At 60.9% G+C, this 114,902-nt stretch carries 101 protein-coding genes and 1 riboswitch (2 of these 102 running past the window's edge); of the genes, 47 read left to right on the top strand and 54 right to left on the bottom strand.

From position 1 onward, the window contains the following. From metX to AB4N48_RS26280, 4 genes are all read right to left on the bottom strand, one after another. On the bottom strand, window positions 1-1,094 hold the 5' portion of the coding sequence (gene metX / locus AB4N48_RS26265; protein WP_071172223.1) for a homoserine O-succinyltransferase MetX. It extends 46 nt beyond the left edge of the window; 1,094 of the gene's 1,140 nt are visible here — the first part of the coding sequence; its start codon is at window positions 1,092-1,094; the stop codon falls past the left edge of the window. A gap of 254 nt (window positions 1,095-1,348) precedes the next feature. After that, complete coding sequence (locus tag AB4N48_RS26270) at window positions 1,349-1,939, bottom strand: YggT family protein (protein WP_039757546.1); 591 nt, start codon at window positions 1,937-1,939, stop codon at window positions 1,349-1,351. A gap of 11 nt (window positions 1,940-1,950) precedes the next feature. After that, entirely contained in the window at window positions 1,951-2,769 is an 819-nt protein-coding gene (gene proC / locus AB4N48_RS26275) for a pyrroline-5-carboxylate reductase (RefSeq protein WP_256807947.1), read from the bottom strand. Between the two features lie 23 nt (window positions 2,770-2,792). Continuing rightward, window positions 2,793-3,479, bottom strand: a complete 687-nt coding sequence (locus AB4N48_RS26280) for a YggS family pyridoxal phosphate-dependent enzyme (protein WP_256807948.1) — start codon at window positions 3,477-3,479, stop codon at window positions 2,793-2,795. Between the two features lie 56 nt (window positions 3,480-3,535). On the opposite strand from AB4N48_RS26280, the gene AB4N48_RS26285 reads away from it, so the two are divergent. Next, the gene (locus tag AB4N48_RS26285) at window positions 3,536-4,570 is read left to right on the top strand and encodes a type IV pilus twitching motility protein PilT (protein ID WP_016772732.1); all 1,035 of its coding nucleotides are present in this window, start codon (window positions 3,536-3,538) and stop codon (window positions 4,568-4,570) included. A 150-nt stretch (window positions 4,571-4,720) separates the two neighbouring features. Here AB4N48_RS26285 and AB4N48_RS26290 read toward each other — a convergent pair whose 3' ends face one another. Further along, window positions 4,721-5,338, bottom strand: coding sequence for a C40 family peptidase (locus AB4N48_RS26290; RefSeq protein WP_024014657.1), 618 nt, complete (start codon window positions 5,336-5,338; stop codon window positions 4,721-4,723). A gap of 248 nt (window positions 5,339-5,586) precedes the next feature. On the opposite strand from AB4N48_RS26290, the gene AB4N48_RS26295 reads away from it, so the two are divergent. After that, a complete protein-coding gene (locus tag AB4N48_RS26295) occupies window positions 5,587-6,021 on the top strand; it encodes an NINE protein (RefSeq protein ID WP_056786390.1) in 435 nt (144 codons plus the stop codon). An 83-nt stretch (window positions 6,022-6,104) separates the two neighbouring features. On the opposite strand, the gene AB4N48_RS26300 is transcribed toward AB4N48_RS26295, so the two are convergent. The 7 genes from AB4N48_RS26300 to gshB form a co-directional block, all read right to left on the bottom strand. Continuing rightward, window positions 6,105-7,376: a dihydroorotase gene (locus tag AB4N48_RS26300; protein WP_236167711.1), complete on the bottom strand. Its 1,272-nt coding sequence runs from the start codon at window positions 7,374-7,376 to the stop codon at window positions 6,105-6,107. Then, entirely contained in the window at window positions 7,373-8,377 is a 1,005-nt protein-coding gene (locus AB4N48_RS26305) for an aspartate carbamoyltransferase catalytic subunit (protein ID WP_016772736.1), read from the bottom strand. The genes AB4N48_RS26300 and AB4N48_RS26305 overlap by 4 nt, the downstream gene beginning before the upstream one ends. A 27-nt stretch (window positions 8,378-8,404) precedes the next feature. Continuing rightward, window positions 8,405-8,911, bottom strand: a complete 507-nt coding sequence (pyrR, locus tag AB4N48_RS26310; RefSeq protein WP_016772737.1) for a bifunctional pyr operon transcriptional regulator/uracil phosphoribosyltransferase PyrR — start codon at window positions 8,909-8,911, stop codon at window positions 8,405-8,407. 81 nt (window positions 8,912-8,992) lie between these two features. Then, window positions 8,993-9,430, bottom strand: coding sequence for a Holliday junction resolvase RuvX (ruvX, locus tag AB4N48_RS26315; protein WP_041476809.1), 438 nt, complete (start codon window positions 9,428-9,430; stop codon window positions 8,993-8,995). After that, the gene (locus AB4N48_RS26320) at window positions 9,430-10,002 is read right to left on the bottom strand and encodes a YqgE/AlgH family protein (protein ID WP_016772739.1); all 573 of its coding nucleotides are present in this window, start codon (window positions 10,000-10,002) and stop codon (window positions 9,430-9,432) included. The genes ruvX and AB4N48_RS26320 overlap by 1 nt, the downstream gene beginning before the upstream one ends. 135 nt (window positions 10,003-10,137) lie before the next feature. After that, window positions 10,138-11,037, bottom strand: coding sequence for an energy transducer TonB (locus AB4N48_RS26325; protein WP_024014654.1), 900 nt, complete (start codon window positions 11,035-11,037; stop codon window positions 10,138-10,140). A 107-nt stretch (window positions 11,038-11,144) separates the two neighbouring features. Beyond that, window positions 11,145-12,116, bottom strand: coding sequence for a glutathione synthase (gene gshB / locus AB4N48_RS26330; RefSeq protein WP_056786399.1), 972 nt, complete (start codon window positions 12,114-12,116; stop codon window positions 11,145-11,147). A gap of 225 nt (window positions 12,117-12,341) precedes the next feature. Here gshB and pilG point away from each other — a divergent pair, with 225 nt between their 5' ends. From pilG to madM, 15 genes are all read left to right on the top strand, one after another. Then, complete coding sequence (gene pilG, locus AB4N48_RS26335) at window positions 12,342-12,746, top strand: twitching motility response regulator PilG (RefSeq protein WP_016772743.1); 405 nt, start codon at window positions 12,342-12,344, stop codon at window positions 12,744-12,746. A gap of 60 nt (window positions 12,747-12,806) precedes the next feature. Continuing rightward, window positions 12,807-13,172: a twitching motility response regulator PilH gene (gene pilH / locus AB4N48_RS26340; protein ID WP_016772744.1), complete on the top strand. Its 366-nt coding sequence runs from the start codon at window positions 12,807-12,809 to the stop codon at window positions 13,170-13,172. 10 nt (window positions 13,173-13,182) lie between these two features. Then, window positions 13,183-13,722 carry a chemotaxis protein CheW gene (locus AB4N48_RS26345; protein ID WP_016772745.1) on the top strand — a complete coding sequence of 180 codons (540 nt, stop codon included), beginning with the start codon at window positions 13,183-13,185 and terminating at the stop codon, window positions 13,720-13,722. A gap of 209 nt (window positions 13,723-13,931) precedes the next feature. Continuing rightward, on the top strand, window positions 13,932-15,980 hold the full coding sequence (locus AB4N48_RS26350; RefSeq protein ID WP_460094539.1) for a methyl-accepting chemotaxis protein: 2,049 nt from the start codon (window positions 13,932-13,934) through the stop codon (window positions 15,978-15,980). An 11-nt stretch (window positions 15,981-15,991) separates the two neighbouring features. Next, the gene (locus AB4N48_RS26355; protein WP_460094540.1) at window positions 15,992-21,901 is read left to right on the top strand and encodes a hybrid sensor histidine kinase/response regulator; all 5,910 of its coding nucleotides are present in this window, start codon (window positions 15,992-15,994) and stop codon (window positions 21,899-21,901) included. Continuing rightward, window positions 21,894-22,364: a chemotaxis protein CheW gene (locus tag AB4N48_RS26360; RefSeq protein WP_071172230.1), complete on the top strand. Its 471-nt coding sequence runs from the start codon at window positions 21,894-21,896 to the stop codon at window positions 22,362-22,364. Before AB4N48_RS26355 ends, AB4N48_RS26360 begins: the two co-directional genes overlap by 8 nt. 336 nt (window positions 22,365-22,700) lie before the next feature. After that, a complete protein-coding gene (gene mdcA, locus AB4N48_RS26365) occupies window positions 22,701-24,371 on the top strand; it encodes a malonate decarboxylase subunit alpha (RefSeq protein ID WP_460094542.1) in 1,671 nt (556 codons plus the stop codon). Beyond that, window positions 24,371-25,228, top strand: coding sequence for a triphosphoribosyl-dephospho-CoA synthase (locus tag AB4N48_RS26370; RefSeq protein ID WP_460094543.1), 858 nt, complete (start codon window positions 24,371-24,373; stop codon window positions 25,226-25,228). The genes mdcA and AB4N48_RS26370 overlap by 1 nt, the downstream gene beginning before the upstream one ends. Continuing rightward, a complete protein-coding gene (locus tag AB4N48_RS26375) occupies window positions 25,228-25,527 on the top strand; it encodes a malonate decarboxylase subunit delta (protein WP_056786420.1) in 300 nt (99 codons plus the stop codon). The genes AB4N48_RS26370 and AB4N48_RS26375 overlap by 1 nt, the downstream gene beginning before the upstream one ends. Beyond that, entirely contained in the window at window positions 25,520-26,371 is an 852-nt protein-coding gene (locus AB4N48_RS26380; RefSeq protein ID WP_460094544.1) for a biotin-independent malonate decarboxylase subunit beta, read from the top strand. The genes AB4N48_RS26375 and AB4N48_RS26380 overlap by 8 nt, the downstream gene beginning before the upstream one ends. After that, a complete protein-coding gene (mdcE, locus tag AB4N48_RS26385; protein WP_431078239.1) occupies window positions 26,368-27,153 on the top strand; it encodes a biotin-independent malonate decarboxylase subunit gamma in 786 nt (261 codons plus the stop codon). The genes AB4N48_RS26380 and mdcE overlap by 4 nt, the downstream gene beginning before the upstream one ends. Next, entirely contained in the window at window positions 27,147-27,767 is a 621-nt protein-coding gene (locus AB4N48_RS26390) for a malonate decarboxylase holo-ACP synthase (RefSeq protein WP_431078238.1), read from the top strand. Before mdcE ends, AB4N48_RS26390 begins: the two co-directional genes overlap by 7 nt. Then, window positions 27,764-28,684 (top strand): malonate decarboxylase subunit epsilon, encoded by a 921-nt coding sequence (gene mdcH, locus AB4N48_RS26395; protein ID WP_252884956.1) that lies wholly within the window; start codon window positions 27,764-27,766, stop codon window positions 28,682-28,684. Before AB4N48_RS26390 ends, mdcH begins: the two co-directional genes overlap by 4 nt. Window positions 28,685-28,751: 67 nt before the next feature. Next, window positions 28,752-29,144 (top strand): malonate transporter subunit MadL, encoded by a 393-nt coding sequence (madL, locus tag AB4N48_RS26400; protein ID WP_016772756.1) that lies wholly within the window; start codon window positions 28,752-28,754, stop codon window positions 29,142-29,144. A 5-nt stretch (window positions 29,145-29,149) separates the two neighbouring features. Then, the gene (madM, locus tag AB4N48_RS26405; protein WP_041476796.1) at window positions 29,150-29,914 is read left to right on the top strand and encodes a malonate transporter subunit MadM; all 765 of its coding nucleotides are present in this window, start codon (window positions 29,150-29,152) and stop codon (window positions 29,912-29,914) included. Between the two features lie 198 nt (window positions 29,915-30,112). Here the strand turns inward: madM and AB4N48_RS26410 are convergent, their stop codons facing one another. Further along, window positions 30,113-31,033 carry a LysR family transcriptional regulator gene (locus AB4N48_RS26410; RefSeq protein ID WP_056786436.1) on the bottom strand — a complete coding sequence of 307 codons (921 nt, stop codon included), beginning with the start codon at window positions 31,031-31,033 and terminating at the stop codon, window positions 30,113-30,115. A 140-nt stretch (window positions 31,034-31,173) separates the two neighbouring features. On the opposite strand from AB4N48_RS26410, the gene trhA reads away from it, so the two are divergent. Further along, entirely contained in the window at window positions 31,174-31,791 is a 618-nt protein-coding gene (gene trhA, locus AB4N48_RS26415) for a PAQR family membrane homeostasis protein TrhA (protein ID WP_039757573.1), read from the top strand. Window positions 31,792-31,966: 175 nt separating this feature from the next. On the opposite strand, the gene AB4N48_RS26420 is transcribed toward trhA, so the two are convergent. Together AB4N48_RS26420 and AB4N48_RS26425 are read right to left on the bottom strand one after the other, a co-directional pair. Next, window positions 31,967-32,686: a 16S rRNA (uracil(1498)-N(3))-methyltransferase gene (locus AB4N48_RS26420; RefSeq protein WP_150636902.1), complete on the bottom strand. Its 720-nt coding sequence runs from the start codon at window positions 32,684-32,686 to the stop codon at window positions 31,967-31,969. Between the two features lie 133 nt (window positions 32,687-32,819). After that, window positions 32,820-34,226, bottom strand: coding sequence for an adenosylmethionine--8-amino-7-oxononanoate transaminase (locus AB4N48_RS26425; protein WP_460094545.1), 1,407 nt, complete (start codon window positions 34,224-34,226; stop codon window positions 32,820-32,822). A 222-nt stretch (window positions 34,227-34,448) separates the two neighbouring features. On the opposite strand from AB4N48_RS26425, the gene AB4N48_RS26430 reads away from it, so the two are divergent. The 3 genes from AB4N48_RS26430 to AB4N48_RS26440 all read left to right on the top strand — a co-directional run bounded on the left by AB4N48_RS26430 (window position 34,449) and on the right by AB4N48_RS26440 (window position 37,718). Then, entirely contained in the window at window positions 34,449-36,218 is a 1,770-nt protein-coding gene (locus tag AB4N48_RS26430) for a flavin monoamine oxidase family protein (RefSeq protein WP_460094546.1), read from the top strand. A gap of 338 nt (window positions 36,219-36,556) precedes the next feature. Next, entirely contained in the window at window positions 36,557-37,108 is a 552-nt protein-coding gene (locus tag AB4N48_RS26435) for a cytochrome b (RefSeq protein ID WP_041476792.1), read from the top strand. 31 nt (window positions 37,109-37,139) lie between these two features. Then, complete coding sequence (locus AB4N48_RS26440; protein ID WP_039757580.1) at window positions 37,140-37,718, top strand: YceI family protein; 579 nt, start codon at window positions 37,140-37,142, stop codon at window positions 37,716-37,718. Between the two features lie 250 nt (window positions 37,719-37,968). On the opposite strand, the gene AB4N48_RS26445 is transcribed toward AB4N48_RS26440, so the two are convergent. The 5 genes from AB4N48_RS26445 to ahcY all read right to left on the bottom strand — a co-directional run bounded on the left by AB4N48_RS26445 (window position 37,969) and on the right by ahcY (window position 44,523). Continuing rightward, complete coding sequence (locus tag AB4N48_RS26445) at window positions 37,969-39,831, bottom strand: DEAD/DEAH box helicase (RefSeq protein ID WP_423663475.1); 1,863 nt, start codon at window positions 39,829-39,831, stop codon at window positions 37,969-37,971. Window positions 39,832-40,052: 221 nt separating this feature from the next. Then, window positions 40,053-40,865: a substrate-binding periplasmic protein gene (locus AB4N48_RS26450; protein WP_460094547.1), complete on the bottom strand. Its 813-nt coding sequence runs from the start codon at window positions 40,863-40,865 to the stop codon at window positions 40,053-40,055. A gap of 87 nt (window positions 40,866-40,952) precedes the next feature. After that, window positions 40,953-42,035: a hypothetical protein gene (locus AB4N48_RS26455; protein ID WP_460094548.1), complete on the bottom strand. Its 1,083-nt coding sequence runs from the start codon at window positions 42,033-42,035 to the stop codon at window positions 40,953-40,955. A 73-nt stretch (window positions 42,036-42,108) separates the two neighbouring features. Next, window positions 42,109-42,954 (bottom strand): methylenetetrahydrofolate reductase [NAD(P)H], encoded by an 846-nt coding sequence (gene metF / locus AB4N48_RS26460; protein ID WP_056786871.1) that lies wholly within the window; start codon window positions 42,952-42,954, stop codon window positions 42,109-42,111. 159 nt (window positions 42,955-43,113) lie between these two features. Beyond that, window positions 43,114-44,523 (bottom strand): adenosylhomocysteinase, encoded by a 1,410-nt coding sequence (gene ahcY, locus AB4N48_RS26465; RefSeq protein ID WP_016772771.1) that lies wholly within the window; start codon window positions 44,521-44,523, stop codon window positions 43,114-43,116. 23 nt (window positions 44,524-44,546) lie between these two features. Further along, a riboswitch (S-adenosyl-L-homocysteine riboswitch) is annotated at window positions 44,547-44,645 on the bottom strand. Window positions 44,646-44,843: 198 nt separating this feature from the next. Between ahcY and AB4N48_RS26470 the strand changes: the two genes are divergently transcribed. Next, on the top strand, window positions 44,844-45,251 hold the full coding sequence (locus AB4N48_RS26470) for an acyl-CoA thioesterase (RefSeq protein ID WP_095181349.1): 408 nt from the start codon (window positions 44,844-44,846) through the stop codon (window positions 45,249-45,251). 29 nt (window positions 45,252-45,280) lie between these two features. Here AB4N48_RS26470 and AB4N48_RS26475 read toward each other — a convergent pair whose 3' ends face one another. Next, a complete protein-coding gene (locus AB4N48_RS26475; protein WP_056786210.1) occupies window positions 45,281-46,252 on the bottom strand; it encodes an IS110 family RNA-guided transposase in 972 nt (323 codons plus the stop codon). Between the two features lie 419 nt (window positions 46,253-46,671). Here AB4N48_RS26475 and AB4N48_RS26480 point away from each other — a divergent pair, with 419 nt between their 5' ends. Next, window positions 46,672-47,559, top strand: coding sequence for a formate/nitrite transporter family protein (locus AB4N48_RS26480; protein ID WP_056786455.1), 888 nt, complete (start codon window positions 46,672-46,674; stop codon window positions 47,557-47,559). Here the strand turns inward: AB4N48_RS26480 and AB4N48_RS26485 are convergent, their stop codons facing one another. Further along, window positions 47,560-48,825 carry a cation:proton antiporter gene (locus AB4N48_RS26485; protein WP_024014630.1) on the bottom strand — a complete coding sequence of 422 codons (1,266 nt, stop codon included), beginning with the start codon at window positions 48,823-48,825 and terminating at the stop codon, window positions 47,560-47,562. A 312-nt stretch (window positions 48,826-49,137) separates the two neighbouring features. Further along, entirely contained in the window at window positions 49,138-50,307 is a 1,170-nt protein-coding gene (locus AB4N48_RS26490; RefSeq protein WP_150743445.1) for an MFS transporter, read from the bottom strand. A 332-nt stretch (window positions 50,308-50,639) separates the two neighbouring features. Between AB4N48_RS26490 and AB4N48_RS26495 the strand changes: the two genes are divergently transcribed. Further along, a complete protein-coding gene (locus tag AB4N48_RS26495) occupies window positions 50,640-51,023 on the top strand; it encodes an MAPEG family protein (protein WP_024014628.1) in 384 nt (127 codons plus the stop codon). A gap of 90 nt (window positions 51,024-51,113) precedes the next feature. On the opposite strand, the gene mltA is transcribed toward AB4N48_RS26495, so the two are convergent. After that, window positions 51,114-52,286: a murein transglycosylase A gene (mltA, locus tag AB4N48_RS26500; protein ID WP_460094550.1), complete on the bottom strand. Its 1,173-nt coding sequence runs from the start codon at window positions 52,284-52,286 to the stop codon at window positions 51,114-51,116. A gap of 128 nt (window positions 52,287-52,414) precedes the next feature. On the opposite strand from mltA, the gene AB4N48_RS26505 reads away from it, so the two are divergent. Continuing rightward, window positions 52,415-52,864 carry a c-type cytochrome gene (locus AB4N48_RS26505; RefSeq protein ID WP_095181353.1) on the top strand — a complete coding sequence of 150 codons (450 nt, stop codon included), beginning with the start codon at window positions 52,415-52,417 and terminating at the stop codon, window positions 52,862-52,864. Between the two features lie 165 nt (window positions 52,865-53,029). On the opposite strand, the gene AB4N48_RS26510 is transcribed toward AB4N48_RS26505, so the two are convergent. The 4 genes from AB4N48_RS26510 to AB4N48_RS26525 all read right to left on the bottom strand — a co-directional run bounded on the left by AB4N48_RS26510 (window position 53,030) and on the right by AB4N48_RS26525 (window position 57,625). Beyond that, window positions 53,030-53,425 (bottom strand): DUF1090 domain-containing protein, encoded by a 396-nt coding sequence (locus AB4N48_RS26510; protein WP_016772779.1) that lies wholly within the window; start codon window positions 53,423-53,425, stop codon window positions 53,030-53,032. Between the two features lie 97 nt (window positions 53,426-53,522). Further along, entirely contained in the window at window positions 53,523-55,199 is a 1,677-nt protein-coding gene (gene ligB, locus AB4N48_RS26515; protein WP_460094552.1) for an NAD-dependent DNA ligase LigB, read from the bottom strand. 221 nt (window positions 55,200-55,420) lie between these two features. Continuing rightward, window positions 55,421-56,611, bottom strand: coding sequence for a methionine adenosyltransferase (gene metK / locus AB4N48_RS26520; RefSeq protein WP_024014624.1), 1,191 nt, complete (start codon window positions 56,609-56,611; stop codon window positions 55,421-55,423). An 18-nt stretch (window positions 56,612-56,629) separates the two neighbouring features. After that, window positions 56,630-57,625 carry an ArsR/SmtB family transcription factor gene (locus AB4N48_RS26525; RefSeq protein WP_024014623.1) on the bottom strand — a complete coding sequence of 332 codons (996 nt, stop codon included), beginning with the start codon at window positions 57,623-57,625 and terminating at the stop codon, window positions 56,630-56,632. 259 nt (window positions 57,626-57,884) lie between these two features. Between AB4N48_RS26525 and tkt the strand changes: the two genes are divergently transcribed. From tkt to fba, 6 genes are all read left to right on the top strand, one after another. After that, window positions 57,885-59,882: a transketolase gene (tkt, locus tag AB4N48_RS26530; RefSeq protein WP_150743450.1), complete on the top strand. Its 1,998-nt coding sequence runs from the start codon at window positions 57,885-57,887 to the stop codon at window positions 59,880-59,882. Between the two features lie 166 nt (window positions 59,883-60,048). Beyond that, window positions 60,049-61,101 (top strand): erythrose-4-phosphate dehydrogenase, encoded by a 1,053-nt coding sequence (gene epd / locus AB4N48_RS26535; protein ID WP_460094554.1) that lies wholly within the window; start codon window positions 60,049-60,051, stop codon window positions 61,099-61,101. A 12-nt stretch (window positions 61,102-61,113) separates the two neighbouring features. Then, window positions 61,114-62,277 carry a phosphoglycerate kinase gene (locus tag AB4N48_RS26540; protein ID WP_375122805.1) on the top strand — a complete coding sequence of 388 codons (1,164 nt, stop codon included), beginning with the start codon at window positions 61,114-61,116 and terminating at the stop codon, window positions 62,275-62,277. Window positions 62,278-62,311: 34 nt separating this feature from the next. Beyond that, window positions 62,312-62,533, top strand: coding sequence for a hypothetical protein (locus tag AB4N48_RS26545; protein ID WP_016772786.1), 222 nt, complete (start codon window positions 62,312-62,314; stop codon window positions 62,531-62,533). Between the two features lie 57 nt (window positions 62,534-62,590). Next, a complete protein-coding gene (locus tag AB4N48_RS26550) occupies window positions 62,591-62,923 on the top strand; it encodes an MliC family protein (protein WP_064365344.1) in 333 nt (110 codons plus the stop codon). A 251-nt stretch (window positions 62,924-63,174) separates the two neighbouring features. Then, window positions 63,175-64,239: a class II fructose-bisphosphate aldolase gene (gene fba, locus AB4N48_RS26555; RefSeq protein WP_008081027.1), complete on the top strand. Its 1,065-nt coding sequence runs from the start codon at window positions 63,175-63,177 to the stop codon at window positions 64,237-64,239. A gap of 214 nt (window positions 64,240-64,453) precedes the next feature. Here fba and AB4N48_RS26560 read toward each other — a convergent pair whose 3' ends face one another. Then, window positions 64,454-64,801, bottom strand: coding sequence for a hypothetical protein (locus AB4N48_RS26560; protein WP_137214280.1), 348 nt, complete (start codon window positions 64,799-64,801; stop codon window positions 64,454-64,456). Window positions 64,802-65,086: 285 nt separating this feature from the next. On the opposite strand from AB4N48_RS26560, the gene AB4N48_RS26565 reads away from it, so the two are divergent. Further along, window positions 65,087-65,245 (top strand): ubiquitin-like protein, encoded by a 159-nt coding sequence (locus tag AB4N48_RS26565; RefSeq protein ID WP_350571504.1) that lies wholly within the window; start codon window positions 65,087-65,089, stop codon window positions 65,243-65,245. A 217-nt stretch (window positions 65,246-65,462) separates the two neighbouring features. Here AB4N48_RS26565 and AB4N48_RS26570 read toward each other — a convergent pair whose 3' ends face one another. Further along, a complete protein-coding gene (locus tag AB4N48_RS26570; protein ID WP_016772792.1) occupies window positions 65,463-66,131 on the bottom strand; it encodes a polysaccharide lyase family 7 protein in 669 nt (222 codons plus the stop codon). A gap of 312 nt (window positions 66,132-66,443) precedes the next feature. Between AB4N48_RS26570 and AB4N48_RS26575 the strand changes: the two genes are divergently transcribed. Genes AB4N48_RS26575 through AB4N48_RS26585 form a run of 3 tightly spaced genes read left to right on the top strand, consistent with a single transcriptional unit; the run spans window position 66,444 to window position 69,421 of the window. Beyond that, a complete protein-coding gene (locus AB4N48_RS26575; RefSeq protein ID WP_460094557.1) occupies window positions 66,444-68,567 on the top strand; it encodes a putative bifunctional diguanylate cyclase/phosphodiesterase in 2,124 nt (707 codons plus the stop codon). A 44-nt stretch (window positions 68,568-68,611) separates the two neighbouring features. Further along, entirely contained in the window at window positions 68,612-69,106 is a 495-nt protein-coding gene (locus AB4N48_RS26580) for a YgjP-like metallopeptidase domain-containing protein (protein WP_038861199.1), read from the top strand. A gap of 18 nt (window positions 69,107-69,124) precedes the next feature. Continuing rightward, complete coding sequence (locus tag AB4N48_RS26585) at window positions 69,125-69,421, top strand: winged helix-turn-helix domain-containing protein (RefSeq protein ID WP_016772794.1); 297 nt, start codon at window positions 69,125-69,127, stop codon at window positions 69,419-69,421. Window positions 69,422-69,544: 123 nt separating this feature from the next. On the opposite strand, the gene AB4N48_RS26590 is transcribed toward AB4N48_RS26585, so the two are convergent. Then, entirely contained in the window at window positions 69,545-69,997 is a 453-nt protein-coding gene (locus tag AB4N48_RS26590; RefSeq protein WP_252886917.1) for a GNAT family N-acetyltransferase, read from the bottom strand. A 255-nt stretch (window positions 69,998-70,252) separates the two neighbouring features. Between AB4N48_RS26590 and AB4N48_RS26595 the strand changes: the two genes are divergently transcribed. Further along, window positions 70,253-70,990 (top strand): substrate-binding periplasmic protein, encoded by a 738-nt coding sequence (locus AB4N48_RS26595; RefSeq protein ID WP_041476775.1) that lies wholly within the window; start codon window positions 70,253-70,255, stop codon window positions 70,988-70,990. Between the two features lie 111 nt (window positions 70,991-71,101). Here the strand turns inward: AB4N48_RS26595 and yccS are convergent, their stop codons facing one another. From yccS to betI, 9 genes are all read right to left on the bottom strand, one after another. Beyond that, the gene (yccS, locus tag AB4N48_RS26600; protein WP_095181360.1) at window positions 71,102-73,294 is read right to left on the bottom strand and encodes a YccS family putative transporter; all 2,193 of its coding nucleotides are present in this window, start codon (window positions 73,292-73,294) and stop codon (window positions 71,102-71,104) included. Window positions 73,295-73,524: 230 nt separating this feature from the next. Then, window positions 73,525-74,703: a BaiN/RdsA family NAD(P)/FAD-dependent oxidoreductase gene (locus tag AB4N48_RS26605; RefSeq protein WP_353189026.1), complete on the bottom strand. Its 1,179-nt coding sequence runs from the start codon at window positions 74,701-74,703 to the stop codon at window positions 73,525-73,527. A 153-nt stretch (window positions 74,704-74,856) separates the two neighbouring features. Continuing rightward, entirely contained in the window at window positions 74,857-76,242 is a 1,386-nt protein-coding gene (gene dbpA / locus AB4N48_RS26610) for an ATP-dependent RNA helicase DbpA (protein ID WP_024014613.1), read from the bottom strand. A gap of 281 nt (window positions 76,243-76,523) precedes the next feature. After that, window positions 76,524-77,951: a multidrug transporter subunit MdtD gene (mdtD, locus tag AB4N48_RS26615; protein WP_041476772.1), complete on the bottom strand. Its 1,428-nt coding sequence runs from the start codon at window positions 77,949-77,951 to the stop codon at window positions 76,524-76,526. 139 nt (window positions 77,952-78,090) lie between these two features. Continuing rightward, the gene (locus AB4N48_RS26620; RefSeq protein ID WP_056786510.1) at window positions 78,091-79,428 is read right to left on the bottom strand and encodes a TldD/PmbA family protein; all 1,338 of its coding nucleotides are present in this window, start codon (window positions 79,426-79,428) and stop codon (window positions 78,091-78,093) included. Then, window positions 79,428-80,870 (bottom strand): TldD/PmbA family protein, encoded by a 1,443-nt coding sequence (locus AB4N48_RS26625; RefSeq protein WP_460094558.1) that lies wholly within the window; start codon window positions 80,868-80,870, stop codon window positions 79,428-79,430. The genes AB4N48_RS26620 and AB4N48_RS26625 overlap by 1 nt, the downstream gene beginning before the upstream one ends. A 261-nt stretch (window positions 80,871-81,131) precedes the next feature. Continuing rightward, window positions 81,132-82,835, bottom strand: coding sequence for a choline dehydrogenase (betA, locus tag AB4N48_RS26630; RefSeq protein WP_252868399.1), 1,704 nt, complete (start codon window positions 82,833-82,835; stop codon window positions 81,132-81,134). A 180-nt stretch (window positions 82,836-83,015) separates the two neighbouring features. Further along, window positions 83,016-84,488, bottom strand: a complete 1,473-nt coding sequence (gene betB, locus AB4N48_RS26635) for a betaine-aldehyde dehydrogenase (protein WP_039757620.1) — start codon at window positions 84,486-84,488, stop codon at window positions 83,016-83,018. An 88-nt stretch (window positions 84,489-84,576) separates the two neighbouring features. Further along, the gene (betI, locus tag AB4N48_RS26640; RefSeq protein WP_041476768.1) at window positions 84,577-85,170 is read right to left on the bottom strand and encodes a transcriptional regulator BetI; all 594 of its coding nucleotides are present in this window, start codon (window positions 85,168-85,170) and stop codon (window positions 84,577-84,579) included. A gap of 486 nt (window positions 85,171-85,656) precedes the next feature. On the opposite strand from betI, the gene AB4N48_RS26645 reads away from it, so the two are divergent. Further along, window positions 85,657-87,597, top strand: a complete 1,941-nt coding sequence (locus AB4N48_RS26645; protein WP_223630511.1) for a BCCT family transporter — start codon at window positions 85,657-85,659, stop codon at window positions 87,595-87,597. Window positions 87,598-87,851: 254 nt separating this feature from the next. Here the strand turns inward: AB4N48_RS26645 and choV are convergent, their stop codons facing one another. From choV to AB4N48_RS26660, 3 genes are all read right to left on the bottom strand, one after another. Next, window positions 87,852-89,030, bottom strand: coding sequence for a choline ABC transporter ATP-binding protein (choV, locus tag AB4N48_RS26650; protein WP_016772804.1), 1,179 nt, complete (start codon window positions 89,028-89,030; stop codon window positions 87,852-87,854). Next, window positions 89,027-89,872 carry a choline ABC transporter permease subunit gene (choW, locus tag AB4N48_RS26655; protein ID WP_016772805.1) on the bottom strand — a complete coding sequence of 282 codons (846 nt, stop codon included), beginning with the start codon at window positions 89,870-89,872 and terminating at the stop codon, window positions 89,027-89,029. Before choW ends, choV begins: the two co-directional genes overlap by 4 nt. A 77-nt stretch (window positions 89,873-89,949) precedes the next feature. Further along, the gene (locus AB4N48_RS26660; RefSeq protein WP_016772806.1) at window positions 89,950-90,897 is read right to left on the bottom strand and encodes a choline ABC transporter substrate-binding protein; all 948 of its coding nucleotides are present in this window, start codon (window positions 90,895-90,897) and stop codon (window positions 89,950-89,952) included. Window positions 90,898-91,332: 435 nt separating this feature from the next. On the opposite strand from AB4N48_RS26660, the gene AB4N48_RS26665 reads away from it, so the two are divergent. Together AB4N48_RS26665 and gbdR are read left to right on the top strand one after the other, a co-directional pair. Next, entirely contained in the window at window positions 91,333-92,709 is a 1,377-nt protein-coding gene (locus AB4N48_RS26665; RefSeq protein WP_460094559.1) for an L-serine ammonia-lyase, read from the top strand. 547 nt (window positions 92,710-93,256) lie between these two features. Next, a complete protein-coding gene (gene gbdR / locus AB4N48_RS26670; RefSeq protein ID WP_007949927.1) occupies window positions 93,257-94,360 on the top strand; it encodes a choline metabolism transcriptional regulator GbdR in 1,104 nt (367 codons plus the stop codon). A gap of 73 nt (window positions 94,361-94,433) precedes the next feature. On the opposite strand, the gene AB4N48_RS26675 is transcribed toward gbdR, so the two are convergent. The 6 genes from AB4N48_RS26675 to AB4N48_RS26700 all read right to left on the bottom strand — a co-directional run bounded on the left by AB4N48_RS26675 (window position 94,434) and on the right by AB4N48_RS26700 (window position 99,940). After that, window positions 94,434-94,697: a hypothetical protein gene (locus AB4N48_RS26675; RefSeq protein WP_008083190.1), complete on the bottom strand. Its 264-nt coding sequence runs from the start codon at window positions 94,695-94,697 to the stop codon at window positions 94,434-94,436. Window positions 94,698-95,086: 389 nt separating this feature from the next. Then, window positions 95,087-96,250 carry a gamma-butyrobetaine dioxygenase gene (locus AB4N48_RS26680; protein ID WP_460094561.1) on the bottom strand — a complete coding sequence of 388 codons (1,164 nt, stop codon included), beginning with the start codon at window positions 96,248-96,250 and terminating at the stop codon, window positions 95,087-95,089. Between the two features lie 26 nt (window positions 96,251-96,276). Next, window positions 96,277-96,753, bottom strand: coding sequence for a thioesterase family protein (locus AB4N48_RS26685; protein ID WP_056786520.1), 477 nt, complete (start codon window positions 96,751-96,753; stop codon window positions 96,277-96,279). Between the two features lie 135 nt (window positions 96,754-96,888). Continuing rightward, window positions 96,889-97,854, bottom strand: a complete 966-nt coding sequence (locus AB4N48_RS26690; protein ID WP_056786523.1) for an L-carnitine dehydrogenase — start codon at window positions 97,852-97,854, stop codon at window positions 96,889-96,891. Window positions 97,855-97,987: 133 nt separating this feature from the next. Beyond that, a complete protein-coding gene (locus AB4N48_RS26695) occupies window positions 97,988-98,875 on the bottom strand; it encodes a beta-keto acid cleavage family enzyme (RefSeq protein ID WP_460094563.1) in 888 nt (295 codons plus the stop codon). 120 nt (window positions 98,876-98,995) lie between these two features. Then, a complete protein-coding gene (locus AB4N48_RS26700; protein ID WP_236167685.1) occupies window positions 98,996-99,940 on the bottom strand; it encodes a choline ABC transporter substrate-binding protein in 945 nt (314 codons plus the stop codon). 191 nt (window positions 99,941-100,131) lie between these two features. Here AB4N48_RS26700 and AB4N48_RS26705 point away from each other — a divergent pair, with 191 nt between their 5' ends. Continuing rightward, the gene (locus AB4N48_RS26705; protein WP_041476759.1) at window positions 100,132-101,076 is read left to right on the top strand and encodes a GlxA family transcriptional regulator; all 945 of its coding nucleotides are present in this window, start codon (window positions 100,132-100,134) and stop codon (window positions 101,074-101,076) included. Between the two features lie 134 nt (window positions 101,077-101,210). Here the strand turns inward: AB4N48_RS26705 and AB4N48_RS26710 are convergent, their stop codons facing one another. Both AB4N48_RS26710 and AB4N48_RS26715 read right to left on the bottom strand, forming a co-directional pair. After that, window positions 101,211-101,627, bottom strand: a complete 417-nt coding sequence (locus AB4N48_RS26710) for a DUF3010 family protein (protein WP_016772815.1) — start codon at window positions 101,625-101,627, stop codon at window positions 101,211-101,213. A 48-nt stretch (window positions 101,628-101,675) separates the two neighbouring features. Continuing rightward, window positions 101,676-102,077, bottom strand: a complete 402-nt coding sequence (locus AB4N48_RS26715) for a lysozyme inhibitor LprI family protein (RefSeq protein ID WP_236167684.1) — start codon at window positions 102,075-102,077, stop codon at window positions 101,676-101,678. Between the two features lie 231 nt (window positions 102,078-102,308). Between AB4N48_RS26715 and AB4N48_RS26720 the strand changes: the two genes are divergently transcribed. The 6 genes from AB4N48_RS26720 (at window position 102,309) to etfB (ending at window position 110,100) form a co-directional block, all read left to right on the top strand. Continuing rightward, window positions 102,309-103,286, top strand: a complete 978-nt coding sequence (locus AB4N48_RS26720; protein ID WP_024014597.1) for a dipeptidase — start codon at window positions 102,309-102,311, stop codon at window positions 103,284-103,286. Window positions 103,287-103,391: 105 nt separating this feature from the next. Continuing rightward, entirely contained in the window at window positions 103,392-103,922 is a 531-nt protein-coding gene (locus tag AB4N48_RS26725) for a 4-vinyl reductase (RefSeq protein ID WP_039757633.1), read from the top strand. A gap of 15 nt (window positions 103,923-103,937) precedes the next feature. After that, window positions 103,938-105,998 (top strand): dimethylglycine demethylation protein DgcA, encoded by a 2,061-nt coding sequence (gene dgcA / locus AB4N48_RS26730; protein WP_076564392.1) that lies wholly within the window; start codon window positions 103,938-103,940, stop codon window positions 105,996-105,998. A gap of 152 nt (window positions 105,999-106,150) precedes the next feature. Next, complete coding sequence (dgcB, locus tag AB4N48_RS26735) at window positions 106,151-108,100, top strand: dimethylglycine demethylation protein DgcB (protein WP_460094565.1); 1,950 nt, start codon at window positions 106,151-106,153, stop codon at window positions 108,098-108,100. After that, window positions 108,100-109,320, top strand: coding sequence for an electron transfer flavoprotein subunit alpha (gene etfA, locus AB4N48_RS26740; protein WP_460094566.1), 1,221 nt, complete (start codon window positions 108,100-108,102; stop codon window positions 109,318-109,320). The genes dgcB and etfA overlap by 1 nt, the downstream gene beginning before the upstream one ends. A gap of 9 nt (window positions 109,321-109,329) precedes the next feature. Beyond that, window positions 109,330-110,100, top strand: a complete 771-nt coding sequence (gene etfB, locus AB4N48_RS26745; protein WP_024014592.1) for an electron transfer flavoprotein subunit beta — start codon at window positions 109,330-109,332, stop codon at window positions 110,098-110,100. A gap of 872 nt (window positions 110,101-110,972) precedes the next feature. Here etfB and gbcA read toward each other — a convergent pair. Then, on the bottom strand, window positions 110,973-112,268 hold the full coding sequence (gene gbcA / locus AB4N48_RS26750) for a glycine-betaine demethylase subunit GbcA (RefSeq protein WP_460094567.1): 1,296 nt from the start codon (window positions 112,266-112,268) through the stop codon (window positions 110,973-110,975). 296 nt (window positions 112,269-112,564) lie between these two features. On the opposite strand from gbcA, the gene gbcB reads away from it, so the two are divergent. Further along, window positions 112,565-113,665, top strand: a complete 1,101-nt coding sequence (gene gbcB / locus AB4N48_RS26755; protein WP_016772824.1) for a glycine-betaine demethylase subunit GbcB — start codon at window positions 112,565-112,567, stop codon at window positions 113,663-113,665. Between the two features lie 58 nt (window positions 113,666-113,723). On the opposite strand, the gene AB4N48_RS26760 is transcribed toward gbcB, so the two are convergent. Continuing rightward, entirely contained in the window at window positions 113,724-114,488 is a 765-nt protein-coding gene (locus tag AB4N48_RS26760) for a hypothetical protein (RefSeq protein WP_460094569.1), read from the bottom strand. Then, on the bottom strand, window positions 114,485-114,902 hold the end of the coding sequence (locus AB4N48_RS26765; RefSeq protein WP_460094571.1) for a hypothetical protein. It continues 1,046 nt past the right edge of the window; only the last 418 of its 1,464 coding nucleotides appear in the window; its start codon lies off the right edge, out of view; the stop codon is at window positions 114,485-114,487. The genes AB4N48_RS26760 and AB4N48_RS26765 overlap by 4 nt, the downstream gene beginning before the upstream one ends.

Raw genomic sequence — 114,902 nt, forward strand, 5'->3', positions numbered from 1 at the left:
CGCGGGATCGGAATCAGGAAGGCGTCGTGGCCTTGCGGTGCGTCAATTTCCAGATAGCTGACGTCCTTGCGCGCGGCCATCAGCGCATCCACCAGTTCCCGCGAGCGCGCCGGGGAGAAGCGCCAGTCGGTGGTGAACGACATCACGCAGAACTTGGCTGTGGCGTTTTCGAAGGTTTTCGCCAGATCATCGTCGAAGTTCGCCGCCGGATCGAAGTAGTCCAGCGCTTTGGTCATCAACAGATAAGTGTTGGCATCGAAGCGCCCGGAGAACTCTTCGCCCTGATAACGCAGGTAGCTTTCGACCTGGAACTCGACACTGTGGAAGTCGTAGTTGAGCTTTTCGCTCTTCAGGCCGCGGCCGAATTTCTCACCCATGGAATCATCGGACAGATAGGTAATGTGCCCGACCATGCGCGCCAGCATCAGCCCGCGCTTGGGGATCACGCCGGCTTCCTGGAACGAACCGCCGTGGAATTCCGGATCGGTGAGGATCGCCTGGCGCGCGACTTCGTTGAAGGCGATGTTCTGCGCCGACAGTTTTGGTGCCGAGGCGATGGCCAGGCAGTGCCGCACGCGATCGGGGTAGGTGATGGTCCATTGCAACGCCTGCATGCCGCCGAGGCTGCCGCCGATCACCGCCGCCCACTGGCCGATGCCGAGCAGGTCAGCCAGGCGCGCCTGGCTGTGCACCCAGTCTTCCACGGTGAGCACCGGGAAGTCGGCGCCGAACGGCTTGCCGGTCTCCGGGTTGACGCTGCTCGGGCCGGTGGAGCCGTTGCAGCCGCCGAGGTTGTTCAGGCTGACCACGAAGAATTTGTTGGTGTCGATCGGCTTGCCGGGGCCGATGCAGCTGTCCCACCAACCGGGCTTGCGGTCGTCGACGCTGTGATAACCAGCGGCGTGATGATGACCGGACAGCGCGTGGCAGATCAGCACGGCGTTGCTCGCCTGGGCGTTCAGCGTGCCGTAGGTTTCATAAATCAGGTCATAAGCGGCCAGCGAACGGCCACAGGCCAGCGTCAGCGGTTCGCTGAAATGCGCGGTTTGCGGCGTTACCAGACCAACAGAATCGGCGGGAAAGGCAGTTGGCATCGACCCTGCTCTCGTTGAAATGAGGCGTAAGTCTAAAGACCGGGGGGGTTAGCGGCAAGCAGCCCTCACCCTAACCCTCTCCCAGAGGGAGAGGGGACTGACCAAGGTGTTCTGTCGAACTGCGCCGACCTGATAATTGCGAGTCGAACTCCAATCTTGAGCTCAACACAAATCGGCTCCCTCTCCCTTGGGAGAGGGCTGGGGTGAGGGGCGCGGACGACGCCATATCAAGCCGAGCGCCAATCCCTCTCACCTCACATCAGCAAGCGCAGGATTTCCGGCATCATCGTCATCGCCGCCAGATTGTTGATCACCAGCATGTCGATCAATTTCAGCGCAAGGAAGGCGAAGATCGGCGACAGATCCAGGCCGCCGAGGTTCGGCAGGAAGCGGCGGAACGGTGCCAGCGCCGGTTCGCAGATCTGGTTGACCAGTTCAGCACCCGGATTGTGGCTGCCCGGTGCAACCCACGACAGAATCACGCTGATGATCAGAGCGAAGAAGAAGATCTTCAGGAACAGTGCAGTGACGCCGATCAGCGACCAGATCAACAGTTGCAGCGGGTTGCCGGTGGTGCCGTAGGTCAGCAGCAGGGTCAGCGCCATCAGCAGCAGTTGCACCAGAATCGCCAGCACCAGCGACGACATGTCGAGGCCGAACAGGCTTGGGATGATCCGGCGCAAAGGCTTGAGCAGCGGCTGAGTGGCCTTGACCACGAACTGGCACAGCGGGTTGTAGAAGTTCGCCCGCACCAGTTGCAGGACGAAGCGCAGCAGCACGATCAGCAGGTACAGGCTGCCGAGGGTTTGCAGCACGTAAACCGCTGCGGTGTTCAATCCGATCATGTAAGGCTCCTTTATTTGCCCAGTTGTTCGGCCATTTCGGCCGAGCGGTGCGCGGCGGCGCCGAGTGCGGTTTCAACCAGCGCTTCGAAGCCGCCAGCCTGGAATGATTTGATCGCAGCTTCCGTGGTGCCGTTTGGCGAGGTCACGCGGCGACGCAATTCGGCGGCGTCGACATCGCTGGACACCGCCATGTGCGCGGCGCCCAGAGCAGTCTGCACGGTCAGTTGCTCAGCGATCTCTTTTGGCAGGCCAAGTTTGACGCCGGCGGCGGTCATGGCTTCGATCAGCAGGAAGAAGTACGCCGGGCCGGAGCCGGACACTGCGGTGACTGCGTCCAGTTGCTGTTCTTCTTCCAGCCACAGGGCGATGCCGACGGCGGACAGCAGCTCTTCGGCTTGCTGACGCTGCTCGGCGGTTACTTCGCTGGTCGCGTACAAACCGCTGACACCCTGAAGCAGCAGCGCCGGGGTGTTCGGCATGCAGCGCACGATCGGCTGTTCGCCGAGCCACGCGGTCATGCTCGCGCAGGTAATGCCGGCGGCGATCGACACCACCAGTTGATTCGGTTTCAGGCTTGGGCGAATCGCCTCGCACACGGCTTTCATCGCCTGTGGCTTGACCGCCAGCACGATGACATCGACGCCGTCGATGGCCTGGGCGTTGTCAGCGAAGGTTTCGATGCCGTGCTCGGCGCTGACTTTGGCGCGGGTGTCTTCGCCCGGATCGCTGGCGCGGATCTGCGCCGCTTCCAGACCTTTGGCGCGCAAGCCGCCAATCAGACTGGCCGCCATGTTGCCCGCACCGATAAACGCAATACGTGTGTTGCTCATGTGTGGTCCTTATCTGGAAACGTTCAAGACTGGGAATAATCTCTGGCGCCAAACAGCGCGGTACCGATCCGCACCCAGGTGGCGCCTTGGGCAATGGCCGACTCGAGGTCGTGGCTCATGCCCATGGACAGTGTGTCGAGCGGCAGAGCGAGGCTCGCTTGCAATGTCTGTACGGCGGAGAAGGCAGCGTCCTGTTCGGCGCGCTCTTCGGTCGGCTCGGGAATCGCCATCAGTCCGCGCAATTTCAGCCGGGGCAGGGCGCTGATGGCCTCGGCCAGCGCTGGCAGATCGGCCGGGGTGCAACCGGATTTGCTCGCCTCGCCGCTGACATTGACCTGAATGCAGATGTTCAGGGGCGGCAGTTCGGCAGGGCGCTGCTCGGACAGGCGTTGGGCAATTTTCAGACGATCCACGGAGTGCACCCAGTCGAAATGCTCGGCAATCGCGCGAGTCTTGTTCGATTGAATGGGGCCGATGAAGTGCCAGATCAAGGGCAGGTCGGCCAGCTCCAGCTGTTTGCCCAAGGCTTCCTGCAAGTAGTTCTCGCCGAAGTCGCGCAGGCCGGCGGCATAGGCTTCACGCAGGGCCTGGGCGGGTTTGGTCTTGCTCACGGCGAGCAAATGGATACTGTTTTCGTCGCGGTGCGCAGCTTTCGCCGCTGCCTGGATGCGCGAACTAACCTGAAGGATGTTGTCTGCTATCGTGGACATCAAGAGGCGCCGGCGGTCTGTAGGTTCGCGGCATTCTACTGGAATTGAGGGACGCTATGGATATCACTGAACTGCTGGCCTTCAGCGCCAAACAGGGCGCTTCCGACCTGCACCTGTCGGCCGGCCTGCCGCCGATGATCCGTGTCGATGGCGACGTGCGACGGATCAATCTGCCGGCGCTGGATCACAAGCAAGTGCACGATCTGATCTACGACATCATGAACGACACCCAGCGCATCGAATTCGAGAAAAATCTGGAAACGGATTTTTCCTTCGATGTACCCGGCGTGGCGCGCTTTCGGGTCAACGCATTCAACCAGAACCGTGGCGCCGGCGCCGTGTTCCGCACTATTCCGTCGAAAGTGCTGAGCATGGAAGACCTCGCCATGGGCGATGTTTTCCGCAAGATCACTGATGCGCCGCGCGGGCTGGTGCTGGTCACCGGGCCGACCGGCTCCGGCAAGTCGACCACGCTGGCGGCAATGATCGATTACCTCAACACCCATCGCCATCACCATATTCTCACCATCGAAGATCCTATCGAATTCGTCCATGAATCGCGCAAATGCCTGATCAATCAGCGCGAAGTCCACCGCGATACCCGCAGCTTCGCCACCGCACTGCGCTCGGCCTTGCGTGAAGACCCGGACGTGATTCTGGTCGGCGAGATGCGTGATCTGGAAACCATTCGCCTGGCGCTGACCGCCGCCGAGACCGGGCATCTGGTGTTCGGCACCCTGCACACGACCTCAGCGGCGAAGACCATCGACCGCGTGGTCGACGTGTTTCCCGGCGACGAGAAATCGATGGTGCGTTCGATGCTGTCAGAGTCGTTGCTGGCGGTGGTGTCGCAGACGTTGATCAAGAAGATCGGCGGCGGGCGGGTGGCGGCGCATGAAATCATGCTCGGGACATCGGCGATCCGTAACCTGATCCGCGAGGACAAGGTGGCGCAGATGTATTCGGCGATTCAGACCGGTGGGTCGTTGGGGATGCAGACACTCGATATGTGCCTGAAGGATCTGGTGACCAAGGGCCTGATCAGCCGCGAGCATGCGCGGGAGAAGGCGCGTACGCCTGATAATTTCTGAGGGTCGCTGGTGCGGCTGCCGGCCCCTTCGCGAGCAGGCTCGCTCCCACATCAAACCGCATTCCTTCAGCTGGAATGCATTCTTCTGTGGGAGCGAGCCTGCTCGCGAAAAGGCCGGTACTGCTGAAGCTGATTCAGGAGATCAAACAGCTCAGCGCTGGACTACGCGCAGCTGCTGTTGTTCTTTCGGCAACACGCGTTTGGCGACGACGTAATGCTTTTCCCAGTACGGCTTGTTCAGCGTGTCGATGCTCACCGCTTTGCCACGGCGCGGGGCGTGGATAAAGCGATCATTGCCCAGGTAGATGGCAACGTGGTTGACCCGACGGCTCTTGATGTTGAAGAAAATCAGATCGCCCGGCTTCAGATCCTTGCGCTCGACTTTCTCGCCGTGACCGCTGGCCATGGCGTTGGAGGTGCGTGGCAGGTCGAAAGTAGCGTCGTTGAACGCGTATTTCACCAGACCGCTGCAATCGAAGCCTTTACTTGGGCTGCTGCCGCCCCAACGATAAGGTGTACCGAGGACGTTTACCGCACGGCTCAGCACATTGCTGCTTTCCTTGCTCGCCATCGGTGGCACCAGCTTGCTGCGGCTCTTGCTGCTCAGCGTGGTGGTCTTGCTCTTGCTGCTTTTGCTCGAAGGAGCCGAAGCATGGGATTTAGGGGTGAAGCCGTTGACGTTGGGAAGACGTTGCTCACGATTGGTGGCGTGGGCGGCCAGTGGCATTAATAGGCAAATAGTCAGCCATGTCTTGAAAAATGGTCGCATTAGGCGTGGCTCATAAGTGATAGCGCGCAACTTTATAACAGCTTTTTTTGCCGTTCCGAGGCCGTTCATCGATTCATTCCGCCGGCTACGGAACCAAAAACGCTCAAAAAGTACGCAATTGTCCGACAGAAGTCAGGTTCTACAAGGGTTTCGCGCTAGCAACGGTAACATTTGCCATACGTCGGCCACCTGTAAAAAAGTCACAAAGAAATGAAGAATATTTATCTATCGAGTGCAATGAGGTCTTAATGAACAGCTATCAGCTACCCCGCGTGAAAGAAAAAGACACTCACAGCAAAGTCATCGGCTACCTGCTGTGGATTTTCGGATTCACTGGCGCGCACCGCTTTTACTACGGCAAACCGGTGACCGGGACGATCTGGTTCTTCACCTTCGGTTTGCTGGGGATTGGCTGGCTGATCGACCTGTTTCTGATCCCGGCGATGGATCGCGAAGCGGATTTGCGCTTTGCTGCCGGGCCGATCGAGTACAACGTCGCGTGGATTCTGCTGACCTTTCTCGGTGTGTTCGGCGTACACCGCATGTACCAGGGCAAATGGATCAGCGGCTTGCTGTATCTGCTGACCGGCGGGTTGTTCTTTATTGGCGTGCTGTATGACTTCTGGACGCTGAACGATCAGGTGTCGGTGCGCAACGCGCAGAATCGCGGCGCCATCCAGTAAGCTTTCGCGAGCGGGCTCGCTCCCACAGGAATCACCGCAATACCTGTGGGAGCGAGCCTGCTCGCGAAGGGGTCAACTGGCTATCAAGCCTGGTGCGTAATCCGCCCATCCACCAGCGTATAGCGCACCACGCCCGGCAGACTATGCCCGATGAACGGGCAGTTCTCGCCCTTCGACAGCCATTGTTCACCGGCCACCGTCGATGACTTCGGATCGAACAGCACGATATCCGCCGCACCGCCCACCGCTAGTTTGCCCGCAGGCAGGCGCAGCGCTTCGGCCGGTCCTGCGCTGAGACGTGCCAGCAGCGTCGGCAAGTCGAGCAAACCATCCTCAACCAGCGTCATCGCCAGCGGCAGCAGCAACTCAACACTGCTGATGCCCGGCTCGGTGGCGCCGAACGGGGCCAGTTTGGCGTCGCGCTCGTGGGGCTGGTGATGGCTGGAGATCGCCGAAACCACCCCGGACTTCACTGCCTCAAGCAGGCCATCGCGGTCGGCGCGGGTGCGCAGCGGCGGTTGCACGTGGTAGAGGCTGTTGAAGTCGATCAGGGCTTCGTCAGTCAGGATCAGCTGATACAACGCAACATCCGCCGTTACCTTCAAGCCACGGGCCTGGGCCTGGGCAATCAGCGCCACACCGCGCGCACTGGTCAGCTGGCTGAAATGCGCACGCACGCCGGTCTGCTCGACCAGCAGCAGATCGCGAGCCAGCGCCACGGTTTCGGCGGTTTCCGGGATGCCCGGCAGGCCAAGGAAACTGGCGACCGCGCCTTCGTGGGCCAGACCGCCCTCGGCCAGATCGTGATCCTGCGAGTTGAAGATCACCGTCAGGTCGAAAGTCGCCGCATATTCCAGCGCCCGGCACAGGGTGCGAGTGTTGCGGAAGCTTTCCAGACCGTTGCCGAACGCCACGCACCCGGCGTCGCGCAGGGCCACCAGTTCGGCCAATTGCTCACCGTCCAGTCCTTTGCTCAGCGCGCCGATCGGGAACACCTTGGTGTTGCCGGCTTCGCGGGCGCGGTCGAGGATCAGTTCGGCGACGGCTGAGGTGTCGAGCACCGGTCTGGTCTTCGGTGGGCAGCACAGGCTGGTCACGCCACCGGCAGCGGCGGCGCGGGTTTCGCTGACGATCGAGCCTTTGCGGCTGTAACCCGGCTCGCGCAGGGCGACATTGAGATCGACCAGGCCAGGTGCGGCGACCAGACCTTGGGCATCGATGGTTTCTACTGCGCTGAAACCGGCCGGTGCGGCGCCGAGGGCGACGATCTTGCAGGCTTCAACGTGGATGTCGGTGATTTGATCCAGGCCGCTGCTGGGATCGATAACGCGTGCGCCGAGAATGCTGAGCTTCACTGGGCGTTCTCCTGCTCGAATTGACGTTGCGCAGTCTGCCCGCTCATGGCCATGGACAGCACAGCCATACGAATCGCGATGCCGTAGGTCACTTGATTGAGGATCACCGAGTGCGGGCCGTCGGCCACCGCCGACTCGATCTCCACGCCACGATTGATCGGCCCCGGGTGCATGACGATGCAATCGGGTTTGGCCCCGGCCAGACGCGCGGTGGTCAGGCCGAACAGGCGATAGAATTCGCCTTCGCTGGGCAGCAGGCCGCCGGTCATGCGCTCGCGCTGCAGGCGCAGCATGATCACCACGTCGACGTCTTTCAGGCCTTCAGCCATGTCGGTGTAGACCTTGACGCCGTATTGCTCGATGCCGATCGGCAGCAGGGTTTTCGGCGCGATCACGCGGATATCCGGGCAGCCAAGGGTTTTCAGCGCGAGCATGTTCGAGCGCGCCACCCGCGAATGCAGGATGTCGCCGACGATCGCCACCGAGAGGTTTTCGAAACCGCCCTTGTGCCGACGGATGGTGAGCATGTCGAGCATGCCTTGGGTCGGGTGCGCATGCCGGCCGTCGCCGCCGTTGATGATCGCCACCTGCGGGCAGACATGCTCGGCGATGAAGTGCGCCGCACCGGAGTCGCCGTGGCGCACGACAAACATGTCGGCGGCCATGGCCTCAAGGTTGCGCAGGGTATCGAGTAACGTTTCGCCCTTGCTCGCCGACGATGTCGACACGTTCAGGGTGATCACGTCTGCCGACAACCGTTGGGCCGCCAGTTCAAACGTGGTGCGGGTGCGCGTGGAGTTTTCGAAGAACACGTTGCACACGGTCTTGCCGCGCAGCAACGGGACTTTCTTCACCGCCCGGGCACCGACTTCAAGGAACGAGTCGGCAGTGTCGAGGATTTCCGTCAGCAACTCGCGGCGCAGGCCGTCGAGCGAGAGGAAGTGGCGCAGCTGGCCCTGATCATTGAGCTGCAGCGGGCGCTTGGTATCTAGAGGCGTCATCGCGAGGGGGACTCTCAATAGGGCGGATTAAAGGGTGACGTCTTGCAGTTCGAGCGTCAGCGGCTCGGGGCCGGACAACTTGACCCGCTGGTTGCCGGCCAGGGTCAGGGTGGCGCCGACCACGTTGGGGCGGATCGGCAGCTCGCCGGCGTCCAGGTCCAGCAGGCAGACCAGGGTGACGCTGGCCGGGCGGCCGTAATCGAACAATTCATTCATGGCGGCGCGGATAGTCCGACCGCTCATCAGCACGTCGTCGATCAGCACCAGATGCTGGCCTTCGATCTCGAAGGGCAGGGCGGACGGGCGCACTTGCGGGTGCAGGCCATTCTGGCTGAAGTCATCGCGATAGAAGGACACATCCAGCGTGCCCAGTGGCGCATCGCTGTTCAGTTCCTTGAGCAGCGCCTGCGCGACCCAGATGCCGCCGGTGCGGATACCGATGTAACGCGGTTCGCTGATGTCACGCTGGGCAAGGTGCGCCTTGAGGCGGGTCGCCATCTGGCTGATCAGATCGGCGGGATTGGGCAGGCTCATGGTTGCTCCTTCGTGATTCCGCGCTGCGTCCTGCTGGACGAAGCTCGGTTTATAACCAAAAGAAAAGCGCCGAAGCGCTTGTCAGGATTCAAACAATGCAGTGTTTTCATCGAGCCAGCCCTGCAGCAGCAGGGCAGCGGCGATGGCGTCCACCGGGTTGTCGCGGTAACTGCCTTTCTGCCCGCCACGCACCAGTCGCTCGCCCTTGGCTTCGAAAGTGGTCAGGCGTTCGTCGTGGGTATAGAAGGGCAGGTTGTAGCGGCCGTTGAGGCGGCGGGCGAATTTCTCGGCGCGTACGCACATGTCGCTGGGCGTGCCGTCCATGTTCAGCGGCAGGCCGACCACCACGGCGTCGGGTTTCCATTCTTTTATTAGCGCTTCGACCTGATCCCAGTTCGGCACGCCGTTCTGCGCTTTCAAAGTGCACAGCTCGCGGGCCTGGCCGGTGATGACCTGGCCGACCGCGACGCCGATCTGTTTGGTGCCGTAGTCGAAGCCGAGAATCAGGCGCAGGGCCATCAGGCGTGACCTGCCTGGCTGGTGAGCAGATTGAGATCGATGCCCAAGTGCCGCGCTGCCGCTTCCAGGCGCAATTCGCTGCGGGTGTTGAACAGTATGTCGGCGTTGAAAGGGCAGGTCAGCCAGGCGTTGTCGGCCAGTTCGGCTTCCAGTTGCCCGGCTTCCCAGCCGGCGTAACCGAGGGTGATCAGGCTCTGCGCGGGGCCGACGCCGTCAGCGATGGCGAACAGCACGTCCTGCGAAGTCGACAGGGCCAGGTCGCCGTCCAGCTGCGCCGTGGCCTGGAAGGTCTGGCCCGCCGGGTGCAGGACGAAACCGCGATCGGTCTGCACCGGCCCGCCGATGAAGATCGGCACATCCTGGCAGCGTGCCGGCGGCTCGATGTCCGGGCGCAACTGTTCGAGGATGTCGGCCAGGTTCAAGTCTTGCGGCCTGTTGACCACCAGCCCCATCGCGCCATTGGCCGTGTGCTCGACGATGTAGGTCAAGGTGTGGGCAAAGTTCGGGTCGGCCATGTGTGGCATGGCGATCAGGAAGTGATGCTTGAGGTAGCTGGGGCTGACGTTTTTCATGAGCGCTAGTGTGGCGTCGCAAGGGCGAACTGACAAGCTGAGGCTTTAAAAGATCGCAGCCTTCGGCAGCTCCTACAGGGTGTACGCAGGCCCACTGTAGGAGCTGCCGAAGGCTGCGATCTTTTGATTTTGCTCTTAATTGCTTGAGAGCTTGTCGCCCCGGGCAAATTTCCAGGTGCGAATGATTTCCAGGCGGTCGATGTCCGACAGATCGCCGGTAAACGGTGCAAACGGCGCGGCCAGGCGGACGATGCGCTGCGCCGCCTGATCGAGCAGCGGCTGACCGGAGGATTCCAGCACCAGCACCTCATACAGCGAGCCGTCGCGATTGATCGAGACCATCAGGCGCAAATTGCCGTAGATCTGCTTGCGTCGGGCTTCTTCGGGGTAGTTGAGGTTGCCGATGCGCTCGACCTTCTTGCGCCAGTCATCCTTGTACCAGGCGCCCTTGTCGCGCATGGTCGAAGCCGCGCTCAAGCGGTGGATGCGCGGGCGCTTGGCGTACAGCTGTTGTTCCTTGGCCAGCTCTGCTTCGAGGCTGGCGATGTCGCTGGACAGCTGCGAGCTGTCGAACGCCGGCGCGTCGACGGTCGGTTTGACTTCGGTTTTGCTTTCTTCTTTCTTGGTCGGCGCCTTTTTCGGTTTCGGCGCAACGGTGGTCACCGCTGCCTTCGGGGCGGCTTCCTGCACCACTGGCTTGGCGGCGGGCGGCGGGGTGACCTTTTTGACCTGATTGTCCTGGAATGGCGCGACTTCGGTGGTCTTGGGCAGGGCTTTCTTGTCCAGCGTGCCGCTGCCTTCCTGGTTTTCCTGAGCGAGAAAATCTGCCTTTTCCGGCTTCTTCTCGGCCTTGAAGGTGGCCAGGGTGATTTCCAGGGTTTTGCTGATCTGCTGCGGCTCGACCATGGTGAAGCCGACGCCTAGCAGCAGCGCCAGGTGAATCAGCGCTGCCAGAAACAGGGTAAAACCGAGGCGATCGGCCGGGCGCACGCCACGATGGGCGAGTTCAGCGGGCAGATCGGACGGGAGGGTCATGACAAGAAAACCAACATCGCGTTTTTCAGAGGCTGCGCATGATAACGCAATGTTGGTTTCGCGCCTTGGGCTTCACGCTTCAAGCGACAGGCTGCATGTGACGTACATCAAGCTTGTGGCTTTTTGCCGGCCGCTTGCAGCTTTTTATCGATCGCATCCATCAGCATCCCGCCGATATCAGTGCCGAACGCATTGTCGATTTCACGGATGCAGGTCGGGCTGGTGACGTTGATTTCGGTCAGGTGCTCGCCGATCACGTCGAGGCCGACAAACAGCAAGCCTTTCTCGCGCAAGGTCGGGCCGACCTGGGCGGCGATCCAGCGATCCTTCTCGGTCAGCGGACGCGCTTCGCCACGGCCACCGGCGGCGAGGTTGCCACGGGTTTCGCCCAGCGCCGGAATCCGCGCCAGGCAGTAATCCACCGGCTCGCCATCGATCATCAGGATGCGCTTGTCGCCATCGACGATCGCCGGCAGGTAACCCTGAATCATGATCTGCTGCTTGCCGTGCAGGGTCAGGGTTTCGAGGATCACCGAGAGGTTCGGGTGGCCGGCGGTGTGGCGGAAGATCGACGAACCGCCCATGCCGTCCAGCGGCTTGAGGATCACGTCACCGTGATGGTCGGCGAACTCACGCAATACGTCCGGGCGGCGGCTGACGATGGTCGGCGGCGTGCACTGCGGAAACAGCGTGGCGAACAGCTTTTCATTGCAGTCGCGCAGGCTCTGCGGCTTGTTCACCACCAGCACGCCGGCGGCTTCGGCCTGTTCCAGCAAGTAAGTGGAGTAGACGAACTCCATGTCGAACGGCGGATCCTTGCGCATCAGGATCACGTCCAGGTCGCTCAGCAGCTTGTCCTGTTCGGCGTCCAGCTCGAACCATTTGTCCGGGTTGGCGAAGACTTTCAGCGGGCTCATCCGCGCCCGCGCCTGGCCTTCGGCCTGATACAGGTCTTTCTGTTCCATGTAGAACAGTTCCCAGCCACGCTTCTGCGCGGCCAGCAGCATGGCCAGCGAGCTATCCTTTTTATAGGAGATGCTGGCGATAGGGTCCATGACAATCCCGACGCGAACGCTCATTGGGTTTTCCTCGAAATTTGGCTACCGGATCGGTATTGAAAAAGTGCCGCCAGAGTGGCGCCGGGCGGGTTTCGGGTCAAGGAAAAACCCGTCGATAGATTGCATCTGGAGACTGTGCTAAAAAGGCTGGCAGATCGCGCCGCCCCATGGGTTTCAAGGGTTTCAGGCCATTATTCACAGCAAAACGGACAATTTGATTCGCAAAGGCGACGGTAGAACCCTCTTATGGAACAGCAGTCCAGCGCCTTGAAGGTCATGGTGATCGACGACTCGAAAACGATTCGCCGCACCGCCGAAACATTGTTGAAGAATGTCGGTTGCGAAGTGATCACCGCCATCGACGGTTTCGATGCGCTGGCGAAGATTGCCGACCACCATCCCGGGATCATCTTTGTCGACATCATGATGCCGCGTCTGGACGGTTATCAGACCTGCGCCCTGATCAAGAACAACAGCGCCTTCAAGGCGACGCCGGTGATCATGCTGTCGTCCAGGGATGGTCTGTTCGACAAGGCCAAGGGGCGGATTGTCGGCTCTGATCAATTTCTGACCAAGCCGTTCAGCAAAGAAGAACTGCTCAACGCGATCCAGGCCCATGTTCCGGGCTTCGCCGCCGTTTTGCCGCAGTAAGACACGCACAGTGACGCTCGGCCAGCGGGCCGGCAGTCGACCAGAAAAATGGGGAAGACCATGGCACGTATCCTGATCGTCGATGATTCGCCGACTGAAATGTACAAACTCACCGGCATGCTCGAAAAGCACGGCCATGAAGTGCTCAAGGCCGAGAACGGCGCCGACGGCGTGGCCTTGGCCCGTCAGGAAAAACCCGACGCGGTGCTGATGGACATCGTCATGCCTGGCCTCAACGGTTTTCAGGCGACCCGGCAGTTGACCAAGGATGCCGACACGGCGCACATCCCGGTGATCATCATCACCACCAAGGATCAGGAGACCGACAAGGTCTGGGGCACCCGCCAGGGCGCCAAGGATTACCTGACCAAACCGGTCGACGAAGACACCCTGATCAAGACCCTGAACAACGTACTCAACGGCTGATCGCGCGATCATGAACGAATCGCTGACCGCGTTCGAACTGCTCTGGCAGATCGACCAGCGCTGCCGCCTGCTGGCAGCGGACCTGCCGTCGCAAGCGGCGCGCCCGGATCGCTGGAGCGGCATCGGCTTTCGCCTCGGCGAACATTGGTATGTGGCGCCGATGGGCGAAGTCAGCGAAGTCCTGCATGAACCGCGCTTCACCCAGTTGCCCGGGGTCAAGCCGTGGGTCAAGGGTGTCGCCAATCTGCGCGGGCGGCTGCTGCCGATCATGGACCTGTGCGGCTTCTTCGGCCATGAGCTGTCGCCGCTGCGCAAACAACGGCGGGTATTGGTGGTGGAACATGAAGACGTGTTCGCCGGGGTAATGGTCGACGAAGTCATCGGCTTGCAGCATTTCGAACAGGGCAGTTTCGAGCCTCTGTCGATCAGCAAGCGCCAGGGCTCCAAGGCCGAATTCGTCAAAGGCTATTTCCGCCGTGAACAGAACTGGCGGGTGTTCAGCCTGTTCGCACTGGCCAGGTCTCCGGTGTTCATGGGTGTGGCTCTATAGCACGAACAACAGAACCCATGTGGACGCGGGCCATGTGGCGAGGGGATTTATCCCCGTTGGGTCGCGCAGCGGCCCCAAAAACTGCAATGCCTGACACCGTCAGCGCATGCGATATTTTTGCGACTGCTTCGCAGCCGAACGGGGATAAATCCCCTCGCCACAAGGCTCGCTCCCACAAGGGCCATGGCAGGTTTCATAGGCGAGGACCGATGACAAAAGCAAAAACAGGCAAGTCGGCAGAAGCATCGCGCAGTCGCGCACAGATCATGGTGCTGTTTATCGCACTGATCGTGTTCATCATGCTGCTGTTCGCCAACTTCGCGTACCTCAACACCCAGGCGAACTACGACAAGCAGTACATCGGCCATGCCGGCGAACTGCGCGTGCTCTCGCAACGCATTGCCAAGAACGCCACCGAAGCGGCGGCGGGCAAGGCTGCGGCGTTCAAGCTGCTCAGTGATGCGCGCAACGATTTTGCCCAGCGCTGGGGCTACCTGAAGAAGGGTGACCCGAACACCGGCCTGCCGCCGGCACCCGTCGCCGTGCGCCCGGAAATGCGCGCGGTGCAGATGGACTGGGAGCGCCTGTTGAAAAACACCGATGCGATCCTCAGCAGCGAACAGACCGTGCTGTCGCTGCATCAAGTCGCCGCGACGCTGGCCGAAACCGTGCCGCAGTTGCAGATCGAATACGAAAAAGTCGTGGAAATCCTGCTCCAGCGCGGCGCTCCGGCGGCGCAGGTGGCAATGGCGCAACGGCAATCGTTGCTTGCCGAACGCATCCTCGGTGCCGTCAACACCGTGCTTGCCGGTGACGAAAACTCGCAGCAGGCCGCCGACGCCTTTGGCCGCGATGCCGCGCGTTTCGGCCTGGTGCTTAACGGCATGTTGCAAGGCAACCCGGCGCTGAAAATTAGCCAGGTCGAAGACCGCGACGCCCGTGCGCGTTTGAGCGAAATTTCCGAGCTGTTCCAGTTCGTTTCCGGCTCCGTGGACGAAATCCTCGAAACCTCGCCTGAGCTGTTCAAGGTCCGCGAGTCGGCCAGCAACATCTTCACCCTGTCGCAAACCCTGCTCGACGAAGCCTCGCACTTGGCCACCGGATTCGAGCATCTGGCCGGCGGGCGCAACACCGACACCATTGGCGGCTATGTGCTGGGCTTGCTGGCGCTGGCCTCGATCATCCTCATCGGTCTGGTCATGGTCCGCGAAACCAATCGCCAATTGCGTGAAACCGCCGAGAAGAACGAGCGCAACCAGAACGCGATCATGCGCCTGCTCGACGAAATCGAAGACCTCGCCGATGGCGACCTCACCGTGACCGCTTCGGTGACCGAAGACTTCACCGGCACCATCGCCGACTCGATCAACTATTCCGTCGACCAATTGCGTGATCTGGTCGCCACCATCAACCTCACCGCCGGCCAGGTTGCCGCCGCTGTGCAGGAAACCCAGGCCACCGCCATGCATCTGGCCCAAGCGTCTGAGCAACAGGCCCAGCAGATTTCCGAAGCCTCGACAGCCATCAGCGACATGGCCGAGTCCATCGATCAGGTCTCGGCCAACGCTGCCGAATCGTCGGCGGTGGCCGAGCGTTCCGTGGAAATCGCCAACAAGGGCAACGAGGTGGTGCACAACACCATCCACGGCATGGACAACATCCGCGAACAGATTCAGGACACCGCCAAGCGCATCAAACGCCTCGGCGAGTCCTCTCAGGAAATCGGCGACATCGTCAGCCTGATCGACGACATCGCCGACCAGACCAACATCCTCGCCCTCAACGCGGCGATCCAGGCATCGATGGCCGGGGATGCCGGGCGCGGGTTTGCCGTGGTTGCCGACGAAGTGCAGCGGCTGGCCGAGCGTTCGTCCGCCGCGACCCGGCAGATCGAAACCCTGGTGCGGGCGATTCAGGCCGACACCAACGAAGCGGTGATTTCCATGGAGCAGACCACCACCGAAGTGGTGCGCGGCGCGCGACTGGCGCAGGATGCCGGTGTGGCCCTGGAAGAAATCGAAGGCGTGTCCAAGACCCTCGCCGCGCTGATCCAGAGCATTTCCAACGCGGCGCAGCAGCAGACCTCTTCGGCCGGGCAGATCTCGCTGACGATGAATGTGATCCAGCAGATCACCTCGCAAACCTCGTCGGGGTCCACGGCCACCGCCGAGAGCATCGGCAACCTGGCGAAAATGGCCAGTCAGTTGCGCCGTTCGGTGTCCGGTTTCACCTTGCCGGCGGCGACAGATAAAGCGTGAGTGGAGTGGTTATGGGTGATCGGCACGACTACGTGGCCCTGGAATGGGTCAAGGGCGAAATTGCCGAAACGCTGAGGCTGGCGCATCAGGCGATCGAAGCCGTGCTCGACGATCCGCAGGCCTTTCCCGGTCTGGACGAGTGCCTGGCGTACATTCATCAGGTCCACGGCAGTCTGCAGATGGTCGAATTCTACGGCGCAGCGTTGCTCGCCGAAGAAATGGAGCATCTGGTCGAAGCCCTGCAACATGATCGTGTATCGCACCGCGACGAAGCCTTGCACCTGATGCTGCAAGCCCTGGGGCAACTGCCGCTTTACCTCGACCGCGTGCAGAGCGCCCGCCGCGACCTGCCGCTGGTGGTGTTGCCGCTGATCAACGATCTGCGTAGCGCCCGTGGTGAAAGCCTGCTGGCGGAAACCAGCCTGTTCAGCCCGCCACTGCCCGAGCTGGCGCCGCTCGGCGACGAGGCGCTCGCGGCATTGGAACCACCCGATCTGCCGAACGTGCTGCGCAAACTGCGGCAGATGCTGCAAATGGCTCTGGTCGGTCTGCTGCGCGAACAGGACGACCAGACGCACCTTGGCTATCTGGCCAAAGTCTTCAGCCGTCTCGAAGCACTGAGCGGCGATGCGCCGTTGAGCCCTTTGTGGCAAATCGCCTCGGCATTGGTCGAGGGCATGCGCGAGGGCGTCATCGCCAACAGTCCGGCGCTGCGCAGCCTGTTCAAGGACGCCGACCAAGAGCTCAAGCGCCTGCTCGAGCAAGGCGTCGTCGGGCTCAATCAACCGGCGCCGGCCGAGCTGCTGAAAAGCCTGTTGTTCTATATTGCCAAAGCCGAACATCCCACCGGGCAGATGCTGACCATGAAAGATCACTACTCCCTGGACGACGCGTTGCCCGACAGCGCGATGGTCGATGAAGAACGCGCGCGCCTCGCCGGCCCCGACCGCGATGCCATGCGCTCGGTGCTGGCGGCGCTGTGCGAAGAGCTGGTGCGGGTCAAGGAGCGCCTCGATCTGTTCGTGCGCAGTGACCGCCAGCACGCTTCGGATCTGGACAGCCTGCTCGCACCGCTGCGGCAGATCGCCGACACCCTCGCGGTGCTGGGTTTCGGCCAGCCGCGCAAAGTCATCATCGACCAACTGGCAGTGGTGCTCAGCCTCGCCCAAGGCCAGCGCGAACCGAACGACGCGATCCTCATGGACGTCGCCGGGGCCTTGCTCTACGTCGAAGCGACGCTGGCCGGCATGGTTGGCACGGTGGAGACGCAAAGCGCCGAAGACGCGCGCCTGCCGACCACCGACCTGACGCAGATCCATCAGATCGTGATCAAGGAAGCGCGCATCTGCCTGCAACAGGCCAAGGACATGATCGTCGACTACATCGACGCCGATTGGGACCGCCAGCATCTGCAATCGCTGCCCGAACTGCTGACGCAGGTGCGCGGCGCGCTGGCGATGATTCCGCTGGCCCGAGCAGCGAGTCTGGTCGAGGCCTGCAACGGTTTCATTCGCGAGCATTTGATGCTCGATGCCCACGAACCGGGCTGGGAACAACTCGATCATCTGGCCGATGTGATCAGCAGCCTGGAGTATTACCTCGAACGCCTGAGCGATGACCCGCAGGCGCCCGCCGAGCATCTGCTCGATGTCGCGCAAAACAGCCTTGCCAGCCTCGGCTTCTTTGCCAACGAGCAGCCCGGCGAAGCGCAAGTGCCGGTGCTTGATGAGGTACTCAGCCCCAGCGAAGCGCAGCTCATGCAGGATCTGCAAACCCTTGACGACCCTGACGTCGTGCAGTCGCTCGCCGAGGTGCTGGCCAGCCCGGTGTCGGCGCTCAACCCGCCGGCGCGCAACACCCCTGACAGCCTGATGCCGCCGCCGACCGATGAGGAACCGGTCGACGATGAACTGCGCGAAGTATTCCTCGAAGAGACCGACGAAGTCCTCGCGGTCCTCCACGAATACCTGCCGCGCTGGACCGCCAATCCCCAGGACCGCGCCGCGCTGACCGAACTGCGTCGGGCTTTCCATACCTTGAAGGGCAGCGGGCGCATGGTCCGTGCCTTGGTCCTTGGCGAACTGGCCTGGGCGGTGGAAAACCTGCTCAACCGAGTGCTCGAACAAAGCGTCGAGCCCGGCGCAGTGCTGCGCCAATTGCTCGGCGACACGGTGTTGCTGCTGCCCGAGCTGATCAACGAATTCGCCACCCAGCGCCAGCGCCAACGCAACGATGTCGACCAACTCGCCGCCCGCGCCCACGCGTTGGCCAAAGGCGATGAACCGCTGGCTGCCGAAGACACCGACGACGTCGCCGCGCTTGATCCGCTGCTGCTGGAAATCTTCCGCAAAGAAGCCGAAACCCACCTCGCCAGCCTCAACCGTTTCCTCGATCAGGCCGCCGAACAGGTGCCGTTGCCGGCCAGCGACGAGCTGCAACGGGCGCTGCACACGCTCAAGGGTAGTGCCTCGATGGCCGGCGTATTGCCGATGGCCGAACTGGCGGCTTCACTGGATCAACTGGCCCGCGAGTTCAAGGCGCATCAGTTGCCGCTGGATCTGGACGAGGTCGAATTGCTGCTCGAAGCCGAGGGCTTGTTCCGCGTCGGCCTGCGTCAACTCAAATACGATCCGCTGGCGCCGATTGTCGGTGCGCAGTCGCTGATCAAACGCACCGAGGCGCTGCTCGCCGAGCGCCTGCAAGCCAGCTCCGATGGCGCTGACAGCGGCCTGCGCCTCAAGCGCGATCCGCAACTGATCAACAACTTCCTCGCCCAGGGCATGGACATCCTCCTCGACGCCGAAAACCTCTTGCAGTGCTGGCAGCAACACCCCGGCGAGCGCCAGGAACTCAGCGCCTTGCTCGATGAGCTGACCACTCTGGGCGAGGGCGCGCACCTTGCCGATCTGCTTCCGGTCGATGGCCTCTGCGAAGCTTTGCTCGACCTGTATGGCGCGGTGGAAGAAAGCAGCCTGGCGGTCAGTGAGCGGTTTTTCCACGAGGCGCAACTGGCCCACGAAGCGCTGATCAACATGCTCGACGAGCTCGCTGCCGGCCAGGAAATCACCGCGCAACCGGAGCGGATTCGCGCCTTGCAGGATCTGCTCGACGAAGGCCTCGACCCGGCGGCGATGGGCCTGATCCGCAGCGACGGCAGCCGCACCCTGGACATTCGCGAACTGGGCAGCGCCACCGCGCAATTGCAGCAATCGGTTGCCGCCCTTGAGCCTGACGACGAGATCGTCGAAATCTTCCTTGAAGAGGCGGTGGACATTCTCGACAGCGCCGGGCAAGCCTTGCAGCGCTGGCGCAAGGATCCGGACAACGCCGCGCCGCTGTCGTCATTGCAGCGCGACTTGCACACGCTGAAGGGCGGTGCGCGCATGGCCGAGGTCGAGGTTATCGGCGACCTTGCCCAGGAGCTGGAAAACCTCTACGAAGGGCTGGTCGATCGGCGTTACAGCCACAGCGTCGTGCTCGAAGGTTTGCTCCAGCAAAGTCACGAGCGTTTGGCGCTGATGCTGGAGCAACTGCAAGCGCATCAAGCGCTGACCCCGGCGCAGGATCTGATCGACGCGATCCGTCAATTGCGTCAGGGCCAGGCCGCCAGCGAATCTGCCCCCGCAGCGGTCGAACACGACAACGCCGGGCATGATCCGGAACTGTTGGAAATCTTCCTCGAAGAAGGTTTCGACATCATCGAAAGCTCCGGCGCCGCGCTGTTGCGCTGGCAGGCCGAGCCGGGCAACCGTCAGGAAATTGAAACCCTGTTGCGCGATCTGCACACCCTCAAGGGCGGCGCGCGGATGGTCGAAATCGGCCCGATCGGCGACCTCGCCCATGAGCTGGAATTTCTCTACGAAAGTCTCTCTAGCGGTGCGCTGCAACCGTCTGCCGAACTGTTCGCGCTGGTGCAACGCGGCCATGACCGACTGGCGCAAATGCTCGATGGTGTGCGCGCCGGGCAGCCGTGCCCACCGGCCGATCGGCTGATCAATGCGATCCAGAATTTCAGTCACCCGGTGCAGGTTGAAGCGCCGCCGGCGCCGGCTCCGGTGATCAAGCCTGAGGCAGCGCCACCCGCCGCCGATGCTGGCGCAGACATGGTCAAGGTCTCGTCCGAGCTGCTTGATGAACTGGTCAACCTGGCCGGGGAAACCTCGATCTTTCGTGGGCGAATCGAGCAGCAAGTCAACGATGCGCAGATTGCTCTCAACGAGATGGAAACCACCATCGAGCGCATGCGCGATCAGTTGCGCCGCCTCGACACCGAAACCCAGGGGCGCATTCTCAGCCGCCAGCAAGTCGATGGCGAACGCCTCGGTTATGAAGACTTCGATCCGCTGGAAATGGACCGCCATTCGCAGCTTCAGCAACTGTCGCGGGCGCTGTTCGAATCCGCCTCGGACCTGCTCGACCTCAAGGAAACCCTCGACCGCCGCAATCACGATGCGGAGAACCTGTTGCAGCAACAGGGGCGGATCAACACCGAATTGCAGGAAGGCCTGATGCGCACGCGCATGGTGCCGTTCGAACGCATGGTGCCGCGTCTGAAACGCATCGTTCGTCAGGTCGCCGAAGAGCTGGGCAAGGATGTCGCGTTCGTCGTCGGCAACGCTGATGGCGAGATGGATCGCAACGTGCTGGAGCGCATGGCCGCGCCGCTGGAACACATGCTGCGCAATGCCGTCGACCATGGCCTCGAATCTGCCGAGGTGCGATTGGCGGCGGGCAAACCGGCGCAAGGGCAGATCACCCTCGATCTGTCGCGCGAGGGCGGCGACATGGTTTTCGACATCCGCGACGACGGCGCCGGTGTGCCGCTGGAAGCCGTGCGGCGCAAGGCGATCAAACGCGGCTTGCTGGCGCCCGACGCCGAGATCAGCGACCGCGACGTGTTGCAGTTCATCCTTCAGCCGGGTTTCTCCACGGCGGAAAAGATCACCCAGATTTCCGGGCGTGGCGTCGGCATGGACGTGGTCCACGAAGAAGTGCGCCAGCTCGGCGGCAGCATGAGTATCGATTCGGTGCCGGGGCAGGGCGTGCATTTCCGCATTCGCCTGCCGTTCACCGTGTCGGTCAACCGCGCGCTGATGGTGCAGTGCGGCGAGGATCAGTACGCGATTCCGCTGAACACCATCGAAGGCATCGTGCGCGTGTTGCCGAATGATCTGGAAGGGCACTTTCGGCAGGATCCACCGAGTTATCAATACGGCGGCCAGCGGTATGAGCTGTGCTATCTCGGCGAGCTGTTGAAGACTGCGCCACGGCCAAAACTGCTCGGGCAGAACCTGCCGTTGCCGGTGCTGCTGGTGCATTGCAACGACCGCCACATTGCCGTGCTGGTCGACGCCATGGCCGGCACTCGCGAGATCGTGGTCAAGAGCCTCGGCCCGCAGTTCGCGGCGGTGCAGGGCGTGTCGGGGGCGACGATTCTCGGCGACGGCCGGGTGGTGCTGATTCTGGATCTGCTCGCACCGATCCGCGCGATGCAGGCGCGCCTGGCGCAAGAGCCGGCGCCCACGGAGATCGACAGCGAACCGCACAAGCCGCTGCTGATCATGGTCGTCGATGACTCGGTGACGGTGCGCAAGGTCACCAGCCGTTTGCTCGAACGTCACGGCATGAACGTGCTGACCGCCAAGGACGGCGTCGATGCGATGCTGCTGCTCGAAGAGCACCTGCCCGACCTGATGCTGCTCGACATCGAAATGCCGCGCATGGACGGCTTCGAAGTCGCCACCCAGGTGCGCGCCGACGAACGCCTGCGCCACTTGCCAATCATCATGATCACCTCGCGCACCGGGCAGAAACACCGCGACCGCGCCATGGCCATCGGCGTCAACGACTACCTCGGCAAGCCGTATCAGGAATCGGTGTTGCTGGAGAGCATCGCCCAGTGGAGCAAGAAACATGCATGAGCACCGGCATAACCCGCGCACCAGCCAGCTCACCGGGCTGCTGCTGCCGCTGGCCGATCGCAACCTGATCCTGCCCAATGTCGCCATCGCCGAGCTGATCGACTACCAGGCCAGCGCCTTCGACCTCGACACTCCGCCGTGGTACCTGGGCCGGGTAACGTGGCGCGAGCGGCAGATTCCGTTGATCAGTTTCGAATCGGCCTGCGGGCAGAAAATCGTCATCGGCGAACGGGCGCGGATCGTCATTCTGAATGCCTTGGGCGGCTTGCCCGAGCTGAGATTCATCGCCCTGTTGGTGCAGGGGATTCCTCGGTCGTACAAGCTGGACAGTCAGTTGAGTTATGTCGATGTGCCGTTGTGTGCGCTGGAGCAGGCGGCGGTGCAGGTCGGCGAGCAGGTGGCGAAGGTGCCGGATTTGTTGGGGCTGGAGCAGTTACTGGTGGATGCGGGATTGGCCCGCTGATCCAAGGCTTGACTGATCATTCCCACGCGGAGCGTGGGAACGATCAAAAGCCCCTCACCCCAGCCCTCTCCCAAAGGGAGAGGGAGCCGACCGAGGTGTCTCGCGTCCTACGTCGACCTGAATGACCGAGTCGATTATGGATTCACTACAACGGGTTCAGGTCAGCGTCATTCCCAAGCATCCCTCAATCAGTCCCCTCTCCCTCCGGGAGAGGGCTAGGGTGAGGGTAGCTTTTGAACGTTACGCTCAGCGTAATGATTCACCACCCAGCTTGATTGATGCCCTCACCACACACGCCTAACTTGGCTCCACGACAGCGAACCCCGTGGAGTGAGCATGACAACAACAATTTCCCCCGACTCGCGCTGGACGCGGCGGCGTGACGAGAAGCAGCGCCGGCTCGACAAGGTGCGCGGGCTCGCCGATGGCGCGGTGTTGCCCAGCGACAAGATCGTCGCCGCGCTCGAAGCGCTGATCCATCCCGGCGACCGTGTGGTGCTGGAGGGCAACAACCAGAAGCAGGCGGATTTCCTCTCGCGTTCGCTGGCCAAGGCCGACCCGGCCAAACTCCACGATCTGCACATGATCATGCCCAGCGTCGGCCGCTCCGAGCACCTTGATCTGTTCGAACGTGGCATTGCCCGCAAGCTCGATTTCTCCTTCGCCGGCACCCAGAGCCTGCGCATCAGCCAATTGCTCGAAGATGGCTTGCTCGAAGTCGGCGCCATTCACACCTACATCGAACTCTACGCCCGCCTCGTCGTGGACCTGATCCCCAACGTTGTGCTCTCGGCCGGCTTCATGGCCGACCGCGCCGGCAACATCTACACCGGCCCGAGCACCGAAGATACCCCGGCACTGATCGAACCGGCGGCGTTCAGCGATGGCATCGTTATCGTTCAGGTCAACCAATTGGTCGATGACGTCAGCGAGCTGCCTCGCGTAGACATTCCCGCTTCATGGGTCGATTTCGTCGTGGTCGCCGACAAGCCGTTCTACATCGAACCGCTGTTCACCCGCGACCCACGGCACATCAAGCCTGTGCACGTGCTGATGGCGATGATGGCGATTCGCGGGATCTACGAAAAACACAACGTGCAGTCGCTCAACCACGGCATTGGTTTCAACACCGCCGCCATCGAACTGATCCTGCCGACCTACGGCGAATCCCTCGGTTTGAAAGGCAAGATCTGCCGCAACTGGACGCTCAACCCGCACCCGACGCTGATCCCGGCGATTGAAAGCGGCTGGGTCGAGAGCGTGCATTGCTTCGGCACCGAACTGGGCATGGAAAACTACATTGCCGCTCGGCCGGATGTGTTCTTCACTGGCCGCGACGGCTCGCTGCGTTCCAACCGCATGGTCTGCCAACTGGCCGGGCAATACGCGGTGGATCTGTTTATCGGCGCGACGTTGCAAGTCGACGGCGACGGCCATTCCTCGACCGTGACCCGTGGCCGTCTCGCCGGTTTCGGTGGCGCGCCGAACATGGGCCACGACCCGCGCGGCCGCCGTCACGGCACCCCGGCGTGGCTGGACATGCGCCACGCCGATGGGCCGCAACCGATGCTCGAACGCGGCAAGAAACTCGTGGTGCAAATGGTCGAGACCTTCCAGGAGGGCGGCAAACCGACCTTTGTCGAAACGCTCGACGCGGTGGAAGTGGCGAAGAAAAGCGGCATGCCGCTGGCACCGATCATGATCTACGGCGACGACGTTACCCACCTGCTCACCGAAGAAGGCATCGCCTACCTGTACAAGGCGCGCTCGCTGGAAGAACACCAGGCGATGATCGCAGCGGTCGCCGGGGTTACCGCCATCGGCCTGCGGCACAATCCGAAAGACACCGAACGCATGCGCCGCGAAGGCCTGATCGCCTTGCCCGAAGACCTTGGCATCCGCCGCACCGACGCCACCCGCGAATTGCTCGCGGCGAAAAGCGTCGCCGATCTGGTCGAGTGGTCCGGTGGCCTGTACAACCCGCCCGCCAAATTCAGGAGCTGGTAATGCACGCATTTAACCTGCAAGCGAAACCGCTGTCACTGGCTGAACACCTGGCCGATCTGGCGGTGGACGCGCTGATCGACGAAGCGGATCTGTCGCCGAAACCGGCGCTGGTCGACCGTCGTGGCAATGGCGCACACACCGATCTGCACCTGGGCCTGATGCACGCGTCGGCGCTGGCATTGTGGCCGGCATTCAAGGAAATGGCCGAGGCCGCGCTGGAGACCGGTGAAGTCGGTGTGCCGTTGCGCGAAGCGATCGGCCGCATCGGCCGCGAGGGCGAACAAGCGATGCTCGTGACCACCAACGGCGTCAACACCCATCGCGGTGCGATCTGGGCATTGGGACTGTTGGTGACGGCCGCCGCGCTGCAACCGAAATCCATCGCCCTGTGCGCCGCACGCCTGGCACTGCTCGACGATCGCTACGCACCGACACCGCTCAGCCACGGCGCACAAGTCGCTCAGCGTTACGGCGCACGCGGTGCTCGCGAAGAAGCGCAACTGGGCTTCCCATCCGTGCTGCAACGCGGCCTGCCGCAACTGCAGAAAAGTCGCGCCAACGGCCACGGCGAACAGAACGCCCGGCTTGATGCGTTGCTGGCGATCATGACCGAGCTGGCCGACACCTGCGTGCTTTACCGCGCCGGCGAACTGGGCCTGCAGGCCATGCAGGCCGGCGCGCAAGCGGTGCTCGATGCCGGCGGCAGCGCCAGCCTCAGCGGCCGTCGTCGCCTGCACGAACTGGATCAACAACTCATCGCATTGAATGCCTCGCCCGGTGGCGCCGCTGACTTGCTCGCGGCCACGCTGCTGCTCGATCGCATCGAGCGCGACGGCATTGTTCAGGGAGCGTTTTGATGGAAAGCCTATCGTTTGAATTCCCCGCCGGGCAGCCGCCACGCGGGCGTGCGCTGGTCGGTTGTGTCGGCTCGGGGGATCTGGAAGTGCTGATCGAACCGGGTCTGGCCGGCAAGCTGACGATCAACGTGCAGACCTCGGTCAACGGCGCGCAGCAGCGCTGGCAGCACCTGTTTGCGCGGATGTTCGACGGCACCACGCCGCCGGCGATGGCCATCGATATCCACGATTTCGGCGCGACGCCGGGGGTGGTGCGCTTGCGTCTGGAACAGGGTTTCGAGGAGATCGGCCATGACTGACAGCGCAGCGTTGCTCAACAAACACAGTTTCGTCGAGCTCGGCGCGCGGCAGCGGGCGCAAGCCTTGCTCGACGCCGGGACCTTTCGCGAACTGCTCGATCCGTTTCAACGGGTCATGTCACCGTGGCTTGAGCGCCAGGGTGTGGTGCCGCAAGCCGACGACGGCGTGATCATCGCCAAGGGCCGCCTCGACGGTTTGCCAATGGTGATCGCGGCGATTGAGGGCGCGTTTCAGGGCGGCAGCCTCGGTGAAGTCGGCGGGGCGAAGATTGCCGGTGCGCTGGAACTGGCCGCCGAAGACAACCGCAACGGCATCCCCACCCGCGCCGTGTTGCTGCTGGAAACCGGCGGCGTGCGCTTGCAGGAAGCCAATCTAGGGCTGGCGGCGATTGCCGATATTCACGCGGCGATTGTCGATTTGCAGCAATACCAACCGGTGGTCGGTGTAGTCGCTGGCAGCGTCGGTTGCTTCGGCGGCATGTCGATTGCTGCTGCGCTGTGCAGTTATTTGCTGGTGACCCAGGAAGCACGTCTCGGCCTGAACGGCCCGCAGGTGATCGAACAGGAAGCCGGGATCGAGGAATACGACTCCCGCGACCGGCCCTTCATCTGGAGCCTGACCGGCGGCGAACAGCGTTTCAACACGGGACTAGTGGACCGTTATGTCGGCGATGATGTGGCGCAGATTCGTCAGCAGGTCGGTGAATTGCTCCAGCAAGGCTTGCCGGCACAGCCGCGCAGTCAACGCGCCGAGTGGTTCCTGCAACGCCTCGGCAAGCTGAACACTGGCCAGCAAATCGAACCGTCGGTGGTTCGCGATCTGTATCAAGGAGAGCGCTCATGAGCAGTTATTCATTGCGCGGTTTGCACTGGTTCAATGCGCTCAGCGCTGGCGCCAGTGTCGTCGAAGGTTTGCCGCCGTCGTTGAAAGTGGCCGACGCTGAGCTCGGGCGTTTTATCGCCGTGGTCGCCGACCCGGACAATCGTTTCCCCCGCGCCCGAAACGGCGAAGTCGGTTTGCTCGAAGGCTGGGGGCTGGCCAAGGCTGTGGATGACGCGATCAGCGCCGACCGCGACAGCGCGAAGAAGCGCCCGATCATCGCCATCGTCGATGTGCCGAGCCAGGCGTATGGGCGGCGCGAAGAAGCCCTCGGCATTCATCAGGCGCTGGCCGGCGCGGCGGACAGTTATGCCCGTGCGCGTCTGGCCGGGCATCCGGTGATTGCGCTGCTGGTGGGCAAGGCCATGTCGGGTGCGTTTCTCGCCCACGGTTATCAGGCCAATCGCCTGATTGCTTTGCGTGATCCCGGTGTGATGGTGCACGCGATGGGCAAGGCCTCGGCGGCGCGGGTGACATTGCGCAGTGTTGAAGAACTGGAAGCGCTGGCCGCCAGCGTGCCGCCCATGGCCTACGACATCGACAGCTACGCCAGCCTCGGCCTGCTCTGGGAAACCCTCTCGGTGCAGCAGATCGAACAACCGACGGCGGAAGATCTGGCGCGGGTGAGCGAGTGCCTGAAGCAAGCGATCAGCGATGTGACCAGCACTGATTTGAAAGGGCGCCTTGGTGCGGGCAATCGTGCCGCCTCCAGCCGCGTCCGCGAACTGCTGAGGGCGCAGTGGTGAACCTGCCCCTGGCCCACGATCTGCTCTGGGGCATGACCCCGGCGCAGTTGCCGGCGGATGCGCCGCAGTGGGCGGTCGCGGCGCTGGCGGCCGGGCAACCGGTGGTGGTGCGCCGGGCGGTGAGTGCTGACGGTTTTGTCGCGGTCGGCGTGCGCGGTGTGTTGCGTCAACAACGGCTGGCGGCATTTATGGCGCTGGATTCGATTGCCTGTCGGGTCAGTCCCGAAGCCCTTTGTCATGTTGAGTGCGAGCGAGATCTGCCGGTGATGCAGGCGCTCAAACAACTGCGGCCGATGCTCGATGACTGCCGTTGGATCTGGGGTGTCAGCGGCAGTGTCGGGTTTGAATTGGCCAGTGGTTTTGCAGCGATGCATGCGGCCAGTGATCTCGATCTGATTCTGCGTGCGCCGCAGATGATCGGCCGTGATCAGGCGCGCGAACTGGTCGCGCTATTTGATCAAACTGTGTGCCGGGTCGACATGCAATTGCAGACGCCGTTCGGCGCTGTGGCGTTGCGGGAATGGGCCAGCGGTTCGTTCCGAGTGCTGCTGAAAAATGCTTATCGGGCCTGTCTGGTGACGGATCCGTGGAACCCGCAGGAGCAGGCAGCGTGAGCAGCCTGTTGGTGTTTCCCGGCCAAGGCGCGCAGCAAGCGGGCATGCTCCAGCGTTTGCCAAGGGAAACGCTGGTCGAGGCCAGTGATGTGCTCGGCGAGGATGTCTTGCTGCTGGATTGTGCCGAGGCATTGCGCACGACACGAGCGGTTCAGTTGTGCCTGCTGATCGCCGGTGTCGCTGCTTCGCGGCAGTTATTGCAGGATGAACTGAGCGCGGATTACGTCGCCGGCCTGTCCATCGGCGCCTACCCGGCGGCGGTGGTGGCAGGGGCCTTGAGTTTCAGCGATGCGCTGCATCTGGTCAGCCTGCGTGGTGAGCTGATGCAACAGGCTTATCCACAGGGCTACGGCATGACCGCGATCATCGGCTTGCAGTTATCCACCGTCGAAACCCTGCTGGCCCAGGTGCACAGCGAAGATGCGCCGGTGTATCTGGCCAACATCAACGCCGATAACCAAGTGGTGATTGCCGGCAGCGACAAGGCCATGCACGCGGTGGCCGAACTGGCACGCAGTCGCGGCGCCGGAGTGGCGAAACGGCTGGCGGTGAGCGTGCCGTCGCATTGCCCATTGCTGGAAAAACCGGCGCAGGCGCTTGCCGAAGCCTTCGCCAGGGTCGAACTTAAAACGCCACGGATCGGCTATCTCAGCGGCAGCCGCGCCCGCCCTGTGAGCAAAGTCGAAGCGCTGCGTGACGACCTCGCTTTCAACATGTGCCGCGTGGTGGACTGGCGCGGCACCGTGCAAAGCGCCTACGAGCGCGGCGTACGTCTACAGATCGAACTGCCGCCCGGTGCGGTGCTGACCGGGCTGGCGCGCCGGGTGTTCGAGCAGGGCACCGTCACTGCCTTCGACAGTGCCCGCCTCGATACCCTGCAAGCGCTGTTGCGCGAGGAGGGTGGCCGCCAACTCTAAAACCGCCGCGACTCAAGCTTCGAACAACAAAAACAACATTCGACGATGCACTTTGAGGACTACAACAATGATTATTTACGGTGTGGCATTTCTCGCCTTTTGCACGCTGGTCGGTATCTGGGTCGGTGAATTGCTCGGCAAGCTGATCGGCGTGCCGGCCAATGTCGGCGGTGTCGGTATTGCGATGCTGCTGTTGATCGGCCTGGGCAGCTATCTCTACAAGAGCGGCTGGCTCAAGGGCAAGACCGAGCAGGGCGTGGAGTTCTGGAGCGCGATCTACATCCCCATCGTGGTCGCCATGGCCGCACAGCAGAATGTCTACGGTGCGCTGAAGGGCGGGCCGATGGCGATTCTCGCCGGCACTCTCGCCGTAGTGATCGCCTTTGCTCTGGTGCCGGTGCTGACACGCATGGGCAACAAGCAAGAGACGCCGATTGCTCCTGCCAAGACTGCGGGGTAATCGCCATGTACGAATCAATGATGAAAGTGATCACCGGCTACGGTCTGATCAGCGGCTTTTTGATTGTCGGCCTGACCATGTGGGTGTCCTACTGGATGTCCAACACTTTCACCAAGGGCCGTCTGCACGGTTCGGCGATCGCCATTCTGCTCGGGCTGGTGCTGTCGTATATCGGCGGCGCACTGACCGGTGGGCAAAAAGGCGTGGTGGATATTCCCCTGCTGTCCGGCATCGGCCTGCTCGGCGGTGCGATGCTGCGGGATTTCGCGATTGTGGCGACGGCGTTTGGCGTGAGTGTCGATGAGCTCAAACGCGCCGGATTCGTCGGTGTGCTGGCGCTGTTTGTCGGCGTTGGCACCTCGTTCGTCGCCGGGGTCGGCGTGGCGATGGCGTTCGGCTACACCGATGCGGTGAGCCTGACCACCATTGGCGCGGGTGCCGTGACTTACATTGTCGGCCCGGTGACCGGCGCGGCGATTGGTGCCAGTTCCGAGGTGATGGCGCTGTCGATTGCGGCGGGGCTGATCAAGGCGATTCTGGTGATGGTAATGACACCGTTCGTGGCACCGATGATCGGCCTGAACAATCCGCGCAGCGCGGTGATTTTCGGTGGCTTGATGGGCACCTCCAGCGGCGTTGCCGGAGGCCTGGCGGCCACCGATCCGAAGCTGGTGCCGTACGGTTGCCTGACGGCGGCGTTCTACACCGCGCTCGGGTGTCTGCTTGGGCCTTCGCTGTTGTTTCTGGCGATGCGCGGGTTGATGGGTTAGTCAATTTAAGCTGCCCTCACCCTAAACCTCTCCCGGAGGGAGAGGGGACTGACCGAGTTGTTCTGGCGTTATACATCGACCTGAAATTTCTAAGTCGAACTCAGGTTCTGAAAAAGCCCCCGATCTGCTCCCTTTCCCCCTCTACCCCTTGGGGGAGAGGGCTGGGGTGAGGGGGTAGCTCTTGATTTTGATCTTGATCTAAACCCCAGCCTGCCGATTGGCATACATCCGACACTCCGCCAACAACGCCAGCAAATTCGGGTCACGCTCCTTGGCCTTCAGAAACACCACGCCAATGTGCTGCTGCAACCGGTACTTCTCCTGCAACGGAATCAGCTTCACCCGATTCTCGTACACCGCCGCAATCCGCCCCGGCAACAAGGCGTACCCCACCCCTGAGCTGACCATGCTCAGCAGGGTGAAGATGTCATTGACCTGCATCGCCACCTTCGGCTCGAACCCCGCTTGCTTGAATACCCGCACACCGTCCTGATGCGTGGCGAAGCCCTGGGTCAGGGTGATGAAGGTTTCATCACGCACTTCCGCCAGATCGACTTCACTGCGCTGAGCGAATTTTGAATCGGCCGGGGTGGCGAGGAAGATGTCGTCGGAGAACAGCGCAATCTGCTCGCAATCCGGATCGTTGATGCTGTCGTCCAGCGACACCAGAATCGCGTCGACTTCCATGTTTTTCAGCTTGTAGAGCAGGTCGATGTTCGAGCCGAGGATCAGGTCGATGTTGAGTTCGCTGCGGCGGATTTTCAGGCCCATGATCAGCTGCGGCACGGTCTTCACCGTCAGCGAATACAGCGAGCCGAGCTTGAAGCGCTCGGCGGAGAACCCGGCGGCTTCGCGGGTCAGGCGCACGCTGTCGACGACGTCGTTGATCAGCTTCTGCGCACGTTCTTCCAGCACATAGGCGCTTTCCAGTGGCGTCAGGTTGCGCCCTTCGTGTTTGAACAGCGGGCAGCGCAGGGCGTTTTCCAAAGAGTGAATGGCGCGGTGCACGCTGACGTTGCTGGTCTGCAGTTCGGCGGCAGCGCGGGCGAGGTTGCCGGTGCGCATGAAGGCGAGGAACACCTCGAGTTTTTTCAGGGTCAATTCTTCGTCGATCAGCATGGCGCGGACTCTTTTTTTAATGCGCCGATTGTGCCCAATTCCCGCGGGCCGCGCAGGCGAGGTTGAACAGAAACATTGCGCTTTTACGCTCAAGGCCCGAGCCTTGCGCGCTGCGGTAACGAATGTGAGGTGAGCAATACATGTATCACGGGGAAAAACTCAACGCCTGGACCCATCTGGTCGGGGCCATCGCCGCGTTTATCGGCGGCGTGTGGATGCTGGTGATTGCCAGCCTCGACGGCAGTCCGTGGAAGATTGTCAGCGTGGCGATCTACGCCTTCACTTTGCTGGTGCTCTACAGCGCCTCGACCGTGTATCACAGCGTGCGCGGGCGCAAGAAAGCGATCATGAAGAAGGTCGATCATTTCTCGATCTACCTGCTGATCGCCGGCAGCTACACGCCGTTCTGTCTGGTGACGTTACGCGGGCCGTGGGGCTGGACGCTGTTCGGGATTGTCTGGGGGCTGGCGCTGATCGGCATCCTGCAAGAGATCAAACCGCGTTCCGAAGCGCGGATTCTGTCGATCGTGATTTACGCGGTGATGGGCTGGATCGTGCTGGTCGCAGTCAAACCGCTGATTGCCGCACTGGGCACGGCCGGGTTTGCCTGGCTGGCGTCGGGCGGGGTTTTGTATACGGTGGGGATTATCTTCTTTGCCCTGGATCACCGCCTGCGGCATGCCCATGGCATCTGGCATTTGTTCGTGATTGCCGGAAGTCTGCTGCACTTTGTCGCGATTCTGTTTTACGTCCTGTAAATGCAATCCCTGTGGGAGCGAGCCTGCTCGCGAAGGCGTCAGGTCAGCCAACACCTTCGTTGAATGAAACACCGCTTTCGCGAGCAGGCTCGCTCCCACAATAAATCTTCAGTGAACTCTGGTTTTGTGAACACCCTAGATCCAATGTGGGAGCGAGCCTGCTCGCGAAGGGGCCTTAGAAGTCCCCCCACAGTTGCTGGGCCACCGCCAGCGCCACCACCGGCGCGGTCTCGGTTCGCAACACGCGCGGGCCGAGGCGGGCAGCGTGGAAACCGTTGCCTTTGGCCTGCTCGACTTCGCCATCCGTCAACCCACCTTCCGGTCCGATCAGAAACGCCAGCGTCGCCGGTTTGGCATGGCTGACCAGCGGTTCTGCGACCGGATGCAGCACCAGTTTCAATTCGGCTTCGGTCTGCTTGAGCCAGTCCGCCAGCAACACTGGTGGATGAATCACTGGCACCCGTGAACGCCCGCACTGTTCGCAGGCACTGATTGCCACTTGGCGCCAATGCAGCAAGCGCTTGTCGGCGCGTTCGTCCTTGAGCCGCACTTCGCAGCGTTCGCTGAAGATCGGGGTGATTTGCATCACGCCGAGTTCAGTGGCTTTCTGAATCGCCCAGTCCATGCGCTCGCCCCGGGACAGGCCCTGGCCGAGGTGGATCTGCAGCGGCGATTCGATTTGTCCGGCGAACTGCTCGTCGATCTGCACGACCACGCGCTTCTTGCCGACTTCGACGAGCGATCCGCGAAACTCATGGCCGGAACCGTCGAACAACTGCACCGCATCGCCTTCGGCCATGCGCAGCACGCGGCTGATGTAATGCGCCTGGGCCTCCGGCAGTTCGTGTTCGCCAGTGCTCAGCGGGGCGTCGATAAAGAAGCGGGACAGTCTCATTTCGGGTCTCTCAGATTAGATCGTTCCCACGCTCTGCGTGGGAATGCCTCATCGGACGCTCTGCGTCCGCTTTTGGGACGCGGAGCGTCCCGGGCTGCATTCCCACGCGGAGCGTGGGAACGAGAAATTACGGTTAGCCCGGGTCGCGGAATCCCGGATGGAAGTCTTTCGGCACCGCAACACTGACGCTGTCCCGCGTAGCAATATCAACACCTTCACTGGCCACTTCGGCGAGGAAGTCGATCTGCTCCGGGGTGATCACATACGGCGGCAGGAAATACACCACGCTGCCCAGCGGCCGCAACAACGCACCACGTTCCAGTGCATGCTGGAAAACCTTCAAGCCACGACGCTCCTGCCAAGGGTAGGCCTCTTTCGTGGCTTTATCCTTGACCATCTCGATGGCCAGGACCATGCCGGTCTGGCGCACTTCGGAGACGTTCGGGTGATCCACCAGATGCGCAGTCGCCGAGGCCAGGCGCTGAGCCAGCGCCTGGTTGTTCGCGATGACGTTGTCCTGCTCGAAGATGTCCAGGGTCGCCAGTGCCGCAGCGCAGGCCAGCGGGTTGCCGGTGTAGCTGTGCGAATGGAGGAAGGCGCGCAGGGTCGGGTAGTCGTCGTAGAAGGCGCTGTAGACCTCGTCGGTGGTCAGGCACGCGGCCAGCGGCAGGTAGCCGCCGGTGAGGGCTTTCGACAGGCAGAGGAAGTCCGGGCGGATGCCGGCCTGTTCGCAGGCGAACATCGTTCCGGTGCGGCCGAAGCCGACGGCGATTTCGTCGTGGATCAGGTGCACGCCGTAACGGTCGCAGGCCTCGCGCAACAGCTTGAGGTAGACCGGGTGATACATGCGCATGCCGCCCGCGCCCTGAATCAACGGCTCGACGATCACTGCCGCGACGCTGTCATGATTCTCTGCCAGCGTCTGTTCCATGGCCGCGAACATATTGCGTGAGTGTTCTTCCCAGCTCATGCCGTCGGGCCGGCCGTAGCAATCCGGGCTCGGCACTTTGATGGTGTCCATCAGCAGCGCTTTGTAGGTCTCGGTGAACAGCGGCACATCGCCGACCGCCATCGCCGCCATGGTCTCGCCGTGATAGCTGTTGGTCAGGGTGACGAAGCGCTTCTTGTTCGGTTGGCCGCGATTGAGCCAGTAGTGAAAGCTCATCTTCAGCGCGACTTCGATGCAGGACGAGCCGTTATCGGCGTAGAACACCCGGTTCAGGCCTTGCGGGGTCATCTTCACCAGGCGCTCGGACAGCTCGATCACCGGCTGATGGCTGAAACCGGCAAGGATCACGTGTTCGAGTTGATCGACCTGATCCTTGATGCGCTGGTTGATGCGCGGGTTGGCGTGGCCGAACACGTTGACCCACCAGGAACTGACTGCGTCGAGGTAGCGCTTGCCTTCGAAGTCTTCGAGCCAGACGCCTTCGCCACGCTTGATCGGGATCAGCGGCAGCTGTTCGTGGTCTTTCATCTGGGTGCAGGGATGCCACAACACCGCGAGATCGCGTTGCATCCACTGGTTATTCAGGCCCATTTACAGTCTCCTCGAGGCGGCTCGCGTCAGGCGCGGGCGAACAATCGCGCAAGCCTATGCAATGCATCGCGCGGGAACAACCCATTGTGTCGATTGAGCTACTTTGTCTGAGCCGATAGACGTCGCTGGCGGCGTTTTGATGGCTAACGTATTCTTCGCGGTTCTTTGAGTCGTCTGACTCGCAAAACTGCTTTTCCCACATGTTTTTCCGGAGTTCGCTGAATGTCTGTCGGTTGGCTGCGCGCCTGTGCGCTGGTGATGTTGGGGCTGTTCAGCGTTACGGCGCTGGCCAAGGATAAAACCGCAATCGTGATCGGCGGCGGCCTGTCGGGTCTGACCGCTGCTTACGAACTGCAGAACAAAGGCTGGCAGGTCACCCTGCTGGAAGCCAAACCGAGCCTGGGCGGCCGCTCGGGCATGGCCACCAGCGAGTGGATCGGCAACGACAAGACTCAGCCGGTGCTGAACAAATACGTGTCGACCTTCAAGCTCGGCACCACGCCGGCGCCGGAATTCGTCCGTACCCCAGGCTATCTGATCGACGGCGATTATTTCTCTGCCGCTGATCTGGCCACCAAGCAGCCAGCCACCGCCGATGCGCTCAAGCGCTACCAGAAAACCCTCGACGATCTGGCGCGCTCGATCGACGACCCGCAGAACCCGGCGGCGACCACCACCCTGCATGCACTGGACCAGATCACCGTATCGAGCTGGCTCGACAAGCAGAACCTGCCGGCCACCGCGCGTCAGTTGATCAACCAGGACATTCGCACCCACTACGACGAACCTTCGCGTCTGTCGCTGCTGTATTTCGCTCAGCAGAACCGCGTCTATCGCGGCGTTTCCGACCGCGACCTGCGCGCCTCGCGTCTGGTCGGCGGCAGCCAGGTCCTGGCCCAGGCCTTTGTCAAACAGATCAAGACCATCAAGACCAGCTCGCCGGTCTCGGCCATCATCCAGGACAAGGACGGTGTGACCGTCAAAGTCGGCAGCGTCGGCTATCAGGCCGACTACGTTGTGCTGGCGGTACCGCTGCGCGCGCTGAACAAAATCGCCCTGACCCCTGCGCTGGATGCTCAGCACCTGGCGGCGATCAAAGGCACCAACTACGGCTGGCGCGACCAGATCATGCTGAAGTTCAAGACGCCAGTGTGGGAAAGCAAATCGCGCATGTCCGGCGAGATCTACAGCAATACCGGTCTGGGCATGCTCTGGATCGAACCGGCACTGAAGGGCGGCGCCAACGTGGTGATCAACCTGTCCGGCGATAACGCCCGTGTGATGCAGGCGTTCGGCGACAAGCAGATGGTCGATCAGGTGCTGATCCGTCTGCACGCGTTTTACCCACAGGCCCGTGGCTCGTTCACCGGTTATGAAATCCGTCGCTACAGCACCGATCCGTCGATGGGCGGCGCCTACCTGGCTTACGGCCCGGGGCAGATCAGCAAGTTCTGGCGCCTGTGGGAACGTCCGCTGCAACGCGTAGCGTTTGCCGGCGAACACACCGACACCTTGTACCCGGGCACTCTGGAAGGCGCACTGCGCACCGGCCAGCGCGCGGCCAGCCAGGTTGAAGATCTGGCGGCAGGCAAGTCCTTTGAACCGGTCAAAGTGGTTCCGGCTGCAGCAGCTGCAGGCGCGGCGGGTGCCGTGGCGGCGAAGAAGGGCAACTTCTTCAGCAACCTGTTTGGCGGTTCGGATGACGAGAAGAAGCCAGAGCCTGTGAAGGCGCCAGAGCCTGCGCCAGCACCTGTTGCTCCAGCGCCTGCACCGACCCCGGCACCTGCACCTGCGCCGGTGGAAGCACCGAAGCCAGCGGCCCCGGTAAAAGCCGAGCCAGCGAAGAAAGCAGCGGCCAAGCCAGCAGCGAAGAAGCCTGCGGCCAAAACCGAAACGAAAAAGCCGGCGGCCAAACCGGCAGCGAAAAAGGCTGAACCGGCGAAGAAGCCAGCGGCCAAGCCTGCTGCAACGACCGAGACCAAGGCGCAGTAAGGCTTTGCGGTGAATGAAGAAGCGCGGCGTATATGCCGCGCTTTTTTTTGCCTGCAAGATCGCTATCGCGAGCAGGCTCACTCCCACATTTGACCGAGTACTGTCAGTAGGAATGCGATTACCTGGGGGGCGAGCCTGCTCGCGAAGGGGCCAACTCAGACACCCAAATTCCATTGCCTGGGGACAACAATCCGCCACACTTTTGCCTTTAATCTTTTCTTAACTCGTCACTTCCAGACTCTTGATCGTATTTATCGATATTTCAAAGCAAAATTTTCCGCTTTAATTCGATAGATAACTCGCTAGTCTTGGTTCGCAGTTCTCACAGGATTTGGGCAATGCAGCTACGTAACTCTTCTTCGCGCTATGGTTGGGTCAGCATCTTCATGCACTGGGGCGTGGCGCTGGCGGTCTTCGGGCTGTTTGCGCTGGGTCTGTGGATGGTTGGGCTGGATTACTACAGCACTTGGCGCAAAGACGCGCCGGATCTGCACAAGAGCATCGGTCTGGTGCTGCTTGGTGTGATGGTGTTGCGGGTGCTGTGGCGCTTCATCAGCCCACCGCCGCCAACGCTGCAAAGCTACAGCCGCATGACCCGTATCGGCGCTAAATTCGGCCACGGGTTTCTGTATCTGGCGCTGTTCGCTGTGATGATTGCCGGTTACCTGATTTCCACCGCAGACGGTGTCGGGATCCCGGTGTTTGGCCTGTTTGAAGTCCCTGCTCTGCTCTCCGGACTACCGGATCAGGCAGATACCGCTGGGGTGATTCATCTCTGGCTGGCGTGGGCACTGGTAATTTTTTCCGGTCTCCATGCGTTGGCAGCATTGAAGCACCACTTTATCGATCGTGATGCGACCCTCACTCGAATGCTCGGTCGCAAAGCCTGAAATTCAACCTCGACTCAAAGGAAAAGAAAGCATGTTGAAAAAGACTCTGGCCGCTCTGGCAATCGGTTCGGCCGTGCTGTCCGCCAACGTAATGGCTGCTGACTATGTAGTAGACAAGGAAGGCCAGCACGCCTTCGTCGACTTCAAGATCAGCCACCTGGGCTACAGCTACATCACCGGTACCTTCAAGGACATCGACGGCAAGTTCAGCTTCGACGCTGCCAAGCCTGAAGACAGCAAGATCGAGTTCAACGTCAACACTGCCAGCGTGTTCACCAACCACGCCGAGCGCGACAAGCACATCGCCAGCGCTGACTTCCTCAACGCCAGCAAGTTCGGCAAGGCTACTTTCGTATCCACCAGCGTCAAGTCCACCGGTGCGAACACCGCTGACGTGACCGGCGACCTGACCCTGCTGGGCGTAACCAAGCCGGTTGTCGTCAAGGCAACCTTCCTGGGCGAAGGCAAGGATCCATGGGGCGGCTACCGTGCCGGCTTCGAAGGCACCACCACCATCAAGCGCTCCGATTTCGGCAAGCAGAAAGACCTCGGTCCTAAGTCCGACGCGGTCGAGCTGTATGTTTCGTTTGAAGGTGTGAAAGCGAAATAACTTTCGCCGCCACATGAAAACGCCCCCGGTCGAAAGGTCGGGGGCGTTTTTTATTGCTGTAACACGCTATTCCGTGTGGGAGCGAGCCTGCTCGCGAAAGCGGTGTGTCAATCGGCAAAGATTCAGCTGACCCGCCGCCTTCGCGAGCAGGCTCGCTCCCACAGGGGTATTGCGGTGTGGCAGAGATAATCGAGGTAAAAAAATGCCCCGGCTCTTTCGAGTCGGGGCATTTTTCATGACGGTATGAAACTCAGCGATTGCGGGTCAGCAGTGCTGGTTTCTCGCCACGCGGGCGGCTTGGCAGTTGATCGAGTTGCTCAGGCGTCGGGAAGCGGTCGGCTTTCGATTCCTTGTGCATGATCTTCGGACCGTTGCTGCGCGGGTTCTGCACGGCCGGTTCGCTGCGAGGTTGATCGTCACGGGCCGGGCGGCGATTGCGCGGCGCGGATTCGTCGCGACGACCCTGACCGTCACGCGGTGCGCCATTGCGCGGGCCGCTGCGTTTGGCTGGTGGCGTGCCGGTGCTCGAGCCGTTGCTGTTGCGCGGACCGTTCTGGCGACCCTGAGGCTGGCCACCGCGTGGTGCGCCAGCGCCTTGCGCCGGTGCGCCCGGACGACGGCCACGGCCGCCGGCAGGGGCGGCTTTCGGCACGTAGTCGACGCGGTTACCGAAGTTATCGATATCGTCGTCGAGGAATTCGTCCGGGGCACGGTCAGCCGCTGCACGCGGTGGCTGGCTCGGGCGCTGGTCGCGGCTCGGGGTGCCTTCGCGCGGTTTCTGCTGACGGGCAGGGCGCTCGCCACGTTCACCGGCCGGTTTTTCCTTGCCCTTGTCTTTGCCTTTGTCCTTGCGACCACCACCACCGCCGCCGCCATTCGGACCGTCGCCACGCGGGCCACGGGAATTGCGCGGGTTGCGGATGTCCGGACGCTCGCGGGCTTCCGGCTTCTCGGCTTCGATGGTGCTGGAGTCGAAGCCCATCAGATCGCCGTCGGCAATCTTCTGCTTGGTCATGCGCTCGATGCTTTTCAGCAGTTTTTCTTCGTCCGGCGCGACCAGCGAGATCGCCTCGCCCGAACGACCGGCGCGGCCGGTACGGCCGATACGGTGCACATAGTCTTCATCGACGTTCGGCAGCTCGAAGTTGACCACATGCGGCAACTGATCGATGTCCAGGCCACGGGCAGCGATGTCGGTGGCAACCAGAATGCGTACTTCGCCGGCCTTGAAGTCGGCCAGGGCTTTGGTGCGCGCGTTCTGGCTCTTGTTACCGTGGATTGCCACAGCCGGCAGGCCGTGTTTGTCCAGGTATTCAGCGAGACGGTTGGCGCCGTGCTTGGTGCGGGTAAAAACCAGTACCTGTTCCCACGCGCCGGCGGTGATCAGGTGCGCCAGCAGCGCACGTTTGTGGCTGGCCGGCAGGCGGAACACGCGTTGTTCGATGCGCTCGACCGTGGTGTTTGGCGGCGTCACTTCGATGCGTTCCGGGTTGTGCAGCAGCTTGCCGGCGAGGTCGGTGATGTCTTTGGAGAAGGTCGCCGAGAACAGCAGGTTCTGACGCTTGGCCGGCAGACGCGCGAGGACTTTCTTCACGTCGTGGACAAAACCCATGTCGAGCATGCGGTCGGCTTCGTCGAGAACGAGAATTTCCACGTGGGACAGATCGACGCTGCCCTGGCCGGCGAGGTCGAGCAAGCGACCCGGGCAGGCGACGAGAACGTCGACGCCACGGGACATGGCCTGGACCTGCGGGTTCATGCCGACGCCGCCGAAGATGCAGGCGCTGACGAATTTCAGGTCACGGGCGTAGATCTTGAAGCTCTCGTGCACCTGGGCCGCGAGTTCGCGGGTCGGGGTCAGGACCAGCACGCGAGGTTGGCGCGGGCCGTGACGCTGGGATTTGTCCGGGTGACCGTTGGGGAACAACCGCTCCAGAATCGGGAGGGCGAAGCCGCCGGTTTTACCGGTACCTGTCTGAGCCGCCACCATCAGGTCGCGACCTTGCAACACGGCGGGAATGGCCCGCTGTTGCACCGGAGTAGGCTCGGTATAGCCCGCATCTTCGATGGCACGGACTAAAGCCTCGGAGAGACCGAGGGAAGCAAAGGACATGAGTAATCCTGTTTTAGTTAGGGCTTGGCCCAATGGGAGTCTTGCCTGGCGCGAATCACGTTTAAGAGGACGCAATCCCGTCCGGTCCAGCGGCGGTTCCGAAGGCACGTCAGGAGCGCTCGCGCGGGCTGAAAGCTGCGCTGTAGCGGGTCGAGAGGCCTGTTACGGTTCCGGGCGTCCGGGCGTGAGCCTGGCGGGAACGCCGGAGTATAACAGAGCAATCACTGCGCGCTGCTTTCCTGCTGCTCAACGGTTTCGCCGCTGGCCGTGGCCGAGCGCAGTGATGCGCTATCGACAGGCGCGGCACCGTAGCGCGCGCTGAGCTCGGCGTAGGCCGGTTCGCGCTTGAAACGCTTGAGCTCGGCACCGAAACGCTGCACCAGCAAATCCATGCCGGCATTGCGCCGAACTGCAAGAAACTGGCTCTGGCGACTGATAACCGTCGGGTTTTCCGTGATCAGATCGCGAATATCAAGTTCATCGAGCAAATGCTGACCGACGCGGCGATCGGTAATCAACAGGTCGATCCGCCCGCGCACCAGTTTGCCGAAATTGGCTTCATGAGTTGGCGCCGGCTCACGGGTAAACAGGTCCGACTGGCTGAAGTCAGGGCTGTACAGATAACCCGGCGAGGTGCCGATGGTCAGGCCTTTGAGTTGTTCGAGGGTGTTGAAAGGATGCGGCCGCTCGTTGGCGTAGAACATCACGAATTCGACGTCGGACAGCGGTTCGCTGGGGTAGAGCAGAGTGGCGTCGCGTTCGACGCTGTGAAAGATGTCCAGCGCACCGTCGGCTTGACCGGTCTCGAGCATCGACAGGCAGCGCTTCCACGGCAGGAACTGCCATTCCACTTCAATGCCCAGGCGCTGGAACACGATGGCGGTGGTTTCGTAGTCAAGACCGAGGTTTTTACCACCCTGTTCGTAGACGTAAGGCGCCCACGGCTCGGTGACAATACGCAACTTCTCCCCCCGAGCGGCGACGCTCAGGCAAGTCAGAAGAATAACGCTCAGCAGTTGGGCAATAAGGGGCATGGCCTGAGGTTAGTACGCGAAACGCCTGATGAGAAGCTCTGGCATGCATGTTTCGCGCAGACCCCGGGCGCAATGGCCACGATGGCCTTATTTGCTTGCGGTTTTCAGCAGGTGTTGGTGGACCTTCGCGTGACGCGAACCAAGGATCCGCTTGACCAGGCCGCGACTGAACCAGTCCCTGAGCAAGTGCCTGCAAACCGGCTTGCCGATGCGTTGCTGCTGGTTTTCCAGCGCCTTGTCCCACCAGACCGCTGCACACGCCTGATCGAACTCGTTGGGATGTTCATAGCAGCCGTAAAGGATTTCGCGAATGAACTGACGCAGATGTGCCGGCAGCAGCAACGTGACGAGCTTGTAGAACATCCGCTGCAGTCGCGGTGGTCGAGGCAGTTGCGGTGATACACGTCGGGTGTCGTCCAGTGCAGCCTCGCCGGTCGGGTTGTCGCCATGTTTGGCGACCCAGGCCTGAACCTTGGCCCTGAACAGGTGCTTGCGGCTCCAGTAATGGTGAATCAGATCAGGGCACTTGTTGACGTCCAGCGTGCGATAGGCAGCCACTGACAGGCAGAACTCTTCGAGGGTGTAGGCGCCCTGTGCCGACGGGAACAGCTCATCGATCAAAGCGATGGAGCGGTCGAGCACGTGAGCGTCCTGGCGGTGCAAGCCGATGACGCCGGAGTTGAGCAGGCGCATGTGATCGTCAGTCAGGCCTTTGTCCAGCAGTGTTGCCGACAGCGTGCGATAGAGCAGGCTCATCTTGTTGTCGCCATAGCGAGCGTAGTAGTCGTTGCACAGCAGGGTGCCGGGCTGCACCCGCTCGAACAGTTTGAGCGGCGAGCAGTGGAAAAACGTATCGGTGTCGATCAACAGCGCCGTTTCATGCTCTTCAAGTACCGAGCGCAACGCGACATGTTTGATGCGGAAATGATAACCGTGGGGCTCGCTCCATTTCTGGCGCGTTTCGGCGTCCAGCGGGCGAATGCGTACGGGGAGATGCTCGTAGGGTTGCGGGTTGTCGCTGAAGACCTGGATATCGATCGGGGCATCCGGTGTCTCGCGCAACCACGCCAGAGCACTGGCGATGCTGAAAACAGCTTCCTGATGGTAAGTCTCGGCACCGAAAACCAGATAGACCAGTTGAGGGTGTGTTTTTGTTTGCGCGCAGATCATCGACGACAATATTCCATTTGTGCTTTTCAGTGAAAAGGCCCGGTGAGGGCCTTTTTTATCGCATGGAAAACCTTCAGCGCGGCAGCTTGAGGTTGTTCCAGATGGCCAGGCTAGGTTCGGCCTGGTTCATCGAGTAGAAGTGCAGCCCCGGTGCGCCGCCCTGCAGCAGGCGTTCGCACATTTCGCTGACGACTTGTTCGCCAAAGCTTTGAATGCTTCGCGTGTCATCGCCGTAGGCTTCCAGCTGCTTGCGGATCCAGCGCGGGATTTCCGCACCGCAGGCATCGGAGAAGCGCGCGAGTTTGCTGTAGTTGGTGATCGGCATGATCCCCGGCACGATCGGCAGATCCACGCCCAGCGCCTGCAAACGGTCGACGAAGTAGAAGTAGCTGTCGGCGTTGAAGAAGTACTGGGTGATCGCGCTGTCGGCACCGGCCTTTGCCTTGCGCACGAAGTTGGCGAGATCGTCTTCGTAGTTGCGTGCTTGCGGATGCATCTCCGGGTAAGCCGCGACTTCGATATGGAAATGATCGGCGGTTTCTTCCCGAATGAATTCCACCAGTTCATTGGCGTGACGCAGCTCACCGCTGGTCATGCCCATGCCGGACGGCAGGTCGCCACGCAGGGCAACGATGCGCTTGATGCCGGCAGCCTTGTATTCGTTCAGCAGGCCGCGCAGGTCGTCCTTGCTGTCACCGACGCACGACAGGTGCGGTGCGGCGGGTACTTTGACTTCGCTTTCCAGCTGCAACACGGTGTTGAGCGTGCGATCACGGGTCGAACCGCCAGCGCCGTAGGTGCAGGAAAAGAAATCAGGATTGTAGGTGGCCAACTGACGGGCAGTGGCAAGCAGCTTTTCTTGCCCGGCATCGGTCTTCGTCGGGAAAAACTCGAAGCTGTAGCGACGGTCTTGGGACATGGTCATACCCTTGGAAACAAGTACCTTCGAGACGCTGCAATCCCGTGTGGGAGCGAGCCTGCTCGCGAAAGAGCTGGGTCAGACAACACGGATGTTGAATGATAAGCCGCCTTCGCGAGCAAGCTCGCTCCCACAGGGAGAGCGAGCATTCAGCGCCTGTTAGTAGCGGTAGGCGTGCGGCTTGAACGGGCCTTCGACGGTGACGCCGATGTAGTCAGCCTGTTGCTTGGTCAGTTGGGTGACCACGCCGCCGAAGCCGCGAACCATTTCCAGGGCCACTTCTTCGTCGAGTTTCTTCGGCAGCACTTCAACGGTCAGACGCTCGGCTTTCTGCGCTGGCGACAGGTCGGCGTACTTCTGGCCGAACAGGAAGATCTGTGCCAGAACCTGGTTGGCGAACGAACCATCCATGATGCGGCTCGGGTGACCGGTGGCGTTGCCCAGGTTCACCAGACGGCCTTCGGCCAGCAGGATCAGGTAGTCGTCGTTCTGTGGATCGAAGCTGCCGGCACCGGTGCGGTGAACCTTGTGCACCTGTGGCTTCACTTCTTCCCATGCCCAGTTCTTGCGCATGAAAGCGGTGTCGATTTCGTTGTCGAAGTGACCAATGTTGCAGACCACGGCGCGCTTCTTCAGGGCTTTGAGCATGTTCGCGTCGCAAACATTGACGTTGCCGGTGGTGGTCACGATCAGGTCGATCTTGCCCAGCAGCGCTTTGTCGATGCTCGCTTCGGAACCGTCGTTGATACCGTCGATGAATGGCGACACCAGTTCGAAACCGTCCATGCAGGCTTGCATGGCGCAGATCGGGTCAACTTCGGAGACTTTAACGATCATGCCTTCCTGACGCAGCGACTGAGCCGAACCCTTGCCCACGTCACCGTAACCGATGACCAGCGCTTGCTTGCCGGACAGCAGGTGGTCGGTGCCGCGCTTGATCGCATCGTTCAGGCTGTGACGGCAGCCGTACTTGTTGTCGTTCTTGGACTTGGTCACCGAGTCGTTGACGTTGATCGCCGGGATCTTCAGCTCGCCCTTGGCCAGCATGTCCAGCAGACGGTGTACACCAGTGGTGGTTTCTTCGGTCACGCCGTGAACGCGATCGAGCACTTGCGGGTATTTCTTGTGCAGCAGCTCGGTCAGGTCGCCGCCGTCGTCGAGGATCATGTTGGCGTCCCATGGCTGGCCATCCTTGAGGATGGTCTGCTCCAGGCACCACTCGTACTCTTCTTCAGTCTCGCCTTTCCAGGCGAACACCGGGATACCGGCGGCAGCGATAGCGGCAGCGGCCTGATCCTGAGTGGAGAAAATGTTGCAGGACGACCAGCGTACTTCGGCACCCAGGGCAACCAGGGTTTCGATCAGCACGGCGGTCTGAATGGTCATGTGGATGCAGCCGAGGATTTTCGCGCCCTTGAGCGGCTGTTCGGCAGCGTATTTGCGGCGCAGACCCATCAGGGCAGGCATTTCCGATTCGGCGATGATGGTTTCGCGACGGCCCCAGGCAGCCAGGGACATGTCGGCAACTTTGTAATCGGTAAAATCGGCAGGCGTGTTGACAGCGCTCATGAAGAGCCTCCATTCGTAATGTATGCGAATGGGCGCCGTTGTGCGTTTAGTGTCCGGCGTGAGCCGGTCAACGCCCCATCCGAGCCTGACAGGTCGAACCTGCTGCAGCGCCCCTCGGACAGGTGGCGGGAAAACGGTAGCCAATGAACGTTACCGTTTTTTGAAACGGGGGCGATTATAGCCGCCCGGGCTGATCTTCCAAAGGGTTTCTGTCGGCCAGATGAAGATCGCCAATGGCGACCATAGTCGCAGCTGCCTGGAGCCTGACTGAGCAGTCTGCCAAGATGGGCGCATCTTTCGGCAAGCGCTCAGGAGTGAACATGAATTTCCACACCCGCAAATGGGTTAAACCTGAAGACCTCAACCCCAACGGCACCCTGTTCGGCGGCAGCCTGCTGCGCTGGATCGATGAAGAAGCGGCGATCTACGCCATCGTGCAACTGGGCAACCAGCGCGTGGTGACCAAGTACATCTCGGAAATCAACTTCGTCAGCGCCTCGCGCCAGGGCGACATCATCGAACTGGGCATCACCGCCACCGAATTCGGCCGCACCTCGATCACCCTGACCTGCGAAGTGCGCAACAAGATCACCCGCAAGAGCATCCTCACCGTCGAGAAAATGGTGTTCGTCAATCTCGGCGAAGACGGCCTGCCGGCGCCGCACGGGCGGACCGAGATCAGATATGTGAAAGACCAGTTCAAGGATGACGAAGCCGTCAGCGAGTAATGCGAGCCCTGTAGATACCGTCTTGAGCCTCACCGGGCAAGCGCAAGTTTCGGGTCATATGGCAGTCCTGACTTGAGCACTCCGTAAACGAAGTGCAGCAGCTTGCGCATTGCTGCGCAGATGATCTGCTTGGGGGCCTTGCCATTGGCTTCCAGGCGTTCTTTCATCGCCTTGATCGCCTTATTGTGTTTCAGCGCCACCATGCCAGGCATGTAAAGGCCTGCACGCAGCCGTGCTGACCCTACTCTTGAGATCAGGGTGTGACCTTTGAGCTTTCCTGATTCCTGCAGCTTTGGATTGAGCCCTGCAGCAGCGACCAGTTGGCGAGGATCACTGTATTTGCGCAAGTCACCCAGTTCGGCGAGCAATCGTTCAAGCGTTTTTTGTCCGATGCCGTCGATGGTTACGATGAGATCCCGCATCTGACGCATATCCGGGTCGTCATCGATGTGTTTTTTGATCGCCTTATGCGTTTCTACGATCTCTTTTTCGATATGGCGCAGAACGGAGTTGATCGAGTCTTTGACCTTTTCGTCGGAAACGTCCAGACGATTGAGCTCCATTTGTTCCATTTCCTGAAGGTCATCCAGGCGGCGCACCATTGCTTTTAACTGGCGGTATTTCAGCGGCTCAGGCGCCCATGGGTGAAGTTTTTGATCCTTTTCCCGGGCAAAGTCGGCGATCAGTTTGGCATCGCTTTTATCAGTCTTGATGCGGCGCAGTTCGCTGTCAGCGTACGCTTTGGTCGTAGCCGGGTTCACGACGCAGACCCGGAAGCCTTTGTTGTAAACGAATTCCGCGAGCTCCAAATGGTAGACGCTGGTGGCTTCCATCACGATCAGGGCCGAACGCTCGGCATTTTTTTCTAGCCACGCCTCAAACTCTTTAAAGCCCTTTGGATCGTTGGCCAGCTTGGCCTTGGTTTTGTGCTTGCCGTTGGGCTGGTGTGTAGCGATATCAAAGGTGTTCTTTGCGATGTCGACGCCAACGAAACCGGACATGATTGATTCTCCACTTGTTCCCTGTTGCGATCATCACGTCACTCTGTCCAACCTTGCGAATGCGGGCTCTCGCCGCAGGCGGGCCCAAGATACCGTGCGAACTGTACGAGTGAGTGTGGAGGGCTGGAGCACGATCTACGTCACAGGCAAAAAGCCTAAGGAGCTGCGCGGCTTCCAAGTCCCTCCCTCGATGATCAGTCGAGAACTATCGCTCCTGACGGAGCGTTAGTCGAGATACAAGGAGCTGCCGAAGGCTGCGATCTTTTGATCTTGTTTCTGAAAATCAAAATCAAAAGATCGCAGCCTTCGGCAGCTCCTACCCTGGATTGGCGTGCATCCAGAGATTTGCGCCGCGCCTACAGAACGTATTCCCAAGCGCAACGGTCGTAGCTACATCGCCCCCCACCGGTTGCCACGCCATGACCACCCCCACCAGCGAAAAGACCCCCGACCTCTCGGCCAAGGAGCAGCACGAAGTCGAGAAGAGCCAGCCGCCGCGCGCGGCCGTTCTGCATGAAATCATCCGCACCCAGGGCGACCAGGAACTGGAGCGCAGCATTGCCGCGCTGTGGTGGTCTGCGCTGGCGGCAGGATTGACCATGGGCCTGTCCCTGATGGGCATGGGCCTGCTCAATTCGCGCCTGCCCGACGGCGACGAATTCAAGGTGATCGCCAGTTTCGGCTACTGCGCCGGTTTCCTCGCGGTGATCCTTGCCCGCCAGCAGCTGTTCACCGAGAACACCTTGACCGCCGTGCTGCCGGTGATGACCAAGCCGACGCTGAAGAATTTTCTGCGACTGATCCGTCTGTGGACAGTGGTACTGGTCGGCAACCTCTGCGGGACGATTCTGGTCGCCTACGTGATGCTGGAACTGCCGATTTTCGACAGCAAGACCGACGTCGCCTTCCTCGAGATCGGCCGCAAGGTCATGGAGCACAGCGCCAGTCAGATGTTCGCCAAGGGCATCGTCTCCGGCTGGATGATCGCCACCATGGTCTGGATGATCCCCTCCATGGAGAGCGCGAAGATGTGGATCATCATCCTCATCACCTACTTCATGGCGCTGGGCGACTTCACCCATATCGTCGTCGGATCGGCGGAAGTGTCCTATCTGGTGTTTGCCGGCGAGTTGCCGTGGAGTGATTTCTGGGCGGTGTTCGCCGCGCCGACGCTGGCGGGAAATATCATCGGCGGCAGCTTTATCTTCGCGCTGATCAGCCATGCGCAGATTCGCAGCGAAAGCGGTGCGCCGAAGGAGCCTGCGGATCAGGCTGTTAAGCCCGATCCGCAGTCGATCAAGAAATGATCAATGGTGAGCTGGCTCAGCCACGCTCGCCGGCTCGTTGCGCGTCGCGTGCTTGACCAGTTTGCCGATGGTCAGGCCCTGCAGCAGGATCGACGACAGCACGACGATGTAGGTGATGCTCAGCAGCAGATCGCGCTCCGGGCCCAGCGGCAGCGCCAGCGCCAGTGCCACCGAAACACCGCCGCGCAAACCGCCCCAAGTGAGGATGCGGATGGTGCCGGCCGGCACTGAGCGCCAGCGCCGCAGCAGCAGGATCGCCGGCGCCACGGTAAGCAGGCGCGACAACAGAATCGCCACCGCCAGCAGACCTGCGGCGGCCATGTGCAGCCAGTTGAACGGCAGCAGCAACAACTCCATGCCGATCAGCGCAAACAGCAGCGCGTTGAGCATGTCATCGAGCAATTCCCAGAAGCCGTCCAGATAACGGCGGGTCATGTCGTTCATCGCCAGATTGCGCCCGAGGTTGCCGATGATCAGACCGGCCACCACCATCGCAATCGGCGCCGAGACGTGCAACTCGGTGGACATCGCCGAGCCACCGATCACCAGGGCCAGGGTCAGCATCACGGTGATCTGATGCTGCTCGACGCTTTTGATCATCCGATAGACCAGATAACCGATCAGTCCGCCGAACAACACACCACCGATCGCCTCATGGACGAAGAGCATGGCCGTGGCGCTGACGGTCGGGGTTTCGCCCAGTTGCGCGATGCCCAGCAGCACGGTGAAGACCACCACCGCCGTGCCGTCGTTGAACAGTGATTCGCCGACGATGGTGGTTTTCAGTGGCTTCGAAGCGTTGGCGGTACGCAACACGCCGAGTACCGCAATCGGGTCGGTCGGTGAGATCAGCGCGCCGAACAACAGGCAGTAGAGGAAACTCACGTGCCAGCCGAACAGGGCAAAAATGTAGAAGGCCAGGCTGCCGATCACCACGGTGGCGATCAACACGCCGAAGGTCGCCAGCAGGCCGATCGGCCAGCGGTAGCTACGCAAATCATTGAGGTTGACGTGCAGGGCGCCGGCGAACAGCAGGAACGAGAGCATCCAGTTCATCAGCAGATCGCCGAAATCGATCTGGCCGATCAGTTGCTGCACGCGATCTTCGAGGCCGGGAAAGCCGAGGACGCTGAGGCCTTGCAGGAGCAATGAGAACAGCAGGGCGGTAACCATCACGCCGATGGTCGGCGGCAGGCCGATAAAGCGGAAATTGACGAAGGTCAGGAGAGTGGTGAGGCAGATGAAAGCGGCGACAAGTTCAAGCATCCGGGGTCCTTTGGATGAAGGGTGAATGGAGCGCGACCGGAGGTTGGACGCAGGGGTTTGATGGGGCGGGGTTGGCTGAGGGCACATTCGAATGGCGCGTCATGCTCAACAACAACCCCCTCACCCCAGCCCTCTCCCGAGGGAGAGGGAGCTGACCGAGGTGTCTGGCGAGGTACATCGACCTGGACGATCGGGTCGATTATGGATTCAGCAATGCACGTTCAAGTCGGCGTGGGTATCGAGCATCCCCCGATCAGTCCCCTCTCCCTTCGGGAGAGGGCTAGGGTGAGGGCTCTATCTGACACACCACGATCAGCCAGTCACATTGACCGCACTCGCCTGCCGACGTTGCAGGTAAATGAACAACAGCGCCGTCAGCACCGTCAGCACGCCGACCAGCGCCCCGGTCCACGGCAGATCCGCCAGATCCGCGCCGCTGGCCACCACCAGCCCGCCAATCCAGGCACCTGCTGCGTTGCCCAGATTGAACGCGCTCTGGTTCAGCGTCGAACCGAGGTTCGGCGCTTCATGCGCCTGATCGATGATCAGCAGCTGCAGAATCGGGCACAGCGCAAAGGCGAAAATCCCCCATAGCACCAGGGTGATCGCCGCCGGAATCACCGCACGGCTGGTCTGGCTGAACGCCGCCAGAATCACCACAACTGCCAGTGCCACGCCGACCAGTGACGGCAGCAAGCGGCTATCGGCCAGACGCCCGCCGAGCATGCTGCCCGCTGTCAGGCCGACGCCGAACAACAGCAGCATCACCGTCACGCCGTGGGGGCTGACGCCAGTGATGTCTTGCAGGATCGGTGCGATATACGTGAACACGCTGAACAGGCTGGTCGAGGCCAGCACGCTCATGCCCAGCGCCAACAAGACGTTGGCCTTGCCCAGCACTTTGAATTCGCTGGCGAGATTGGCCTTGTCCATCGCGATGTGTTTGGGCAACCACAACCATTGCGCCAACGCCGCCACAATGCCAATCACCGACACCGCCCAGAAGGTCGAGCGCCAGCCAGCGTATTGGCCCAGCGCTGTGCCGAGTGGCACGCCGAGCACGTTGGCCAGGGTCAGGCCGGTGAACATCATGGCAATGGCTTGCGCGCGTTTGTTCGGCGCAACCAGGCCGGCCGCAACCACCGAGCCAATGCCGAAAAACGCGCCATGACACAGCGCCGTGACCACGCGCGCCGCCATCAGCGTCGCGTAGTTCGGCGCGAGCGCGCAGAGCACGTTGCCGAGGATGAACATCAGCGTCATGCCCAGCAGTGTCGCTTTGCGCGGCATATTGGCGGTGCCGATCGCCAGGATCGGTGCGCCGAACACCACGCCCAGGGCGTAACCGGTGATCAGCAGCCCGGCATGAGGAATGCTCACCGCCAGATCGCGGGCAACGTCGGGCAGCAGGCCCATGATGACGAATTCGGTGGTGCCGATGCCGAATGCGGCAACGGCGAGTGCAAGTAAAGCGAGGGGCATGCGCAAGGTCTCTGTCGGTAGTCTTGACGCTTTGATCAGGCATACGCGTGCCAGCGACCGTTTTCGAGGAAAGCGGAGCAGGCAGCTTTTATTGGAGTTTTTTGGTGTGCAGCTGAGTACGGCGTGGTGGGTTGCAGTATAAACAGCTGCTGACACATGGCGAATCAATAATCTGACTAATCGACGGCTCACTGGAATTGCCGTGTTATATCCAGCTGAAAGAACCTTTCGGCCGGGCGCTGCTCTTAGCCTGTGGGCAGGTGCTGATCGGCATGCTGGTGATGAAGTTCTGACCGCTCGCCAATTTCTCCAATCGAAAAAAGGACGACGTTATGACAGTGGCTCTGTGGTGTGTGTTGATCGCGATTTTCCTGCCGTACGTGTGCACGATCGTGGCGAAGGCCACCGGCGGTTTCCGCCTCAAGGACAATTACGATCCACGGGACTTTCTCGACAGCGTCGATGGCGTCGCCCGTCGCGCCCACGCCGCGCAACTGAACAGCTTTGAAGTAACGCCCGCGTTTGCCGCTGCGGTGATCGTTGCGCATCTGGTCGGCACTGCGGAGCTGGTGACGGTCAATGTGCTGGCCGTGCTGTTTATCACCAGCCGCCTGCTGTACATCATTTGCTATCTGGCTGACTGGGCTGCACTGCGTTCGGTGGTGTGGTTTATCGGGATGGGGCTGATTGCTTCGTTTTTCTTTGTGTCCATCTGAAAGCAGGCTCAAAAGATCGCAGCCTGCGGCAGCTCCTACAGAGGAATGCATACTCCTGTAGGAGCTGCCGAAGGCTGCGATCTTTTGCCTTTAGGGTTTGTCAGCCACCTGCGGCACTTGCGGCAACTCTTTTCCTTTAGGCCAGAGCATCCAGATCTGCCCCTGCTGTTTCATGTCCCCGGCCAGTTGCCCGGCCGCATCACCCGTGCCCCAGAACAGATCCGCGCGCACCTCGCCGGCAATCGCGCCGCCGGTGTCCTGCGCCGCGACCGGGCGCACCAGTGGGGTGCCATCCGGTTTGGTGGTCGACAGCCATAACAGACTGCCCAACGGAATCACCTTGCGATCCACCGCCGCGCTGTAGCCGGCGGTCAGCGGCACGTTCAGCGAGCCGCGTGGGCCTTCGTTGCTGTCCGGGTTGCGGGTGAAGAACACGTAGCTCGGGTTGCTGGCCAGCAGTTCCGGAATGCGCATCGGGTTGGCCTTGGCCCAGTTGCTGATCGCGGTCATGGTCACGTCTTCTTTCTTCAGCTCGCCTTGCTCGACCAGCCAGCGACCGATCGGCCGGTACGGGTGGCCGTTCTGATCGGCGTAGGCGATGCGCAACTGTTTGCCGTCCTCGGTCTGGATCCGGCCCGAGCCCTGGATCTGCAGAAATTGCAGATTCATCGGATCAGTCAGATACGCGACCACTGGCGCTTTCACGCCTTTGGATTCAATGGTCGCCGCGTCGTCGTAAGGCTTGAGCACGCGACCTTCGAGGCGGCCGCGCAGGCGCTTGCCTTTCAATTCCGGGTAGATGCTGTCGAGCGAGACGATGATCATGTCTTCCGGCACGCCGTACACCGGCACGTTCGCCGTTGCGGTGGGCGTCAGGCTGCCGGGGTACACCGGTTCGTAGTAGCCAGTGATCAGACCGTTGGGGTTGTCGTTCTCGGCGCGCAGGCCGTAGACATCGAGATTCTGCTTGAGGAATGCACGAATCTCGGCGGCGCTTTGCGGCACATTCACCGCCGCAGCGCAGGTCGGCCCCCAGACTGCGTCGGCTTTGAGTCGTGTGCAGGCGCTGCGCCACGAGCCGAAACCGGCGACCAGATCGCTGTCGGAGACAGCGGGCAAGGCTTCCCAGGTCGCGCTGGAATAGGTGGCCAGCGCATGGGTTTTCGGTTTGGCGCTGTCACCGCCAGTGCAACCGGCAAGGATGGCCAGAATCGGGAGGGTGACGATAAGCGGGTGACGCCAGGCCGTGAAGCGGCTGTTCATGGAGTGATTCCTGTGCCGGTTGGCCGAGAGCTCCATGCGCTCGAGCAACCCGTATTTTTAATAGGGCTATTGGTGTTTGGCGGTGAGCCGAGGATACTGGCCGCCGATTTCCGCGACCTGAAGCCATCATGACTCTGAAACCAATTGCTGTTGTATTGCTGGCCTGTCTGACCTTGTCCGCCTGTGGCGGCGTCGACCCGAATTCGCCGCTGGGCCAGCGCAAGGCCATCTTCAAGCAGATGCTCAAGACCAGCGAAGACCTCGGCGGCATGTTGCGCGGGCGCATTGCCTTCGACGGACCGAAATTTGCCGAGGGCGCGGTCAGACTTGATGCGTTGGCCCATGAACCGTGGAAGCATTTTCCGCAGGTGCGCGAGGAAGATCACACCAGCGCCAAGGATGATGTCTGGCAGAAACAGGCGCGTTTTCAGCAACTGGCCCGCGCCCTCGAAGCGGCTACCGGTGAACTGGTGGTCGCCAGTCAGGTTCAGCCGTACAAGGCCAGCAATCTCGGACCGGCAGTGCAGAAAGTCGAGGATGCCTGCAGTGCTTGCCATAAAGAGTTTCGCGATCATTGATTCCTGAGGCTGCTGAGTACCTTGTGGCGAGGGGATTTATCCCCGATGGGCTGCGAAGCAGCCCCAAAACCATATAACCGAGTTTTTTCAGTCGGACCCGATCAGTCGAATTTGCGACGGCTTCGCCGCCGGACGGGGATAAATCCCCTCACCACAGGGCTTGGGTTACTTATCGATCTCGTCCAGCGCTTCCTGCAGTTCCTTGCGCGACTCGGCGAGCTTTTCCTTGCGTTTGTTGATCTTCTCCGGATCGCCCTTCTTCATGGCCTTGTCGAGATCCGCCTGACGCTGGCTCACCTCATGCTTGGCCTCAAGCACCTTGTTTTCACGTTCTTTTTTCAGCCCGGCGTCGGTGCAATGTTCGTTCACTTCACGCAGTGCTGTTTCCAGGCCTGCCTGCTGCTCCATGTTGCCGCGCGACTTGGCCTGTTCGATCTGATTGATGATGCCCTGCTTCTTGGCAGCGCAACCGGTCAGGCCCGGGCCGTCTTCTTCGGCCATGACCGGGGCGGCCATGACGCCGCAAAGAGTAAGCAGGGCGAGCGGTGCGAGAAATTTCATAAAAGCTCCATGTGCAAAGGCAATCGGGGTGGGAGGGCACTGCGCTGTTGGAGCGTCTGGCCGGCCGTTGGGTTCCCGCCGGGCGGGGATTGCAGGTTCAGAAGCCGTCGATTCCGGCGGCTTTCAGGGTGTCACTCAAAGCCAGTACCTGCGGGTCGCGAAAGAATGCGCTCAGTTGCGCCGCGCGTCCCGGGCCGATACCGGCTTCTGCCTGCCATTGTTCAGTGTCGCGTTGTGCCAGGGCCTGCCACGAATCGTCCAGTTGTGCCTGTCCGGCCGGCGGCATGCCCAGCGCTTTCAACCATCGAGCGAACGGCTGTTGCCGCGCGCCCTGAAAACTGTCGATCAGCCGTGCGCTGCTGCGCTCGCCGAGGCCGGCAATGTTAGCAAGCTCTGACGCATCGAGGGTCAGCCAATCCAGCAGGTGTTTCAGACGGCCTGTTTCCAAAAGTTTCTCCCAGGTGCCGCGACCGACATGCTGCATGGCCAGGCCCTGCTTGTCACTGAGCCAGGTCAGACGCGCGAGAAACTGGCTTTCACACCCCGGCGTCGGTTGCCAGCAGCTCAGGGCGTGGTAGTCGCCAGCATCGGGGATGTTGATGTCCGCCCGTTCGTTGGTGCGCAGCACGACACTGTCGAGGCGCGGAATGGTCAGCCCGGCCAGAGTGATTGCCACCTGATCGCCGGGACGGATGTCGAGGGTTTGCCAGCGCTTGAGTGAGCTGACGCTGACCCGTTTGATTTCGCGGTCATCGAGTCTGACCGGCAGCAGTTCCAGCACCGGCGTGATCCGCCCGGTGCGGCCGATCTTGAAATTGACCTTGCGCACTTCGGCCAATGCCTGGGCGAAAGGGTATTTCCAGGCGATCGCCCAATACGGCGCGCGAGCCTGCCAGCGTTCGGCGGGTGGCCGTTGGCTCTGGCGCAGCACCACGCCGTCGCTGGCAAAGGGCAGTGGCGAGCGATACCAGTGCTCGCGCCATTTTTGCGCGTCTTCGAATCGGGTGACGGGCTGGGTATAGGGCTCGGTTGTGGCGAACCCCAATGTCTGAAGTTCGGACAATCTTTCCGGCAGCCGCACAGGACCTTGCGGCCAGTCCCAGACAAACAGGCCGATCCCGGCGGCCTGTTCGGCATCGAGGGATTTGCGCCCCATCAGCCCGGCGACGGTGGCGCGGGCATTGACGCTGCCGGACTGTGATTGAACATGTGCATTCAGACGCCAATAGAGTTCGCCCTGTACCAGCAGATCCCGTGGCTGCCTCAACCGTTGCGGAATGGCTGCAATCCTGCGCGCGGAGGCGGTCCAGTCCTGGCCGTTGACCCCGTCACCGCGACTGATCGCCTGCTGCAATATCCCCTGGCGGTAGATCAGCGTGACAGCCACGCCGTCGACCTTGGGCTGCACCCAGACGTTCTGGCGATCACGCAACCAGTGGGCGACGTCTTCGGCTTTGTGCAGCTTGTCCAGACCGGTGTGGGCGATGGGGTGGGTGACCGGGCCGGACGCGGTGTGCAACGGCTGCGGGGATGAGGGTTGGTTGAAACAGGCTTGCCATTCTTTCAGCCGCAGTCGGGACTGGTCATAGAGTTCGTCGCTGATCAATGAACGGCCTTCGCGGTGATAGGCGTCGTCCCATTGGTCGATCCGGTTTTGCAAGCTGGTGATTTCGCGTTGGGCTTGGGAAAGATCCCAGTTCGGACAGTTGGCTTGGCTGACAAGGGTGATGAGTGCCAGCAGGAAAGCCAGCAACAGGCGCAGCGTGAAGAGCATCGTTGAGCGTCCTTGCTCGGGGGTAATATTTGAAGGGTAGGTGAGGATTCGAAATGCGTTACCGGGGGTGTTTTTCGAGGTGTTTCCGGATTCTGAATTGACGTTGCATGGGCGGGCGCCTTCGCGAGCAGGCTCGCTCCCACAGGGATCTCAAAAATCTGTCAGGCATGAAAAAGCCCCACACGGCGCGAACCGTGCGGGGCTTTCTAGCAGCCAGGGAATTACAGGCCAGCGGCGGAACGCAGGGCGTCGGCGCGGTCGGTTTTTTCCCAGGTGAACGTGGTGAAGCTGTCTTCGCCAACGGTCTTGGTCTGCGGCGCACGACCGAAGTGGCCGTAGGCTGCGGTTTCCTGGTACATCGGGTGCAGCAGGTCGAGCATGGTGGTGATCGCGTATGGACGCAGGTCGAACACTTCACGCACCAGTTTGATGATCTTGTCATCGCTGATCTTGCCGGTGCCGAAGGTGTTCAGCGAGATCGAGGTAGGCTGGGCCACACCGATCGCGTAGGACACCTGGATCTCGCAACGCTCGGCCAGGCCGGCCGCAACGATGTTCTTGGCTACGTAACGGCCAGCGTAGGCAGCCGAACGGTCAACCTTCGATGGATCCTTGCCGGAGAACGCGCCGCCGCCGTGACGGGCCATGCCGCCGTAGCTGTCGACGATGATCTTGCGGCCGGTCAGACCGCAGTCACCTACCGGGCCGCCAATGATGAACTGGCCGGTCGGGTTGATGTGGAACTGGGTGTCCTTGCTCAGCAGTTCGGCAGGCAGTACGTGCTTGACGATCAGCTCCATCACGCCTTCGCGCAGGTCTTTGTACGACACTTCCGGGTTGTGCTGGGTCGACAGAACAACAGCGTCGATACCGACAACCTTGCCGCCTTCGTAACGGCAGGTCACTTGCGACTTGGCGTCCGGACGCAGCCACGGCAGCAGGCCCGACTTGCGTGCTTCAGCCTGACGCTGCACCAGCTGGTGCGAGAAGGTGATCGGTGCTGGCATCAAAACGTCGGTTTCGTTGCTGGCGTAACCGAACATCAGGCCCTGGTCGCCGGCGCCCTGATCTTCAGGCTTGGCGCGGTCGACACCCTGGTTGATGTCAGGGGACTGCTTGCCGATGATGTTCATCACGCCGCAGGTCGCGCCGTCGAAGCCGACTTCGGAGCTGGTGTAGCCAATGTCGCAAATCACGTCACGAACGATCTGCTCCAGGTCGACCCAGGCGCTGGTGGTCACTTCACCGGCAACGATGGCTACGCCGGTCTTGACCAGGGTTTCCACAGCCACGCGAGCGTGTTTGTCCTGGGCAATAATGGCGTCCAGCACCGCATCGGAAATCTGGTCGGCGATTTTGTCCGGATGTCCTTCAGACACGGACTCGGAGGTGAAGAGGGAGTATTCGCTCATCTCGATGTTTTCCTGAATTTACCGATGGTGAGTGTCGCCAGCCGGTCGCTGAAAGTGGCGAACCTGGATCTGGAAACCATTACGTAAGCCTACATAGAGGCTTTCCCCGGGAACGAGTCCCGCAGCGGTGGCCCAACGGGCCAGATCGTCCTGTTCAAACCCCAACCAGAGATCACCGCAGGCCTCCCTGGCCCAACTCTGGTTGTGGCTACATAACTCTGTCACGAGCAGGCTACCGCCCGGTTGCAGCAGATCGGCCATGTGCCTGAGCGCATCGGCCGGAGCGGCGAAATGGTGCAGGACCATGTTCAACACCACGCAATCGGCTTGAAGGCTTGTGCCGTTCAATGCATCGGCCAATTGCAGGCTGACGTTAGCCAGCTGTTCACGTTCACACACCTGACGCGCCAGTTCGAGCATCGCCGGGCTGTTGTCCAGCGCGGTTACGGTGCCGAAACGACGGGCCAGTTCCGGCAGAAAAGCACCATCGCCGGGGCCGACTTCAATGGCCGTGGCTGCACCATCGAAGTTCAGTTTGTCGAGCAGGGCCAGCACGCTGTCACGGTACTGCGGCAGGCCTGCGATCAAATCTTGCTGGGCACGGAATTTCTCCGCGACCCGGGCGAAAAAATCCCGGCTGGCGGCGGCACGCTGACCATGAACCTGCTCGATGCGTGCTTGCACTTCATCGGGCAGATCCAGATTGTCGACTTCTTCCAGCAATGCCGCGTGCAGCTTGCCGCCGAGCAATTCGCTGTGGGGCAGGGCACGACGATAGAAAATCGCGTTGCCCTCACGGCGTGTCGCCACCAGATCGGCTTGCGCCAGCACCTTGAGGTGGTGGCTCATGCCCGACTGGCCGATGCCGAAAATCTGCGCCAGCTCCAGCACGCCAAACGAATCGTTGGCCAGCGCGCGCAATACATTCAGCCGCAGCGGATCGCCGCCGGCCTTGCACAGGGCCGCCAGCTCGTCGCAATCGTCATGGCGAATGGAAGGCACGCGTAAGTTCATAGGGCTGGCAGTCTAGAGACGGGGGCAATGCACCGCAAGGTCAATATCAAAAAGTTTTGATATTGCTCGATAAATGGCACTTCTCGGCGGACGGCAGTCTCTACAAACGAATAGCGGAAAGGTTTCACCAAGCGAAACCTGTGCTATCGATTGGAAAAACGCCTGCCGATGACTATCTGTCATTGCCCCGAGGCGCATGGGTGAGGGAAAATGCCCTCCTTTTTTCCGTTTCAGTCTATTCACACCCAGGAGATCAGCGATGCCTAGCCGTCGTGAGCGTGCCAACGCCATTCGTGCCCTCAGCATGGATGCCGTGCAAAAAGCCAACAGCGGCCATCCCGGTGCCCCTATGGGTATGGCAGATATTGCCGAAGTGCTGTGGCGCGACTACCTCAAGCACAACCCGAGCAACCCGTCGTTCGCCGACCGTGACCGCTTCGTGCTGTCCAACGGCCACGGCTCGATGTTGATCTACTCGCTGCTGCACCTGACCGGCTACGACCTGTCCATCGACGACCTCAAGCAGTTCCGTCAACTGCACAGCCGCACTCCAGGCCACCCGGAATTCGGTTACACCCCAGGCGTCGAGACCACCACCGGCCCGCTGGGTCAGGGTCTGGCCAACGCCGTCGGTTTCGCTCTGGCTGAAAAAGTCATGGGCGCGCAGTTCAACCGTCCCGGCCACAACATCGTTGACCACCACACCTACGTGTTCCTCGGTGATGGCTGCATGATGGAAGGCATTTCCCACGAGGTCGCCTCCCTGGCCGGCACGCTGGGCCTGGGCAAGCTGATTGCCTTCTACGATGACAACGGCATTTCCATCGACGGTGAAGTCGAAGGCTGGTTCACCGATGACACGCCGAAGCGTTTCGAAGCCTACAACTGGCAGGTGATCCGCAACGTCGACGGCCATGATCCGGAAGAGATCAAGACCGCCATCGAAACCGCACGCAAGAGCGCTCAACCGACGCTGATCTGCTGCAAGACCACCATCGGTTTCGGTTCGCCGAACAAGCAGGGCAAGGAAGATTGCCACGGCGCCCCATTGGGTGACGCAGAAATCGCCCTGACCCGTCAGGCATTGAACTGGAACTACGGCCCGTTCGAAATCCCGGCCGAGATCTATGCCGAGTGGGACGCCAAAGAAGCTGGCCGCGCGGTCGAAGCCGAGTGGGACCAGCGTTTCGCCGCCTACTCCGCTGCGTTCCCGACTGAAGCCAACGAGCTGATCCGTCGTCTGAGCGGCGAACTGCCGGCCGACTTCTCGGAAAAAGCCTCGGCTTACATCGCCGAAGTCGCCGCCAAGGGCGAAACCATCGCCAGCCGCAAAGCCAGCCAGAACACCCTCAACGCGTTCGGCCCGCTGCTGCCGGAAATGCTCGGCGGTTCGGCTGACCTCGCCGGCTCCAACCTGACCCTGTGGAAAGGCTGCAAAGGCGTCAGCGCTGAAGATGCCAGCGGCAACTACATGTACTACGGCGTGCGCGAGTTCGGCATGACCGCGATCATGAACGGCGTCGCCCTGCACGGCGGTCTGGTGCCTTACGGCGCGACCTTCCTGATGTTCATGGAATACGCACGCAACGCCGTACGTATGTCGGCTTTGATGAAGAAGCGCGTGATTCACGTGTACACCCACGACTCCATCGGTCTGGGCGAGGACGGCCCGACGCACCAGCCAATCGAGCAATTGACCAGCCTGCGCAGCACGCCGAACCTCGATACCTGGCGTCCAGCCGATGCCGTGGAATCGGCAGTGGCCTGGAAAAACGCTCTGGAGCGCAAGGACGGCCCGTCGGCGCTGATCTTCTCGCGGCAGAACCTGCAGCACCAGGAACGCGATGCTGGCCAGATTGCCAACATCAGCCGTGGTGGTTATGTGCTCAAGGACTGCGCAGGCGAGCCTGAGCTGATCCTGATCGCCACCGGTTCGGAAGTCGGTCTGGCCGTGCAAGCCTTCGACAAACTGACCGAGCAGGGCCGCAAGGTTCGAGTGGTCTCGATGCCTTGCACCAGTGCGTTCGATGCTCAGGATGCGGAGTACAAGCAGTCGGTTCTGCCGTTGCAGGTCAGCGCGCGTATCGCCATCGAAGCGGCCCACGCCGATTTCTGGTTCAAGTACGTGGGTCTGGAAGGTCGTGTGATCGGCATGACCACCTACGGTGAGTCGGCGCCGGCTTCGGCATTGTTCGAAGAGTTCGGTTTTACCCTGGAAAACATCCTCGGTCAGGCTGAAGAGCTGCTGGAAGACTAAGCAGTACGAATGCGGTGGCCCTGGCCGCCGCGTTCCCCTGTAGGAGCTGCCGAAGGCTGCGATCTTTTGATCTTGATCTTAAAAACAAGATCAAAAGATCGCAGCCTCGTTTCACTCGTCAGCTCCTACATGGGGTTGTGTTGTTAGCGAATCTATCGAGAACCCCATGCCTCAACCGCGTCCCTACAAAGTTGCACTCAACGGCTACGGCCGCATTGGTCGTTGCGTCTTGCGGGCGTTGTTCGAGCGCGGCGCTAAGGCCGGGTTTGAAATTGTCGCGATCAACGATCTGGCCGACATGGCCAGCATCGAATACCTGACACGCTTCGACTCCACCCACGGCCGCTTTCCCGGCGAAGTGCGGGTTGAAGGCGATTGTCTGCATATCAATGGCGACTGCGTGAAGGTCCTGCGCAGTGCCACCCCTGAAGGCATCGATTGGGCGTCGCTGCGCGTCGATCTGGTGCTTGAGTGCTCCGGCGCTTACCACACCCGTGCCGATGGCCAGCGTTTTCTCGACGCCGGCGCACCGCGCGTGCTGTTTTCGCAGCCGATGGCCAGCGAAGCGGATGTCGACGCCACCATCGTCTACGGCGTCAATCAGGACTGCCTGACCGGCGACGAACTGCTGGTGTCCAACGCTTCCTGCACCACCAACTGCGGCGTGCCGCTGCTGCGTCTGCTCGATCAGGCGATCGGTCTGGATTACGTGTCGATCACCACCATTCACTCGGCGATGAACGATCAGCCAGTGATCGACGCCTATCACCACGAAGACCTGCGCCGCACGCGTTCGGCGTTCCAGTCGGTGATCCCGGTGTCCACTGGTCTGGCGCGCGGTATCGAGCGCCTGCTGCCGGAACTTGCCGGGCGAATTCAGGCCAAAGCCGTGCGCGTGCCGACAGTCAACGTGTCCTGCCTCGACATCACGATGCAGACCGCCACCGCGACTGACGCCAGTGAGGTCAACCGGATCCTGCGCGAAGCCGCCACCAGCGGCCCGCTCAAAGGCCTTTTGGCCTACACCGAGTTGCCGCACGCCAGCTGTGATTTCAACCATGACCCACATTCGGCCATCGTCGATGCCAGCCAGACCCGAGTTTCCGGCCCCAAACTGGTGAACATCCTGGCCTGGTTCGACAACGAATGGGGTTTTGCCAACCGAATGCTGGACGTAGCAGACCACTATCTGCAAACAGCAACTTCAAAAAAACCGTAGGAAGTGCGACCCATGACCGTGTTGAAGATGTCCGACCTCGATCTGCAAGGTAAGCGCGTATTGATCCGCGAAGACCTCAACGTCCCCGTCAAGGACGGTGTTGTCACCAGCGACGCGCGCATCCTGGCTTCGCTGCCGACCATCAAGCTGGCCCTGGAAAAAGGCGCGGCAGTGATGGTCTGCTCGCACCTGGGCCGTCCTACCGAAGGCGAATTCTCCGCCGAAAACAGCCTGAAACCTGTCGCCGATTACCTGAGCAAAGCGCTTGGCCGTGAAGTGCCGCTGGTGGCTGACTACCTCGGTGGCGTTGAGGTCAAGGCTGGCGACGTCGTGCTGTTTGAAAACGTACGCTTCAACAAGGGCGAGAAGAAGAACGCCGACGACCTGGCGCAGCAATACGCGGCCCTCTGCGACGTGTTCGTGATGGACGCCTTCGGTACTGCTCACCGCGCCGAGGGTTCGACCCATGGTGTAGCCAAGTTCGCCAAAGTCGCTGCCGCCGGCCCGTTGCTGGCCGCTGAGCTGGATGCACTGGGCAAAGCCCTCGGCGCGCCGGCCAAGCCAATGGCAGCCATCGTTGCCGGCTCCAAGGTGTCGACCAAACTCGACGTGCTGAACAGCCTGAGCCAGATCTGCGATCAACTGATCGTCGGCGGCGGCATCGCCAACACCTTCCTCGCGGCGGCTGGTCACCCGGTCGGCAAGTCGCTGTACGAACCGGACCTGCTCGACACCGCGCGTGAAATCGCTGCCAAAGTCAGCGTACCGTTGCCGGTTGACGTTGTGGTCGCCAAGGAATTTGCCGAAAGCGCTGAAGCGACCGTCAAGCTGATCGCTGACGTGGCGGCTGACGACATGATTCTCGACATCGGTCCGCAAACTGCAGCCAATTTCGCCGAGCTGCTGAAGTCGTCGAAAACCATTCTGTGGAACGGCCCGGTTGGTGTGTTCGAGTTCGATCAGTTCGGCAACGGCACCAAAGTGCTGGCCCAGGCTATCGCCGAAAGCTCGGCATTCTCCATCGCGGGCGGTGGCGACACCCTGGCGGCGATCGATAAATATGGCGTGGCTGAGCAGATCTCCTACATTTCCACCGGTGGTGGCGCGTTCCTCGAATTCGTCGAGGGCAAGGTGCTGCCTGCCGTTGAAGTCCTGGAAAGCCGGGCCAAGGCCTGAGGCCGCCCGTTTGGCCAGGCAAAGGAGTGTTCACATGGTCAAGTCGTTAGCGCTGTTGTTGCTGACCGGTACGCTGGCGGCCTGCGGGAGCACCCCGAAGGCTGACGCGACGCCAGCACCGAGCGAGCCGCAGAAGGGCTGTTATCAGGCCGACTGGCAGGCCGAAACCAACCCGGTGCTGAACAAGCGCTCGGGGCCGGACGGCCTGGACAAATACGAGACGCAAACCCCGGTCAAGGAACATGGTTGTCCTTGACGGGTCTGACTCTTTAACTCAGGGCTGGCGGCATGCGTCGTCAGTCGAGGAACACGGATGAAAGGCTTGATCGCCGTTGCGGCGTTGGCATTGTTGGGTGGTTGCGCGCAGTTGAACCTGTTTCAGTCGTCGGCCCCGGCAGACAACTGGACGACCTGGACCTGCGACAGTCAGGCCAAGGTGTTGTGGCGTTACGCCGATGCCGGCCAGAAGGAAGTCGACGTTCGCCTCGGCGGCGGTGATCAGGTCTATCGCCTGAAAGAAGAGCCGGGCGCCTCGGGCACGCTGTACAGCGACGGCATGCTGGCGTTTCACGTCAAGGGTGACGAAGGCCTGGTGTACTGGGTCGCCACCAATGACCTGATTGGCCGTGGTTGCAAGGCGCAGTAATTGACACACCACAGTTCTACTGTGGGAGCGAGCCTGCTCGCGAAAGCGGCCTGGCAGGCACTGCATCAGCGACTGCAAGATTGCTTTCGCGAGCAGGCTCGCTCCCACAGGGGATCTGTGTAGTTCTTGGAATTTGCTTTACCGAATCACCAGGTCGGGCCTCAACCCCCGATCTGCATTAACTTGAATAGCCGCCGCCGCTTCGGCAGGCTGGCACGATCAACGACCCTCAACCGGGAGAGACACACACAATGGCACTTATCAGCATGCGCCAGATGCTGGACCACGCAGCCGAGTTCGGCTACGGCGTTCCAGCCTTCAACGTCAACAACCTTGAGCAGATGCGCGCCATCATGGAAGCCGCTGACAAGACTGACTCCCCGGTGATCGTCCAGGCTTCGGCCGGCGCCCGCAAATACGCCGGCGCACCGTTCCTGCGTCACTTGATCCTGGCCGCGATCGAAGAATTCCCGCACATCCCGGTGTGCATGCACCAGGACCATGGCACCAGCCCTGACGTTTGCCAGCGCTCGATTCAACTGGGCTTCAGCTCGGTGATGATGGACGGCTCGCTGGGCGAAGACGGCAAGACCCCGACCGACTACGACTACAACGTCCGCGTTACCCAACAAACCGTAGCCATGGCCCACGCCTGCGGCGTCTCGGTTGAAGGCGAGCTGGGCTGCCTGGGTTCGCTGGAAACCGGCATGGCCGGTGAAGAAGATGGCATCGGCGCTGAAGGCGTTCTGGATCACAGCCAGATGCTGACCGACCCGGAAGAAGCCGCTGACTTCGTCAAGCGCACCCAGGTCGACGCCCTGGCCATCGCCATCGGCACCAGCCACGGCGCCTACAAGTTCACCAAGCCACCCACCGGCGACGTGCTGGCGATCGACCGCATCAAGGAAATCCACAAGCGCATCCCGAATACCCACCTGGTGATGCACGGTTCGTCTTCGGTTCCGCAAGAGTGGCTGGCGATCATCAACCAGTACGGCGGCGATATCAAAGAAACCTACGGCGTCCCGGTTGAAGAAATCGTCGAAGGCATCAAGCACGGCGTGCGCAAGGTCAACATCGACACCGACCTGCGCCTGGCCTCCACTGGCGCCATGCGTCGCCTGATGGCCACCAACCCGAGCGAATTCGACCCACGTAAATTCTTCGGCGCCACCGTGACCGCAATGCGCGATGTATGTATCGCACGTTATGAAGCGTTCGGTACTGCCGGTAATGCTTCGAAGATCAAACCGATCTCGCTGGAAGCGATGTACCAGCGTTATCTGAAGGGTGAGTTGAACGCCAAGGTCAACTGAGCCTGAGGGTTGAGCTGATTAAAAAGAAACCCGCCGAGAGGCGGGTTTTTTGTGGGCAACTATTACGCCTGACGAAGTGATTTAAAGTAAGAGCAATTTATAATGCTTCGAAGATTCAGCAGATCTCGCTGGAGGCGATCTATCCGCGTCATCGGAAGGATGAGATAAACGTTGAGGTTAACTGATTTATCCAGTTTTACCGGTAATAAAAAAGTCAGCTTCTTGTGAATTTGATTCCGTATGTCTGGCCGACATTCGGCCCACCTGATTCAACTTTAACTGTACCTTCCAAGTAGCTGTCGGTCCCGTCAGACGATTTCATCTTGATCGAGAGAGAGCTTGGGCCATGGTTAAGCTCATCTCTTTTCGTGGCATCTGATTTCGCTTGAAGATTAAAAGACCTGGTGGGTTTTGTATAGGTGCCAGTGACGATGAAATCTAGTCCGCAATAGTCCATGTAGCCTTTGCTTATATTGCCGTTTTGCTGGCCTAGATCGTCAAATTTAAGTGTGGCGGCATGTTGCTCACTAGCGTTGAATACGAAGCCATTGTAAGTTTTCATGATGTTCACCTTCTGCATTCGAGTATTAAAGTCAAATAGGATGTCTCCTGTTGCGTTCATGAGATTAGGCAAGAAAGGCTTGCAGGTAACCTGATATAAATGACAGTTATTTATAATATTTAGCTATGGATGATGCGTGCGAACTTAATTTTTTGATCTGTGGGATGAGCCAGTGAAATAGTCTGCGGGGTTACTGGAGGAGTTCGATGTATCGGCGTGTCCCCTTTATCGGTCCCTTTGTCGATGAAGGTCATAGATGCTATTTAACATTATTCAATAGGTCTGGTGCATGCTGAGCCGTTGGACACCATAGAAAACGTAAAAGCAAAAATTCAAGATAAAGAGGGTATTTCACCCGATCAGCAACGCCTGATTTTTGCTGGCAAACAGCTCGACGATGGTCGAGCATTGTCTGACTACAAGAAAAAAAGGAGCAGTTCTTGACTTGGTCCTTAGATGGTAGAACGGTAATCACGGCTTCCGCTGTATTGTTTTTTGTGACCGCCGAGCTGTAGATCCGGTTATTGAACGTCCGGTGATGCGGAAAGGATTTTGAAGATCAATCCGATCTCGCTGAGGTGCGATCTTTCGATTTGTCTTTTCAGCATCCAAAACAATCAAAAGATCGTAGCCCGCAGTGGCTCTTACAGGAGGACGTAAGCTACTTGTCGTGATCAATATCCAGTTTGGTAAACGTCACCTGCCCACCCTCACTGGTATAGCCGGTGTTGTCCTGCACATACACGCCGGCCTTGAAGTACAGCGGCTTGTCGCGCCAGGTCGCGCTGATCTGGGAGTCCCACTGATAGCCCGCCGCACTCACGCCCAGGGCACCGCCGGGGCTCAAGTGGATGAGATAGTTGAATTCGCGATCAAGCTTGACGCCGGTGGCGAGGGTGATGACGCGGCTTTCGGCGTCGTCCGGGCGCATGCGCACTTTGATCACCAGATTGCCGGTCTGGGTTTTTTCCTTGTACTGGTATTCGAGCTTGACCATCGGCCGCTGGCTTTCGTACGCGTGAATCTGGCCGATGACGATCTTGCCCGAGCTCGGCACCTTGTTCACCGCGAGGGTGGCGCGCAGCAGGTTGTCGGCGTCCGGGTAGTACCAGTTGCGCAGGGTGCCGTTGCTGTAGGTTTCGCGCAGTTCGGTACGCGGGTAGATGGCGTTTTCGGTTTTCGAGCCAGTCACCGGGGACCAGAAGAACAGGGTGCCGGTGTCGGAATGGAAGTACTGATCCTTGAAGCCATCCACCAGTTTCGAGGTTTCGACGGTGTACGGCGGGCTGCCAACAGGAACGCTGAGGTTCCAGGTTGCGAGGTCGATCATGACGGTTCTTCCAATCAATTCATCCGGAACGCCGGTGCCAGAAGCTCTAGCCCGCGCGTTTTCGGGCGTCTTTATAAGCGTAGCGGCAATTTTTGTTAATGCCCGTCCGGCGATTACTTGACGTCAACATCCTGTCGAAATGCCATCTCGCCCGGTTCTCGGGGGCTGTAGCGGTGACCGTTAGTCGGCTAGGTTGAGCATTGTTTAAATGATGGCGGGATGACAGCTTCTGCTTTCACTGATCCGCGTCTAGAGTGAAGGCTCAGTACGTCTATGGTTTTGCCGGCAACCGGTCCCGATAAGAGAAGCAGCATGGAATGCGCGCAACCCCAGCCAGGTGAAGGCAGCTCGGTCCTTTTGATCGTCGATGATTACCCCGAAAATCTGATCAGCATGCGCGCGTTGCTGCAGCGTCAGGATTGGCACGTGATGACCGCCGCCTCTGGTTTCGAGGCGTTGAACCTTTTGCTCGAACACGACATCGACCTGGTCCTGCTCGATGTGCAGATGCCCGGCATGGACGGTTACGAGGTCGCGCGGCTGATGCGCGGCAGCCAGCGCACGCGGCTGACGCCGATCATTTTCCTCACCGCCAACGAGCAATCTCAGGACGCCGTGATCAAGGGCTATGCCAGCGGCGCGGTGGATTACCTGTTCAAGCCGTTCGATCCGCAAATCCTCAAGCCCAAGGTCCAGGCGTTGCTCGAGCACCAGCGCAATCGCCGTGCCTTGCAACGCCTGAGTCATGACCTGGAAGTGGCGCGCGCCTTTAATGCCTCAGTGCTGGACAACGCCGCCGAAGGCATTCTGGTGTTGAGCGAGGACGGTGTGATCCGCTTCGCCAACCCGGCGATTTCGCGGTTGCTCAATGCGCCGGTGAAGGATCTGCAAGGCAAGGAGTTTCTCGATTTCCTGCAGAAGCCACACATTCCCCTGTGGGCCGATTCCGAGTTCTACGCCGGTTACCAGCGCGGTGAAACCCTGCGCCTGCATGATGCGTTGCTGCGCACGGCGCCCGGGCAGCAAGTGCCGGTGGCATTGTCCTGTGCGCCGCTGTCCTCGGAGCAGCATGCGATGGTGGTGACGGTGCTGGACATGTCGGTGGTGCGTCACTTGCACCAGCAACTGGAATTCCAGGCGGTGACCGATCCGCTGACCGGGCTGCTCAACCGGCGCGGGTTCTACCAGACCGTCGAAAACCTGCTGTTGCGCGGCGAGCGCAGCGACAGCAGCTGGGTGCTGCTCTACCTCGATCTCGATGGCTTCAAGCGGGTCAATGATTCCCTCGGTCACGATGCCGGCGACCGCGTGTTGCGCTGGGTTTCCGAGCAATTGAAAGCGTGCCTGCGGCCGTTCGATATTCTCGCGCGCATGGGCGGCGATGAATTCACCGCGCTGCTGGATCTGGAATTCCCCGAGCAAGCGGCGAAGATTGCCGAAAAACTCATCGAACGGGTATCGGTGTGTCAGCAGATCGAAGGTCTGGATATCGTTCTTGGCGCCAGTATCGGCATCGCCACCTATCCTGACTGCGGGCGCAATCTGGACGGCTTGCTGCGCGCCTCGGACATCGCTATGTACGAGGCCAAGCGCGCCGGGCGTCAGCAATATCGTTTCTATGACCCTGAAATGAACGGCCGCGCACGCTCGCGTCTGATGCTGGAAGACAGCGTGCGTGAGGCCATCGAGAATCGCGATTTCAATCTGGTCTATCAGCCGCAGGTGGCGATCGGCAGCGGACAGATCCGTGGGTTCGAAGCGTTGCTGCGCTGGCAGCATCCAAGCGTCGGCGATGTGCCGCCGGGGTTGTTTCTGCCGTTGCTGGAAGAGGCGCGCTTGATCAGTCGCCTCGGCAGCTGGATCTATCACCGTGGCGCCGGTCAGCGCAAAGCCTGGGAAACCTTGTTCGCTGAAGATCTGGTGCTCGGCGTGAGCCTGAGCAATACCCAGTTCGGCCTGCCGAATCTGGTCACTGAATTGCGTCAAGTCATGGAACGCCATGCGCTGCAACCGCGGCAACTGGAAGTCGAAGTCACCGAAGAAGCGTTGATGCAAGACCCGGACGAAACCCGCAAGCAACTGCGGCTGCTGCGTCATCTCGGGGTGCGCGTGGCGCTGGATGATTTTGGTTCGGGGCCGTGTTCGCTGGCGCATCTGCGCGATCTGGAGCTGGACACGCTGAAGCTCGACCGCCACTTGATCGCGCGCCTGCCGGACTCGCCTCGTGATGCGGCGCTGGTGCGCATGGTCATCGACCTGTGCAAGCAATACGGTCTGCTGGTGATCGCCGAAGGAGTGGAAACCCCCGAGCAATATCAGTGGCTGCAAGCCCATGGCTGCGAATACGTGCAGGGCTTCCTCGTCGCGCGGCCGTTGATCGCCGAAGACGCGGTCAGCTTCGTCGAACCCTTTGACTGGAGCGCGCTGCCCGGTTGAATTCGCTACACTGGCGGACCTTTTTCGAACCGCGTCGCTCGTCCATGACTGTGTTGAAGTACCTCCAGGCCTACCCCGCGCAATTGCAGGATCAGGTGCGCCAACTGATTGCCGAAGGGCGTCTGGGTGAATACCTGAATCAGCGCTATTCAGGGCGACACGACGTGCAGAGCGACAAGGCCTTGTACAGCTACGCGCTGGATCTCAAGCAGCAGTACATGCGTAATGCGCCGGCGATCGACAAAGTGCTGTTCGACAACCGCCTCGACCTGACCCACCGCGCGCTCGGTCTGCACACCACGGTGTCACGGGTGCAGGGCGGCAAGCTCAAGGCCAACAAGGAAATCCGCATCGCCGCGCTGTTCAAGGACGCCGCGCCGGATTTTCTGAAGATGATCGTGGTGCACGAGCTGGCGCACTTCAAGGAATCGGATCACAACAAGGCGTTCTATAAACTGTGCGAGCACATGCTGCCGGGGTATCACCAGATCGAGTTCGATCTGCGTGTGTACCTGACGTGGCGGGATATGCAGGCTTGACCAATCAGGAAGGTGTGGATGGACGTCAGCAAGACCAAAAGCAGTTTCTATCGCCGTTTGTACGTGGCTTATCTCATCGATAGCGGCCTGGCGCCGAGTGTGCCGACGCTGACCGAAGTCACTGGCATGCCGCGACGCACGGCGCAGGACACGATTGCCGCGCTGGCTGATCTGGACATCATCTGCGAGTTCGAACAGGAAGAGGGCGCACGCAATCATGCCGGGCGCTATCGGATTCGTGAGTGGGGAGCGATTGATCGCGGATGGATCGAGCGCAATTTGCGGCAGATAAAAGCGGTGCTGGAATACCCCTGATTCCTGCGGCGCCTGAACTGACGCAATCGCTGGCAAGCCAGCTCCCACAGGGATCTCCAGCGAACACGGTTTTCGTGAACGAGCGATGAACCTGTGGGAGCTGGCTTGCCAGCGATGAGGCCCTCAAGAACGACGCATGCCGATGTGTGGAATGTCATCCTCAAGATATTCCTCACCCACCACGACAAACCCGTACTTGCCGTAATACCCCTGCAGATGCGCCTGCGCTGACAAATAGATCGGCACCTGCGGCCAGTGCTTTTCGGCCTGTCTCAGCGCCTGTTCCATCATCGCGTGGCCCAACCCTTTGCCACGGCCGGCGGGCGCGGTCACCACGCGGCCAATCACCACGTCGCCGCCCTGGGATTCCGGATCCAGCAGGCGCAGGTAAGCCATCAACTGATCATCCTCCCAACCCATCAGGTGATGGGTATCGCCCTCCAGATCCTGGCCGTCGAGATCCGGGTAGGCGCATTTCTGTTCGACCACGAATACATCAGAGCGCAGCTTCAACGAGGCGTACAACTGCTCTTTGCCCAAATCGCGATGATGTTTGCAGATCCACTCGATTGTCATTTTTCGATTCCTTGACCATGTCGCCCGATACTAAGCGCAGCTGCGCCATATGTCTGTATGGCGCAACAGTCTGTGATAAAGGTCAAAATGCCACCATTCCTTTCTCGCGGCCGCCGAGACTTTGTGTAATCTGCTCAAGAGCACTGCGCACTGGTTCCCATGAGCTAATGTTCAATGCTTGGGTTTTGCCGGTAAGGGGCCTTTGGTTTTGACGTGAAACCACGTCGGGCGGTTGCCCGCTGAGGATGTTCAAGCATGCTGCGATTGCTTCAAGCCGTTGCTTTGATCGGACTGCTGGTGCTGGGCCAGGATGCTGCGGCGCAGAAGCTGCGGCTGGCGTTCGATAATTGGCCGCCGTTTACCGACGATGCACTGGTCAACGGTGGACTGGCCACCGACATTGTCAGCACCGCACTGGCTCGCGCCGGTTATGCCAGCGGTTACGAACAAGTGCCGTGGGCGCGAGCATTGCTGGGGATTGGCGAGGGGCGTTACGACGTACTGGTCAACGCCTGGTACAACGACGAACGCACACAGATCGGTCAGTTTTCCGGTGAGTACCTGATCAACCGCATCCGCTTCCTCAAGCGCAAAGACGCACCCATCGACTACAGCAACCTCGAGCAACTGCACACTTACCCGATTGCCGTGGTGCGCGGGTACGCCTATTCCGCACCTTTCGATGCCGATACGGCGATGCAGAAAGTCCCTGTGCACAACTTCGCCATGGGCGTGCGCATGCTCGCGGCGGACCGGGTCAAGCTGACCCTGGAGGATGAGTACGTGGCCAAGTATTACCTGGCACGGGAATCGGCCAAGGTACGCAATTCGGTGGAGTTTTTACCCAAGCCGTTGAGTGAGAACAGCCTGCATATTCTGGTCAGTCTGAAGAACCCGCAGCATGAGCAGATCGTCGCCGGGTTTGATCGTGCGATCGAGGCGATGAAGGCTGACGGGACTTATGAGAAGTTATTGCGGCGGCATGGAATGTGAAGGGTGATCCGGCAATTTCTTTGTGGCTGATGACCTCTTCGCGAGCAGGCTCGCTCCCACAATTTGAAATGCATACCCTGTGGGAGCGAGCCTGCTCGCGAACGCGTCGTCTCAGGCGCCGCTGATTTCGGCAGTGTCCTTGATCAAATGCGCCGCCAACGTCCGAAGCGGCCCCAACTGCCGGCAAATCAGCGCCAGCTGCGTCTGCACCAACCGTTGCCCTTCATCGATTTCATCCGGCATCTGCTCCAGCTCATTGGCCAGCGCTTCCTCGTCATCACTCTGAATCGCAATCGGCTGCTTGCTCGCCAAACCATGAGCGATTTCGTCGATGCTGGTCGCCAGTTTCACCCCGGCGCCTTCGATCAGATGCTCCCGCACCTCCGCTGGCAACTGTGTTTCACGGTGCGCGCCGAGCCCTGACAAATAGCTGAGCAACGTGTGCGATAGCACCAGGAAGCGGAAGCCGACATCCGCCTCCTTACGGAAATGCCCCGGCTCCATGAGCATGTTCGCCAGTGTAGTCGACAGCGCCGCGTCAGCGTTATGGGCGTTGCGTCGGGCCAGGCGATAAGCGAGGTCATCGCTTTTGCCGGCGGCGTATTGCTGCATGATCTGGCGCAGGTAGATGCTGTTGCAGGTCAGGGTGTTGGCCAGCACTTTGTTCAGGCGCCGACCCTGCCAGTCCGGCAGGAATAGGAACACCGCCAGACCTGCGATCAGGCTGCCCAGCAGGGTATCGAACAGCCGTGGCAGGAACAGCCCGTAGCCATCGCCGACCTGATTGAAGCAGAACAGCACCATGATCGTGATCGCCGCCGTTGCCAGGGTGTAGCGGGTGGTGCGGTTGGTAAAGAACACCACACCGGCAGCGATGGCGAAGCACGATTGCACCACCGGGTTGGGGAACAGATCGAACAGCGCCCAGGCCACCGTCAGGCCAATGGCCGTGCCGATGATCCGCTGGCCGAGTTTGCGCCGGGTGGCGCCGTAGTTCGGCTGGCAGACGAACAGCGTGGTGAGGATGATCCAGTAGCCTTGCGACGGGTGAATCAGGTGCACCATGCCGTAGCCGATGCTCAGTGCCAGCGGCAAGCGCAGGGCATGGCGGAACAGCAGCGAGGTCGGCGTCAGTTGCGTACGCAGGCGAATCCATACGTCCTTGAGATTGCGCGGTGAACGGTCGAGCAGGCTGCTGTCGGTGGCGTCCGCCAGAGCATCGGGGTTGCTGGCATCGCTAAGCAGGCGGTCGAGGGTGCCGAGGTTGGCCGCCAAGGCGCGCAGCGAGCGCAGCAGGCCGCGCCATGCCGGATTGCTCTGGATGCGTAAATGTTCGAGGGAGGCATGCAGGTCGTTCAGGGCTTCGGCGAAACTGGCGTCGTAGATGAACGGCTGGCGCATCTGGATCGATTCGGCCAAGGCCCGGCAGGCCTTGCCCTGCTGGCGCAGCAGGCGCTGGCAGCGAAACAGCACGTCGCTGTGGAAGAACGCTTCGGCCAGCGCGTTGTAAGGATAGTGCGAAGAGCTGGCGCGTTCGTGAATGTCCTGCGCGAGGAAATACAGCTTCAGATAACGGCTGACTTTCGAGCCGGGTCGACCGTTGCCGACCCGATGCAGGATGATTTCCTTGGCCGTGTTCAGGGCGGCGACCACCCGGCCATTCTGCTGCGCCAGTTCGAGGCGGCGGGCTTCCACGTCCATCTGTCGGATCGGCTCGAACAGCGAAGATTTCAGCTTCAGATAAAGGCCCAGCTCGCGGAACAGCCGCGCCAGACTCTGCTGCACCGGTTGATTGGAAAACAGCGCCTGCCACAGCACCGAGAGCAGGCCGTACCACGCCGCGCCAGCGACCAGCAGCATCGGTTCGTGCCAGAAATCAGTGACCGCGCCGCCGCGCTGATCAACGCCGATCATTGTGTACACCGACAGAATCAGCGTCGCCGAGGCGATCGCACCGTAGCGCTCGCCCAGCGCACCGAGCATGGTCAGGCCGAAACTGGCCAGTGCCAGGGCCACGGCGAAAATGATCGGGTAGGGAAACAGCAATTCCACCGACAGCGCGGCGATGCTGAAACACACCAGTGTCACCGCGAGGGCGTTGAGACGACCCTGCCAACTGTCGTCGGTCTCGGCCAGGGCGCTGGCGATGATGCCGAGGAACAACGGGATCAGCAGGCCCATTTCATCCTGATACCAGCACAGCGCCATGCTGCCGGTCAGGGCGATGAATACCCGCACGCTGTAGCTGAATTTATCCAGCGCCCACAGGCGCCGCAAAGACTGACGAAACGAGGTCGAGGACATGAAGTGCGAAGGCCTTCCGAGGCGATGCCGCTAAATTGAGCCAGTAATGACGCCGACGCAATGGCGCCGAGCACATCTGACAGCAAAAAGTGTTCCTTTTACTTACACCACAAACCATTGTGGGAGCGAGCCTGCTCGCGAAAGCGGAGTGTCATTCAACATTGATGTCGACTGGTACACCGCATTCGCGAGCAGGCTCGCTCCCACAGGGTTTTGTATTTGGCCTTGAGTTAAGCGTACTGCGCGGCGGCGTAACCGGAGGCCCAGGCCCACTGGAAATTGAAGCCGCCCAGATGCCCAGTGACGTCGAGCACTTCCCCAATAAAGTACAGGCCCGGGCTTTTCAGCGACTCCATGGTCTTGGACGACACCTCGCGGGTATCGACGCCACCCAGAGTCACCTCAGCCGTGCGATAGCCTTCAGTCCCCGCCGGCACGACTTTCCAGCTGCCAAGCTTCTCGGCAATCTCCGCCAGTTCGGCGTGGGTGTACTGCTTCATCGGTTTGGAGACAAACCAGTTGTCCGCCAGCAGATTGGCCATCTTCTTGGTGAAGATCTCGCCAAGCAAAGTCTTCAGCTCGCTGTTCGGACGCTCGGCGACTTGCTGTTGCAACCAGCTCGCGGCGTCGTGATCCGGCAGCAGGTTGATCTCCACCGTGTCGCCGGGCTCCCAGAACGAACTGATCTGCAAGATCGCCGGGCCACTGAGGCCACGATGGGTGAACAGGATGTTCTCGCGAAAGCTCTGCTCGTTGCAGCCGACCAGACAATCCACCGAGGTGCCGGACAGCTCTGTGCACAACTCCTTGAGCTGGTCGGTGATGGTGAACGGCACCAGGCCGGCGCGGGTCGGCAGCAGTTCATGGCCGAACTGTTTGGCGACCTGGTAACCGAAACCGGTGGCGCCCAGGGTCGGAATCGACAGGCCGCCGGTGGCGATCACCAGCGATTGGCACTGGACCTGACCGAGGGTGGTGTCGAGCAGATAACCGCTGTCGGTTTTTTCGATGGTCTGGATTGAGGTGTCCAGGTGCAGCTCGACGCCGGCCTGATCGCATTCATCAAGCAGCAGGCCGAGGATGTCGCTGGATTTGTTATCGCAGAACAGCTGGCCAAGTTTCTTCTCGTGGTACGGCACGCCGTGCTTGCCGACCAGACCGATGAAATCCCACTGGGTGTAACGCGCCAGCGCCGATTTGCAGAAATGCGGATTCTGCGAGAGGAAATTGCTCGGTTCGGTGTACATGTTGGTGAAATTGCAGCGACCGCCGCCGGACATGAGGATTTTCTTGCCGGCCTTGTTCGCGTGGTCGAGCAGCAACACCTGACGCCCGCGCCCGGCGGCGGTCAGGGCACACATCAAGCCGGCCGCGCCAGCGCCAATGATCACGACTTCGGTAGAGCGCAAAACGGTGTCCTCTTGGTGGGTCGCTACAAAACAAACTGTGGGAGCGAGCCTGCTCGCGAAAGCGTTGTGTCATTCAACAATGATGTCGACTGACAGATTGCATTCGCGAGCAGGCTCGCTCCCACAGGGGATCTCCCATGGATGGAAGATCGCTTACAGAATACGCACGCGCAACGAGCGGCCCTTGATCTTGCCGTCGTTCAGGCGCTGCAAGGCCTGCATGGCCACGGTGCGCTCGACAGCGACGTAGGCCTGGAAATCGAAGATCGCGATCTTGCCGACCTGCGCACCGGGAATGCCCGCTTCGCCGGTCAGTGCGCCAAGAATGTCGCCCGGGCGCACTTTGTCTTTGCGGCCAGCGCCTATGCACAGGGTGGTCATCGGCGGTTGCAGCGGCGCCAGGCCCTGGGACTTGAGGTTGTCGATCTGATCCCAGTTCAGCGGCGCTTTCTGCAGTTGTTCGATGGCTTGCGCACGATGAGCTTCGGACGGCGCGACCAGGCTGATGGCGATGCCTTTCTCGCCCGCGCGACCGGTACGGCCGACGCGGTGGATGTGGATTTCCGAATCGCGCGCCAGCTCGACGTTGATCACCATGTCCAGCGCATCGATATCCAGACCACGGGCCGCGACGTCGGTGGCAACCAGCACCGAGGTGCTGCGGTTGGCGAACATTGCCAGCACCTGATCGCGGTCACGCTGTTCCAGATCGCCGTGCAGGCCAACAGCGGAAATGCCTTTGGCGGTCAGGTGATCGACGGTTTCCTGCACTTGCTGCTTGGTGAAGCAGAACGCCACGCAGGACGCCGGACGGAAGTGGTGCAGGACCTTGGTCACCGCGCTCATGCGCTCTTCCGGGGAAATCTCGTAGAAGCGCTGCTCGATCTGCGTGTCGTCGTGGAAGGCTTCAGCCTTGACGGTCTGCGGATCGCGCATGAATTTCGAAGCCAGTTGCTTGATGCCCACCGGGTAGGTCGCGGAGAACAGCAGAGTCTGGCGGCGCTCCGGGGTCTTGATGATGATGTCTTCGATGGCGTCGTAGAAGCCCATGTCGAGCATGCGGTCGGCTTCGTCGAGGATCAGCGTGTTCAGGCCATCGAGCACCAGCGAACCCTTGCGCAAATGCTGCTGAATGCGCCCCGGGGTGCCGACGATGATGTGCGCGCCGTGCTCCAGCGAAGCGATCTGCGGGCCGAACGACACGCCACCGCACAGGGTCAGGACCTTGATGTTGTCTTCGGCGCGGGCCAGACGGCGGACTTCCTTGGCCACCTGGTCGGCCAGCTCGCGGGTCGGGCAGATCACCAGCGCCTGGCACCCGAAGTAGCGCGGGTTGATCGGGTTGAGCAAGCCGATGCCGAACGCGGCGGTCTTGCCGCTGCCGGTCTTGGCCTGGGCGATCAGGTCCATCCCCTTGAGGATCACCGGCAAGCTCTGCGCCTGGATCGGCGTCATCTGGGCATAACCGAGTGATTCGAGGTTAGCCAGCATGGCGGCGGACAGCGGCAGAGTATTAAAAGCGGTGGCGATGGTGGTCACGGGACTGGCCTGCAAAACAAAATGTCGCGCAGTGTAGCAGCCCCATGCCGGTTTCCTCGACAGTTCTGGACGAACAGCGATTGAACCCGAGGCAGGGATTACCTGTGGCGAGGGGATTTATCTGTGGCGAGGGGATTTATCCCCGATGGGGTGCGCAGCACCCCCAATACCTGCCACCTCGATTCATCAGGCTGACCGCATCCAACCTTTTTGGGGCTGCTGCGCAACCCAGCGGGGATAAATCCCCTCGCCACAGAAGTCAAAGAACTCCTTCAGCAGAATCAGTGTTCGATGTGTTCTTGTGGACGTTTCGCCCGGCGCCCGTCTTCCTTCGACAGTTGCGAGAAGATCGTCGCCGCCAGCATCGCCATCACGCCGACCGTGACGAAGGTCAGCTGGAACGCACCGAGTACGGTTTCCACGCCATCGTTGCCGACCTTCGCAGTGAAGCCGCCGAGCAGCGCGCCGGCGCAGGCCACGCCGAGGCTCAGCGACAATTGCGCGACCACCGACAGCAGACTGTTGCCGCTGCTGGCGCTGGCATCGTCGAGGTCGATCAGCGTCACCGTATTCATCGCGGTGAATTGCAGCGAGTTGATTGCCCCCAGCACCGCCAGCAGGCATAGCAGCAGCCAGTACGGCGTCTGCTCGCTGACCAGGCCCATGCTCGCCAGCATGATCCCCAACGCCAGGGTGTTGCCGGTGAGCACGATGCGATAGCCGAGGCGTTCGATCAGCGGCCGCGCGACCCACTTGGCGACCATCGCCGCAGCGGCCAGCGGCAACATGCTCATCCCGGCTTGCGACGGCGAATAGCCCAACGCCACTTGCAACAGCAGCGGAACCAGAAATGGCAGAGCACCGCTGCCCAGTCGCGCGAACAGGTTGCCGAGAATGCCCACGGCGAACGTGCGGGTCTTGAACAGCGAAGGCGCAAACAGCGGATTCTCGATATGCCCGGCGCGCAGCCAGTACGCCGCCAGACAGGCCATGCCGGCGAACAGCAGCAGCATCACCCGCAGGTGCGGCAGGTGCAGTTCGCCAAGACCTTCCATGGCGATGGTGATGAGGATCATCGCTGCGCCGAACAGCAGAAAGCCGAGGCTATCGAAGCGGGTGCGCTCCGTGCCGCGCAGGTCGGGGATGAATTTCCACACCGCGTAGCAACCGATCACCCCGACCGGCAGATTGATCAGGAAGATCCAGTGCCACGTCACGTATTCCACCATCCAGCCGCCCATGGTCGGGCCGATCAGCGGGCCGAGCAGGCCGGGAATGGTGATGAAACCCATGATCCGCACCAGTTCCGAGCGCGGGTACGCACGCAGCACCACCAGCCGCCCGACCGGCAACATCAGCGCACCGCCGAGGCCCTGAATCACCCGCGCACCGATGAGCATGCTCAGGCTGCTGGATAACGCGCATAGCAACGAGCCCAAGCTGAACAGCAGAATCGCGCCGAAGAAGATTTTCTTGGTGCCGAAGCGGTCGGCGATCCAGCCGGAGGCCGGGATCAGCAGGGCCACGGTAAGCATGTAGGCGATGATCACGCCCTGCATGCGCAACGGGTCTTCGGCCAGATCGCTGGCCATGGCCGGCAGCGCGGTATTGAGGATGGTCCCGTCGAGGGACTGCATGAAGAACGCAATGGCGACGACCCACGGCAACCAGCGTGCGGTGATGGCGTCGAGAGGCGGGCGGTTGGGCATGGAACCTCTTGTGGTCTGTTTGATGATCGTTCCCACGCTCTGCGTGGGAATGCCTCAACGGACGCTCTGCGTCCGCTTTTGGCTGGGACGCGGAGCGTCCCGGGCTGCATTCCCACGCGGAGCGTGGGAACGATCGCCGTCAGAGGGTCAGGGTCAACCGGCTGACCAGCGCCCCCGGCAACAGCGATGACGAGGTATTGCGCTGGCTGTACGTACTCGCCGAGAGCAGCAGCTCACGCTCGGTGGTCAACGCTTCCAACTGCGAACCGAGCAGGTTGTAGGCGCTATCGTCGAAGCGCATGGTGCTGACCGGCGCCTGGATCTCGCCGTTCTCGACCCAGAAGGTCGCGAAGCGGGTCATGCCGGTCATGCGCGCCGCCGGTTGATCCGAGTAGTTCAGATACCACAGGTTGCTGATGTACAGCCCGGTGCCCAACTGCTTGAGGATCTCTTGCTGCGACAGATCACCGGCGGCCATGTTCAACGCACTGGGCATCTCGCCGCCGCCCGCACCGTTCGCCGCCAGACCATATTCGGCGGCGCTGCGCGAGCCCACCAGTTGATCGCCGGCCTTGCCCTCGATGATCAGACGCAGATCGCTGCGCGGATAACCCTCGGCGGAAAACGCCGGGCTCAGGGACTCGCTGACTTTTTCATCCAGCGACAGCAACGGGCTGAACGCCTGATCGCCGACGTAGAGCTTCTGCAACGGGCTGCTCTTGCTGGCGATCGACTGCGCCGAGAACCCGCCCCAACTGAGCATGCCCATGATTTCTTCCAGTGCCGCCGGTGCCAGATAGGCGCGGTACTGCCCCGGTGCCAGGGTGCGTAACGGTCGGCCGAGAAACTCAAGCTGTTCGCGTGCCTGGGCGAAACGCCGGGCGAAGCCCTCGTCGCTCCAATCGTGGCCGGCATAGCTGGCCTTCACCGCTTCGCCGTTTTCGTGGAACAGGCTGAAGTCGAAATTGAAGCTGTTGGCTTCATGCCAGCCGAACGCGCCAGCGGAGCTGGCAAAACCGCGGCTGATCGGACCGGCAGCATAAAAACCGACCAGATCGAGACCTTCAGCGGCGGCGCAGATTTGCCCGACGACATCTTCGGTGTCCGGCAGTGGATGCGCTTGTACGTGCGTGCTCTGCCAGCTGTTGTGATTGAGCAGCAAGTACGGGTCCTGCGGCAGCAGCGGCAAGGTTTCGCGCAATTGTTGCAGGCCTTCGGCGAGCCGTTGCAGATCGGCTTCCTGATCCCCGGACAAGGTGATCTGCAGGTCGGCGTGGCGACCGTCGTTGATCAGTTTCAGGCCGACGTTGGCCTGCTGCACTTGCCCGGCCTGGCGAACCTTGGCGTGATTGAAGCGCACGAACGCCGAGGCTTCGGCGGCGTAGCTGAGCGTGAACTGTTCCGGCTCGCGCACGCTGTCGCGCAGCCAGTTGACCATGACTTTGAAGGCGTCGGACTGACGCTTCGAAATGCTCATCAGGCGTCTCCCCCAAACACATCAATGTTGCTGAATACGCAGGCCGGCGAAGCATGGCCGACGCGAATCACCTGGTTCGGTTCGCCCTTGCCGCAGTTCGGCGTGCCCAGCACCTTGACGGTGCTGGCATCGCCGACGGCGCGCAGGCTCTTCCAGAAGTGCGCGGAAATCGCCCGGTAGTTGGGGTTTTTTACCACGCCTTTCAGTTCACCATGCTCGATCAACTGGCCCCATTCGCAGCCGAACTGGAATTTGTTGCGCGCATCGTCGATCGACCACGAACGGTTGGTGCTCATCAGAATGCCGTGCTCGATACCGCCGATCATCTGCTCCAGCGTTTGATCACCCTGCTCGATGTTGAGGTTGGCCATGCGGTCGATCGGCGGCCGGTTCCAACCGCAGGCGCGGCTGTTGGCAACGCCATCGAGGCCGGCGCGATATTGCGACAGCGCTCCGCCTAGTGGCCGCAGCAACAGGCCGTCGCGAATCAGGAATTGTTTGCTCGCCGCGGTGCCGTCGTCGTCATGGCCGTAGCTGGCGAGTTCTTCCGGGATGCCGGGGTCGAAAGTCACGTTGAGCAAATTCGAGCCGTATTGCAGGCTGCCGAAATCGCTGGTCTTGACGAAACTGGTGCCGGCGTAATTGCGCTCATCGCCGAGGATGCGGTCGAGCTCCAGCGGGTGACCGATGGATTCGTGGATCTGCAGCATCATCTGATCGGGCATCAGCAGCAGGTCGCGCCGGCCTTGCGGGGTGTTCGGCGCGAGCAGCAATTGCAGGGCCTGATCGGCGACTTGCGGACCGGCACCGACCAGGCCGCAACGGCTGATGACGTCGGCGCCACCCTGCTGGCCGAAGTTCTCGCGGCCGAGGCTGCGGGTCTGGCTGTCGTTGCCGTCGTAGGCGGTGACGTCGAGGCTCGGATAGACAAAGCGCTGGGCCTGGCGCAATTCGGCGCCGGCGCTGCTCAGGTAGATCTGCTCGACGTTAGTGATGCCGATGCTCACCTGCCAATTGACCAGGCGTTCATCCTTGGGCACCGAGGCGGACTCCGCACCGAGCAGATCGAAGCATTCGCTCAGGGATGGGAAGGGCTGTTCGAGATTGGGTGAAAAATAATCAGCGCGATCGCTGGAAAGCGGCTGCTCGCGCAGATCGAGCAAGGCGTGCGGCTTGAGCCGGCGGGCCTGTTGCTCGGCGCGCTCGAGAGCGGCTTGCAGGCCTTGTTGCGAGAGGTCATTGGTCGCCGCATAGGCTTCGACGCCATTGACCCGGACGGTGAGCATCGCCCCTTCATCGCGGCTCAAACTCGGCGGTTCGGCGACGTTCTTGCGCACCGATAGATACTGCCCGGACTCGCGCACATATCGCAGGGAAAAAAATTCAGCGCCCGTGCGCAAGGCAGCAAAGCGCTGCTTGAGCTGGGGGTGGAAATCGAACATTCGGGAACCTCCTTGTAATGGAGTAGCGGCATGGCGACAGCGGGGAGGGGTGAAACGGTTGCGCGAGGTCTAGAGTAGGCCTGCGTGGGGGTAGGATCAAGTGAAGAGGGGGTGTAGGAGGTTTTACTGTGCAGCGGGGAAGTGTGTGTTGCTGTGAGGGCCTCTTCGCGAGCAGGCTCGCTCCCACAGGGGATTTGTGAATGCCACAGATCCAGTGTGGGAGCGAGCCTGCTCGCGAAGGCGGCGCCTCGGTACTACGACTTACTGCGTAACCGGGGTGATATCCCGCATCGGCTTGCCTTTGACCGGCGCGCCGTTCGCGACGTAATAAGCAGCGGTGCTGCGCGGCAGCGGCTTGCGGCCACGGATCTTGTCGGCGATTTTCTCGGCCATCATGATCGTCGGCGCGTTGAGGTTGCCGGTGGTGATGATCGGCATGATCGAGGCATCGACCACGCGCAGGCTCTGCATGCCGTGCACACGACCTTCGCCATCGACCACGGCCATCTCGTCGGTGCCCATCTTGCACGAGCAGGACGGGTGGAACGCGGTTTCGGCGTGCTCGCGGATGAACTTGTCGAGCTGCTCATCGGTTTGCACTTCGATGCCCGGGCTGATTTCGCGACCACGGAACGCGTCGAGAGCCGGTTGCTGCATGATTTCGCGGGTCAAGCGAATACCGTCGCGGAATTCCTGCCAGTCCTGCTCGGTGGCCATGTAGTTGAAGAGGATGCTCGGGTGCTGACGCGGATCCTTGGATTTGACCTGGATGCGGCCACGGCTCGGCGAGCGCATGGAACCCATGTGCGCCTGGAAACCATGTTCTTTCACGCCGTTGCTGCCGTTGTAGTTAATCGCCACCGGCAGGAAGTGGTACTGGATGTTCGGCCATTCGAATTCCGGACGCGAACGAATGAAACCGCCGGCCTCGAACTGGTTGCTGGCGCCGATGCCGGTGCCGTTGAACAGCCACTCGGCACCGATCGCCGGCTGGTTGTACCAAAGCAGCGACGGGTACAGCGAAACCGGTTGGGTGCAGGCGTATTGCAGGTACAGCTCGAGGTGATCCTGCAGGTTTTCACCGACGCCCGGCAGATCGTGGACCACCGGGATGTCGAGGCTTTCCAGCAGTTTCGCCGGGCCGACACCGGAGCGCTGCAGAATCTGCGGCGAAGCGATGGCGCCGGAGCACAGCAGGACTTCCTTGCGCGCCTTGGCTTCAACACGTTCTTCAGCGTCGCCGATCAGGTAACGCACGCCGACCGCACGCTTGCCTTCAAAGAGAATCTTGTCGGTCAGGGCGTGGGTGACGATGGTCAGGGTCGAACGTTTTTTGGCGATGTCGAGGTAGCCACGGGCGGTGGAAGCACGGCGGCCGTTCGGCGTCACGGTGCGGTCCATCGGGCCGAAGCCTTCCTGCTGGTAACCGTTGAGGTCTTCGGTACGCGGGTAACCGGCCTGCACGCCAGCTTCAACCATGGCGTGGAACAGCGGGTTGTTGCCGGCTTTCGGCGTGGTCACGCTGACCGGGCCGTCGCCACCGTGGTAATCGTTCGGGCCGATGTCACGGGTTTCGGCTTTGCGGAAATACGGCAGGCAATCGAGGTACGACCAGTCTTCCAGGCCCGGCAGTTTCGCCCAGCCGTCGTAGTCCATGGCGTTGCCACGGATGTAGCACATGCCGTTGATCAGCGAAGAGCCGCCAAGGCCCTTGCCGCGACCGCATTCCATACGGCGACCGTCCATGTGTGGCTCTGGATCGGTTTCGTAAGCCCAGTTGTAGCGACGCCCCTGCAGCGGGAACGCCAGCGCGGCGGGCATCTGGGTACGGAAGTCGAGGCGGTAGTCAGGGCCGCCTGCTTCGAGCAGCAGAACGGTGACGCCTTCGTCTTCGGTCAGGCGGGTGGCCAGAGTGTTACCGGCCGAGCCGGCACCGATGATGATGTAATCGAATTCTTGGGACATTGAATGCACCCTCTTTGATAGTGGTCAGGTCGGACCTTGGCGAGCGCTGTGCACTCGAATCGCTGGCAAGCCAGCTCCCACAGGGATTGGGGGCTGCCACAAATTGGGTGGACGACTCCAAACCTGTGGGAGCGGGCTTGCCCGCGAAGAGGCCTTCGCGAGCAATGCAAATCTCGGGTCTTAGAACACCGAAACGTAATCGCCCAGCTCGACCTGTACCGATTTGATGCGTGTGAAGTTGTTCAGCGAGCTGATCCCGTTCTCACGGCCCACACCCGACTGCTTGTAACCGCCAACCGGCATTTTTGCGTCGGACTCGCCCCAGGCGTTGATCCAGCAGATACCGGCTTCCAGTTGATGAATCACGCGGTGGGCGCGGTTCAGGTCTTTGGTGACGATACCGGCGGCCAGGCCGAAGTCGGTGTCGTTGGCGCGGCGGATCACTTCTTCTTCGGTTTCGTAGGAGAGGATCGCCATGACCGGACCGAAGATTTCTTCGCGGACGATGGTCATGTCGTCGGTGCAGTCGGTGAACACGGTTGGCGCAACGAATGCGCCTTTGGCGAATTCGCCGTCGGTCAGGCGACCACCGCCGCACAGGACGCGGGCACCTTGTTCCTTACCTTTTTCGATGTAGGCCAGCACGCTTTCCATGTGGGCGAAGCTGACCAGCGGGCCGAAATTGGTGTTTTCGTCTTCCGGGTTGCCGACGCGGATGCGGGCAACGCGCTCAACGATCTTGGCCTCGAACGCGGCTTTCAGATGCGCCGGTACGAACACGCGAGTGCCGTTGGTGCAGACCTGACCGGAGCTGTAGAAGTTGGCCATCATCGCCGTGTCGGCGGCGCGATCGAGGTCGGCGTCGTCGCAGATGATCAGCGGCGACTTGCCGCCCAGTTCCATGGTCACGTCCTTGAGCGACGAAGCCGAAGCGCTGGCCATGACTTTCTTGCCAGTGTCGGTGCCGCCAGTGAAGGAGATTTTCTCGATGCGCGGGTGCTCGGTCAGCCAGGTGCCGACTTCGCGGCCGCTGCCGGTCAGCACGTTGAACACGCCGTTCGGCACGCCCGCTTCGGTGTAGATCTCAGCCAGTTTCAGAGTAGTCAGCGAGGTGACTTCGCTTGGCTTGAAGATCATCGCGTTACCGGCCGCCAGGGCTGGAGCGGATTTCCACAGCGCGATCTGGATCGGGTAGTTCCACGCGCCGATACCGGCGACCACGCCCAGCGGCTCGCGACGGGTGTAAACGAAAGAGGTGTCACGCAGCGGAATCTGCTCGCCTTCGATGGCGGGCACCAGGCCTGCGTAGTATTCCAGCACGTCAGCGCCGGTGACGATGTCGACGTACTTGGTTTCGGAAAAGGATTTGCCGGTGTCCAGGGTTTCCAGCGCAGCCAGCTCATCGTTGCGCTCGCGCAGGATGTCGACGGCGCGACGCAGGATGCGCGAACGCTCCATGGCGGTCATCGCGGCCCAGATTTTCTGGCCCTTTTCGGCGCTGACCACGGCGCGCTCGACGTCGTCTTTGGTCGCACGTTGCACCAGTGCGAGGACTTCACCGTTCGCCGGGTTGATGGCTTCGAAGGTGGCGTCGCTGCCGGCGTCGGTGTACGCGCCATCGATGTAGAGTTTTTGCAGTTCGAAACGGGCCATAGTGTCCTCGCAAGTGCATTGGTGGTTGGCGTTGACCACCGCGATAACGCTGCGGTGGAGTTCAGGGGCCGAGCATTTTCTGTGTGCTCTAGCTCACCTTCTTGGCCAATTGGAAATCCATGTATTCGTAAGCGATCTGTTGCGCCTGCGCCGTGTCGAAAGCGTCTCCCGACAGCGCGCCGCGCAACCACAAGCCGTCAATCAACGCTGCCAGACCCCGGGCGGCGCTGCGCGCATCTTCGAGCGGCAGCACACGGCGGAACTGGCAGCACAGGTTGGAATACAGACGGTGATCGTTGATCCGCTGCAACCTGTGCAAAGACGGCTGGTGCATGCTGGTGGCCCAGAAGGCCAGCCAGGTTTTCATTGCCGGGCCATTGACCTGGCTGGCGTCGAAGTTGCCTTCGATGATCACCTGCAGATGCGCCCGTGGGTTGTCATCTGCCAGCGCCTGACGGCGCGCGGTGACGCTCTCGCTGAGGGCGGTCATCAGGTACCGCATCGTGGCGGCGATCAGGCCGTTCTTGTCCTGAAAGTAATGACTGATGATGCCATTCGAGACACCGGCCAAACGGGCGATCAGCGCAATGCTGGCGTCCCCCATTCCGACCTGATCGACCGCTTGCAAAGTGGCTTCGATCAATTGTTGGCGGCGGATGGGTTGCATACCGACCTTGGGCATCTTGCACATCTCCTTAGGCCTTCCGAGAGGCGAATGACGCCGATCGGATTGAGGGCCAGTCTATTTTGTTTTGATTGAACGTTCAATCAACAAAGAATAAGATCTGCGACAATTCGTCGCTGCCTACAGAAAATTCCTACGTGTAATGACGATAAAAACCGACACCTGAAACGGCTCGAAACCTGCGTGGGGCATGGCGCGGTTCGCGATTCGATGGACGTGTTGAAAGGGCAAGACGCTCGGGGCCAGGTTTCGGATGAACGTCCGTCGCCTCTGGCCACGAAAGCGAATACGCAACGCCATTTCGGCAGGTTCGGGCTTTTTTCGGAGTGTCTTTATATCACCCGCCGGTCGGCTGCCAACTAACCGATTGGTCGGGTTCCGTGATGCCTTGTGTTCTTCTCTCGCACTGCCTGGAGCATTTGTGCCATGAGTTCTGCCTCGCTAATAAAGACCCCGCCCGAGAAGGTGACGGTCAACGGTTGGGTGTTCTACACCTCGACCGCGCTGATTCTGTTGTTGACCGCCATTCTGATCATCGCCCCGCAAGAGGCCGGCAGAATGTTGGGCATGGCCCAGGCCTGGTTGTCGCGCAGCTTCGGCTGGTACTACATGGTGGTGATCGCCGCCTACCTGGTGTTCGTGGTCGGTCTGGCGTTTTCCTCGTACGGCAAACTCAAACTGGGCAGCAAGGACGACACCCCGGATTTCAGCTACGGCGCCTGGGCGGGGATGCTGTTCTCGTCGGGCATCGGCATTTCGCTGCTGTACTTCGGCGCGTCCGAGCCGCTGGATCACTACTTCAATCCGCCGGAAGGCACCTCGGCGACGAATATGGCGGCGCGGCAGGCGGTGCAACTGACTTTCCTGCACTGGGGCCTGCACGGCTGGGCGATCTACGCACTGGTCGGCCTGGCCGTCGCGTATTTCGCCTATCGGCATAACCAGCCGCTGGCCCTGCGTTCGGCGCTGTATCCGCTGGTCGGCGAGCGCTGGGTCAAAGGCGCGGCCGGGCACGCGGTGGACGGCTTCGGCATGTTCGTAACGCTGCTGGGCCTGGTGACCAACCTGGGGATTGGCTCGCTGCAAGTGTCGTCCGGGCTGGAAAACCTGTTCGGCATGGAGCACAGCAACACCAACCTGCTGATCGTCATCATCGTCATGAGCACCGTAGCGACCATCGCCGCTGTGTCCGGTGTGGAAAACGGCATCCGTCGTCTGTCCAACCTGAACATCGTGCTGTTCAGCGGCCTGCTGATTTTCGTCCTGCTGTTCGGCCCGACCCTGCACCTGCTCAACGGCTTCGTGCAGAACATTGGCGACTATCTCAACGGCGTGGTGCTGAAGACCTTCGACCTTTACGTCTATGAAGGCGACAGCGCCAAGTCCGACCGCTGGCTGGGCCTGTGGACGCTGTTCTACTGGGCCTGGTGGATTTCCTGGGCGCCATTCGTGGGCATGTTCATTGCGCGGATTTCCCGTGGCCGCAGCGTGCGTGAACTGGTCGCTGGCGTGCTGCTGATTCCGCTGGGCTTCACCTTGGCGTGGCTGTCGATCTTCGGCAACTCGGCGCTGGATCTGGTGATGAATCAGGGCGCGGTGGAGCTGGGCAAGACGGCGCTGGAACAGCCGTCGATGGCGATCTATCAGTTGCTTGAGCATTATCCGGCGTCGAAAGTCGTGATTGGTGTGTCGATCTTTGTCGGCTTCGTGCTGTTCCTGACCCCGGCCGACTCCGGCGCGGTGATGATGGCGAATCTTTCCTGCAAGGGCGGTAACGTCGATGAAGACGCGCCGCACTGGCTGCGGATCTTCTGGTCGGTGGTGATCACGCTGGTGACCATCGGCCTGCTGTTCGCCGGCAACTTCGAAGCCATGCAGACCATGGTCGTGCTGGCCGGCCTGCCGTTCTCGGTGGTGCTGATCTGCTTCATGTTCGGCCTGCACAAGGCGATGCGCCAGGACGTGCAGATCGAACAGGAGCAAGCACAACTGGCCGAGCGCGGACGCCGTGGTTTCAGCGAGCGCCTGACGCAACTGGATCTGCAGCCGAGCCAATCGGTGGTGCAGCGCTTCATGGACAAGCACGTCACCCCGGCGCTGGAAGATGCAGCGGCGCAATTGCGCAATCAGGGCATTGAAGTGCAGACGCTGCTGGGCAAAGCCAAGCGTTGCATGGGTGTGCGGGTCGAGATGGAAGAGGGCAACCCTTTCGTTTACGAAGTGAGCCTGGATGGTTATCTGGCGACGCCGACCGAATCGGCGCAGTCCGATGAAGCGCGTCAGCGTTATTACCGCGCTGAGGTGTATCTGCACAATGGCAGTCAGGACTATGACTTGATGGGCTTCACCCCGGAGCAGATTACCCGGGATGTGCTGGATCAGTTCGAAAGCCATCGGCAGTTGTTGGGGCGGGTTTATAGCTAAAGTCAAAAGCTGACCCTCACCCCAGCCCTCTCCCGGAGGGAGAGGGAGCCGACTGAGGTGTCTGGCGTTGTACATTGACCTGAAAGATCGAGTCGATTATGGATTCGGTAAAGCAAGATCAGGTCGGTGCAGATCTGCAGCATCCCCCGATCGGTCCCCTCTCCCTCTGGGAGAGGGCTAGGGTGAGGGGCTATTCCTGACCCAACAAAAAGGGATCGCTCACCGCGATCCCTTTTTTTATCCCACCTGGCGCATTACCCCAGATTCTTGCCCAGCAACGCGTGATACAACTCGCTGTCGCCGAGAATCCCCACCACATGATTGTTATCGTGCAGCACCAGCTTGTTGCCGGTCTGATAACGGATCTGCAGCGCGTCACGCATGCCGATGTTCGAGTCCACCAGCGTTGGCTTGCGCTCCAGGCCTTCCACCGCTTGGCCAGGTGCCCAGTTCTGCAGGTTCAGCACCGAGCCGTTCTGCCGTGCGCCTTTGATGGTGTTGCCTTCGGCCAGGTCCAGCCACGAGTCGCCGCCCGGATCGAGGCACACCGAGCCGTTGATGCGTTTGCACTTGTCCAGCGTGCGCATCAGGCTGCGGCCGCAGAGCACGTTGAGCGGATTGGTGTGGGCGACGAAGGTGCGCACATAGTCGTCCGCCGGGTTGAGGACGATTTCCTCCGGCACGCTGTACTGGATGATCCGACCGTCCTTCATGATCGCGATGCGGCTACCCAATTTGAGTGCTTCATCGAGGTCGTGGCTCACAAACACGATGGTCTTGCTCAGCTTGCGTTGCAGTTCCAGCAGTTCATCCTGCAGACCCTGGCGGATCAATGGGTCGAGGGCCGAGAACGGTTCGTCCATCAGCAGAATGTCGGCGTCCATCGCCAGCGCGCGGGCGAGGCCGACGCGCTGCTGCATGCCGCCGGATAGCTCATCAGGCTTCTTGTTGCGCCATTGGGTCAGGCCGACCAGTTCGAGTTTCTCATCGACCAGTTTCTTGCGTTCCTTCTCCGGTCGGCCCTGCATCTCCAGGCCGAAACTGATGTTCTCGCGCACCGTCAGCCAGGGCATCAGGGCAAACTTCTGGAACACCATCGCAATGCGCTTGGTGCGCATCATTTTCAGCTCGGCGGGCGTGCAGGACGCGATGTCGATCTGGCGGTTTTCATGCTCGACGAACAGCTTGCCGCGGCTCACGGTGTTGAGGCCGTTGATGCAGCGCAGCAGGCTCGACTTGCCCGAGCCGGACAGGCCCATCAGCACGCAGATCTCGCCCTTGTTGATGTCCAGCGTGGCTTTTTCCACGCCGACGATCTGCCCGGTTTTCTTCAGGATCTCGTTGCGGGTCATGCCCTGATCGAGCAGCTTGAGTGCCTCGCGCGGGTCCTTGGAGAAGATTACGTCGACGTCTTCGAAGCGAATTATGCTCATGCGTCACCCCCTACTTTGGCGTCGGGTTGTTTGCAGATACGGTCGAGCATGATCGCCAGCAGTACGATTGCCAGGCCTGCTTCGAAGCCCAGCGCAATATCAGCAGTGTTCAGTGCGTTGACCACCGGTTTGCCGAGTCCGTCGGCGCCGACCAGTGCCGCGATCACCACCATCGACAGCGACAGCATGATGCACTGGGTGATGCCCGCCGCGATGCTCGGCATGGCGTGCGGCAGTTCGATCCTTGAGAGCAATTGGCGACGCGAGCAGCCGAAGGCCTTGCCGGCGTCCATCAGTTCTTGCGGGACATCGCGGATGCCCAGGTAGGTCAGGCGGATCGGCGCCGCGATGGCGAAGACCACCGTGGAGATCAGGCCCGGTACCACACCCAGCCCGAAGAGGGTCAGGGTAGGAATGAGGTAAACGAAGGTCGGCACGGTCTGCATCAGATCGAGCACCGGCCGCATCATGGTGTAGAACATCGGTTTGTGCGCGGCGACGATGCCCAGCGGCACGCCGATCAACACGCAGACCAGGGTGGCGAACAGCACCTGGGCGAGGGTTTCCATGGTTTCCTGCCAGTAACCCAGGTTGAGGATCAGCAGGAACGAGGCGACCACGAACGCGGTCAGGCCCCACTTGCGTTGAATCAGATGGGCAATGATGGCAATCAGGCCAATCAGCACCAGTGGGTTGAACCAGGTCAGCGCAAACGTCACGCCGTGGATCATCGTTTCCAGTGTCACGGCGATTGCGTCGAAGGTGTTGGCGCCGTGTTGCGTCAACCATTCGACGAAGCCCGCGATGTACTGGCCTAAAGGTATTTTCTGATCAATCAGCATGGTAGTGAACGTCCGCATGCAAGGAAATTAACAGCCCGGGCAGGCACGCCTGCCCGGCATAAGCGATGCCCCTCAAATCAAGGCGCGAGCTTGGCTTTCACGGCCTCCAGGCCTGGTTTACCGTCAATGGTGGTCACGCCAGCGAGCCAGGTATCGAGCACCTGTGGATTCTTTTTCAGCCAGGCCTTGGCGGCCGCGTCAGGCTTCATCTTGTCGTCGAGAATGTTGCCCATCAGTTCACTTTCCATGTCGACGGTGAACTCCAGGTTTTTCAACAGCTGACCGACATTGCTGCATTCTTCGGCGTAACCCTTGCGGGTGTTGGTCGCTACGGTGGCTGCGCCGAAATCGGGGCCGAAGAAGTCGTCGCCGCCGGTCAGGTATTGAATCTTGAAGCGCTTGTTCATCGGGTGCGGTGCCCAGCCGAGGAAGACCACGGCGGTGTCGCGCTTCTGCGCCCGGTCGACTTGCGAGAGCATGCCGGCCTCGGAAGATTCGACGATCTTGAAGCCAGCGGTTTTCAGGCCGAAGGCATCCTTGTCGATCATGCTCTGGATCAGCCGGTTGCCGTCGTTGCCCGGCTCGATGCCGTAGATCTTGCCGTCGAGTTCTTTCTTGAATTTGGCGATGTCGGCGAAGTCATGCAGGCCTTTGTCGTACAGGGCTTGCGGCACGGCGAGGGTGTATTTGGCACCCTTGAGGTTGGTGCGCACGGTGTCGACGGTGCCGGCATCGCGATACGGCTTGATGTCGTTCTCCATGGTCGGCATCCAGTTACCGAGAAACACGTCCATGTTCTTGCCGTCGGCCAGCGACTTGTAGGTCACGGGCACGGAGATCATGGTGGTCTTGGTCTTGTAGCCGAGGGCGTTGAGAACAACGGAAGTGGTAGCAGTGGTGGCGGTGATGTCGGTCCAGCCGACATCGGAGAAGTTAACGAGGCTGCACTGTGCCGGTTCTGCGGCTTGCGCCAGTAACGGCAGACTCAGCAGGGCGGCCAACAACAACGACGGGGAACCTTTCATGGATGGACTCCTTGGTGTTTTTTTTGGCAGTGTTCCGACTGTGGACCACCGCACTTATGGGTTGCGGTTGGTGGCGTTTTTGAGACAGCTCTACCGCAGCGCCTTGCAATCGAGTCATCCCGATCATGTACCAGTGAAAATCTGACGCCTACAGGGAGGGTCGTATCCAGTACAGGGATGGTCGCTTCCAGTGTCGGTGACGTCGCTTACAGCTTTTTTCCGCCCCCGATGACCTGCTCGACTGCATAAAAACGGCGTATTTGCGGGGCGAAAACGTGACGACGCTGCTGGACATGACTGCGTCGGTGTCAGACGCCGTGCGCGCCGACAAAAGCCCGATGATGCCGGCATTCGGCGGATCGCAGCTTGAGCGTAGCAGCTCCGCCAGCGGGCGCTTTTGCAGCCCGGACCGGTATTCTCAGGAGCTTCGCAGCAATGGCTATCAGCGTTTTCGACCTGTTCAAAATCGGCATCGGCCCTTCCAGTTCCCACACCGTCGGGCCGATGCGCGCCGCCGCACTGTTTGTCGAGTCGCTGCGCGGCAAGCATCAACTGGAGCAGGTGCGGCGCATCGAGGTGCAGTTGTTCGGATCGCTGTCGGCCACCGGCATCGGCCACGGCAGCGACAACGCGGTGATCATGGGCCTGATGGGCGAGTGGCCGGACGCAATCGACCCGGCGCAGATCGGCCCGCGCATTCAGGCGCTGCGCGAAACCCATACGTTGTTATTGGATGGCCGTCTGGCGGTGCCGTTTATCTGGGCGCGGGACATGCGCCTGATCGACGAAAACCTGCCATTCCATCCCAACGCCATGACCCTGGTTGCCGAAGGCGAATTCGGTGAGCTGCACCGTGACACCTACTATTCGGTCGGCGGCGGCTTCGTCGTTGATGAGGCGCAAGCGGCCAGCGGTGTGGTCGATCTGGATCGCACCGAATTGCCGTACGACTTCTCCAGTGCGGTCGAGCTGCTGCAGTTGTGCAAAAAACACAACCTGCGCGTCGCCGAGCTGATGATGGCCAATGAAAAGGTCTGGCGCAGCGAAGAAGAGATCCGCGCCGGGCTGATGAAACTGTGGCGGGCGATGCAGGATTGCGTCGAGCAGGGCCTCAAGCACGAAGGCATTCTGCCCGGCGGCTTGAACGTGCGGCGGCGTGCGGCGAAGTTGCACCGCAGCCTGCAAGAGCTGAACAAACCGAACGTCATCGGCTCGACCCTGAGCGCCATGGAGTGGGTCAACCTGTTCGCCCTGGCCGTCAATGAAGAGAATGCCGCTGGCGGGCGTATGGTCACTGCACCGACCAACGGCGCGGCGGGGATCATCCCGGCGGTGCTGCACTACTTCATGAAATTCAGCGAAGCGGTCACCGACGCCAACGTCGTCGACTATTTCCTCGGCGCGGCGGCAGTCGGCATTTTGTGCAAGAAGAATGCGTCGATCTCTGGGGCCGAGGTCGGTTGCCAGGGCGAGGTCGGTTCGGCTTGCGCGATGGCGGCGGCAGGGCTGGCGGAGATTCTCGGCGCCACGCCCGAGCAATTGTGCAACGCGGCGGAAATCGGCCTGGAGCACAATCTGGGCCTGACCTGCGATCCGGTCGGTGGCCTGGTGCAGGTGCCGTGCATCGAGCGCAATGCAATCGCGGCAGTGAAAGCCATCAACGCGGCGCAAATGGCTCTGCGTGGCGACGGTCAGCACTTTATCTCGCTGGACCGGGTGATCCGCACCATGCGTGATACCGGCGCCGATATGCATGACAAATATAAGGAAACTTCGCGCGGTGGCTTGGCGGTCAGTGCTGTTGAGTGCTGAGCCAGCCACACCGGGGTGAATGCTTCGCGAGCAGGCTCGCTCCCACAATAGATCTCCAGTGAACACAATATTTGTGGACCCCAGATTCCAATGTGGGAGCGAGCCTGCTCGCGAAGGCGCCAGACCAGTCAAAACTGCTCAACAAAAGAACACCCCAATCCAGCCGCGCCACCTTTTGGCGCGTCGCAATCAGACAAGCGTCATTGTCAGTCGTGACTTGTCAGTCGTTACCTGACCGTCCGTCGTCCGTGCTTGCGGTGACACTCTGTGCAAATCCTCTGCAGGCCAGTTCCCACAAGTGCTACCGATCTGCTCACGGGCTGCGCGGCAGGGCTCTCGCGGCATCTGATGGCACTTCGAAATGGCTTGTTCCGAGGTCTCGAATAGACGCGTCGCGAGGTCGTTTTCAGGAGTTATTGAATGACCGTCCAATTTCAGGCACGGCAATTGCTCTGTCATAACAAAGCCTGCTTTCTCTGTGAGACGCGGGCAATAACAAGAGCCTCCGCCTGAGGCCGCCACCCGCTTTGTGTGAGGAGATACCGCGATGACGTCGTTCAACTCCGGGGCCCAACCCCAGAACCGTGCGCCTCAATCCATCGGCTTTCTGCTGCTGGACAATTTCACGCTGATTTCCCTGGCGTCCGCCGTTGAGCCGCTGCGCATGGCCAACCAGTTGTCCGGTCGCGAGCTGTATCGCTGGAGCACCCTCACCGTCGATGGCGGCCAAGTCTGGGCCAGTGACGGTCTGCAGATCACTCCCGACGCCTCCATGCACAAAGCACCGCCTCTGGACACTGTGATTGTCTGCGGCGGCATCGGCATTCAACGCACCGTGACCCGTGAACACGTCTCGTGGCTGCAAAGTCAGGCGCGCCAATCCAAGCGTCTGGGCGCGGTGTGCACCGGCAGTTGGGCGCTGGCCTGCGCCGGTCTGCTCGACGGCTTCGATTGCAGCGTGCACTGGGAATGTCTGGCGGCGATGCAGGAAGCTTTCCCGCGCGTGGCCATGAGCACACGTCTGTTCACCCTCGACCGTAACCGCTTCACCAGTTCCGGCGGTACCGCGCCGCTGGACATGATGCTGCACCTGATCAGCCGCGATCACGGTCGTGAACTGTCGGCAGCGATCTCGGAAATGTTCGTCTACGAGCGCATTCGCAACGAACAGGATCACCAGCGTGTGCCGCTCAAGCACATGCTCGGCACCAACCAGCCGAAGCTGCAGGAAATCGTCGCGTTGATGGAAGCCAATCTGGAAGAGCCGATCGACCTTGATGAGCTGGCAGTGTATGTCGCGGTGTCGCGTCGACAGCTGGAGCGGTTGTTCCAGAAATACCTGCACTGCTCCCCATCGCGCTACTACCTGAAGCTGCGCCTGATCCGCGCCCGGCAACTGCTCAAGCAGACGCCGATGTCGATCATCGAGGTGGCGTCGGTGTGTGGGTTCGTCTCCACGCCGCACTTCTCCAAGTGCTATCGCGAGTACTTCGGCATTCCGCCACGTGACGAGCGCGTGGGCTCCAACACCACCCAGCAGGTAGCCATGCTGCCGCTGCCGCAGGCCATCGTGATGTCGCCGCTGTCGGGGCCGATGTCAGCGCTGAGTCAGGCGCGCAATGAGTCGACGTTTGCCAGCGTAAGGCTGTAGACCGAGTCTGATCGTTCCCACGCAGAGCGTGGGAACGATCAGGTGGGAGCGAGCCTGCTCGCGAAGGGGTTTCTCAGGCGCTGTGTGACTGCTGGTAATCCGCAAGGGCCGGCAACAATTGCTTGTCGATCGCCTGACGCACCGCCGGCTGAATGCTGGCGCCGCTGGTGTACATGTCCTTGACCATCTTGCGCAGTTCGAATGCGCGAACATTATCCAGGCCCCGCACCGCGCACTCACAGGCCTGCTCGGCGGTGGTACCGCTCGGCACCTGAATACCCAAGGCCTTGAGCTGGCCCAACAGATCTTCCTGGTCAATCAAATCGGCGTACATCATTACGCAAATCCTTCTGTGGCAACGGAGGTCTTGGCTCGATTCTGGTGGCCCCGACCGGACGCGGCAAGGGCGTTTTGTCGCGGTGGCCGGGACGACTATGAACAGGTCGTTTTCGGCTAACCGACTGGATTGTCGACTAGGCACACTGGCGCCAGCTCGCTTCACGAAGGTTTGGTCACCCTCGCCTGGCAGCTCCTCAACAGTACCCTCCTCAGCTCCGATCCTGTCACGGCTTGATCGGAGTTTTTTTTGCCTGTGAATCAGCCAGAGATTTGTTGTTCCCGCTGGCGCTTTCGCGAGCAGGCTCGCTCCCACAGAAGACCGCGTTCATTCAGGGGAATGCGGTTAATAGTGGGAGCGAGCCTGCTCGCGAAGAACGATGACGCGGTTCAACGTTGCAACACCAGAATCCGCGACAACAACTCATCCCGGTCGACATAGCAGCCCTGAAAATGCCGCGCCCCGGTGGCTGGATCAAAAGCATTGCGCGCATGCAGCGTGCGGCGGTTGTCAAAGCACCACAATTCGCCCGGCTTGAGCCGCTGCATCAGCCGGAATCGCGTCTCGCGGGTCATCGCAATCAAGCGCCGATAGGCGCGATACAGCAACGGCATCTGCGCCACCGACGTATCGAACGCCCCGCGCAGAAAGTTGGCCATGCGAATCTCCGCCACCCGGCCCAGCGCATCCAAAGCGATGACCGGTGCCAGGCAGCGATAGTCGCTGTGCCGGTCCTTGTTGCGGAACTCCACGGGTATTTCACACAGGGCCTCAAACAGCTGCGGATCCTCCAGACGCAAGGCGTCGGCGATCGCAAAACCATCGACGAAAATACTCTCGCCACCCTCGGCATCATTCACCAGGCAATGCAGAAATTGCAGCCCCGGTTGCAGCTCGCGAGTCGGCAAATCCGTGTGCAATGGCAGGTTGAAGGCGGTGTAGGCGTTGCTGTCGGCGTCGGCTTTGGATTGCACATTGAACAGCACGCCGAAATTGCTTTCGCGAATGAAGGAAATTCGCTGCGCGATGAGCTTCAGCGAGCCCGGCTCGGTGGGCACGCCGCGCACTTGGGTCAGGCCGATGTCGCGCACGGCGAGCAACCATTGCAGCAGCGCGGCGTTGTCGTTCATCAGCGCGATGTAGTCGAACACCGGCAACTGCAGATCGCTGTGCCACAAACGGGGCTGCGGTCTGCCGGCCAGGCGTTCGGCGCGGGACTCATCGTCATAGGCATGTGCGCGCAGCCAGCCCGGATCGAAGCGGCTGAGGTGACCGTCCTGCCAGTCGATGCGCAGGCAGCCATCGGTGTCGATGCGCGTGGCCAGCGGTTGCAAATCCTCGGCGGCATCGACGCTCTCGAAGACCTGTTCGCGAGTGACGCTGTAGACGCATTGATCACATGGGCAATTGTCGCGCAGCCATACGTGGTGAAACGGGCTGACACGACCGTCAGCCCATTCGATGACAACGCGATCCGCCAGACCCTGCACGCCACCGAGCGCGCTGATCAACGGATAAGTACGAAAATCGGCAACAGCGACGGCGGTGTTCATGGCGGCTCCTTGGCGATGGGGGGGATTTACCGAGCGGGTGGCAGCGCGATCACGCGGCCGATGTAAGCGGGAGCGGGCAGGTCGGTCTGATCCGCGACGATGGTCTGCAAGCGATGCAACGTATCGGGGCTGAACGGTGCCGAGCGCGGGCCGGCGAGGTCGACGTGCAAAAGCATCTGTTCATTGCCGGCCAACTCTTGCTCATCGCCGACCTTGTGCAGGCTGTGGTAGAGGTGCAGGCGCTTGCTGTCATGGCCGATGATTTGCGTGCGCACTTCGACCTCGGTGTCGAGTTTCACTTCGTGCAGATAATTGAGGTGCAGTTCGAGGGTGAACAGCGAGTGGCCGCTGGCCTCGCGGTTGCTGCTGTCCATGCCGAGGCGGTCCATCAGCGCATCGGTGGCGTAGCTGAAGATCAGCAGGTAGAAGGCATCGCGCAGGTGGCCGTTGTAGTCGACCCAGTCGGGGATGATGGTGGTTTGGTAGGTGGTGAGGTGGGGCATGGTTTCTCCTGGCGGCGATCGTTCCCACGCTCTGCGTGGTAACGCCTCCTGTGACGCTCTGCGTCACGCTTCTGGGACGCGGAGCGTTCCCGGGCTGCATTCCCACGCAGAGCGTGGGAACGATCAGGTGGCGGATTATTCGCTGAAACTCATTCCGTGCTTCTCTTTGGTGGTCTTCACCGCTTCAAGCACCGCCAGCAAACAATCATCACGATAGCGCTCCAGCGCCGAAATGCTGTGCCGACCGAGCTGATCAGTGGTGCCATCGACCACATCATCGATCAGCTTGTCGGTCAGCTCCGGTGCCGGCAGATACGTCCACGGCAACTGCAACGCCGGACCGAATTGCGACATGAAGTGGCGCATGCCGGCATCGCCGCCGGCCAGGGTGTAGGTCAGGAACGTGCCCATGAACGACCAGCGCAGACCAGCGCCAAAACGGATTGCATCGTCGATCTCGCCGGTCGTCGCGACACCGTCGTTGACCAGGTGCAACGCCTCACGCCACAGCGCTTCAAGCAAGCGATCGGCGATGAAACCCGGCACTTCCTTGCGCACATGCAACGGGCGCATGCCGAGGGACTGGTAGACTTGCATCGCCGCTTGCACCGCCTCGGGCGCGGTGTTTTTGCCGCCGACCACTTCCACCAGCGGCAACAGATACACCGGGTTGAACGGATGCCCGACCACGCAGCGTTCAGGGTGCGTCGAACTCTCGTAGAACTCGCTGGGCAACAGGCCTGAAGTGCTGGAGCCGATCAGCGCATCGGGCTTGGCCGCGGCGCTGATTTTGCTGTGCAGATCGAGCTTCAGTTCCAGCCGCTCCGGGGCGCTTTCCTGGATGAAATCGGCATCGCGCACGCATTCTTCGATGGTCGCGACAAAGCGCAGGCGATCCTGCGAAGCACCCGGCGCCAGGCCGTTCTTCTCCAGCGCGCCCCAGGCATTGGCCACGCGTTGGCGCAATGCCGCCTCAGCGCCGGGCGCCGGGTCCCAAGCCACCACGTCGAGGCCGTGTGCGAGGGCACGGGCGACCCAGCCACTGCCGATGACACCGCTACCGAGAGCGGCGAAGGTTTTGATTTCGGTGATAAAGCGCATGGTGATGTCCTGAAGAGTTCGAAGAGCCCTGTAGGAGCTGCCGAAGGCTGCGATCTTTTGATCTTGCTTCTAAAAAATCAAAGTCAAAAGATCGCAGCCTTCGGCAGCTCCTACAGGTGAAATGGGTGATGGATCAGCCGCGCTGGGTCAGGCCCATTTTCTGGCGGCCTTCTGCCGGTGTCAGCACCCGGGCACCGAGGCGGCTGAGGATTTCCGTAGCGCGTTCAACCAATTGGCCATTGGTCGCCAGCACGCCTTTGTCCAGCCACAGGTTGTCTTCCAGGCCGACCCGCACGTTGCCGCCGAGCAGCACCGCTTGCGCCGCCATCGGCATCTGCATGCGGCCGATGCCGAAGCCGGCCCACACCGCGTCGGCGGGCAGGTTGTCGACCATGGCTTTCATCGTGGTGGTGTCGGCCGGTGCGCCCCACGGGATGCCCAGGCACAGCTGGAACAGCGGGTTGTCGAGCAAGCCTTCCTTGATCATCTGCTTGGCGAACCACAGATGCCCGGTGTCGAAAATCTCCAGTTCGGCCTTCACCCCCAGTTCGGTGATGCGCTTGGCGCCGGCGCGCAGTTGCGCCGGAGTGGATACGTAAATGGTGTCGCCGTCGCCGAAGTTCAGCGTGCCGCAATCGAGGGTGCAGATTTCCGGCAGCAACTGTTCAACGTGGGCGAGACGGGTCAGCGGACCGACCAGATCGGTGTTCGGGCCGAACTCCATCGGCTTCTCGCCAGGTCCGATTTCCAGGTCGCCGCCCATCCCGGCGGTCAGGTTGACGATGATGTCGACGTCCGCCTCGCGGATGCGCTCCATCACTTCGCGGTACAGCGCCACGTCACGGCTGAACTTGCCGGTCTGCGGATCGCGCACATGGCAGTGCACCACGGTGGCGCCAGCCTTGGCCGCTTCCACCGCTGCAGCGGCAATCTGTTTCGGGGTGATCGGCACATGTGGACTTTTGGCGGTCGTGTCGCCAGCACCGGTAAGTGCGCAGGTGATGATGACGTCGTGGTTCATGGTGCGTTTCCTTCAGGCGTGATGGGTCTGTCCGCAGCCCGTTGCGGGGCTGCGAAGCGTCGTCAAATTCCCCTCTCCCTTGGGGAGAGGGTCAGGGTGAGGGGCTCTTCAATCGAGGGGTTATTTGCTGGTCAGTTGCAGATTTTCAGCAGCCGGTTTGCCATCGAAAGTCGTCACACCTTCAAGCCAGCGCTGTTTGTCTTCGGGGTGATCCTTGAGCCACTGCTTCGCCGACTCGAAGGCATCCTTGTGATCGAGCAGCGGCTGCATCATCCGGCTCTCGGCTTCGGCGGTGAAAGTCAGGTTGGCCAGCAGGCGGCCGATGTTCGGGCATTGCTCGGCGTATTTCGGCGCGGTGACCGTCCAAACCGTGGCCATGCCTTCGTTCGGGCCGAGGGCGTCTTCGCTGCCGGTCAGATAGGTCATCTGGATGTTGACGTTCATCGGGTGCGGCGCCCAGCCGAAGAACACTACGGCTTCCTTGCGGCGCACGGCGCGATCGACGGCGGCGAGCATGCCGGCCTCGCTCGATTCGACGAGCTGGAATTTGCCCAGACCAAACTGGTTCTTGGCGATCATCGCTTTGATCTGCGTGTTGGCGCCCGAGCCTGGCTCGATGCCGTAGATCTTGCCGCCCAATTCCTTCTCGAATTTGGCGATGTCGGCGAAGGTTTTCAGGCCCTTGTCAGCCAGATAGGTCGGTACGGCGAGAGTGGCGCGGGCATCTTTCAGGCTCGGTGCTTCGAGCACTTTCACCTGATTGGCCTCGACGAACGGCGTGATGGTCTGCGTCATCAGCGGGTTCCAGTAGCCGAGGAACAGGTCCAGGCGCTGATCGCGAATCCCGGCAAAGATAATCTGCTGGGAGGCGCTGGTCTGTTTGGTGCTGTAGCCGAGGCCGTCGAGCAGGACCTGGGTCATGGCACTGGTGGCGATCACGTCAGTCCAGTTGACCACGCCCATGCGTACGTTCTTGCAGGAGGCCGGTTCGGCCGCCATTACGCCGGTGCTGAAAAAAGCGGTACCGCTGAGTGCAAGAACGCAGCTGCTGATCAGTCGTTTCATGTCGGGTTCCTCGGCAGTTCGATTATTGTGGTTCCCGGCATCTGCGCGCCGGTGAGGCCAAGTTACGCAGCTATAGGCCCGTGAAAGCGCACTGCGGCGACTGGCATTTGCACTGTAGCGACCTGCGCGCTTGAACGCCGCCGATAATCGGCGTATCAACGAGCCACGCGACCCGCCAACCGAGTGCGCCTATGTCCCAGGATTTCTACTTTTTGCTGATGCCGGGGTTCTCCGCCATCGGCTTTATTTCCGCGATCGAACCGTTGCGCGTGGCCAACCGTTTTCGCGGCGAGTTGTACCGCTGGCATGTGCTCAGCGCCGATGGCGGCGCGGTATTGGCGAGCAACGGCATGTCGGTCAACGCCGATGCAGCGCTGGAGCCGCTGAAGAAAGGCGCGACCTTGCTGGTGGTGGCCGGCTTCGAACCGCTGAAGTTCATCACGCCGACGCTGGAGCACTGGTTGCGCAGGCTGGACAACGACGGCGTAACCCTCGGTGCGATCGACACCGGCAGCTTCGTCCTTGCCGAAGCAGGCCTGCTCGACGGCCATCGCCTGACCCTGCACTGGGAGGCGATCGATGCCTTCAAGGAATCTTATCCACAGCTCAGCGTCACCCAGGAGCTGTTCGAGATCGACCGGCGGCGGATCACCTCGGCGGGAGGTACGGCCTCGATTGATCTGATGCTCGACCTGATCGCCCAGGCCCACGGCCCGCAACTGGCGATTCAGGTCAGCGAGCAGTTTGTGCTCGGGCGCATACGCCCGCGCAAGGATCACCAGCGCATGGAAGTCGCCACGCGTTACGGCATCAGCAACAAGAAACTGGTGCAGGTGATCGGCGAGATGGAACAGCACAGCGAACCACCGCTGACCACGCTGCAACTGGCGGAGTCGATCAAGGTGACCCGGCGGCAACTGGAGCGCTTGTTCCGGCTGCATCTGAACGATACGCCGAGCAATTTCTATCTGCGGTTAAGGCTGGAAAAGGCCCGGCAGTTGCTGCGCCAGACCGACATGAGCGTGCTCGAAGTCAGCATTGCCTGCGGTTTTGAATCACCGTCGTACTTCACCCGCAGCTATCGCGCACGTTTCGCCCGCTGCCCCCGGGAAGACCGGCGTACCGCGCAGGCGTGAATGGGCTTGCATGAAAGCAATGTGGGAGCGAGCCTGCTCGCGAAAGCGGTCTGTCATCCAACACTGATGTTGCCTGACACATTGCATTCGCGAGCAGGCTCGCTCCCACATAATTTCCGGCGCCTGAGAGAGGCTTATTTCTTCACCAACGCCGAGCACGCCGCCTTGTAAGCCTCATGCTGATATTTGTTCAACGTCCCGGGCAGTTCGAAATTGTGCTTCTTGGCCTGGGCATTGATCGTCTGCGGCGACAGCAGCGTTACCTCACAACCATCGAGCAGTTGAAACACGCCCTCGATCTTGAATGTCGTCGGCCCACCGGCAAACTCGCCCTTTTTGCTGCGCTTCTTGATCGCAATCCGGTCCACCGAGTTCTCCCGCACAAACGATGCCACCTGCGCCGCGAACCGCCGCACGTTCGCCGCCTCGTCGTCGTCATCCAGAGCAATCTTCTTCGTGGCGAGAGGGACGTGGCTCAACGTCGAACCATCGAGCGCCGCCACGGCGATGATCGCTTCGCTGCCTTTGATTTCAATGCCGCAGATGTTCATGGGAATCCTTAGACTGGCTTAAGAGGTTCAGCTTACAGCTCAAAACACTCACTCCTGCCCAATCGACTCCAAAAACTCCGACCGTTCATCACTCATCCGCGCGACACAGTCATTCTGCGCAATGGTGAAGGCCTTGCTCCCCGCCGTGGACGGGAACGCTTCCACCGCGCAATCCGCATCCCGCGTCTTCAACCACTGCTGCTGGGCGGTTTTCAGTTTGGCGGTGATGTCGGCCAGTTGCGTCGGGTTCTTGCCGTAGGCGGCCTGCATGCGCTCGTTGAGGCTGGCGTAGTTGTCTTTGAGCAGGTCTTCGGCGGTGCTGCGGCTGTAGGCGGAGCATTCCAGGGTCTGGATGTCGTTTTCCACCGCGTCGCACGGGTTGTTCTCGGATTCTTCGGCGGCGTGGGCGCCGGTCGCAATCAGTGCCAGGGCGAGGATTATTGATTTCATTGGGGTCGCTCTAATCCGTTGGTAGGTGCAGGCTGCGGCAGATTCTGGCGCAAGCGCGCGGGCTTGAACAGCCAGCCGATGAGGACGGCTGACGACCCTTTGTCGCGGATTGACGCTTTCGGCAATTCCCCTGTCGTTTTTGCACCCGGTCGCCCCGGCACCGAGGCATATGCTGGCCCCAAAGCGCCGGCAGACGATTCGGCGCATGAATTGCCAATAAGGGGACGCCTGATGAGCCCAGCCGAATTACACGCCGACAGCATCGTTATCGACGGTCTGATCATTGCCAAATGGAACCGCGAGCTGTTCGAAGACATGCGCAAGGGCGGTCTGACGGCAGCCAACTGCACTGTGTCGGTGTGGGAAGGCTTTCAGGCGACCGTGAACAACATCGCTGCCAGCCAGAAACTGATCCGCGAAAACAGCGACCTGGTGATGCCGGTGCGCACCACCGCCGACATCCGTCGCGCCAAGGAGCAGGGCAAGACCGGCATCCTCTTCGGCTTCCAGAATGCCCATGCCTTTGAAGATCAGATCGGCTATGTCGAGGTGTTCAAGCAGCTCGGCGTTGGCATCGTGCAGATGTGCTACAACACCCAGAATCTGGTCGGCACCGGTTGCTACGAGCGTGACGGCGGCCTGTCAGGTTTCGGTCGCGAAATCGTTGCCGAGATGAACCGCGTCGGCGTCATGTGCGACCTGTCCCACGTCGGTTCCAAGACCTCCGAAGAAGTCATTCTCGAATCGAAAAAACCGGTCTGCTATTCGCACTGCCTGCCGTCGGGTCTCAAAGAGCACCCGCGCAACAAATCCGATGCAGAGTTGAAGTTCATTGCCGACCACGGCGGTTTCGTCGGTGTGACCATGTTCGCGCCGTTCCTCGCCAAGGGCATTGATTCGACCATCGACGATTACGCCGAAGCCATCGAATACACCATGAACATCGTCGGCGAAGACGCCATCGGTATCGGCACCGATTTCACTCAGGGTCACGGCCAGGACTTCTTCGAATACCTGACCCACGACAAGGGCTACGCCCGCCGCCTGACCAGCTTCGGCAAGATCATCAACCCGCTGGGCATCCGCACCGTCGGCGAATTCCCCAACCTCACCGAAACCCTGCTCAAGCGCGGCCATTCCGAGCGTGTGGTGCGCAAGATCATGGGTGAGAACTGGGTAAGCGTTCTTAAGAACGTCTGGGGCGAATAACGCTTTCTCAAGACCGCCGCCGATCTGCCCCCTCTCCTGCGGGAGAGGGCTGGGGTGAGGGCCGCGGCCAACACTGAACCATCATTTTTCTGGAGTTAAGTTTCCATGGCCAAGATCGCCCCGCAATTGCCAATCGAAGTCGACAGCGAGACCGGTGTCTGGACCTCCGACGCCCTGCCAATGCTCTATGTGCCGCGTCACTTTTTCGTCAACAACCACATGGGCATCGAGGAAGTGCTCGGCGCTGAAGCCTACGCCGAGATCCTCTACAAGGCCGGCTACAAATCCGCCTGGCACTGGTGTGAAAAGGAAGCCGAATGCCACGGCCTGGAAGGCGTCGCGGTGTTCGAGCACTACATGAAACGCCTGTCGCAGCGCGGCTGGGGCCTGTTCAAGATCCAGGACATCGACCTCGACAAAGGCACCGCCAGCGTCAAGCTCGAGCACTCGGCGTTTGTCTATGTCTACGGCAAGGTCGGGCGCAAGGTCGATTACATGTTCACCGGCTGGTTCGCCGGCGCCATGGATCAGATCCTCGAAGCCCGTGGCAGCAAGATTCGTACTGTGGCCGAACAAGTCTACGGGGGCTCCGAAGAGGGCCACGATGACGGCTTGTTTATCGTCAAGCCGTTGTAAGCCGAGGACCGTGCCATGGCTTTCGAAGCAATGTTCCAGCCGATCCAGATCGGCAAACTGACCATCCGCAACCGCGTGCTCAGCACCGCGCACGCCGAGGTCTATGCGACTGACGGTGGCATGACCACCGACCGCTACGTCAAATACTACGAAGAGAAAGCCAAGGGCGGCATCGGCCTGGCCATCTGTGGCGGTTCGTCCGTGGTGGCGATCGACAGCCCGCAGGAATGGTGGAGTTCGGTCAATCTGTCCACCGACCGGATCATTCCGCACTTCCAGAATCTGGCCGACGCCATGCACAAGCATGGCGCCAAGATCATGATCCAGATTACCCACATGGGCCGTCGCTCGCGCTGGGACGGCTTCAACTGGCCGACCTTGATGTCGCCCTCGGGCATCCGTGAACCGGTGCACCGCGCCACTTGCAAAACCATCGAGCCGGAAGAGATCTGGCGGGTGATCGGCAACTACGCTCAGGCGGCGCGCCGGGCCAAGGCCGGTGGCCTTGATGGTGTCGAACTGTCGGCAGTGCACCAGCACATGATCGACCAGTTCTGGAGCCCGCGCGTCAACAAGCGTACCGACGAATGGGGCGGCACCTTCGAAGGGCGGATGAAGTTCGGCCTGGAAGTCCTCAAAGCCGTGCGCGCCGAGGTCGGTGACGATTTCTGCGTGGGCATGCGCCTGTGCGGTGACGAGTTCCACCCGGACGGCTTGTCCCACGAGGACATGAAGCAGATCGCCAAGTATTACGACGACACCGGCATGCTCGACTTCATCGGCGTGGTCGGCTCGGGTTGCGACACCCACAACACCCTGGCCAACGTCATTCCGAACATGAGTTATCCACCGGAGCCGTTCCTGCATCTGGCTGCCGGGATCAAGGAAGTGGTCAAGGTGCCGGTGCTGCACGCGCAGAACATCAAGGACCCGAACCAGGCCACGCGCATCCTTGAAGGCGGTTACGTCGACATGGTCGGCATGACCCGCGCGCACATCGCCGACCCGCACCTGATCGCCAAGATCAAGATGGGCCAGATCGACCAGATCAAGCAGTGCGTCGGCGCCAACTATTGCATCGACCGCCAGTATCAGGGCCTGGACGTGCTGTGCATCCAGAACGCCGCGACCTCCCGTGAATACATGGGCGTGCCGCACATCATCGAGAAATCCACCGGGCCGAAACGCAAAGTGGTGATCGTCGGTGCCGGCCCGGCCGGGATGGAAGCCGCACGCGTGGCTGCCGAGCGGGGCCACGACGTCACGCTGTTCGAGAAAAAAGACTTCATCGGCGGGCAGATCACCACCGCATCGAAAGCACCGCAGCGTGACCAGATCGCCGGCATCACTCGCTGGTTCCAGCTGGAACTGGCGCGGCTGAAAGTCGATCTGCGCCTGGGCACGGCGGCGGATGCCGACACCATCATGGACCTGCGTCCGGACGTGGTGGTGCTGGCGGTCGGCGGTCATCCGTACCTTGAGCAGAACGAACACTGGGGCGCGGCCGAAGGGCTGGTGGTCAGCAGCTGGGACGTGCTCGACGGCAAGGTTGCGCCGGGCAAGAACGTGCTGGTCTACGACACCATTTGCGAGTTCACCGGCATGTCGGTCGCCGACTTCCTCGCCGACAAGGGCAGCCAGGTCGAGATCGTCACCGACGACATCAAACCGGGCGTGGCCATCGGCGGCACGTCGTTCCCGACCTACTACCGCAGCATGTACCCGAAAGAAGTGATCATGACCGGCGACATGATGCTGGAGAAGGTCTACCGCGAAGGCGACAAGCTGATCGCGGTGCTGGAGAACGAATACACCGGCGCGAAAGAGGAGCGGGTGGTCGATCAGGTGGTCGTCGAAAACGGCGTACGCCCGGACGAGGAAATCTACTACGCGCTCAAGGACGGCTCGCGCAACAAGGGCCAGATCGACGTCGAAGCGCTGTTCGCGATCAAGCCGCAACCTTCGCTGAGCGAAGCGGGCGACGGCTACTTGCTGTTCCGCATCGGCGATTGCGTGGCGCAGCGTAATACCCACGCCGCGATCTATGACGCACTCAGACTGTGTAAAGACTTTTAAGGCTTGCACATAACCCTGTGGGAGCGAGCCTGCTCGCGAATGCTATCTGTCAGTTGACGCTGATGTCGACTGACCCAGCGCTTTCGCGAGCAGGCTCGCTCCCACAGTAAAGCGGATCGTGTTTCTCCAGGCTGTCTGGTGGGAGCTTCACCATGTTGAACACCCTTCTTCCTATCCTGTTGTTCGCAGCCCTGGGCCTTGCTGTCCTCGGCGCGTTGCGGCGGATGAACATGTGGCGCCGGGGGCGGGCGGCGAAGGTCGATCTGCTCGGCGGTCTGCTGGCCATGCCCAAGCGCTACATGGTCGACCTGCACCACGTCGTCGCGCGGGACAAATACATTGCCAACACCCACGTCGCCACGGCGGGCGGTGCGGTGGCGTCGATCGTGCTGGCCATTCTGGTGCACGGTTTCGGCCTGCATAACCGCATCCTTGGCTACGCCTTGCTGCTGATGTCGGCGGTGATGTTCGTCGGCGCGATCTTCATGTACCTGCGCCGGATCAATCCGCCTGCGCGTCTGTCGAAAGGCCCGTGGATGCGCTTGCCGAAAAGCCTGCTGGCCTTTTCGGCGTCGTTTTTCCTGGTGACCCTGCCGGTCGCCGGGATCCTGCCGGAAAACTTCGGCGGCTGGCTGCTCGCAGTCATCCTCGGTGTTGGCGTGCTGTGGGGCGTGTCGGAGCTGTTCTTCGGCATGACCTGGGGCGGGCCGATGAAACACGCCTTTGCCGGTGCTCTGCACCTGGCCTGGCACCGTCGCCCGGAACGCTTTGGCGGCGGGCGCTCGACCGGTCTGAAGCCGCTGGATCTGAACAATCCCGATGCGCCGCTGGGCGTGGAAAAACCCAAGGATTTCACCTGGAACCAGTTGCTCGGTTTCGACGCCTGCGTGCAGTGCGGCAAGTGCGAAGCGGCGTGCCCGGCCTTCGCCGCCGGCCAGCCGCTGAACCCGAAAAAACTGATTCAGGACATGGTCGTCGGCCTCGCCGGCGGCACTGACGCGAAGTTCGCCGGCAGCCCGTATCCAGGCAAACCGATCGGCGAGCATGGCGGCAACCCGCACCAACCGATCGTCAACGGTCTGGTCGATGCCGAAACCCTGTGGTCGTGCACCACCTGCCGTGCCTGCGTCGAGGAGTGCCCGATGATGATCGAGCACGTCGATGCGATCGTCGACATGCGCCGGCATCTGACCCTGGAAAAAGGCGCGACGCCGAACAAGGGTGCCGAAGTTCTCGAGAACCTTATTGCAACCGACAACCCTGGCGGTTTCGCCCCGGGCGGGCGGATGAACTGGGCGGCGGATCTGAACCTCAATCTGCTCAGTGAGAAGAAATCCACCGACGTGCTGTTCTGGGTCGGCGACGGCGCCTTCGACATGCGCAACCAGCGCACCCTGCGCGCGTTTGTCAAAGTGCTGAAAGCGGCAAACATCGACTTCGCCGTGCTCGGCCTCGAAGAGCGCGACAGCGGCGATGTGGCGCGGCGTCTCGGCGACGAGGCGACGTTCCAGTTGCTGGCCAAGCGCAACATCCAGACGTTGGCCAAATACAGCTTCAACCGCATCGTCACCTGCGATCCGCACAGTTTCCATGTGCTGAAAAACGAGTACGGCGCCTTCGACGGCAACTATCTGGTGCAGCACCACAGCAGTTACATGGCCGAGATCATTCAGGCCGGCGCGCTCAACCTCGGTCAGCACAAAGGCAACAGCGTGACCTATCACGATCCGTGCTACCTGGGCCGCTACAACGGCGAGTACGAAGCGCCGCGCGAAGTGCTGCGTGCCCTCGGCATCGAAGTCAAAGAGATGCAACGGTCAGGTTTCCGCTCGCGCTGCTGCGGCGGCGGTGGCGGCGCGCCGATCACTGACATTCCGGGCAAGCAGCGGATTCCCGACATGCGCATGGAAGACATCCGCGAGACCGGCGCCGAACTGGTGGCGGTGGGTTGTCCACAGTGCACGGCGATGCTCGAAGGCGTGGTCGAACCGCGTCCGCTGATCAAGGACATCGCCGAACTGGTGGCCGACGCGCTGCTCGAAGACGCCGCGCCAAGCAAGCCTGCCACGCCGGCCAAACGTGAACCTGCGGAGGTGCACTGATGAGCGACATTATCCGCCGCGACCCGCGCGCCGAATGGATTGCGCGCAACCGCCTGCATCCGCTGCACGCGGCGATGCAACCGGCGCAACACAGCTGGATGGGTCCCAATGGCGTCATCCGCAAGAATCTGCACGGCATGGGTTTTATCGGCCCCAACGGCATCAAACGCATTGACCGCAGCGGCGCGCAGCAGGGTGGGGCGGTCAAACGCTCGGCTGCTGTTGAAGTGCAGTTGCCGCTGCATCAGGTACCGGCCCCGGCGTTCTACATCAGTGTGGTGCCGGATATGGTCGGTGGTCGCCTGAGCAGCCACGACCGCGATCTGCTCGGCCTTGCTCACCAACTGGCCGGCACCGATGGTGCGGTGCTCGCCGTGGTGTTCGGCGAGCACAAGGAAAGCGCTTTCGAAACCGCTGGCGTCGATCGCCTGCTGCTGCTCGACGGCGATGAATTCAGCGGTTATGCACCGGAACAAAGGGTGCAGGGTTTGCGCGCTGTGGATAACCAGTTCAACCCGCGTCACTGGTTGCTGCCGGACAGCCGCAGCGGTGGCGGCGAACTCGGCCGACGCTTTGCTGCAGCGCTGGGCGAGCGCCCGGCCACGCGGGTCTGGCAGGTCAAGGATCAGGAGTGCATCGGCCGCGCCGGGGCCGGATTGCAAGACCTGGCGCGTCCGGTGGCGCGGTTGATTCTCGCCGCTGCCGAATGCGCAGAACCGGTCAGCGAAACTCGTCACGAAGCGTTGCCAGTGGAGTTATCCACAAGCGTCGCGCGCAGCTTGTCGCGAATCGAAGATCTCGGCGCAGTGGCGGTAGATCCGGCGGCGATTCCGATGGCCGAAGCGGAGTTCATTTTCTCCGGCGGCAACGGCGTCAAGGACTGGCAGTTGTTCCACGAAACGGCCGCAGCCCTCGGCGCCACCGAAGGCGCTTCGCGGGTGGCGGTGGACGACGGCTTCATGGCGCGCGATCGTCAGGTCGGCGCGTCCGGCACCTGGGTCACCGCGCGGGTCTATGTGGCTGTGGGTATATCTGGCGCAATCCAGCACCTGCAAGGCATTGGCGCCTGCGACAAGGTGGTGGCAATCAACCTCGATCCGGGTTGCGACATGATCAAGCGTGCCGACCTCTCGGTGATCGGCGAAAGCGCAGAGATTCTGCAAGCGTTGATCGAAGCGGTCGCGGCTTACCGCAACGAAGCCAAGCGCGATGCGGCGTAAGGAAACCCTATGAACACGAACGTTATCAGTCTGGTTTCAATCGGCGCTCACCCGACCTCAGGTCGGCCACGGCGCGCCGATCAGGATGCGCGCGCGGTGGAACTGGGCCTGCAATTGGCTGGGGATAACCTGCAAGTGCTGCATGCCGGTGATGTTGCCGAACCGGCCCTGCGTGCCTATCTGGGCATGGGCCTGGAACAGCTGCATGTGCTGGAACAACCCGCTGGCGCCGACGCCTTGCCGGCGCTGACCGCGTACCTGCGCGATGCCGGGGCGCAAGTGGTGCTGACCGGCAGTCAGGCGGAAACCGGGGAAGGTTCGGGAATGTTGCCGTTCCTCCTGGCGGAAGGTCTGGGCTGGCCGCTGGTGGTGGGCCTGGCGCAGGTCGAATCGATCAATGACGGTTCGGCGCTGGTCCTGCAAGCGTTACCGCGCGGGCAGCGACGCCGCTTGAAGGTGAAACTGCCGTTTCTGGCGACTGTGGATAACGCCGCCCCCAAGCCTCGGCAGAGCGCGTACGGCCCGGCGCGACGGGGCGAATTGGCCGCCGATGACGTTGAAGTTGTTGAGGACCAATTGTTGGCCGTCGCCACGCTGCAACCGGCCAAGCCACGACCCAAGCGCTTGAAGGTGATCAAGGCCAAGAGCGGCGCCGACCGGATGAAAGCAGCGACAGCTAAGGCCAGTGGTGGCGGTGGGCAGGTGCTCAAAGGCGTCACCGCGCAGGCCGGGGCGGAGGCGATCCTGAAGTTGCTTATTGAAGAGGGCGTTGTCCGCTAGTCACCCTCTTCCAGGCAATACCCCCTGTGGGAGCGAGCCTGCTCGCGAAAGCTATGGGTCAGTCGATACATGTATCAGCTGATAGTCCGCTTTCGCGAGCAGGCTCGCTCCCACATTGGTATTCATTCACAGTCAATCTTTACTGTTTACCCACAATCCCTGTTGGCGAAGCTGTGGATAACGTGTTCGCCCTTGCTCGCACCCCACGCCATTCAAGCCTTTCAGCCATAAGATCAAAAAACGATCAGCGTAACTCACGGATTTCTCGGGCTTTTCGGTCGGTATAAATCGAGAAGTAGCCCCCAATCTCTGTTGGCGCTTCTGTGGATAAGATGTTCGCTATCAGCTGTAGCCCATATGGAGCAGGGCTTACATGGGTTTGATCAATTATTGATCAAATGTGATCCCCGGGCGCCGAGAGCTGTTAACGCGAAGGGGTTTTCCCCAGTCACAGGTGTTTTTCCACAGGAGATTGAAAGTTGTCCCCGATCTCTGTTGGCGCTTCTGTGGATAACATGTTCGCTACCCGCTACAGGCCTCTGAATACGTGCTATGTACGAGTGTGATCAAAAAACGATCAATTGTTTTGAGAAACCGCGATTCAGCATAAGTCACGATTTTTCTTTGCAAATCAGCAGGATATTTTTTGAGTCATCCACAGTTACCCCCATTTGCTGTGGGCGGGTATGTGGATAACTTGTTTGCGGAAGGCTGGAGGGCTTGGTGGGTATGGGGACGGGGGTGGTTGATCGGAAATTGATCAGCTGGAAGATGTAGCGTGGGTCAGGGCGTCTTCGCGAGCAGGCTCGCTCCCACAGGGGAATGCATTCCACCTGTAGGAGCTGCCGCAGGCTGCGATCTTTTGCTTCTGATCAGCCCTGAACCGGTACACCTTTGAGGTAAGGCGCAGGCTCAGCCCCGAGGTTGTTCAACATCCGCTCGCTGTACCAGTCGACGAAGTTGACCACGCCGAATTCATAGGTCTTCGAGTAAGGCCCCGGCTGGTAAGCGATGGAGTTGATCCCGCGCTGGTTTTCCTCAGCCAGACGCCGGTCCTGATCGTTGGTCGCGTCCCACACCTGGCGCATGCGCTCGACGTCGTAATCGACACCTTCCACCGCATCCTTGTGCACCAGCCACTTGGTGGTGACCATGGTTTCCTGGGCGCTGATCGGCCACACGGTGAAGACGATGATGTGATCGCCCATGCAGTGGTTCCACGAGTGCGGCAGGTGCAGGATGCGCATCGAGCCCAGGTCCGGGTTCTTGATGCGGCCCATCAGTTTGGCGCAGCCCTGTTTGCCGTCGAGGGTCATCGACACGGTGCCCTTGAGCAGCGGCATGCGCACGATACGGTTGCGCAAGCCGAAACTGGCGTGAGCGTAAGGGATCTTTTCCGCTTCCCAGGCAGCGGCGGAAGCGGCGACGTGATCCTTGAACGCCTGATCGGCGCGCGGGTCGGTGACGTCGTCCCATTCCAGCAGGGTTTTCAACAGTTCCGGGTGCGATGCGTTGCAGTGGTAGCACTCGCGGTTGTTTTCCAGCACCAGTTTCCAGTTGGCCTTTTCCATTAAGGTGGTGGTGATCGCCACCTTGGTGTTCTCCATGTCGTACGGTTCCATGTAATGGTTGAGCGTCGACAGGAAGTCATCGATGGCCGGCGGGTTCTCCGCCAGGCTGATGAAGATGTAGCCGCCAGCGGTCTTCACGTTCACCGGTTTCAGGCCGTACTGCTTCATGTCGAAGTCGGCGCCCATCTCGGTGCCGGCAAACAGCAGGCGACCGTCCAGTTCGTAAGTCCACTGGTGGTAATGGCAGACCAGTTTGGCGACTTTGCCTTTTTCACTGGTGCACAGGCGCGAGCCACGGTGGCGGCAGACGTTGTGGAACGCGTGCACCACGCCCTCGGCGCCGCGAATGACGATGATCGGGTTCTTGCCGACCTGCAGGGTCAGGTAGTTGCCCTTGGCCGGGATCTCGCAGGTCATGCCGGCGATCAACCATTCTTTCTGGAAGATCTCTTGCATATCGATATCGAACAGGCGCTCGTCGCTGTAGAACGGCTGTGGCAGGGAAAAAGTGCGCTCGCGCTCCTGCAGCATTTGTGCGGTGGCCTTGCGTGCGGGTTCCAGCGGATCGCCCAGGCTGATTTTTGCGGTGACGTCCATCGATGTAATCCTCATGGCCCTCTGCGTGGCCGGCGAAAGTGGCTGATCAGGTGTGCTGCAAAACGGTTGCTACGCAAGGTGTAAAGAAGTCGTCTTGTGTTGGGGCGAGTGTGGGGCCGGCGCTGGGGGGAACCTTATCCATGCGCGACATGGCGCAATCTGTTCCCGACGCGCAAGCCCCGGTGTTCAAGGGCTGGTCGCGATAAGTATGTCAATGTCGCGGATAGGTAAACGCACTGTCTGCGCTATACGCAGAATCGCCGACAAGAGGCCGACAGTCGGCCGTGGAGAACAGCATGTCCAACAGCTTCCTGAATCCGGTCACCACCCAGACCTGGGCCAATGGCCGACACATTGTCCGTTGCGTCAAAGTCATCCAGGAAACCTGGGATGTGCGCACCTTCTGCTTTATGGCCGACCAGCCGATCCTGTTCTTCTTCAAGCCGGGGCAGTTCGTCACCCTGGAGTTGGAAATCGAAGGCCAGCCGATCATGCGCTCGTACACCATTTCAAGCTCGCCGTCGGTGCCGTACAGCTTCTCGGTGACGATCAAGCGCGTGCCGGGTGGCAAGGTCTCCAACTGGTTGCACGACACTTTGCATGAAGGTCAGGAGCTGGCGGTGCATGGCCCGGTCGGGCTGTTCAACGCCATCGACTTCCCGAGCCCGAAAGTCCTCTACCTGAGCGGCGGCGTCGGCATCACGCCGTGCATGTCGATGGCGCGCTGGTTCTACGACACCAACGCCAATGTCGACATGACGTTCGTGCACAGCGCGCGGTCGCCGAAAGACATCATTTACCACCGCGAGCTTGAGCACATGGCGTCGCGGATCGACAACTTCAGCCTGCACCTGATCTGCGAAAAACACGGCCTCGGTGAGCCATGGGCCGGTTATCGCGGTTACCTGAACCACAAGATGCTCGAACTGATGGTTCCGGACTTCCTCGAACGCGAAGTGTTCTGCTGCGGCCCGACGCCGTACATGACTGCGGTCAAACGCTTGCTGGAAGCGGCCGGCTACGACATGTCGCGCTACCACGAAGAATCCTTCGGCGCCACGCCACCCGAGGCCCGCGCCGACGCGGTGGAACAGGCCGAACAAGCCGCCGATGCGCCGGAAATCGACGCCGCGGATCTGCATCAGGTGGAATTCACCGCCTCCGGCAAAAGCATTCGCGTCGGCCCGGGCGAAACCGTACACGCAGCCGCCGCCAAGCTCGGCCTGATGATCCCGAAAGCCTGCGGCATGGGCATTTGCGGAACGTGCAAGGTGATGAAACTGGGCGGCGAAGTGGAGATGGAGCACAACGGCGGGATTACCGAGGACGACGAGGCGGAAGGGTTTATCCTGTCGTGCTGCAGCGTGCCGAAGGGGGATGTGCGGATTGAGTTTTAAATAGGCATGAACTTGGGTCGATCTCCTAAATGAGGAGATCGACCGGGAAAGTGCAATTTCAAATCAGCCCGAACAAAGCGAGCAGGCCGAAGCCCACAAAGGCAAAGCCAAATATCTGCTGGTATTTATTCAGTTTGAGCAGGTCGCGTTTGAGTTTTGGCGGGAAATTCTTAACATCTCTTGCGCTGACTTTGCCTTGGGAAATGTACCGTGCGGGTCTTTTGAGGATGCCGAAAATCTCACCCAACATATAAATACGTCCCCCTAGGCCCGCTTGCCATAACATGAGCAAAGACGATGTGATTGAACTGCGTTTTAGGCTGTTTAGGATCGTTTCCAGTCTTCTCTTGGCGGTATAAAGTAAAATTCCATTTACCACTAAAAGACCTGCGAAACTCACCAGTGTCATAATCACTATGGGATCTTTTACGATATTGTTAATTTGATCAATGGATGAGCTTATTCCCAGGCACATCATAATTGCAAAAAAAATGAAAACCAGTTTGTATAAAATAATCAGGTTCTTTTTCAGTTTTTTGGGGAAGTTTTCGAAGTCTTTCGCGCAAAGCTTTCCTGTGTGAATGTAAAATTCAGGGTTTCGCATGATGTCGAACACTTCTCCCATCATGTAGATTTTGCCCCAAGGACCTCCGTGCCAAAGCATTATCAGTCTGCTCGAAATAGAACTGTTTGTTAGATGGTCCAATATGATTTCGGTCTTTGTTTTCGCGACATACAACATCACTCCTATCAAAGTAAATATGCCGACGAAGTCTACAATACCAATCAACAAGAATATTTTCTCTGAAGTACGAAGAGTCATTTAACAGCCTCGTATACTTTCTGTGCGATCCGTTCGCCGCCTTTCTCGCCCAAAGTCCCGCCGGCATAATTTCCGAGTCCTGCCAGTAGCGCACTGCAAAGTACAGTGCCAAGCCCGCCTGTCGGGAGGCCAGCGCCTACGCAAATCGTTGAGGCAGTCAAGCTTACGAGCGCGCCGGCAACCATTCCGCCACCCACACCACCCATAAAGCTTCCGGTTTCCGTGAATTTCACCTTTTCACACGCCTCGGTATTCCCATGCAGGCACACATCCTGCACCTTCAAGGCCGAGGCGCCACCGCCTACTGCTGTGCCGATCCAGCCGCCATATTTGACGTACTGTGACGCTTGGTTGATAGCCCGAATATGTGTGGCATAACCTGGGTTCTGGCCGATGCCGCCAGCCTTTCTCCAG

Source organism: Pseudomonas sp. S2_C11, assembly GCF_054668395.1.

Coding starts and splice junctions, on each gene's coding strand:
- pyrR (WP_016772737.1), bottom strand. CDS start 8,911: ATGAGCCTGCCCAATCCCGCCGATCTGATCAGCCAGATGGCGACCCGC.
- AB4N48_RS26435 (WP_041476792.1), top strand. CDS start 36,557: ATGCAGCTACGTAACTCTTCTTCGCGCTATGGTTGGGTCAGCATCTTC.
- mdcE (WP_431078239.1), top strand. CDS start 26,368: ATGAGCAGTTATTCATTGCGCGGTTTGCACTGGTTCAATGCGCTCAGC.
- AB4N48_RS26560 (WP_137214280.1), bottom strand. CDS start 64,801: ATGAAAACTTACAATGGCTTCGTATTCAACGCTAGTGAGCAACATGCC.
- AB4N48_RS26570 (WP_016772792.1), bottom strand. CDS start 66,131: ATGATCGACCTCGCAACCTGGAACCTCAGCGTTCCTGTTGGCAGCCCG.
- pilH (WP_016772744.1), top strand. CDS start 12,807: ATGGCACGTATCCTGATCGTCGATGATTCGCCGACTGAAATGTACAAA.
- AB4N48_RS26540 (WP_375122805.1), top strand. CDS start 61,114: ATGACCGTGTTGAAGATGTCCGACCTCGATCTGCAAGGTAAGCGCGTA.
- AB4N48_RS26325 (WP_024014654.1), bottom strand. CDS start 11,037: ATGACCCTCCCGTCCGATCTGCCCGCTGAACTCGCCCATCGTGGCGTG.
- yccS (WP_095181360.1), bottom strand. CDS start 73,294: ATGTCCTCGACCTCGTTTCGTCAGTCTTTGCGGCGCCTGTGGGCGCTG.
- AB4N48_RS26360 (WP_071172230.1), top strand. CDS start 21,894: ATGCATGAGCACCGGCATAACCCGCGCACCAGCCAGCTCACCGGGCTG.
- AB4N48_RS26625 (WP_460094558.1), bottom strand. CDS start 80,870: ATGTTCGATTTCCACCCCCAGCTCAAGCAGCGCTTTGCTGCCTTGCGC.
- tkt (WP_150743450.1), top strand. CDS start 57,885: ATGCCTAGCCGTCGTGAGCGTGCCAACGCCATTCGTGCCCTCAGCATG.
- AB4N48_RS26470 (WP_095181349.1), top strand. CDS start 44,844: ATGAATTTCCACACCCGCAAATGGGTTAAACCTGAAGACCTCAACCCC.
- AB4N48_RS26720 (WP_024014597.1), top strand. CDS start 102,309: ATGAGCCCAGCCGAATTACACGCCGACAGCATCGTTATCGACGGTCTG.
- AB4N48_RS26410 (WP_056786436.1), bottom strand. CDS start 31,033: ATGCTGATCGACGAAGAATTGACCCTGAAAAAACTCGAGGTGTTCCTC.
- AB4N48_RS26445 (WP_423663475.1), bottom strand. CDS start 39,831: ATGTCCTTTGCTTCCCTCGGTCTCTCCGAGGCTTTAGTCCGTGCCATC.
- AB4N48_RS26370 (WP_460094543.1), top strand. CDS start 24,371: ATGCACGCATTTAACCTGCAAGCGAAACCGCTGTCACTGGCTGAACAC.
- AB4N48_RS26590 (WP_252886917.1), bottom strand. CDS start 69,997: ATGACAATCGAGTGGATCTGCAAACATCATCGCGATTTGGGCAAAGAG.
- AB4N48_RS26455 (WP_460094548.1), bottom strand. CDS start 42,035: ATGATCTGCGCGCAAACAAAAACACACCCTCAACTGGTCTATCTGGTT.
- AB4N48_RS26725 (WP_039757633.1), top strand. CDS start 103,392: ATGGCCAAGATCGCCCCGCAATTGCCAATCGAAGTCGACAGCGAGACC.
- AB4N48_RS26295 (WP_056786390.1), top strand. CDS start 5,587: ATGAACAGCTATCAGCTACCCCGCGTGAAAGAAAAAGACACTCACAGC.
- AB4N48_RS26695 (WP_460094563.1), bottom strand. CDS start 98,875: ATGAACCACGACGTCATCATCACCTGCGCACTTACCGGTGCTGGCGAC.
- choV (WP_016772804.1), bottom strand. CDS start 89,030: ATGAGCATAATTCGCTTCGAAGACGTCGACGTAATCTTCTCCAAGGAC.
- etfB (WP_024014592.1), top strand. CDS start 109,330: ATGAACACGAACGTTATCAGTCTGGTTTCAATCGGCGCTCACCCGACC.
- dgcA (WP_076564392.1), top strand. CDS start 103,938: ATGGCTTTCGAAGCAATGTTCCAGCCGATCCAGATCGGCAAACTGACC.
- AB4N48_RS26715 (WP_236167684.1), bottom strand. CDS start 102,077: ATGAAATCAATAATCCTCGCCCTGGCACTGATTGCGACCGGCGCCCAC.
- AB4N48_RS26580 (WP_038861199.1), top strand. CDS start 68,612: ATGACTGTGTTGAAGTACCTCCAGGCCTACCCCGCGCAATTGCAGGAT.
- betB (WP_039757620.1), bottom strand. CDS start 84,488: ATGGCCCGTTTCGAACTGCAAAAACTCTACATCGATGGCGCGTACACC.
- metF (WP_056786871.1), bottom strand. CDS start 42,954: ATGTCCCAAGACCGTCGCTACAGCTTCGAGTTTTTCCCGACGAAGACC.
- ahcY (WP_016772771.1), bottom strand. CDS start 44,523: ATGAGCGCTGTCAACACGCCTGCCGATTTTACCGATTACAAAGTTGCC.
- mdtD (WP_041476772.1), bottom strand. CDS start 77,951: ATGCCCAACCGCCCGCCTCTCGACGCCATCACCGCACGCTGGTTGCCG.
- AB4N48_RS26430 (WP_460094546.1), top strand. CDS start 34,449: ATGTCTGTCGGTTGGCTGCGCGCCTGTGCGCTGGTGATGTTGGGGCTG.
- AB4N48_RS26305 (WP_016772736.1), bottom strand. CDS start 8,377: ATGACGCCTCTAGATACCAAGCGCCCGCTGCAGCTCAATGATCAGGGC.
- AB4N48_RS26355 (WP_460094540.1), top strand. CDS start 15,992: ATGGGTGATCGGCACGACTACGTGGCCCTGGAATGGGTCAAGGGCGAA.
- fba (WP_008081027.1), top strand. CDS start 63,175: ATGGCACTTATCAGCATGCGCCAGATGCTGGACCACGCAGCCGAGTTC.
- AB4N48_RS26350 (WP_460094539.1), top strand. CDS start 13,932: ATGACAAAAGCAAAAACAGGCAAGTCGGCAGAAGCATCGCGCAGTCGC.
- AB4N48_RS26375 (WP_056786420.1), top strand. CDS start 25,228: ATGGAAAGCCTATCGTTTGAATTCCCCGCCGGGCAGCCGCCACGCGGG.
- gbdR (WP_007949927.1), top strand. CDS start 93,257: ATGACGTCGTTCAACTCCGGGGCCCAACCCCAGAACCGTGCGCCTCAA.
- ligB (WP_460094552.1), bottom strand. CDS start 55,199: ATGCTCTTCACGCTGCGCCTGTTGCTGGCTTTCCTGCTGGCACTCATC.
- AB4N48_RS26660 (WP_016772806.1), bottom strand. CDS start 90,897: ATGAAAGGTTCCCCGTCGTTGTTGTTGGCCGCCCTGCTGAGTCTGCCG.
- AB4N48_RS26420 (WP_150636902.1), bottom strand. CDS start 32,686: ATGAGACTGTCCCGCTTCTTTATCGACGCCCCGCTGAGCACTGGCGAA.
- AB4N48_RS26270 (WP_039757546.1), bottom strand. CDS start 1,939: ATGATCGGATTGAACACCGCAGCGGTTTACGTGCTGCAAACCCTCGGC.
- AB4N48_RS26760 (WP_460094569.1), bottom strand. CDS start 114,488: ATGACTCTTCGTACTTCAGAGAAAATATTCTTGTTGATTGGTATTGTA.
- AB4N48_RS26505 (WP_095181353.1), top strand. CDS start 52,415: ATGACTCTGAAACCAATTGCTGTTGTATTGCTGGCCTGTCTGACCTTG.
- madM (WP_041476796.1), top strand. CDS start 29,150: ATGTACGAATCAATGATGAAAGTGATCACCGGCTACGGTCTGATCAGC.
- AB4N48_RS26345 (WP_016772745.1), top strand. CDS start 13,183: ATGAACGAATCGCTGACCGCGTTCGAACTGCTCTGGCAGATCGACCAG.
- proC (WP_256807947.1), bottom strand. CDS start 2,769: ATGAGCAACACACGTATTGCGTTTATCGGTGCGGGCAACATGGCGGCC.
- AB4N48_RS26690 (WP_056786523.1), bottom strand. CDS start 97,854: ATGCGCTTTATCACCGAAATCAAAACCTTCGCCGCTCTCGGTAGCGGT.
- AB4N48_RS26320 (WP_016772739.1), bottom strand. CDS start 10,002: ATGAAAAACGTCAGCCCCAGCTACCTCAAGCATCACTTCCTGATCGCC.
- madL (WP_016772756.1), top strand. CDS start 28,752: ATGATTATTTACGGTGTGGCATTTCTCGCCTTTTGCACGCTGGTCGGT.
- AB4N48_RS26380 (WP_460094544.1), top strand. CDS start 25,520: ATGACTGACAGCGCAGCGTTGCTCAACAAACACAGTTTCGTCGAGCTC.
- gbcB (WP_016772824.1), top strand. CDS start 112,565: ATGTCCAACAGCTTCCTGAATCCGGTCACCACCCAGACCTGGGCCAAT.
- mdcA (WP_460094542.1), top strand. CDS start 22,701: ATGACAACAACAATTTCCCCCGACTCGCGCTGGACGCGGCGGCGTGAC.
- trhA (WP_039757573.1), top strand. CDS start 31,174: ATGTATCACGGGGAAAAACTCAACGCCTGGACCCATCTGGTCGGGGCC.
- AB4N48_RS26685 (WP_056786520.1), bottom strand. CDS start 96,753: ATGCCCCACCTCACCACCTACCAAACCACCATCATCCCCGACTGGGTC.
- AB4N48_RS26475 (WP_056786210.1), bottom strand. CDS start 46,252: ATGTCCGGTTTCGTTGGCGTCGACATCGCAAAGAACACCTTTGATATC.
- AB4N48_RS26525 (WP_024014623.1), bottom strand. CDS start 57,625: ATGAACTTACGCGTGCCTTCCATTCGCCATGACGATTGCGACGAGCTG.
- AB4N48_RS26440 (WP_039757580.1), top strand. CDS start 37,140: ATGTTGAAAAAGACTCTGGCCGCTCTGGCAATCGGTTCGGCCGTGCTG.
- AB4N48_RS26575 (WP_460094557.1), top strand. CDS start 66,444: ATGGAATGCGCGCAACCCCAGCCAGGTGAAGGCAGCTCGGTCCTTTTG.
- choW (WP_016772805.1), bottom strand. CDS start 89,872: ATGCTGATTGATCAGAAAATACCTTTAGGCCAGTACATCGCGGGCTTC.
- dgcB (WP_460094565.1), top strand. CDS start 106,151: ATGTTGAACACCCTTCTTCCTATCCTGTTGTTCGCAGCCCTGGGCCTT.
- AB4N48_RS26545 (WP_016772786.1), top strand. CDS start 62,312: ATGGTCAAGTCGTTAGCGCTGTTGTTGCTGACCGGTACGCTGGCGGCC.
- AB4N48_RS26285 (WP_016772732.1), top strand. CDS start 3,536: ATGGATATCACTGAACTGCTGGCCTTCAGCGCCAAACAGGGCGCTTCC.
- AB4N48_RS26550 (WP_064365344.1), top strand. CDS start 62,591: ATGAAAGGCTTGATCGCCGTTGCGGCGTTGGCATTGTTGGGTGGTTGC.
- AB4N48_RS26585 (WP_016772794.1), top strand. CDS start 69,125: ATGGACGTCAGCAAGACCAAAAGCAGTTTCTATCGCCGTTTGTACGTG.
- AB4N48_RS26290 (WP_024014657.1), bottom strand. CDS start 5,338: ATGCGACCATTTTTCAAGACATGGCTGACTATTTGCCTATTAATGCCA.
- AB4N48_RS26620 (WP_056786510.1), bottom strand. CDS start 79,428: ATGAGCATTTCGAAGCGTCAGTCCGACGCCTTCAAAGTCATGGTCAAC.
- AB4N48_RS26485 (WP_024014630.1), bottom strand. CDS start 48,825: ATGCTTGAACTTGTCGCCGCTTTCATCTGCCTCACCACTCTCCTGACC.
- AB4N48_RS26595 (WP_041476775.1), top strand. CDS start 70,253: ATGCTGCGATTGCTTCAAGCCGTTGCTTTGATCGGACTGCTGGTGCTG.
- epd (WP_460094554.1), top strand. CDS start 60,049: ATGCCTCAACCGCGTCCCTACAAAGTTGCACTCAACGGCTACGGCCGC.
- AB4N48_RS26680 (WP_460094561.1), bottom strand. CDS start 96,250: ATGAACACCGCCGTCGCTGTTGCCGATTTTCGTACTTATCCGTTGATC.
- betI (WP_041476768.1), bottom strand. CDS start 85,170: ATGCCCAAGGTCGGTATGCAACCCATCCGCCGCCAACAATTGATCGAA.
- AB4N48_RS26280 (WP_256807948.1), bottom strand. CDS start 3,479: ATGTCCACGATAGCAGACAACATCCTTCAGGTTAGTTCGCGCATCCAG.
- ruvX (WP_041476809.1), bottom strand. CDS start 9,430: ATGGCCCTGCGCCTGATTCTCGGCTTCGACTACGGCACCAAACAGATC.
- AB4N48_RS26710 (WP_016772815.1), bottom strand. CDS start 101,627: ATGAACATCTGCGGCATTGAAATCAAAGGCAGCGAAGCGATCATCGCC.
- AB4N48_RS26700 (WP_236167685.1), bottom strand. CDS start 99,940: ATGAAACGACTGATCAGCAGCTGCGTTCTTGCACTCAGCGGTACCGCT.
- gbcA (WP_460094567.1), bottom strand. CDS start 112,268: ATGGACGTCACCGCAAAAATCAGCCTGGGCGATCCGCTGGAACCCGCA.
- AB4N48_RS26450 (WP_460094547.1), bottom strand. CDS start 40,865: ATGCCCCTTATTGCCCAACTGCTGAGCGTTATTCTTCTGACTTGCCTG.
- AB4N48_RS26705 (WP_041476759.1), top strand. CDS start 100,132: ATGTCCCAGGATTTCTACTTTTTGCTGATGCCGGGGTTCTCCGCCATC.
- AB4N48_RS26665 (WP_460094559.1), top strand. CDS start 91,333: ATGGCTATCAGCGTTTTCGACCTGTTCAAAATCGGCATCGGCCCTTCC.
- etfA (WP_460094566.1), top strand. CDS start 108,100: ATGAGCGACATTATCCGCCGCGACCCGCGCGCCGAATGGATTGCGCGC.
- AB4N48_RS26675 (WP_008083190.1), bottom strand. CDS start 94,697: ATGATGTACGCCGATTTGATTGACCAGGAAGATCTGTTGGGCCAGCTC.
- AB4N48_RS26480 (WP_056786455.1), top strand. CDS start 46,672: ATGACCACCCCCACCAGCGAAAAGACCCCCGACCTCTCGGCCAAGGAG.
- mltA (WP_460094550.1), bottom strand. CDS start 52,286: ATGAACAGCCGCTTCACGGCCTGGCGTCACCCGCTTATCGTCACCCTC.
- betA (WP_252868399.1), bottom strand. CDS start 82,835: ATGTCCCAAGAATTCGATTACATCATCATCGGTGCCGGCTCGGCCGGT.
- AB4N48_RS26495 (WP_024014628.1), top strand. CDS start 50,640: ATGACAGTGGCTCTGTGGTGTGTGTTGATCGCGATTTTCCTGCCGTAC.
- AB4N48_RS26425 (WP_460094545.1), bottom strand. CDS start 34,226: ATGGGCCTGAATAACCAGTGGATGCAACGCGATCTCGCGGTGTTGTGG.
- AB4N48_RS26510 (WP_016772779.1), bottom strand. CDS start 53,425: ATGAAATTTCTCGCACCGCTCGCCCTGCTTACTCTTTGCGGCGTCATG.
- metK (WP_024014624.1), bottom strand. CDS start 56,611: ATGAGCGAATACTCCCTCTTCACCTCCGAGTCCGTGTCTGAAGGACAT.
- pilG (WP_016772743.1), top strand. CDS start 12,342: ATGGAACAGCAGTCCAGCGCCTTGAAGGTCATGGTGATCGACGACTCG.
- AB4N48_RS26490 (WP_150743445.1), bottom strand. CDS start 50,307: ATGCCCCTCGCTTTACTTGCACTCGCCGTTGCCGCATTCGGCATCGGC.
- gshB (WP_056786399.1), bottom strand. CDS start 12,116: ATGAGCGTTCGCGTCGGGATTGTCATGGACCCTATCGCCAGCATCTCC.